Here is a 115,343-nt window from a genome sequence, read left to right on the forward strand (position 1 = left end):
ACTCATAAAAAATATGTAATTACTTCACTGCCTCAACCCACTTACGAGCATTCACGAAAGCTTCTAACCACGGTGTAACTTCATCATTCTTACGTTCAGGATAATGAGCCCAGTTCCACGGAAATGTCGAACGTTCAATGTGAGGCATCATCACTAAATGACGTCCAGTTTTGTCGCACATCATCGCAGTATTGTAATTCGAATCGTTTGGATTGGCTGGATATTCGGAGTAACCGTATTTTGCTACAATATTATATTGGTCTTCTGAATATGGAAGATTGAATTTTCCTTCTCCGTGCGAAACCCACACTCCCAAAGTTGCACCTTCGAGTGTCGAAAGCATTACCGAGTTATTTTTCTGCACTTTCACCGAAGTAAAAATACTTTCGTGTTTATGAGATTTATTGTGGTGGAGCTTGCCATGAATTTCGTGTTCAGGGTTAATTAATTCCAACTCCATCAACAGCTGGCAACCATTACAAATACCAACCGAAAGGGTATCTTCACGTTTAAAGAAATTTTTGAGTGCTGTATTTGCTTTTTCGTTGTATAAAAATGCTCCAGCCCAGCCTTTTGCCGAACCTAAAACATCCGAATTAGAAAATCCACCAACTGCACCAATGAACTGTATATCTTCGAGCGTCTCACGACCAGAAATTAAATCGGTCATGTGAACGTCTTTTACATCAAAACCTGCCAGATACATGGCATTTGCCATTTCTCGCTCAGAGTTACTTCCTTTTTCACGAATAATAGCCGCTTTAGGTCTTGGTTTGCTTGAGTCAATTACTGGTTTCTTTCCATCAAATTGAGTTGGGAAAGTAAACTGCAATGGTTGATTTTTATAATTATTGTATCTTTCAGCCGAAACTCCGTTTTTAGCTTGTCTTGAATCAAGTAAGAAAGAAGTTTTATACCAAGTATCTCTTAGCTGAGGGATATTAAATGTTAGCTGATTAATGTTTAATTCAGTACCGTCACAAACAGAACCAATTTTGAAAATCTCAATATTATTTTCAGCGAAAACCGACTCAATTTCTTCATTTGCTTGAATTACAACTGCAATATTTTCAGCAAATAATATTTTCACAAGGTCAGTTTCTTGCAAAATACTCAAATCAATCGTTGCACCGAGATTTACATCTGCAAAACACATTTCGAGTAAAGTCGTAATCAAACCACCACTACCAACATCATGTCCAGCTGTAATTTTATCTGCTTTAATCAAATCTTGTAGTGTATTGAATGCTTTTTTGAAATATTCTGCATCTTTGATTGTAGGTACCTCACTACCAACTTTATTCAAAATCTGAGCGAAAGAACTTCCACCCAATTTAAACGAATCTTGCGATAGGTTCAGATAATAAATATTTCCACCGTTTCTCTTTAAAACTGGCTCAACAACCTTTGTAATATCTGAACAATTTCCACCTGCCGAAATAATCACTGTTCCTGGAGCAATTACTTCATCGTTTGGATATTTTTGTTTCATTGAAAGCGAATCTTTTCCTGTTGGAATATTAATTCCGAGTTCAATGGCAAAATCTGAACAACCTTTTACTGCTTCATAAAGTCTTGCATCTTCACCTTCATTTTTGCAAGCCCACATCCAGTTTGCTGAAAGTGAAACCGATTTCAAGCCATCTTTCAAAGGTGCAAAAACAATATTTGACAAAGACTCTGCAATAGCAGTTCGAGAAGCCGCAACAGGGTCAACCAATGCAGAAACTGGCGAATGACCGATTGTTGTGGCAATTCCTTCCTTTCCTTTAAAGTCGAGAGCCATTACACCAACATTATTTAATGGCAATTGTAAAGGTCCAGCACATTGTTGTTTGGCAACACGGCCGCCAACACAACGGTCAACTTTATTCGTCAACCAATCTTTACACGCAACGGCTTCGAGTTGAAGCACTTGGTCTAAGTAAGTAGGAATATTTTCAGTAGAATATATTAAATCTGAATAGCTTCTTTCAACAGTTTTGTCGTCCATGATGAACTTGGGAGAACTACCAAACATATCATCAATCGCAAAATCCATTGGTTTTATGCCAGTCGATTTTGATTCAAATGTAAAACGATGACTTCCTGTAATATCACCTACTTCATACATCGGCGAACGCTCACGGTCGGCAATGCGTTTGAGGGTTTCAATATCTTTTTCACCAATCACAAGTCCCATTCTTTCTTGCGACTCATTTCCAATAATTTCTTTGGCCGAGAGGGTAGGGTCGCCAACTGGCAATTTATCTAAATCAATTAAACCTCCAGTTTCTTCTACTAATTCCGATAAACAGTTGAGGTGTCCACCCGCACCGTGGTCGTGAATCGAAACTATTGGGTTGTGGTCGCTTTCAACCAAGCCACGAATGGCATTGGCAGCACGTTTTTGCATTTCTGGATTTGAACGTTGAATTGCATTTAACTCAATGCCCGAACCAAAAGCACCAGTGTCGGCCGATGAAACTGCTGCTCCACCCATACCGATTCGATAGTTTTCACCACCAAGAATCACAACTTTATCGCCAACTTTTGGCTTTTGTTTGATGGCTTGTTCTGATTTTCCGTAGCCAATTCCACCAGCCATCATAATCACTTTATCGAAACCCAGTTTTCGTGCATCTTCTTCGTGTTCAAATGTCAAAACCGAACCAGTGATGAGCGGCTGTCCAAACTTATTACCAAAATCAGAAGCACCATTTGAAGCTTTTATCAAAATATCCATCGGAGTTTGGTACAACCACGGACGTTCTGACATACCTTTCTCCCACGGACGATTTTCTTCCAAACGAGAGTACGAAGTCATATAAACTGCTGTTCCTGCTAAGGGCAAAGAACCAATTCCACCAGCCAAACGGTCACGAATTTCACCTCCCGAACCAGTAGCAGCACCATTAAAAGGCTCAACTGTTGTCGGGAAATTATGCGTTTCTGCTTTTAAAGAAATCACAGAATCAAATTGCTTTTCAGCATAGAAATCTGGCTTATCGGCACTTAATGGAGCAAATTGCGTTACTTTTGGACCTTTTACGAAGGCTACATTATCTTTATATGCCGAAACAATATCGTTTGGATTGGTTTCGGATGTTTTCTTGATTAATTTGAAAAGCGAAGTTTCTTTAGCTACACCATCAATAACAAATGTTCCGTTGAAGATTTTGTGACGGCAGTGTTCTGAATTAACTTGTGAGAAACCAAAAACTTCAGAATCTGTCAATTTTCTATCCAGTTTTGTAGAAAGATTATTCAAATACTCAACTTCTTCAACACTAAGCGAAAGGCCTTCTTGTTTATTGTAAGCAGCAATATCTTCGATTTCAATGATTGGCTCAGGCTTGATATTAATTGTATAAATTGTTTGATTAAGCTGAGAATATTTCTGCGAAAGCATTGGGTCGAAGCCCGTAAAATCTTCCGTAACAGTTTTAAATTCTTCGATACGAATAATACCCGAAATTCCCATATTTTGAGTAATTTCTACGGCATTCGTACTCCAAGGGGTAATCATTGCGGCACGTGGGCCAACAAAATAGTCGTTTAATGAAGCGTCTTTGGTATTTGTAAGGGTGTATTTGTGGTCTGCTGGGCTATTAAAAAGCCAAAGGAGTTTTTTGATGTCTTCATTTGAAAGGTTGTCTTGCGTTTGTACCGCAAATACTGTGTCTTGGCTTCCGAAGAAATGAATCATTTTGTTGCTATTTTGTAGAGGTTTTTGAAAACGCAAAATTAATTCAATTAAATGAAGAATGCGAGAAATTACTAATTTGAAAATTTGAAAATTTGGAGATTTGAAAATATAGAAAGTATGTTTATGTATCTTCTTGAAATAGTGCAATTTTGCATAGCTTTAAATAGTGAAAGACAAAAATTCTATCAAAAACGAACTGATTTTTATCTAACTTTGTAGCTTTATTTAGTAAAACAACTTTCTAAGTTGTTGAATCAGAATTTTGTATTTTCTGATTATAATTCGTTTCGTAAAAATCGTACAAGCAAGATAGAATCTTGCTCTACAACAAAAGGATGAAAAAAGTAGCATTTTATACATTGGGTTGTAAATTAAATTATTCAGAAACCTCGACAATTGGACGTATGTTTGAAAGTCGTGGTTATCAGAAAGTAGAATTTAATGAGACTCCTGACATATTTATTATCAATACTTGTTCGGTGACAGAGAACGCCGACAAAAAGTGTAAAAAGATTGTCAAAGAGGCCAATCGAGTAAATCCTGATGGCTATGTGGCTATTATTGGTTGCTATGCACAGCTAAAACCGCAAGAAATTTCTGAAATTGAAGGTGTTGATGCTGTTTTAGGTGCGGCTGAAAAATTTCGTTTGGTTGATTTATTAGGCGATTTTGTAAAAGAACCTCGTGAAAAATCTGAAAAGGCGACAATTTTCAATTCCAAAATTGAAGAAGCGGTTGATTATCATACTTCCTATTCATTAAATGACCGTACTCGTACTTTCTTGAAAGTGCAAGATGGCTGTGATTACCCCTGTTCTTACTGCACGATTCCATTGGCTCGTGGCAAAAGTCGTTCAGATTCGATAGCAAATGTGGTAAAGGCTGCAAAAGAAATTGCAGAGAGTGGTGTAAAAGAAATAGTATTGACAGGAGTAAATATCGGTGATTTTGGTTTACAGAATGGTATCAGAGTTGAAACTTTCTTTGATTTGATTAAGGAATTAGACGAAGTTGAGGGAATTGAAAGATTCCGAATTTCGAGTATCGAACCTAATCTTCTGACTGATGAAATTATTGAATTTGTAGCAAAATCGAAGCGATTTGTTCCCCATTTTCATATTCCATTGCAATCGGGTTCGAGTAAGGTTTTGGCATTGATGAAACGCCGTTATAAGCGTGAACTTTATGTTGAAAGAGTCAATAAAATCAAGCAATTAATGCCAGATTGCTGCATTGGTGTTGATGTGATTGTAGGTCACCCTGGCGAAACTGAAGAAGAGTTTTTAGAGACCTATAATTTTCTGAATAAACTGAATATCAGTTATTTACATGTATTTACTTATTCTGAAAGACCAAATACCACGGCAATTTCCATTAAGCCTAATGTTCCACAAAACAAACGTGCCGAACGCTCTAAAATGCTTCATATTTTATCAGATAAGAAAAAAAGATTTTTCTATGAAAGTCAAATCGGAAAGAAATTTTCGGTGCTTTTTGAAGAAGATATTGAGGACGGAAATATGCACGGCTGGACAGAAAATTATGTGCGTGTAACTGCCAAATATGACCCAATGCTTATCAACGAGACAAAGCAGGTAAGCTTATCTTCGATAAATGATAAAATGTTAGTTGAGGTTGAAGAGGTGGAGGAATATGTGGTGCATTGATGTACCACAATTTTCTAAATTGTGTTTGATAATTGGATATTTGATACAACTCTGAGATCGGACCGCCGAAGCGGTTGTGCTACAAAAACTCACTTAAATCTCCCACACCTTCACGAATTACTTCAAAGTCATCATCGACTGCCAAAACTACCGTTGAAGGTTCGATTCCACACCAGCCACCGTCGATGATAATATCGACCTTTTCGGCATTTTGTGAGTAAATCACTTCAATTTCGTTTGGGTATTCTAAAATATCATCAATGTCATCTTTTACTGAAGTTGTGATGATTGGATTACCCAACATTTCAATGATTTTTAACGGAATTTCGTGGTCAGGAATTCTGATACCGATCGTTTTTCGTTTGGTTTGTAGGGTTTTTGGTAAATCGCTTGTTGCAGGAAGAATAAATGTAAAAGGACCAGGTAATGCTCTTTTTAAAAGCCTGAATGTATTGTTTGACACTTTGGCATAAGTTGAAATATTGCTTAAATCGTGACAAACAATCGAAAAATTGTTGTGTTGGAGTTTTATTCCTTTGATTTTACTCAATTTTTCTACTGCTTTTGTATTGAAAATATCGCAGCCCATCGAATAGACGGTATCAGTCGGATAAATGATGATTCCACCATTTTTAAGGCATTCCACTATCTGACGAAGTTTTCTTTCATCCAAATTCCCTTGATATAATTCAATAATTTCTGCAGACATTTTTAGTCGATGGTCAATAGTTGGCAGTCCACGGTTTGAAACACAATAGACCGTGGACTGTTGACTATGGTCTAATTATTTACTCTTTTTTGCTTTTTTGTTACCAATGGCTGTTGCTTGGTTATCTTTTGGAGTATTCATTTCCATGTAATCTACTGTCAAAGCAGCCAAAGATTTGATACCGAGTGTAAAGCCTGATTCATCGATATAAAAATCTGGTGTATGGTGTGGGGCAGGAGTAGTGCTTCCTTTTGGTTTTCCTCCTAAAAAATAGAAGAACCCTGGTACTTTTTGTTGGAAGAAACTAAAATCTTCTGCTCCAGTTTGTACTGGTTGTACTTTTACATTTTCTTTTCCTGCAACGCCTTCAACCGAAGCAATCATTTTTTCAGTCAAAGCAGGATCATTGTATGTTACTGGATAGCCAGTGTCGATAGTTACATCGGCTTTTGCACCAGCACTTTCTGCTATATTTGTGGCTACTTCTTTAATTCTACGATGAACCAATTCTCGTTGCTCAGTTCCAAAAGTTCTGATTGTGCCTATCATATCTAAGTTTTCTGAGATAATATTTTGGCGAATTCCACCATGAATAGCCCCAACCGTTACGATTGCTGGGTTTTCTGTAATATTTACATTGCGGCTGACAATTGTCTGCAAACCCATTACGATTTGTGAAGCCGTCGTGATTGGGTCGATACCAGACCAAGGATTTGCACCATGCGTTTGTTTCCCATTTATTTTTATAGCCAGTTGGTCAACGGCCGCCATAGTAGCACCTGGACGATAGCCAATAGTGCCGACTTCGGTAACTGAACTGATGTGCAAGCCAAAGACTGCATCAACTTTTGGATTTTCCATAACACCTTCCATGACCATCAATTCAGCACCTGATTTGCCATTTTTTAATAATTTCGGGTCATAAACACCTTCTTCAGCAGGTTGAAATAAAAATTTCACTGTTCCAGCTATTTCACTTTTCATCGAAGCCAGTACTTCGGCAACTCCCATTAAAATAGCTACGTGAGAATCGTGACCACAAGCGTGCATAACGCCTGTTTTTTGTCCATTATAAATGGTATTAACTGTTGATTTGAATGGAATATCAACTCTTTCGGTAACAGGAAGTCCATCCATATCAGCACGAAGAGCTACTACTGGGCCAGGTTTTCCGCCTTTCAAAATTCCAACTACACCTGTTACGGCCACATTTTCTTGTACTTCTATGCCCAATGACCGCAGATGGTCGGCAACGATTTTTGATGTGCGAAACTCCATGTTGCCTAATTCAGGATTTTGGTGAAAATCACGACGCCAAGTAATAACTTTTTTCTCAATAGCATCAGCTCCTGCATTAATTCTTGGTTTTAGAGAGGATTGGCCGAAAGCTAATCCATAAGAAATTGCTAATAAGGTGGTTAAGGTTTTTTTCATTGGTAAGTTTAGTTTATGATCGTTCAAATTTAGTCAAAAAAAAGTATTTTAGCTTAGTAAAACACCTATTTGTTAAAATTTATGCTCAGTTCATTAATAATGTAAAAAGTTGATAAACAAAGATTATTTTTTTGAAATGAAATTTTATTCAAGAATATTTACGTATAATCTAATACGTAAAAGAATTATTGAACCGCCTCATTAATGAGTTCAATATTTTAGTTTTGACTATCACAACGAAAATATCTGGTTCTCGTGGTAGCCGAATATTTTACTAAGAAAAACTAATTTTAATCTTCCTACGAGTATGAACTACTTGCCAAACTAAATGGCTGAAACACCAATAAATACAACAAAATATTTCTTAGTAAAAAGCAAATTTATATTTTCTTATCAATAAGTTCAAAAGGAAATTAAAACAATACGCTTGGCATAATTTTTGCCATGTTTTTCCTTATAAATGTTATATTTTTAGTTTATCTCTTAACTTTGTGCCTTTGTTTCGTAGAGAGTGCGTGCTATTGAATTTATCATTTACATTTCTTATTTAAAAGCTTGCTTTCCTAACCAATGAAATATTCTTTCCTTATTTTTTACTTTATATTTTGCCTTCATTCATCATGGGCACAAAACCAGAAGTTTTCGTTTACGCGGATTTCTACGAACGAAGGACTTTCTCAAAGCCATGTTAGTGCAATTCTTAAAGATAAACAGGGCTTTATGTGGTTTGCAACGGAAGAAGGGTTAAATAAGTATGACGGTTATCGTTTTACTACTTACAAGCACTCACATACTGACCATTCGACCCTAAATGATAATTATATATATGATATTTTAGAAGATAATCAGGGGAATTTATGGGTAGCAACTGCCAGTGGATTAGATAAATTTGACAGAGCAACTGACAGTTTTTTTCATTTTTTTGGCGAAAACACAAAACTATCTATACGTGATATTTTTCAAGACAGCAAACATCGAATTTGGTTAGGAACTACCACAGGCCTTTATTTACTTAATGTCCCAAAAGGGACTTTTACCCTTTTTCAGCATCAGGTAAACCAACCAAATAGTTTGAGCAGTGATTTTATTTTTCAATTAGGAGAAGATAAATTTGGTAACCTTTGGGTTGGAACAAGAAATGGTTTGAATAAATATAATTTTGAAAAAAAACAATTTACACAGTTTTTCAACGATCCTAAAAATCCAAAAACAATTGGTTCGAATTGGATTAGAGCGATATACAAAGATATAAATCAGAACCTTTGGATTGGTACAACAAAGGGTGGTGTTTCAAAATATAATGCAAATGATAATACGTTTACCACTTTTAAACATGACCCCAAAAATCCCCAGAGCCTTGCTATTAACAATATTCTTTCTTTCATGAATGACAAAGAAGGAAATTTGTGGATAGGGACAGAAAATGGAGGTTTAAGTTTGTATAATGAGAAAAATAATAAATTTACAACCGTTGAGTATGATATCAATGATAATAATAGCCTTAGTAATAATTCAGTTTACAGTATCTATTTAGACGATATTGGAAATATGTGGGTAGGAACTTATTCGGGAGGAATAAATTTCTTGCCAAAATTTGGTAAAAAGTTTACGCTTTATAAGCAAGAAAAAAAGGGACTAAATTCAAGCATCATCTTGTCAATAGCTGGAGAATCAGACAATGAAATTTGGTTGGGTACTGACGGTGGTGGATTGAATTATTTTAATAGAAAGAATAAAACTTTTGCAGCCTATAAGAAAAACCCCAATGATGAGAATAGTATTGGTTCAGATTATGTGGTGTCGGTCATTGAAGTAGAAAAAGATATTTTAGCTTTAGGTTTATATTTGGGTGGTTTTGATTTGTTCAACAAGAAAACAGGGCAATTTACGCATCACTTACAAAATAGTAAAGACCCAAATAGTATATCTGCTTCAAGTGTGTTTACTATTCTTAAAAGTAAAGATTCAAATCTTTGGTTAGGTACTTGGACAGGCGGGTTAAACTATTATGACCGAAAAACAAAACGCTTTACATCCTATATGAACAATCCAAATGACCCTAACAGCATTTGTGATAATTATGTGAAGGCTTTGTGGGAAGATGAAGAAGGTAATTTGTGGGTAGGTACCGAAAACGGGTTGGATTATTTTAACAAAAAAACAAAAACATTTACCCATTATGTCAATAACCCTGCTGACAAAGAAAGCTTGAGTAATAATAATGTACAGACAATTGTTGACGCTGGAAAAGGTTATTTGTGGATAGGTTCAATGAATGGATTAGGTTTGTTTAATTTGAAAACAAAGAAATTTCAGACGATAACTGATAAGGATGGATTAGCAAATAACCTGATTCACAGTATTTTAAAAGATAAAAAAGGAAATCTTTGGATAAGTACAAATAAAGGCATTTCCAAGTATAATCCTACTACAAAGGTTTTTAGAAATTATGGTGTTTCAGATGGCTTACAAGGAAATGAATTTAAACCTCGAGCGGCTTTCCAAACACGAGATGGCGAAATGTTCTTTGGTGGTACTGATGGCTTAAACACCTTTTATCCTGAAAACCTGCATGACAATACTTTTATCCCACCAGTTTATATTACTGATTTTCAGGTTTTTAATCAATCAATTATTTCACGCAAGAAAGGTTCAGGCTCTCCTCTTACTAAGCCCATCAGCGAAACTAAAGAAATTACTTTATCTTATCAACAATCGGTTTTTTCATTTGAATTTTCGGCATTAAACTATACATTATCTAATAAAAATACCTATGCTTATAAATTAGAAGGTTTTGATAAAGATTGGAATTATATTGGGAATCGACGAACTGCAACTTATACTAATTTGGACGCTGGAACGTACACATTTCGTGTAAAAGCTGCAAATAACGATGGGTTGTGGAATGAACAAGGTACATCTCTTACATTAATTATTTTGCCACCTTTCTGGGAAACTTGGTGGTTTAGGTTACTAATAATTTCTATTGCTTTGGGTTTAATTTATTTTTACTATAAATACCGACTTAATTTAATAGAAATGCACAAGAAGCGTCTTGAGAAACAGGTCGAATTAAGAACCAGACAATTGAATGAATCTATACAAGAGGAACTTAAAGCAAGAGAAGAAGCAGAATTGGCTAATCGGGCAAAAAGTATTTTTCTGGCTACAATGAGTCATGAAATTCGTACTCCTCTGAATGGGATTATAGGTATGACTTCTTTGTTAGAAGAAACAGACTTGAACGAAGAGCAGAAAAGCTATACCGACACCATCCAAACATGTGGAGAAGGGCTTCTAACGGTGATTAATGATATTCTGGACTTTTCCAAAATTGAATCTGGAAAGATGGAATTGGAAGAAAAATCCTTTGACCTAAGAAATTGTATCGAAGAAACATTAGATGTTTTTGCGGCCAAAGTTGCTCAATTAAAAATTGAGTTATTATATCAAATTGATTCGGATGTCCCTACTCATATCATTGGTGACCAATTACGCTTACGTCAAGTGTTGCTGAATTTGATTGGAAATGCTATTAAATTTACTGATGAAGGTGAAATTTTCATTAAAGTATTCTTAAAAGAAACGTTTGATAACAATCAAGTCAAATTAGGTTTTAAAGTTAGAGATTCGGGCATTGGAATACCAGCGGATAAATTAGATAGGTTGTTTAAGGCTTTTTCTCAAGTAGATTCTTCCTCAAGTAGGAAGTATGGTGGTACTGGACTTGGCTTGATTATTAGTGAAAAAATAGTAAATTTAATGGAAGGCGATATTGGTGTTGAAAGTGAAGTTGGAAAAGGTACAACTTTTACTTTCACTATAAAAACAACGACGAGCGAGGTTGCATTTTCAATTCCTCCTTTTAATTTAGAAAGTTTAGAGAATAAAACAATATTGGTTATTGATGATAATATTACCAATTTAAGTATTTTGAAAGGGCAGTTAGAACGATGGAAAATGATTCCAACTTTGACTGATTCTCCTCAGGAAGCTTTAAAACTCGTTAAGGAAAACCATGTATATTCTTTGGTCATTGCTGATATGCAATTTCCGACCATGGATGGTTTAGAACTGGCTTTAGAAATTAAAAAGTTAAACCCTCAATTACCGATTATTTCACTAAGCTCTATTTCTGACACTTATTACAAGGAGCATCCAGATTTGTTTTGTTCGGTTTTGACAAAACCTGTCAAACAACATATTTTATGCCGAACCATTCATAATGAATTAGCACCGAAAGTAGTACCGATATTGGTAGAAAAAAATGCTGAAAAAAATTCGGCAAATAAACTTTCTGTCGATTTTGCAAAAGAGTTCCCAATGGAAATTTTAGTTGCAGAAGACAATAAAATGAATCAGAAATTTGCCTTACGACTCTTGAGTAAGTTAGGTTTTGAGGCAGACTTGGCTGAAAATGGTGAAGAGGTATTAGATGCCATTTCTAAAAAAGAATACCAAGTTATATTAATGGATGTGCAAATGCCAAAGTTGGACGGTTTACAAACGACCACCCAAATAAGAACTCAAAATATTGAGCAACCTATTATCATTGCAATGACAGCAAATGCTTTACAAGAAAGTAGGATAGAGTGTGAGGAGGCAGGAATGGATGATTATATCAGTAAACCTATCCAAATGGAATTATTTATTAATATTTTGGAAAAATGGGGCAAAGTGATAAAAAAAAGACTTAAAACTTGGAGAGAGTGAAATTGTGACGACTGTTATTTTTTATTAATAGCATTGAAAGCTTCGATAGCTCTATCGGTTGATAAAATATCAGCTCCATTTTGTACCCAGTCGCTATAAACCTTATCTCCTTTAGTAATTGCCATTTTGTCCAAGTTTCCCAGAGTTCCTAAAATAGTGCAGATGCCTTTTTTGTGCAAAAAATCATTAAATTCTTTATTTGGTTCACGGGTTCCGATAAATGCTATCATATTTTTATCTGGAATTCCAGCGTTTTGGTAGCGTTCATATTCTTTCAAATCACGTATTGTAACCGAAATCATCAATTTTGGATTAAGTTTATAAACTTCTTTCGCTTGATTGACATCGTACGTGATAATGACAGAATATTCTTCGGCTTTCAATTTTTCAACCATTTCTACGACTTTTGGGTAAGGTGTATTTCGTTTTACATCAAGGGTAAAAATTACCTTATTCCTGCCCCAATTTAAGACTTTTTCAAGTGTCGGAATTTGAAAATTTGTCAATTTTCCGGCATTATCTTTCAATTTTACATCTTTAAAAGTTGCCCAATTTTGTTCAAAAATTTTCCCTGTTCCAGTTGTTGTGCGATTCAGCGAATTATCGTGCATCATAATCAACACACTATCTTTCGTATATTCAATGTCACATTCAATAATTGCAGGCATTTGTTTAGCAAGAAAATCAAACGATTCTATACAATTTTCAGGATAACCAGCAATATCTCCACCGCCTCGATGAGCCGAAATCATGGGTTTGAAGTTTTCGTTGTATTTCAAAAAAGACATTAAGCCTTTTTGGGGTACAGGTACATAAGTGCTTGATTGTGAGGTTTTACAACCATAAATCAACACAATTAGTATGAATGCAGATGCAAATATTTTTTTCATTTATGTTGCGAAGTGTAAAGTTAATAATGGATTTCGGCAATTACTCAAAGAAAACTAAAGAACTCTGATTAGTTTGTTGTTGATATTCTTCAAAAAGTTGTTTGGCTGATTCTAAACCTTTTTGGCCATAAACCATCAAGCAAACCGTTCCACCACTACCTCCACCAGTAATTTTTGCTCCGTAAATATTATTTTCAATACCTTTTTGTCTTGCCATTGTTACTATTTTGTCGGTCATTTCATTACCCAAACCACAATTATTATAACTTTCATGCGACTGAAACATTAATTCTCCCATCAATGGTAAAATATCGCCATAATTTGTTTCATTTACAGATTTTAACAGTTGTTTGAAAGATTTTACTCGATGATTTTCGTAAATTGGATGCTTGGCACAGGCTTTAATATTGTAAAATGCGTCAGGTTTTATAACTGAAAGTTTATCAGTTACTACACCAAAATCATTAATAAAATCTTTTCCATACATTGAGTTGAGGCTTCGAGCAAAGTCGGCTTCAAATGATGATGGACTAATATTACTCAAAAAGCCACCAAAAGGCAATTCGGAATGTATTTGTTTGCCTAAATTGTCTTTAGAAAACCCTAATTTTTGAGCTATTATAGAATAACCCATAAAAGCTGCCGTACGAACTTCGCTGTATGATGCTCCACTTACTGCATGTTTTACGCCACTATCAATTCCCACAAAATATAAATCTTGTGGAATTTCCACCAAATCATAGAGTTGGTCAGGTTGACACAAAATTGGTAGTAATTTATTATTATCACCAAAATAAGATGCCAATTGATCCATCAAGCCACATGGTGCTCCTACTACTAAGTTTTCGGCTTTTTGAGCTAATTTTGGAAGTTCGGTATCAAACAATTCGATATTAAAAAGTTCGGTTATTGCTTTTAAAGTAGCTACTTCAAGTGCTGCTGATGAAGAAACTCCTTTTCCAACTGGTACATCAGACTGAATCAGAATGTCGAGTCCACCCAGCTTTGTTTTTTTCTCATTTGACAGAACTAAGTAACAACCAATAATATATGAAGCCCAATCTCCACCTGCAATACTTTTGAGGTATTTTTGAGCTTCATCGTAATTATTCGGTAATTCATCTAAATCAACATAAAGCTCATTTTGGGAAGCAATATCTAAACTCTTGATGTGAAGTTGATTATAATTTCTGATTCCGATTGTAACAGTTGCTTTTTGGGAAATTGATTTTTGAAGAACCAATGAGCCTGAATAATCGGCTATACCACCCATTACGTCCATTCTGCCTGGAGATGTTGCTTGAATTACAACTTGGTTTGGACCAAAAAACTTTTGTAGAATACTACTTGAATCAGAATTTACTTTCATTTTGGACAAATGATTGAAAAGATAAATAGGTAAAATCTTTTCGTTAATAATTATTAATACGAAAAAACCTTACAAGATTGGTATTATCCTGCAAGGTTTGAATTTTGTTTATAAATATCAAATTTTTTCTACAATAATGGCACTTGCACCGCCTCCACCGTTACAAATGGCTGCCATTCCGTATTTTGCATTTTTATTTTGAAGTACATTTACGAGCGTGGTTACGATTCTCGCACCTGAGCAGCCAAGCGGATGTCCAAGTGAAACAGCACCACCAAAAATATTTAGCTTATCGTAGCTTATGCCAAAGTGTTTTGCAAATGCCATTGGAACAACTGCAAACGCTTCGTTTACTTCAAAATAATCAATATCTTCGATTGTCAAACCAGCTCTTTTTAGTGCTTTTTCGGCAGCGATAATTGGAGCAGTTGTAAACCATTCTGGCTCGTGTTCGCCATCGGCGTAAGAAATGATTTTTGCAATTGGTTTTAAGTTTTGACTTTTTATTGCTTCATCAGATGCTAAAACAAGTGCGGCAGCTCCATCATTAATTGTTGAAGCATTAGCGGCCGTAACTGTTCCTTCTTTTGTAAAAGCAGGACGTAAAGTTGGTATTTTATCAAAATTTACGTTTTTAAATTCTTCATCTTCCGAAATTACCTTTACATTGCCTTTGCGGTCGGTTACTTCAACTGGCGTAACTTCATTGGCAAACATTCCGCTTGCCCAAGCTTCTGCTGAGCGTTTGTATGATTGGATGGCAAAAGCATCTTGCTCTTCTCTACTTATCTTAAATTTATTGGCGGTAGCATCAGCGAAACAGCCCATCGCCTTATTGTCATAAACATTGACCAAACCATCTTTGGCTAAACCATCAATCAATTCACCATTGCCATAGCCGTAGCCATATCGAGCTTTTGATAGATAAAATGGAATATTCGACATACTTTCCATGCCACCTGCTACCACAAGATCATTTTGCCCCAACTCAATAGATTGGCTTCCTAACATGATAGATTTCATGCCAGAAGCACACACTTTATTGATGGTTGTTACATTGGTTTTATTGCTCAAGCCAGCTCCAAGCGTAGCCTGACGAGCTGGTGCTTGACCAACATTTGCCTGACAAACATTGCCATAAAGCACTTCTTCGACTTGATTTGGTTCGATACCAGCTTTTTCGATGGCTGCTTTTATTGCCGTCGCACCGAGGGTTGGGGCTGAAATACTTGAAAGTGAACCGCCAAAACTACCAATTGGCGTACGCACTGCCGAAATTATATAAGATTGTTGCACAAAAATGTTGGTTTATAGAATTGATGAAAATTACCAAGTCTTCTTTTTGTAACCAAGCATAGCAAAATATAGAACAAATCCGTATAGAGGAATCATGATAGCATAAGCAGTTTGCGAACTATGCAAATAATCTGCTAAACTGCCATAAACAAGTGGTAAAATCGCACCGCCTGCAATCATCATAATTAACCAAGCTGAACCAGTTTTTGTAAATTTCCCGAGTCCATCAATGGCCAGTGGCCAAATAGCTGGCCACATAATGGCATTTGCCAAACCTAAAATTGCTATACATAACACAGACGTAAAGCCTGTAGTTACTAACGCAAATATAGTAATGATTATGCCAAAAATGGATGAAAGTTTCAACCAAGTTTGTTGAGAAACGTATTTTGGAATCAAAACTATGCCCAAAACATAGCCCAACATCATTAGCCATAGCGTATAAGTACCAAATTGACTCGCTTCTTCGGTCGAAAACCCTAATGAAATACCGTAACTGATAATTGAATCACCTGCGATAACTTCTACGCCTACGTAACAAAACAATGCAATTAGTCCTAAAACCAAATTCGGGAAATCGAATACACTTGTTTTATTAGTACTTTTTGAACCATCAACACTTTCTTGTTCTTCACTAACTTCGGGTAAACCTTTTGAAAGCAAAATCAAAACCGCCAAAATGATTAGCACTACGGTTAGAATCAAATATGGTGTAATAACTTTTGCAAGTTCCGCTTTGGGTGAAATAGCAGCACCAGCTACACTTCCAGCTAAAAGTATTCCGCCAAAAACTTTCTGACTGATAATTCCGGCAGTTTTGTTTGCAATTCCCAAAATACTAATTCTTTGTGCTGCACTTTCTCGTGGGCCAAGAATTGTCGCATAAGGATTTGAGGCTGTTTGTAGTAAAGTTAATCCTATACCAATAGTAAATAATCCTGCCAAAAATAATGGGTAAGATTCAGCTTTTGCAGCTGGCACAAAAGTGAAAGTTCCGATTGCCATAATTGCTAAGCCAATCGACATGCCTTTTTTGAAACCAACTTTTTTTAAAACATAAGAAGACGGAATCGCCATTATTGTATATGAAATAAAGAAAGCGAAGGTTACCAGATATGAATTGGCATTGCTGAGTCCGAAAGCATTTTTGAAAAAAGAGATGAGCGTTCCATTAACCCATGTAACGAATCCAAAGACGAAAAATAATAATCCAATTATGATTAATGGGCCAGTATAGTTTTTATTTTCTTGCATAAAAAGTATTTTTAAGTACTCTTGTTTTTCGATTAGTAATTAATTTATTATCGTTATTTCAATCTTGTTGAAACAAGATGCTGAAATAATCAAAGGAATGACTTGTTACTTTTAAATGACTTAAGTCATTTGCTTAAAAATGTAATCCATTGACTAAATTAGAATCCTTTTTAAATGGGATGGATTAGTAATTATCATTTAAACCAAAGATTGGCTTGTTGGTCTTCCATTTTCCACGTGTAAAATCTGGAATTTCAACTGGTGAGCTACCACGAGCAATTGAAAGTTCAGAAAGAGGACTGATGGCACTCCAAGCTGCAGCATCATAAACATCAATTGGTGGAGCAACTTTGTTTTTTACAGATTCAATAAACGCACGAAGCACAAAAAAGTCCATTCCACCATGACCTGCATTTACTGCATCTTGCTCGAAGCGTTTCCAAAGTGGGTGGTCGTATTGTTTTTGATAGTCGGCAAATGGCTCCCAAACATCATGTTTTTTAGAAACACCTTCTAAATAAATCTGGTTGCCATCGTTCATCCAAATACCTTTTGTGCCTTGAGCTCTAAAACCAAGTGAATATGGTCGTGGACTGTTTGTATCATGAATAATTACGATATTTTCGCCATTGGCACACTGAATCGTAGTCGTTACGATATCACCGCATTTAAAATTGACTTTGGCATTTGGGTGGTCTTTTCCGCCATTTTCTACAATATAATTGTGCATCCCACGAGATTTTGTGGCAATTGATGTCAAGAAATCAAACTTATTTCCACGATTTATATCCATCCAATGTGCAACTGGCCCGAGCCCGTGTGTAGGGTAGAGGTCGCCATTTCTATCGACCGAATGTTGTGTTCTCCAGCGTGCTTCGCTGAAACCTTTTTCTCCAAACTCAACACCTTTTCCGTAAGCTGATTTTCCATCATTCAACTTCACAAAACGCAAGTCATGTTGGTATCCGCAATGTCCGTAGAGCATTTCACCGAACATATTTTTACGTACCATATTTAAAACCGACATAATATCACGGCGATAACAAACGTTTTCGAGAATCATGCAGTGCGAACCAGTTTTTTCGTAAGTATCGACCAAATCCCAAGACTCTTGAAGTGTAACAGTTGCCGAAACTTCAACCCCTGCATATTTCCCCGCTTTCATGGCTGCAACCGCCATTGGTACGTGCCATTCCCACGGAGTCGAAATAATGATTCCGTCGAGGTCTTCTCTTTTTACATAATTTTCAAAATCACGTTCGCCTTTCATATAGGCAATTGGCTCTTTTTTGCCAAATTTTTGAAAAATTTTATTGGCTTCGGCAATTGAATTTGGGTCAATATCGCAAATAGCAGGAATCTCAACATCTGAGCGATAAAGTGCTTGTTGCAGGTGCGTACGTCCACGAAGTCCGACTCCGATAAATCCGAGCCTTATTTTTTTATCCTCAGATAGATTTTTTTTCTTTATTATAAACGGAATGCTTGAAGTTGCCAAGCTGGTTGAAAGAAAATTTCGACGGTTCATATTTAGGTTGGTTTGAAGATTTTGTGATTCAAAGATAAAATAAAAAATTTTTATAAATAAACGATTAATAAAAAAAATAATCTTTTTCAATCTAAATAGATAAAAAATATTTTAATCGTGATAATATGAAAATTAAGATAAATATTTTTTTTGAAAAAATCTTGAACAAAATAAAAATACCACTTGTTAGTATATTTGAAACTGTTTCTTTAGAACGATTTAACCACCGTTCGGTAGCCTACAAGTGTTGTACACAACCTTTGTAATGACTGTTTGGCTAACATTTTATTTACTTTTAAACTTCAATTTTGGAATATCAAAAAAAGAGAGTTGCGGTGTTGCGAAAAGAACACTTCAATGCGGCTCATCGTCTTCACAACCCAGAGTGGGATGCTGAAGAGAACGCCCGAGTTTTCGGAAAATGTAATAATCCGAACTATCACGGGCACAACTATGATTTGATTGTTCGACTGTCGGGTGAAGTTGACCCAAAGACAGGTTATGTTTTCGACACAAAAGTTTTAAGTGATTTAATTAAAAAACATGTTTTGGATAAACTTGACCACAAAAATCTAAACTTGGACGTTGAGGAATTTAAATCACTAAATCCATCAGCTGAAAACATTGCTATTGTGATTTACGATATTTTGAGAGAAAAAATATCAAATGATTATGATTTGAAAATTACACTATTTGAAACTGAACGAAATTATGTCGAATATCCAATTTAAAGAAAAAACTTTTGTGAACGAATTATTACTTGATGACCAAGACCACCCGTTTACTAAACTCGAAACACCACTTCGTGATGATGCGTTTGATTTGAACGACGATGAAAAAATTGAAATCATAGAAAAACATTTCAAAGAAATTATGCTTACGCTCGGGCTTGATCTGCAAGACGAAAGTCTTCGTGGAACGCCAAAACGTGTAGCAAAAATGTATGTTAAAGAGTTATTTTCGGGCCTAAATCCTGAAAATGAACCTGCAATGACGCTTTTCACCAACGAATACAATTATAATGAAATGTTGGTTGAGAAAAACATTCAATTTTATTCGTGCTGCGAACACCATTTTGTGCCAATCGTAGGAAAAGTACATGTGGCTTATATTTCCAATGGTAAGGTGATTGGCTTATCGAAACTACACCGAATTGTAAATCATTTTGCCCGTCGCCCACAGGTACAGGAGCGTATGACAATTCAAATCGGAAACGCTATCAAAAATGCTTTGATGACTGACGATGTGGCCGTTTATGTTGACGCCGATCACCAATGTGTTTCATCTCGTGGCGTAAAAGACCAAACGAGTTCAACTATTACTTCATTTTACAGTGGTGCTTTCAATAAAGAGGAAAAACGTAGCGAGTTTTTGAAGGTATTGAGCATATAATGGTGAATTGTTAATGGTAAATGGTGAATTGTTATAGATGAAACGATAGATAGACCGAAAACAAATTAGTGATTAGGCAGTTCTGATATATAATGAATAAAAATTCACCATTTACCACTCACCATTTATCATTAATTTATGTCTTTTCAAGGGAAAAATTATCTTATCATAGGAGCAAGTTCAGGAATCGGCTTGGCTCTTGCACAATCATTAATAGAAGCTGGGGCAAATGTTTTTACTGCTTCTCGTACACAACCCGATTTGCAATCTACACATATCACTTGGGATGCAGCAAGTCCTGACAATCAAGCTTTTGCTTCACTCCCTACTACAATTGATGGGCTTGCCTATTGCCCAGGAACAATTAATCTAAAGCCATTTAATAGATTTACGAGTGAAGATTTTCAGAAAGATTTTCAGATAAATGTTTTGGGGGCAGTTAATGTGATTCAAGCTGTTTTACCAAAACTAAAGGCTTCTGGTAATGCTTCGGTTGTACTTTTTAGTACAGTTGCAGTTCAAACTGGTATGGGATTTCATGCTTCGGTAGCAGCTTCAAAAGGTGCAATTGAGGGCTTAACTCGCTCATTAGCAGCCGAATATGCTTCATCAAAAATTCGTTTTAATGCCATTGCTCCATCTTTAACCGATACACCTTTGGCAAAAATGTTACTTTCTTCTCCAGAAAAAATTGATGCTTCAAACAAACGTCATCCGCTCGGTAGGGTTGGAACGAGTGCAGATATTGCGGCAGCCACTAAACTTTTGTTATCTGACGAAGGCAGCTGGATAACTGGACAAATACTTCATATTGATGGCGGAATGGGTAATTTAAAGTAGAAATTTTACCAATAAATATATTTTTTACAAATATTCCTTGTGATTTTACCATTTGTCAAGATTTTAGCTTAGGTTGCTACTTTCATTCTACATTTGACTAAAATTTAACTAAAACCGTAAATCACAATGTTAACAATTATTCTACTCGTAGTAGTTGCAGTCGTTTTATTTTTGTCAGTCGTTATTGTTCAGCAAGGCAATGTTGCTGTGATAACGGTATTCGGTAAGTATAGCCGAATCATGACTCCTGGTTTGAATTTCAAGATTCCGTTTATTGAGTTTGTTTTTCGTACAATTTCGATTCAAAATCGCTCGGCAGAATTACAGTTTCAAGCAATTACCAACGACCAAGCTAATGTTTACTTCAAGGCAATGTTGCTTTATACTGTCACCGACCAATCGGAAGAGCAGATAAAAAATGTAGCATTTAAATTTATCGACCAAGCAAACTTTATGCAAGCTTTGGTTCGTTCAATCGAAGGTTCGATTCGTAGTTTTGTTGCCACCAAGAAACAAGCAGAAATTTTAGGTTTAAGAAATGAAATCGTTACTGATGTGAAGTCAAACCTTGACCATACTTTGAATGGTTGGGGCTATCATTTGCTTGATTTACAAATAAATGATATTACATTTGATGAAGAAATAGTAAAATCAATGTCGAGAGTGGTGGCTTCAAATAACTTAAAAGCTGCTGCCGAAAATGAAGGACAGGCTCTTTTGATTACAAAAACCAAAGGTGCAGAGGCCGATGGAAATGCCATCAGAATTTCGGCTGAAGCTGAGCGTGAAGCTGCTCGTTTGCGTGGACAAGGCTTAGCTCAATTCCGTGAAGAAATTGCAAAAGGTATGGCTGTAGCTGCTGCTGAAATGGAAAAAGCACATCTTGACCCATCAATTATTTTATTCTCGTTGTGGACAGAAACTATGCGTCAGGTTGCACAAGATGGCAAAGGAAATGTAATATTTATGGATGGTTCGGTTGAAGGTTTTGATAAAACCATGAAGCAAATGATGGCTTTGAATCAGAATTCGGAAAACAAGCAAAAAGGAAAGTAAAACAAGTTTCCAACTTGCGAATTTAAAAAAACGTGTGCCACATAATGTGTGGCAAACGTTTTTTTTACGCAATTATTATTTTATAAGCATCCCAAACCATTTTTAGGCCTACACCTATGAAAACCAAACCCGAAAAATATTTAATATAGAGTATTGTATTATCATTGAGTTTTGTTTTGATTCGGTCTGCAAAAATGGCAAAAGCAGATTCCACCACAAAAATCATAACTATACAAGTGCTAAAAAACAGGATTTCGTCAAGTGAATCATATTTATAGCCTTTCAAAGTTGCCGAAACGAGCATCCAAGATATAAAATTGACAGGATTGATGACATTCAGAAGAAACCCTTTTCCAAAAAAATAAAAGAATCTGGCTAATTTAAATTCTTGCATTTTAGATGGAGCTTTAGATTTACGAAACTGCACAAATCCTAAACTTATAAGCAAAAAAGCACCAAAAACACGTGAATACAGGCCGAAATTTGGAATATTTGGTAAAAATGAAGTTCCCAAGAAAGCAATGGTAACCATAATAACATCGGCAAAAACAACTCCGAGTGAGATTTTTACACCTGCTTTATAGCCATACTGAATACTATCTTGAATGAGGGCAAAGAAAACGCTTCCGAAACCAAAACTTAGCACCACGCCCGTTACGAAACCAAAAACTACTGCTTCAAGCATATCAAAGACCTTTTAAACGTGCAACTTTCAGAATTCCCGCCACACTCATTGAGTCGGTTATTTTATCGGCCAAAACCATTTCAAGGGCTTCTTTGAGCGAAACTTTTTTTACTTGTAGTTGCTCAGTGTCTTCTGGTTGGCTTTCTGATTGGGTTATTTCTTCGGCAAGGAAAATATAGGCTACTTCATTACAGACAGAGTTTGAGGTATGCAATTTGGAGATTAGAGACCAATTTTGAGCAATCAGGCCAGTTTCTTCTTTCAATTCACGTTTGGCGGTTTCAAGTACTTCCTCGCCGTCAGGGCATCCGCCTTCTGGAATTTCCCAAGAATATTCATTCAGCGGGAAACGATATTGACCAACAAGCCATGTATTTCCATCTTTATCAATTGGCACAACTCCAACCGCAATATTTTTAAAATTTACTGTGCCGTAAATTCCTTTTCCACCACTCGGATTGATAACATTCTGATGGACAACTTGTATCCAATTATTTTCATACTTGACTTCTGAGTCAAGTATTTTCCACGGATTTTTTTCTTCATTCATGCGGTAAAATTAAGACAAAATTGCCAAGAATGAAAGGTGTTGTTTTTAGATAATACTATAAAATCTCCCGAATTACTTTCCCAGAAACATCGGTTAATCTAAAATTTCGCCCTTGAAAAGGAAACGTGAATTGTTCATGGTCAAAACCCATAACGTGCATGATGGTTGCTTGTAAATCGTGGATGTGTGTTTTTCCTTTTACTCCATAATAGCCAATTTCATCGGTTTCGCCGTGCGAATAACCCTTTTTGATGCCAGCACCAGCCATAAACATTGTGAAGGCATCAACATGGTGATCACGGCCTTTGAGTGGGGTGTTATTATCACCTGCTCGGTTTTCCATCATTGGTGTTCGTCCAAATTCGCCTCCCCAAACAATCAATGTTTCGTCAAGAAGTCCACGTTGTTTGAGGTCTTTTATGAGAGCTGTAATTGGTTTGTCAACGTATTCAACATTTCTGCGTAAACCAATATCAACGCCACTACCTTCATCTGTACCATGATTATCCCATCTTCGGTCGAAAAGTTGAACCACTCGCACGCCTTTTTCTATTAATTTTCTTGCTAATAAACAATTATTGGCAAAACTGGCTTTGCCGACTTCCGTTCCGTACATTTCGTGAATGTATGCTGGTTCGGTCGAAATATCCATCGTTTCTGGTACTTCGGCTTGCATTCTAAACGCCATTTCGTACTGCGAAATGCGGGTTAGTGTTTCGGGGTCGCCAATTTCTTGGTAAGTCAACTCATTGATTTTATTGATAGTTTCGATTGATTTTTTGCGGAGTTCGGTATCAATCGTATTTGGATTATTGATGTAAAGTACTGGATCGCCTTTTGACCTGCATTGTACACCTTGATAAACTGAAGGCAAAAAGCCATTTCCCCACAGGTATTTGCCTGCACTTGGCTCAGAACCCGACACCAATACAACATAAGCTGGTAAATTTTGATTTTCAGAACCTAAACCGTAAGTAATCCATGAACCCAAACTTGGCCGACCAACTCTTGCACTTCCTGTGTGCATGAAAAGTTGGGCAGGGGCATGGTTAAACTCATCGGTGTGCATGGCTTTCAAGAAAGTCAAATCATCGGCGAGTTCTGGTAAATGTTTGAAATAGTCAGAAAACCAAGCACCTGATTGCCCATGTTGCTGAAATGTTGCTTGCGGACCGAGCATTTTGGGAGTTCCCTTGATAAACGCAAAACGCTTACCCTCTAAAAGTGATGGCGGACAAAGTTGTCCATCCAGCTTTGCAAGTTCGGGTTTATAGTCAAAAAGTTCGAGTTGCGATGGAGCTCCCTCCATGTGCAGAAATATGATATGTTTGGCTTTGGCAGGAAAATGCGGAGGTTTTACTGCAAATGGGTTTTCTTCAACCGTTTTTTGTTCAGATTGAAAACAGCCGCCGAGAATCGAAGAAAGTGCAATCCCACCCAAACCCGAAGTGCATTGTTTCAGAAAATGACGGCGAGTGTTGAATGTAGCTTGCTCAAAAAAAGCTTCTTCAAAAATAGTTTTTCTGTTCATTTTGTAAGGAATTCGTCTAAATTCAACATTGTATTTGCCGTAATTGTGAGTGCTAAAAGTTCAGCTTTTGTACTTTTTTTCTTTCTAAAATCAATCAAAGCTTCATTATAAAGATTTTCGAGTAAAGCTGTTTTTGATTGACTTGGTTGTTTCTGAAAAATATGTGTATAACCTGCTCGAATTTTATCTTTAATGGTTTTTGCTTGTGAAAGCTGCATTTTTAAAGCAATATTTTGAGCCGCTGCATAATAAACTGTATCATTAAGCGTAGTAAGTGCCTGTAATGGTGTATTTGTACGAACCCTTCTCGAAACACAAACATTTCTTTGTGGACTATCAAAAGTAATCATCGAAGGATAGGGATTTGTACGCCTCCAATACGTGTAGATGGCTCTTCGAAATTGATTGCCACTTTTTTCTCTTCGCCAAGCTCCATCAGTTGGATTAGGAGGACGAACACTCGGCCCGTACATAGTTGGATTGAGTAAACCACTGATTGCCAAGGCTTGGTCTCGAATTTGTTCAGACGAAAGTCTAACTCTCGGGCCACGAGCCAAAAGTAAATTTCGAGGGTCTTTCGCCTCTAATTGCTTAGAAATCAAAGAAGATTGCTGGTATGTGGCCGACATAACGATGGTTTTGAGCAAACTTTTTACTTTCCAATTATCTTTATTTACAAATTTTACAGCCAGCCAATCCAGAAGTTCTGGGTGCGTTGGCTTTGAACCCATACTGCCAAAATCTTCTAAAGACTCCAAAAGCCCTGTTCCAAATAATTGCTCCCAAAAACGATTGACAATTACTCGTGAAGTAAGTGGGTTTTGTTTGTTTACCAACCATTCCGCAAAACCGAGTCGAGTTTTAGGGTAGTTTTTCATGTTTGGTAAAATTGCTGGAACATCTGGCTGTACTACATTGCCTTTTATCATCCAATTACCTCTAATAAAAACATGAGTTTTACGAGCTTTATTTTGTGGACGTTCGACCATAATTGGCGTTGCAATCGCATCAATAGTTGCCAATTTTTCAATCGAATCTTGCACTGGTTTTGGTAAAGTTCTTATTGGCATTTTGCTTGATTGCAGTTCCATCCAATCGAGGTGCATTAAATCTGTCCAAAAGTTTTTGCCTTTTCTGAACACCAAATAAATATCATGTATGCCTTGGGTTGGTTTAATTTTACCCGAAGAAGTTGTGTATTGATTCCATCTCGACCAACCCACATTTACTTCTTTTTCGCTGCATTTGGTTTCAACTTTGCTTATCAATTCTCCTTCTGAACTTCCAAGACGCATTTCAATGAAGGCATTTTCTGCACCGCTTTGATAGCGATATTTTACAGATTCTACATTGGTCAAATCAATGTCTTCATAAACAGTATATGCCCCCTCGGTAGTTTGCATAATCTCTTTCTGATTATTCCAAAGTTCGATGTGCCGACTTGTACTATCAAAAGATTCAGCTTCAAAGCGATAAAAACCCAATTTTCTCAAATAATCATTTGTTTTTTCTGCTAAAAGTACATTTTCTGAATTTTTAATACTTGATAAATTAGGAGGAAGTTTAGTATTTATCCAGTTTGTAAGTCGAATTACTTCTTGTTCTTTGTCTTTAGCATAAGTCTTGAAATGCGGCTTTTCGTTATACAAATCTCGGTCTTGGGTATTATTGAAAAAAGCTGCCAGTTTATAGAAATCTTCGTGACGAAAAGGGTCATAAGGGTGGCTGTGACATTGCACACATGCCATTGTTGTACCTTGCCAAACTTCCATGGTTGTAGAAACTCGGTCGATGATGGCCATATTTCTAAACTCTTCATCGTTTGTGCCGCCTTCGTCATTGGCCATGGTATTTCTGTGAAAAGCGGTAGCAATATAGCGATTTTCGAGTGATTCGATGCTTTCGTTGGGAGTTTTGGGAAGCAAATCACCCGCCAATTGATGAATCGTAAATTGATCGAATGGCATGTCTGCGTTAAAGGCTTTGATTACCCAATCTCGGTATTTCCAAATACTGCGGTCGAGGTCTTTTTCATATCCTTTTGAGTCGGCGTATCGAGCTAAATCGAGCCACATGGAAGCCCAACGCTCGCCGAATGCAGGAGATTTTAATAATCTATCAACTTGTTTTTCGTAAGCATTTGGCGATTTATCATTCACAAAATCTTTTGTTTCTTGAAGTGTTGGTGGAAGTCCAATCAAATCTAAACTTAATCGACGTAGTAGGGTGGGACGGTCGGCTTCTTTTGATGGAGAAAGACCTTCTTGATTTAATTTTTCAAATACAAAATTATCAATTTCATTTTTAGCCCATTCTTTGCCAATATTTGGAACATCAATCGAAGATTTTGGAGGCGAATATGCCCAATGGTTTTCCCATTTTGCTCCTTGATTTATCCATTTTTCTATTTTCTTAATTTCTTCATCGCTTAGAGGGTCTTTATCTTTTGGCATTCGCTCTTCAGGGTCGTGCGATTTGATGCGTTTCATCACTTCCGAATTATCGGCATCATAAGGAATAATCGCAAACTTTCCAGATTTTGCTTTTGCGTAGGCTTCTTCAGGAAAGAGTAAACTAAAGTTTCCATTTTTCTTCACGCCACCGTGACAAACAATACATTTTTTATTAAAAATTGGACGAATTTCTTCATTGTAACTGATTTCATCGGACGACCAGCGGTTATAGAAATAATAAATTGTAGAAATTGGTAATGCGGCGATAAAAATCCATTTGAAATATGAAGCATTCATGTGTTTTTGAAAATGTATTATTTCAATGATAAATTGCACTAATATAATTATTAATTTGAAAAGTATTTTAAAATTTTTTAATAATTTTGAAGAATAAGACCTACTCAAAGTTATCTTTGAGATTACATAGCAAAAACCCTAATCTAAATTAAAATGTCAACCGAAAACAAAAATATCTCACGCCGTGATTTTGTGACCAAAGCATCGTTGGCTTTAGGAAGTTTTATGATTGTTCCTCGCCATGTACTTGGTGGAATTAATGGCACTCGGTTTTTAGCACCAAGCGATATAATCTCATTGGGTTTTATTGGAACAGGAAAACAGGGCAGAGGACTCTCTACATCTTTTCTTAATACAAACGAAGTAAGAATTGCTGCCATTAGCGAAGTTTATCAAGCTAAAACTCAATTAGCACTCGACCGAATCAAGGCATATTATGACAAAAACACTCAACTAGGTGCGTATTCTGAAATTCCAGTCTATCAAGATTTTAGAGAATTATTAGCCAGAAAAGACATTGATGCTGTTGTGATTGCCACGCCTGACCATTGGCATGCTGCGATGTCAGTGCGAGCAGCCGAAGCTGGAAAGGATATTTATTGTGAAAAACCACTTTCATTAACTGTTCGAGAAGGGCGAGCAATGGTAAATGCAGCCCGAAAACACAAAAGGGTTTTTCAAACTGGTAGTATGCAGCGTTCATGGCCAGAGTTTCGACAAACAGCTGAATTAATCAGAAATGGGTACATTGGGCAGGTTAAAAGCATCAAAGTGAATGTTGGAGCACCACCAGTTGCGTATAATTTGTCAGAAGAAAAAGTGCCAGATGGGCTTGATTGGGCAAAATGGCTTGGTCCCAACGCACCAGTGGTTTTTAATTCAGAATTGGCTCCGCCTACTTCAAAAGACGTGTTCCCGAACTGGCGTTTGTACCGTGAATTTGGCGGAGGAATGGTAACTGACTGGGGAGCTCACATGTTTGATATTGTGCAGTGGTCGCTCGATATGGACGATAGTGGCCCAGTAGAAGTTTTAGCTCCCGATGGAAAAGATATTAAATTTCTTACCTATAAATATGAAAATGGCATTACTATGACCCACGAAAAATGGGATTGGAATAATGCAATTCATTTTGTTGGAACTGAGGGTGAAATAAAAGTGCAGCGAAAGAAAATCGAAACTACGCCAGTTTCCTTAAAAGATAAAATAATTGGAGAAACCGAAAAACACGTTTACAAGTCTGAGAATCATTATAAAGATTTCTTAGATGCGATGAGAAATCGAAATAAACCTATTTGTGATGTTGAGATTGGGCATCGTACAGCTTCGGTTTGTAATATTGGTAACATTGCATATAGACTGAACCGTTCTTTAAAATGGAATCCCCAAAAAGAAGTATTTATTGATGATAAAGAAGCAAATTCGCTGCTTGGACGACCAATGAATAAAGAATGGGGTATTAAAATTTAAATTTATTAAATATATTTGGAAGTCGCTTTGTAGAAATGTAAAGTGACTTCATTTTTTACTTCAATTAACAAACCTCAACCAATGAAAATTAAATTTTTACCTTTAGTTTTTTTGAGTTTTTGTGCTTTTTCACAAAATCAAGTTTCAAAAGCACCATCTACTCCAGCTTCAACAAATGCTCCGAAGGAAGAAAAATCATCTTCTTTGACAATTCCTTTTAACCCAGATTCGTATGTAACGACTGAACACATCACGACAATCAAAGGGCAGAAAGTGCCATTTCAGGCAGTGACAGGCACAATGCCAGTTTGGGACGAAGAAGGCAAAGCAATTGCTGGTTTATTTTACACGTATTATGAGCGTTCTGACGTTAAGGATAGAGCAAATCGCCCCTTGGTTATTTCGTTCAATGGAGGCCCAGGGTCGGCTTCAGTTTGGATGCACATTGCTTATACTGGTCCACATTTGCTTAATATTGACGATGAAGGTTATCCACTTCAACCTTATGGAATCAAAGAAAATCCTTATTCGATTCTGGATATTGCTGACATTGTTTTCGTAAACCCTGTTAATACTGGCTATTCTCGTCCGACCAGCAAAGATATTCCAACTTCAAAATTTTTTGGAGTAAATGCTGATATTAAGTATTTAGCCGATTGGATTAATACTTTTGTGACTCGTACCAATCGTTGGGCTTCGCCAAAATATTTGATTGGTGAAAGTTATGGTACAACTCGTGTTTCTGGATTGGCTTTGCAATTACAAAACGCTCAATGGATGTACCTGAATGGTGTAATTTTAGTCTCCCCAACAACCCTTGGTATTGAGCGTGGAGCGGCATCGGGTGCAGCATTAAAATTGCCTTATTTTGCGGCAACTGCGTGGTATCATAAAATGCTACCATCCGATTTACAAAAGAAAGATTTAACTCAAATGCTTCCCGAAGTTGAAAACTTTACTGTAAATGAACTTTTACCAGCAATTAGTAAAGGTGGTTTTTTGGAAGAATCAAAAAGAAAGGAAATTGCCGCTAAAATGTCGAGGTATTCGGGTTTATCTGAAAAAGTGATTTTGCAACAAAATTTAGATATTCCGCTCGAATTTTTTTGGAAAGAATTATTGCGAGACAAAGGATTTACTGTGGGTCGTCTTGATTCGAGATATAAAGGTATTGATAAAAAAGAATCGGGAGATAAACCAGATTTCAATTCTGAGCTTACTTCATGGCTACATTCGTTTACACCAGCAATAAATATTTATTTAAGAAATGATTTGAATTATAAAACCGATCTAAAATATTATATGTTTGGACCAACAAGTCCGTGGGACAGAACTGGCGATAACACGGGAGAAAACCTTCGTCAAGCAATGGCTCAAAACCCAAATTTGCACGTCATGGTGCAATCGGGTTATTATGATGGGGCTTGTGATTACTTCAACGCACAATATAATATGTGGCAAATGGACCCCAGTGGTAAACTCAAAGACCGTATGTCATGGAAAGGCTACAGAAGCGGTCACATGATGTACTTGCGTAGAGAAGATTTACAAACTTCAAATGAAGATATTCGAGAATTTATCAAAAAGTCACTACCGAAGCCAAATCAGCCAGCTAAGTATTAAAACTTTATTACATTTTCTGAGATAGCTAACGGCTATGGTTTCAAACCATAGCCGTTTTTTTTTCCTAAAAAAATAATATTTATTAAAGTAAATTTAATATAAAAGCTCTTTCTGACTTAAAAATGAAGAATTTATTAATGTTTTTATTTTTTTTTAATAAAGTGTAGATATTGAAAATATAATATTTTATATTTGAAACTTAATATTTTAAACCTAATCTTTTATATTTACTTATGAAACACTCATACCCAATTCCTATCCGGGTAAGAGCTTTGATGCTTTTACTTTTTTTCACAAGCTCAATGGTTTTTGCCCAAAAAAAAATCTCAGGGAAAGTTACTGATGCTGAAAGTGGCATTGGCTTACCTGGAGCCACAATTCAAGTAAAGGGTACTAATAAAGGTACATCTTCAGATGCCAACGGTGCTTTTTCGTTGGATGTCCCATCGGGTTCTACAATTGTTATTTCTTCTATCGGTTATTTAGTTGTTGAAGAAGTAGTGGGTAATCGTTCAGTGATTGAAGTCGCTATGCAGTCAGATGCAAAAGCATTAAGCGAAGTAGTTGTTACGGGTTATGCAACCCAACGTAAAAAAGACATAACAGGTGCAGTAACAGTTGTTGGTGCGAAAGAATTGACGGCGGTACCAGCAGCAAGCGTTACTCAAATGTTGCAAGGTCGTGCAGCAGGTGTGACTGTCGGAAACGATAACTCACCTGGAGGCGGAACGATGGTTCGTGTACGTGGTTTTGGTTCAATTAATAATAATAGCCCGCTTTACATTATAGACGGAACACCTACTCAAGGCTCACTTAACCAAATAAACCCAAATGATATTGAAACAATGCAGGTATTAAAAGATGCTTCTGCTGCTTCAATTTATGGGGCTCGTGCGGCAAATGGTGTTGTGATTATCACAACAAAAAAAGGCTCTTCTGGCGAACCTAAAATCACGTTTGATATGTACACGGGTACACAACGTGTTGGTAGAACACTTGATTTGTTGGATACAAAAGAACTCGGACAATTATATTACGAATCAGAAATTGGTGCTGGTAAAACTCCAGGAACTTCTCCTTCAGCTCAATATAAATTCTCTCCGACTGGTGAGCAAACAATAGCAGATTATATTTATCCAAATGTATATGGTGCATTGCCTGCAAACTATACCTATACTAATGATATTGCTGACCCAAATCTTGGAAGAACAGCATTTAATATTACGAAAGCTAATAAAGAAGGTACAGACTGGCAAAATGTAATTTTCGGACCAGCCAAAATATCAAATTATCAATTAGGTGCAACGGGTGGTTCAAAAAATGGCAAGTATGCCATCTCAGGAAGTTATTTCGACCAAGATGGTATCCTTAAATACACTGGCTATAAGCGTTATTCGGTAAGAGCAAATACAGAATTCACTAAAAATCGGTTGACTTTCGGTGAGAACTTTACAGTATCTTATGATGAAAGAGTTGGGGTGCCAAACGGAAATCAAAATGAGAGTAATCCAATTTCATTTGCGATTCGTATTCAACCAATTATTCCTGTTTTTGATATTACGGGTGGGCCAGTAGCGTTAGGTGGAACAAATACATCAAATTTAAATGGTTTTGCAGGAAGCCGTGGCTCAAACCTCGGAAATGCTCCTAACCCATTAGCGAGACAATGGCGTGAAAAAGACAATATTATCAAAGGAACGCACATTTTTGGAAATGTTTTTGCAGAGTTAGGAATCTTAAAAGATTTGAAATTCCGTACAAGTTTAGGTGTTGAATTTAATAACTTCAACTTCTCACAGTATTTTAATCGTGATATTGAAGCTGCCGAGCCACGTAATGCCAATAGTTTAACAGTATCAAACAATTTTGATCGTGCAATTACTTGGTTTAATACCTTAAATTATTCAAAGAAAATCGGCAATCACGATTTCAATGTTTTACTCGGAACAGAGGCAGTTCAAACTTATGCAGTAGGCTTTAGTGCCTCACGCAGTAATTTTGCTTTTGATGATCAATCGTATCGCTACCTAAACTTAGGTTCGGCTGCTGGTCTATCAAATGCTGGAGCAGGTGCTACACCAAGTGCGTTGTTTTCGCAATTCGGTAAGATTAATTATTCATTTAAAGACTTCTTATTGGCTGACTTCACTATGCGTCGTGATGGTTCTTCACGTTTTTCACAAGCCTTCCGTTATGGTGTATTCCCTGCATTTTCAGTTGGTTTACGTATGACTGAGTTTGATTTCATGAAGAAACTTACTTTCTTAGATGATTTAAAAATTCGTGGAGGTTGGGGTAAAACGGGTAATCAGTTGATTCCGAATGTATTCAACGCTTATACGCTTTATATTCCAGACCCATTAAACAATGCTTATGATATTTCAGGTTCAGGTAATTCGATTGCTAACGGATTTGACTTAGCTCAGTTTGGTAATCCAAATGGTCGTTGGGAAACAAATACCTCAACTAACATTGGTATTGATGCAACAATGTTAAAAAGCAAATTGGAAGTAATTGTCGATATATATTCTCGTCTTACCTCTAATATGCTTACACAAGTGCCAATTCCAAGAACCGCAGGTACAGGTTCAATTCCTTATGTAAATATTGGTGAAGTGAGTAATAAAGGTGTGGATGTAAATATTACATACCGTGATAAAATCGGACAATTGAGATACTCAGTAAGCGGAATGATAAGTCATTATAAAAATAATGTAGAAAAATTGAATGATGACCCTAATGCATCAATCTTCGGTTTCACTACTCGTCTTCCTGCAATTTCATTGACAAGAGCAGGTTTACCGATTTCAAGTTTCTATGGTTATCAGATTGATGGTGTAATCAAAGATGATGCTGAAGCTGCTGCTGCTCCAAAATTTGGTTCATATACAAGAGCAGGTGTTTTCAAGTTTGTTGACCAAAATGGAGATAACGTAATTACTGCTGCTGACAAAACAATCATCGGAAATCCTCATCCTGATTTTACTTATGGTTTAAATATTAATTTAGGCTATAAAAACTGGGATTTGGCAGTTTTTGCACAGGGTTCGCAAGGAAACGAGATCTTTAACTATCAAAAATTCTGGACTGACTTTAATACTTTCCAAGGAAACCGTTCGGCTGATATGTTATATAAATCTTGGAAAAAACCAGGAGATGATGCATTATTACCACGCTTAAATTCACAAGATGGTACAAGTCAGCAAATTTCATCTTACTTTGTTGAAGATGGTTCGTACATGCGTATTAAGAACATTCAATTAACATACAATTTTCCAGCAGCTTGGGTGCAAAAAATCAAGTTGAGTACTGCTCAAATCTATATTCAAGGACAAAACCTTTTCACTTTCACAAAATACAAAGGTCTTGACCCAGATATTAACTTGAGAACTTCTGGAAATGATAACCAAGATATACACATGGGTATTGACGAAGGTGCATTCCCAGTTGCAAAATCTTATAACGTTGGTGTAAGAATTGGATTTTAATTTGACAAACATTTTTAAAGAAATACAATGAAAAAATTATTAATAATAGGTTTGATTGGAATAAGCGTATCTTGTTCGGAATCATTCTTTGATATTCAACCGCAAGGTGCTGCCTCATTGGCATCACTGAGCAATAAGAATGGCGTTAACTCTGTATTAATAGGAGCTTACTCCCTTTTGGATGGTGTAGGAGCTGGTAATACTGGCCGTCAATCAACTATCTCAAACTATGTATTTGGAGGAATTACCAGTGGTGATGCCGTAAAAGGAACTGACATCGGTGACCAGCCAGAACAAGAATATATTGAGCAGTTCAACTGGCTTTCAGATAACACATACTTCTTAGGAAAGTGGCAACACTCTTATGATGGTGTTGCACGTGCAAACGAAGCAATTCAGTTGGTTGGTAGTCCTGATGTCAAAGATATGACTGAAGCAGAAAAAACTCAAGTTATTGCAGAATCTCGTTTCCTACGTGGTCACTATCATTTTGAGGCAAAAAAAATGTGGAATATGGTGCCTTATATTGATGATAAAACATATAATGCGGCAGACCCTAACTCTACAAAAATTCCAAATGACCAAGATATTTGGCCTAAAATCGAAGCTGATTTTCAGTTTGCAGCAGATAATTTACCTGCTACACAAGCACAAAAGGGTAGAGCTACCAAATGGGCTGCGAAAACCTATTTGGCAAAAGCTTTGATTTTCCAGAAGAAATGGGCTGCTGCCAAAGCATTATTGGAAGATGTTTACAAAAATTCAGGCAAGAAACTCGCACCGAATTACCATGATAATTACCGTAACATTACTAATAACAATATTGAATCAATTTTTGAAGTACAGTTTTCGGTAAATGATGGAACAAATGGTAATAACGGAAATGCTGGTGATAACCTAAACTGGCCATATTCGGCAGGTGCTCCAGGTCGTGGATGTTGCGGATTTTATCTACCATCACAAAACCTTGTGAATGCTTTCAAAACCGATAAAGATGGTTTGCCTTTAATTGGTTCAGCTCCAGATGGAACAGCCGATACATATAACCAAGTTGATTTACCAAACGACCAAGGTCTGAAATCAGACCAAGCATTTACACTCGATAAAACTGTCCCTGTTGATCCTCGTCTCGACTGGACAGTTGGACGTCGTGGAGTAAACTTCCTTGATTGGGGGCCGATGCCTGGCTATGCTTGGATAAGAAATCAAAACTATTCTGGACCATATACAGGTAAAAAGTGGATGTATTATTTGGCCGATGAAGGAAGTTCGACTCACTCAACTTCAAAACGTAACGTAAATAATAACTACCGTTTATTGAAAATGTCTTCTGTCATTCTTTGGTTGGCAGAGTGTGAAACTGAATTAGGTAATTTACAAGCTGCCGAAGATTACGTAAATTTGGTTCGTATTCGTGCAAAAACAGGTTCTGTACAAGATGCATCCATCAATTATGTAGTAAACCCATACCCGAAAGGTACTTTTTCAGCTAAAGGAGCAGATTATGCACGCAATGCAATACGCATGGAAAACCGCTTAGAATTTGCTATGGAAGGCCACCGTTTCTTTGATTTAGTTCGTTGGGGAATTGCTGAGAAGTATCTCAATAAATACTTAGCTGAAGAATCAATCGATGGTAAGGATTTAACTGGCAGAACTTATAATAAGCGTGGCTACTTAAAAGGTAAAACCTTTACAGCCAAAAATGCATATTTTCCATTACCAAATGACGAAATCTTGAATAGTCAGAAAAATGGTCAACCAACTTTAAAACAAAATCAAGGTTATTAATTTTTGATGTGCTTCGTTACAAAATTGCCAAAATACAGCTGTGTTTTGGCAATTTTTTTAATCTACCATTATCTAAATTGTTTACTTTCATAAGTTTATTTATTTTTGAATAATCAATTTTCTATTCAACCTTACATTCTATGATTTATGCTTCTGTTGCAGAGTGGATGTCTTTCTTTGGTAGATTCCACCCCTTAGCTGTGCATCTTCCCATTGGCTTTTTAGTCCTAATTGTGATATTTGAACTTTTAAATAAATTTCAAAAAAATCAAATCCCTGCCGAAGTTGTTACGATTGCTCTTTTGGTAACTGCTATCAGTGCGTCAGGTGCTTGTTTGTTGGGGTATTTTCTTTCGCTCGAAGGCGGATACAATGAAGAGATATTAGGAGAACATCAATCTCAAGGGATAGGATTGGCAATTATTAGTTGGGGTTTATGGATAACTCATTCTGACTGGTTTCTTTCAAAAATTAGTTTTGCTAAGTACTTCTATTTACCATTACTTAGTTTTTCATTTTTACTTATGATAATTACTGGACATCATGGTGGGAATCTTACTCATGGTGAAACATATTTGACCGAAAATACACCAAATCCGTTAAGGAAATGGATAAATTTACCAGAAAAAGAAATAAAAATAGATGAGAATCAAGTTGAAAACAAAATAGTTAATATCAATGAAGCTTTTGTTTACGAGGATATTGTTAAACCTATTTTCAAACAAAAGTGTGAACAATGCCATAATGCCAGTAAAATGAAAGGAAATTTACGGATGGATGAAATTTCTTTACTGCAAAAAGGTGGAAAACATGGTGTAATTTTTAAAGCTAATAACGTAGAGGAAAGTGAATTTTTGAAGCGTATTTTACTTCCAGAGTCAGAAGAAGAACACATGCCACCAAAAGGCAAAAGCCAAATTACTGAGCAAGAATTAATTATTTTAAAATGGTGGATTCAACAAGGGGCTTCTTTTGATAAGAAAGTCTCTCAATTAATACAAACTGATGAAATAAAGCCAATATTAATTTCGATGGGAGGCGATGCTTCAAATGTATCTAATCAAGTGATGCAAGATAGATTTGTGATAGAAGAAAGTATTTTGTCAAGAAATGTTGGCGAAGTTAAGCAATCCGATATTGAAAAAATAAAAAAAATAGGAGGTTTAATTTTACCATTATCTAAAGATAATAATTATGTTGAATTAACATTCTTGAATAACCCCAAGTTTTCAGATAATGACTCGCCCTTGATAAGTATTTCGCCTGAACAGACTTTATGGTTAAAACTATCGAATACTCAGATTACCGATAAGTCATGCAGCGAAATTTCAAAATTGACTAATTTGACAAGATTACACCTCGAAAACACAAAGATTACAGATAATGCCTTGAGTTCTCTTGGGGGGCTTCAAAATTTAGAATATTTGAACCTTACTAATACCTCAATTTCTGATAATGGCACTTTGGCACTTGTTAACCTAAAAAATTTAAAAAAGATATATCTCTGGAAAACCAAGGTTACATTGCTCGGCGTTGAAAATCTAAAAAAGAAAATGCCAAAGCTTTCGGTGGAAATTGGATTAAGCGAACAGCAAACGGAAGAGCTGTCAAAGCAAAAAGTAAACGAAAAAAGTGATGATGTTTATCAAAAGTAGCAAAAAAAAGGATTGACGAACATCAATCCTTTTTTTTGCTACTTTTGATTATTTGGTATGCTTTTTCTTCATTCAAACTATCACTATAACTTGGGTAGATATAATCTTCGGGGTCATAATTTTCATTAGAAACGACTAAAACAATTGCATTATCAGAAAAGTTTTCTAAAGTATGCCAATCTTGAGGTTCAAGTATTAAAACTTTGTTAGGCTCATCCAGTCCAAAAACCATTTTTTTATCAGGAGTTTCCACATAAATATCGCATGAGCCTTGCAAACACATCAAAGCTTGCCAAGCCTTTATGTGTCTATGTCCTCCTCTTGTTTCACCATCAGCGTTAGTTATGTAAAAAATACGCTTTAATGAACCAGGCAAAATGTTTTCAAAAACTGTTAAATCTCCTCTGTTACTTGAGTGAACAGGCAGAGTGAAAATTTTAGGCATAGTGGCTATTAAAGTTAGTACGTATATACTTTGGTACTATTAGTTTGTTGATTCAATTTTGATTTAATTGTAAACATAATAAAATCCTGTCTGAAATAACAGAAATCAACTCAATTTTTAACAATCAAAAACTAAAATGCTTTTATTTATTAATATTCTTCTTTTTTATAAAATAATTTTAATATTATTTGTAAAATCTTTAGTAAGCGGTTGAGCTTTGTTTAAATTTCACTACACAATCCGATATTTTAGAAAGTTGTCAGATTTGGGTCGATGTAAAATGTTTTTATTTGTAAGCTTCAATGGTCTTGATACTCCCATCAGTATTATATTTCAATTCTGTGACTTTTATATTTCTTAGATGAGTTTTTCCAGAAATTTCAGTATCATGATAATAAATATACCATTTACCTTGAAATTCTACTATCGAATGATGATTTGTCCAGCCTAACACTGGTTTTAGAACAATCCCTTTGTAAGTAAAAGGACCATAAGGATTATCTCCGATTGCGTAGCAAATATTGTGGGTATCGCCCGTTGAGTAGGAGAAATAATATTTTCCTTGATATTTATGCACCCAAGCGGCCTCAAAAAAACGTTTGTCATTATTATCTTCCATGAAAAGATTACCGTTTTCATCAAGAATTTTTACTTCTTTCGCATCTTCAGCAAGGTTTTTCATATCAGCCGATAACTTGGCAATTCTTGGCAAACGTGCAGTTTCTCCTTTTTTAGGATTACTCATTTTTCCTTGATATTGATTATCCTTCCAACTTTGAAGCTGTCCACCCCAAATTCCACCAAAATACATATAGTGATTACCATCAGAATCTCTAAAAACAGCAGGGTCAACACTATATGTTCCTTTTATAGGTTCAGGCTCAGCTTTAAATGGTCCAATTGGACTTTTACTTGTCGCAACACCAATTCTGAAAATATCTTCATTATCTTTTACCGGGAAATATAAGAAATAAGTGCCATTTTTATAAGCAGCATCAGGAGCCCACATCTGTCGATTTGCCCACTTAACATCCTGAATATCAAGTGCTATGCCATTATCTTTTACTTGTGATTGTGGAGAATCCATTGATAAGACATGAAAATCTTTCATATCAAATATCCCTCCATCTTCTTTTTTTGCCGTTGGCGATTCTATATCATGCGACGGATAAATATAGATTTTTCCATCGAAAACATGAGCAGAAGGGTCTGCAGTAAAAATGTGTGAAACTAATGGTTTTGAAATTGGCGTTTTATTTTGGCCAACAACTATTATCGAAAATAATAGGAGAGTAGATAATGGTAATAATTTATTCATTGTCCTGGTTAGAATACTTTAAAATAATAATTTAGAAACCTATTGAATTTCCACCATCAACTGGTAATGAAACACCAGTTATATATCGAGCTGCATCTGATGCCAAGAAAACAGCCGCCCAACCAATGTCAGAAGGTTTACCAAATTTACCAATTGGGGTTCGGTTTAAAGCACGGTTCATGCGGTCGGGGTCACTGCCCATAGCGGTTTTCATCATGCTTGTTTCGATAAAACCAGGAGCAATCGCATTGATTCGTACATTATGTGGTGAAAATTCGGAAGCCAGAACTTTTACCATTCCTTCAACACCAGATTTTGATGCTGCATAAGCTACAACTCGGTCGATTCCATAATAGGCTGCCATTGACGAAATCATGATGATTGAACCATTTTTTCGGGCCAACATCTTTGCCGCACAAGCACGAGTGAGTGCAAAAACTGCACTTAAATTGGTTTGAATGATGCGATTGAAGTCTTCATCTGATACTTCGAGTGCTGGACGTTTCATATTTACGCCAGCATTATTTACTAAAATATCAATTGGCCCATGAGTCGTTTCAATGTCATTTACCAAACCTTCAAGTGAAGATAAATCTGTTACATCGTTTACGAAATAATGAGCATTTTCACCCAGCTCGGCTACGGCTTCTTTCAATGGGTCTTCTCTTCTTCCTGTGATCACAACTTTTGCACCTGAAAATACCATACACTTGGCAATATCGAAGCCAATTCCGCTTCCTCCACCTGTAATTAAGCATAGTTTGTCGTTGAGTGCAAAGGCCGTACTATGTGAAATGTGTTTACTTTCTTCTGTGAAAATTGCTCTTTCTGTCATCTTAAATGGTAAATTTCTACTAATTTTTTAACTTCTTCTAAACTTCTATTTGGTGGGGTGAGTGAACTCGGTATTGGCATTTTTGCGAAATCCTTAAAATATAAAACACAGGCATCTCGCCACCAAATTGCTTCTTTTTCTTGAGTTTTGAGTCTGGCTGATACACTTGCAAAAGTTTCGGTATCAATATATGGTTTCAGATTTACCCAATCTTTTTGTAATTTTTGTACTTCAACAACACCATTATAATAGCGATAACAAAGCTCTTCCCAAAGCGTATTTCCGGTGCTGAGTTTTTTATTCCAAGCTATATGGTGAAACCACATTAAATAATTTAAATCGCATTTATCGGGATTCCCCCATATTTCACGGACTTCTTTCGAGTAGAGATTTAAAGCATTACTCACTTTACCAGTTCGGTCAAAACCCAAGCCAATAGAATCGGCTCGGTGGTAATAAAGTGAAGTCCAATCGGGTCTTGCAGCTTTGGTTAGCCAAGGTTCTGGTCCGTAATGATGACCTTCGCCCATCATGTGACTCAGACCTAATGGGTAAGTATAACTAATATAAGTTGGTAATGATTTTTGCATTATCTCATTGATTTGAGTTTTTGCTTTTTCATCATTTGTCAAAGTAATACCGATCCATTCTTTGGCGATTTTCTCTGAGCTTAACGTATTATCCCAAGCTAAACGTCCAAAAGCATACCAATTGGCTTGATTGAACGGATGTCCACACCAGTTAACATCCGAGCCAGTATTGGCTACGCCAGCCATCAACGAAACTTGATTATTGTATAAACTTCCATCAATGACTTTGGCAACAGTTGAGCCTTTTCCTTTGGCGTATGTATCGGTATCGAGGCATTCTTTAAACATAGGAGCTAAATAGGTGAGGTGCGTCGATTGTCCCAAATATTCTTGCGTAATCTGAAATTCCATCGCCAATTTAGTATTCGAAAAACCGCCAAACATTGGGTGAAATGGCTCACGGGGCATGAAGTCAATTGGGCCATTTTTTACTTGCACAATCACTTTTTCGTCAAATTTGCCATCGAGTGGCTTGAATTGTTCGTATGCTTCTTTGAATCTATCGCCATTTGGGTCAGCATTATAAACAAATGCTCGCCAAATAACGATTCCTGAAAAAGGTTTCATAGCTTCAGCCAACATATTTGCACCGTCGGCGTGAGTACGACCGTAATCTTGTGGGCCAGGTTCACCTTCTGAGTTAGCTTTCACTAAATACCCTCCAAAATCTGGAATAAATTGATGAATTTCTTTAGTTTTTTCATTCCACCATTTTCTTACTTCTGGGTCGAGTGGGTCAGAGGTTTTTAAGCCTCCGAGTGTGCGTGGCGAACGGAAATTTACAGAAATAAAAACTCGAATTCCGTAAGGACGAAGAACATCGGCAACGGCTTTGATTTTTTCGAGATATTCTGCCGTCAAAAATCTTGAACTTGCATTAACATTATTGATTGCGGTAGCATTGATACCAATGGCTGCATTTGCACGAGCATAAGTAATATACCTTGGGTCAATTCTAAATGGCAGTTCATTCCATTTCCACATTGATGAGCCAGCGTAGCCACGTTCAACTGTACCGTTGGCATTATCCCAATGATTAAGCATTCTGATTTTTACTTTGGGATTGCTTACAATGTTTTGTCCGATTGGTTGGAGAGTTTGAATATTTCTCAATAATTCAAAAGCACCATAAAGTACACCAACCGCTGATTTTGAGGAGATTACGATATTGCCATTTCTGGTAAAAATAGCAAATCCATCTTCATTTAAGGATTGAGTAAGTGATTGATTATTAGATACTTCAAGTATAATTCCCCCTGTCAGAGATGTGTTTTTTGGAGAAATTATTGTTTTTGTTCCCAAAAGTCCAGCAAAGCCTGATTGTAATTCTTCGGCAGCTTTTTGAAGGGTTGGATTTTCAGTGTTTCCTGCAATAAATTTTGAGAATTTTGCGTAAGAAAGTTTTTGTTTTTGGTCTTTAATTAAATCATATTTCAACCAAAGTCTTGAGCCATCATCGGCAAATGCAAAGACAGTTAAAAGGGAAAATATGATCAATAAAAATGTTTTTTTCATCTATAATTTGCTTAATATTAGGTTTTAAATATTTTTTGGCTCTAACAAATCCCAAAGATTTCCATACAAATCCTCAAAAACGGCCACAGTTCCATAAATTTCTTCTTTTGGTTCTCTAATAAATTTGATGCCTTTTTCTTGCATCTGATTATAATCTCTCCAAAAATCATCGGTATAAAGAAATAAGAAAACTCTGCCACCTGTTTGGTTTCCTACCCGACTTTCCTGCTCTTGGTTGGCAGCTTTTGCGAGTAAAATTGCGGTTTCGGTTGCACCTTTTGGTTTTACTATAACCCAACGCTTTTCTTCGCTTTGTTTGGTGTCTTCAATGAGTTCAAAATTGAGTTTTTGAGTGTAAAAATCAATGGCTTCATCATAGTCTTTTACAACTAAAGCAAATTGTGCAATGTATTGTTTCATGCTGATAAATTTCGTTCAATCGCCATTTGTAAACCTCTGATTTCTGCCAAACCTTTCAGCCTACCGATAGCCGAATAACCTGGATAGGTTTTACGCTTTGTAATTCCCTCTTGTAAATCATCAAGCATTTGGTGTCCGTGGTCGGGTCGCATTGGAATCTGATTATCTGCTTGTCCAACTGATTTTCTGCGGTTTTGCTCTTCAATGACTGCTTTTACTACTTCATACATATCAACATCGCCCATTAAGTGGGTCGCTTCATGAAAATTCTGAGGATTTTCTTCTCGTTTAGTCGTACGCAAGTGTAAGAAATGAATACGATTCGCAAACTTTTTAACCATTTTTGCCAGTTCATTATCGGCTCGAACACCCAAAGAACCTGTACAGAAAGTAATACCGTTGGCTGTAATATCACAAGCGTTCATGAGTTGTTCTAAATCATTTTCAGTGCTTACTACTCTTGGTAAACCTAATAGAGATTTCGGAGGGTCATCGGGGTGAATGCAAAGATTTGTGCCAATTTCTTGAGCAAAAGGAGCAATATGTTGGACAAAATAATACAAATTGGCTCTTAGTTCAGCATCTCCAATGTGGGCATAATTATCAAGCAAACCTTGAAAAGTATTCAAATCGAAGGCTTCTTCCGAGCCAGGTAAACCCAAAAGAGCTGTGTTTTTCAGCGTCTCTATTTCGGTTTGAGTCATCACCTCAAACTTCTTTTTGGCCGATTCTCTTACCTCAATTTCATAATCTTTCTCGGCATTCGGGCGTTTAAGAATGTACAAATCAAAAATTGCAAAGTCTTCCCAAACAAATCTGAGGGCTTTTGAACCATCAGGCATTTCGTAATTTAGATTCGTACGTGACCAGTCCAGAACAGGCATGAAATTGTAGCAAACTGTTTTAATGCCACATTTTGCCAAGTTCGCCAATGAAATTTTATAGTTTTCAATCAACTTTTCTCTTGAAGGTAAGCCTTTTTTTATGTCTTCATGCACTGGCAAACTTTCAACCACTAACCATTTTAGAGGTGAGTACCGAGTATTGTCTTTTTCAATGATATTTATTCTTTCTTGAATGGCTTCAACTGACCAAATTTCACCGACAGGAATCTGGTGCAATGCTGAAACAACTCCTGTGCAGCCCGCTTGACGAATATCCATTAATGAAACTGGGTCGTTAGGCCCAAACCATCGCATTGTATGTAGCATTTTTATTAATTGAGAATTAGGAATTAAGAATTAAGAATGAGATGAACTACGTTTAACATGTAAATCATTAAATTTTGTGTCCAAAATTCTACATTCTCAATTCTACATTCTTCATTTATTTAGACTTATTTTTTGTGCATTTTTTTGTGCTTTTAGGGCCAGTTCGGTGGCTAAAAAGCAGTGTTCTTGGGTCATGGCTGTTTGGGTTCTGTTAAGAATGTCATCAACCAATTGTGGGCCATAAGGCAATGTCTGGGCAGTACAATCAAAGTATTTTGTTTCTTTATTATCAGTTAAAAATAAATGACTTCCTCCTTCACGACCTGCCAAATCAATGTTTTTTCTAATTTCGATAAAACCTTCTGTACCGAGAATTGTCAAACGACCATCTCCCCAAGTTTTTAGGCCGTCAGGTGTAAACCAATCGACTCTGATGTAGCCCATTCCGCCATCACCTCGGAGCATGGCATCGCCAAAATCTTCAAATTTTGGGTATTGAGGATGGTGTACATTGCCAATTTGTGAAGCTACAACTTCGGCTTTTTTAGAGTTTGTAAAATACAAATATTGGTCGAATTGATGAGATGCAATATCTGTGATGATTCCACCAAATAAATCTCTATCAAAAAACCATTCGGGGCGAGTTTTGGCATTCATTCGGTGCGGACCGAGTCCAATTGTTTGAATTACGTTGCCAATTGCCCCAGCTTTAACGAGTTCCCCAGCTTTTACAGTTGCTTTATTCTCAAAGCGTTCGCTGTACATAATTGAATAAATTCGTCCAGTGTTTTTTTGAACTTTACGAACTTCGGCCAATTGTTCGAGTGTAGTTATACCAGGTTTATCAGACATAAAATCTTTACCTGACTTCATTACACGGATACCCAATGGAGCCCTTTCGGAAGCAATTGCCGAACTCAAAACAAGTTGAATTGACTTATCTTCTAAGATTTCTTTTTCATCTTTCACCAATTTTGCATCAGGGTAACGTTTGGCAAAAGCTGCAATCAAATCTGCTTCTTTAGCAAAATATGCTACCAATTCTCCACCACCTTTTTTTACAGCTTCCACTTGTCCGTATATATGCCCATGATTCATGCCAATTACTGCAAATTTAAGGCGTGTTGAATCATAGACTTTTTGTGTTGAACTTTTTACAATTTCGGTCGTGTAATGCCCGAAATCTTTATTTTGAAACATCGGGAAAGCCATTAAACCTGCCATGGTGGATGTTTTTTTGAGAAAATTACGTCTGTTGTTCATTTTTAATATCTTTATTATCAAGAGATTATATAAAAGTACTCAATCCTAAATAGTTTATGTAATGTGGTTGTGTTCGACCCCATTCGGGGTTGTATATTGGTAGAAAAAGAATTCATTACTTCCAATATCTGACCCCGAATGGGTCAAACTTTAAATTTACTAATAGTACAAACTAATTATCGGCAAATAGTTAAAAACTCTTGTCTTTTGTCTATAATCTCTTGTCTAATTATTTTACATTTTAATATAATCGGTACCATAAGGTTTTCTTTGCTTGCGTGAAAGCATGGCATTTGCTTCATCGTCATTTACAAAGCGTTCGGTAGTCGGATTCCAAGTTAGTTTACGAGGAAGTTTCATCGCAATATGGCTAATCAAACAAACAGAACACGCTCTGTGACCAATTTCTACTGGTGAAATTGGCTCTTTTCTGCTCTGAATACACTCGAGCCAGTTTCCGTGTTGTTCGGTACTTTTATACAAATGAATTTCGTTTTCTCCGATTACAGATTCAAGAATTTTTGGGTCGCTGGCATCAAGAGCTTTGCTACTTTTTGCTTTAGAAACTGGGTCGCTGGCAGAAGCAACATAATCTCCACGAGATACAAAAATCCACCCTTCTGTTCCTTCATATCTAATTCCATTCGGGAAGCCTCCGCTGGTGTACATCGTTACACCGTTTGCGTAATCGGCTTTGACCATAAAATCTCCATGTACATTCCAGTTTCCACTTTTTGGAAATTCAGCTACTGCTTGCAAGGTTGTTGGGCCTGTATATTCGGTATCCATTCCCCAAGCGGCTGAGTCGAAATGATGTTGTCCCCATCCTGTAATCATTCCTGCTCCAAATTGCTCGATACGTAACCAACCTGGACGGCCGTAACCTACTTGTGGATGTACAGCATTTTCAGTATATGGCATTTCGGGAGTTGAACCGAGCCACATATCGTAGTTGAAGCCTTTGGGGACTGGCATGGCTGGGAAAGAAGGCCCTGCTGGGTCGCCTGGAAGACCAACTTTTACAGTATGTAATTTCCCGATACGACCATTTCGTACTAATTCGGCAGCAATTCTGAATTGGGGAGAAGAACGTTGTTGTGTGCCAACTTGCAAAATTCTGCCTGTTTTTTTGATGACATTACTCAATAATCGACCTTCTGTAATTGTCAACGACGTTGGTTTTTGTAGGTAAATATCTTTTCCTGCCAAAGCAGCTTCGATGGCTGGTTGAGCGTGCCAAAAGTCTGGGGTACTGATAATTACGGCATCAATGTCTTTGTTGAGAAGCATTTCACGGTAATCGTCGTACATTTTCACATCAACATATTTATCTTGTCCTGTTTTCTTCTTGTAATAGTTTTCTACAAGCAACTTACCATCTTTTAGTCGATTTTGGTCTAAATCACATACGGCCATCATACGAGCCACGTCGTGCTGCATTGTACCAACCATGTCGTGGTCACGGCCGATACGCCCACAACCTATTTGACCAATATTGATTTTATTGCTTGGTGCATTTTTACCGAAAACCGTTGAAGGCACGATTGTCGGAATGCCGATTGTTGCTGCTGCAACACCTTTTAGCGTTGTTCCAATAAATTTTCTGCGTTCCATGTTTTATGTTAGGTTTGAATGATGATTTTTTGTTTGAGTAGATTATTAATCGGCAATTGTTTACGAACAGATTTAAAATCTGAGAACCGTATTTTACCAGTTTTCCAATAACTACTCTATTATATATTTTTCAAATTGTTCGGCAATTTTAGCCGTTGCGGTATCTCCTGAATGAACTAAAACTCGGTATTTCAATTTGATTGTTTGTCCTTTTTTTAAAGTCGTTTCTTTATCGTTTTGTGGCCAATACATTGGGGTTGGCGAGAAAAAACCATAATCACGAGTAAACCACGGAGATGGATACCATTCGTTGGATGGATGTTGAAAAATTGCCATTCCTTCGATTTTATTACCACGATTTCCGTAAAAATCAATCCAAGGTGATTTTTTGCCGAAAGTTTCTTTTTCTCCCTTATCTCCATTAGCGTTTATCATTGTTCCTCCGTTGATAACCGCCAAATCGGCATCCATTCTTCCGCTGAAAAGCGAGTGGTTTGTTTTTTCAATCGTTACATCTATCAACATTTCCATCGTAATCTCAAAATCAAGTTGATAAACTTCTTTTGATGGGGCAGTAATAGTAATTTTACGAATGTCTTTTACGGGAGAATTTGCGTTTGGTCGTCGCCAAATACATTCATCTTGAATCACAACTTTATCAGCACCCGATTCAATGATATCAGCTCTTAATGAAATTATCTGTCCTCTCTCAAGTCCTTCTTGCCAATAATTTCCGCCATTTACTTTATCGCAACCAAAAAACAACGAACTATGATGCGGATAATTTCCATTTCGCATTGAAGTTACACTGGCATTTGAAGGCCCATTTACAGGAAAAAAGAACGGATATTTTTCATCTTGTGAGAAAATATAGCTCGTGAAAAGGTTATTATTGATAAGAATATCAATTTTTGAATTGAATTTTTGGGCTACAATTTTGGTTTGGGCGAAAACTTTAAATTGTAAAATTGACAAAATAATAAGTAAAATATGTCCTTTTTTCATGTGTAATATGTTTTGCAATTTGTCAGAATGTAGAGACGTTGCATGCAACGTCTCTACGAAAATTGGGAAATATTTTAATTTTTCTTTGCCAATTCCAATGCCTTGGTCGTTGTATAATATTTTACGAGCATATTTGGGACTTCCCAAGCTGGTAATTGATTTTTTTCCTTGTAATCTAAAAATCTATCCATTACTTCACCAAAATGTGCTTCGTGACCTGTGCGATAAACATCAGGAATTTCAACTAACCATTCTGTACCTTGTTTTTTTAGGTTGATTCCTGCAAACTTTGCTTTTAATGTTTCAAAAGCACTTGTGAGTTCAGAATCAGTTAAATCTAATGGTTTTATATAGAGTTGAGGTACAAATTTCTCGTCTTTTCCTTGTCTAATTTCGAGATTTGCTTTTGTACCTTTCATAATTGAATAGTGAGTATCACCACCTTCGGGCGTGCTATAATTCCACAAAACTTTCACTTTTGCGTTTACACCTTTCAAACGATAATTGATTTCACCATTGGCAAAAATATTGAGCGTAGTATCATTTTTTAGGTCTTTTTTCAAGAAGTCAGGAAAGTTAGAACTACCTGTAATCAACGAGAACTGACTGAGTGTCATGGTTGTTGGCCAACGTTTTGCAGAAGTTAATTCTACATCTTTTGTTGAAAGTGTGAGATTTGGAAAGGCTGCCCATTGCACTAAGTCAACCAAGTGAGTGGTTACATCAACTATTCCTTCACCTTGTTGTGAAACATCCATAAACCAAGTTGGGCGTTTGAGCGGACTACCCGAAACATATTTATAAAAATGATGTACACTTTCTTTGATGATTGATGGGTCGGCTGGTGTTCCTTTTTTGATTGTTCCAAAAATAGTGGAAATCTGCGATAATTCTTTTTGAAGAACCGTTGTAATTTCTGAGCGTTCGGTCATGATATCATATAACAAAACATTGTTTTTCTTGGCAGCTTCAAAGGCTTTTTGTAATTGAATATAGCCTTTGGTATCGATACACATGGGTTTATCCGCCAAAATATTGATGCCTGCTTCGGCGGCTTTCAAAATGTATTCGGTTTTCTTTTTATTATTTCCTGCAATTATCAAGACATTGCCTTTTTTCTCGGTAAGCATTTTTTCCAGGTAATCACTTCCTTGGTAAACGTTTTCTTGCCAGTTTGTCGGGTTTTTGGCACGAGTATTATAGCTCTCAATACGCTTGAGATGGTCTTGTAAATCCTGCCCAGCAGGGGCATAAACATTCACAACTTTTTCTACATTTTCATAAGTTTTATTCTGAACCAATGCTGCATGAAAATGCCCAGGGTCGAGGGTTATAAACTGAATAGGTTTATTTTGTGCAATCACGGATGAACTGATAATTGAAAAAAGGAAAAACGATTTTTTTAACATTTTGTATTTTGTTTGTTTAATACACTAAGTTCTAAAAATAATTCAACTTTTGTGCGTTTATTTGCTCTTTTTGCAAAAAAGTATTAAAAAAAGATGGTATTTAATAGTCCACGTTCAATAGTCGACAGTCCATAGTTATCTTAAATCAAAAATGAGTGCAAATACGTCAGCTTGTTTGGCTTTAATGAGAATTTTAAGTCCCTTGATTTATTTACAATCGCCCCAATATCTGCACGCCCACGCTATCCAAGTACTCCAGTTCGGGCCAGTACTATGCCCACCAGCGTGTTGTCTGAATGCAATTTCTCCATCCACCAATGGCATTCCCAGCTTAGGGAAATCCATTGTTCCTAAATCTTTTTTGTTGAATAAGCGATAGACCGAACCAGCATGAGTAGCACCCAGAAACATCCCTTTGGCATCGACCCACTGCCCTTCAACTTGAGGCGAACCAGAACTGATAAAAACTGGTCGAGGAGCGGCCAAAGCCACTAACTGATGAGCATCAACTGGTAGGTCGTTGGGAGTGAGTTTACTGGCATATTTGATAAAATTGCCCGCAAACCAATGATATTCGGCCGATGAAGCAAGATTTTCGACTTGTTCGCCAAAAACTCTACGTAAAATTTTTACACCACCAGCTCCTGACGAGCCAATAAAACCCAATGAAAAACGTGGTTCAAAAGCCATCGCAACTATTGCAGCTTTTCCGTAGCGAGAAAGTCCTTCGATAGCAACACGCTTAGCATCGACTTCTTTATCGGTTTCAAAATAATCTAATGCACGACTGGCTCCCCAAGCCCATGCTCGTAATGCTCCCCAGTCGTCAGGTTTTCTAAAACTTCCTTTGTTGGTTAGGCCAATAATGCCTTTGGTAAGTCCTGCACCATTATCGGCCTGAACGCTGCTTGGGTCGATAATAGCATAGCCCCAGCCTCGCGAAATGAGTTGTTCTTTCCAAGTTGGTTCACCTGATGAACCTAAGCCGATGGGTTGAGTTGTATTAGGGCCGAAAGGAGAGCGGATAAAACCGAATTCCAATACGACTGGTACTTGTTTGGGGGCTTGGGCGGGCGTTGCGACCAATAAATTTATCTCAACTTTGATGGTTGGATAAGCTGAATTATCGACAATACCTTTGAGTGTTTTTTCTTTAATGGCTTGATTACCAATCATTGTGTCTTTTACCGAAATCACTTTCCAAGTGACTGATGGGATATTTTTCGGTAATCGGCCATATATTTCACTTTCAAAATCTTCAACAATTTCTGGTTTTCTTTTTTCAAGCCATTCTTGGGTAGTTTTTACTTTTTTTCCATTTTTCAGCACCAACGCATCGGGTAAAGTATATTGATTTACCTTTTCTTCCGAACTATTAGCCGCATTGGCATCTTTCGGATTACCAGAAGGGCCAGGACGTAGTTGAGAACGCTCAATCCCTAACTGCATAAGGATATTATTATGGTCATTGGTCGTGAGTTTATTGATACTGTCTCTTTGGGCAGGAGAGAGACCAAATTGAGCAAAAGTAGAAATACTGATGCTACTCAAAAGAACGGTTTTTGTAATAGTTTTCATTACTTTTTAATTTCTTTAATATGCTCGGCAACATTGAGCATGGTATCAATATAAATATCTTTTTCGTTATCTTTAAGGTAATGCAGAAGTTTGCTATGAGCCTCTTTTGAAACATTCAGACCATGCTCACCACCAACACCATGAAATAGGAAAACCAATAATTTACCTGAACTTTGGGCTTGTTTTACTAAGTCAATCATTTGTTCGCCAGTAGTACCTTCCATGCTGTAGCAATCAATATCCATCAGATTTTGCTCGTTAATGCTGTGCATTTGGCTTCTGACCGAACGTGCCGCTACAAATTCATTGGTTAGTGTTTGAATAAATTCTCCTTCGATTACTTTCTTATGTCCGCAAGTGAATGCAAAGGTGCGTTTGTCTTTGCCATCAATTGATTTGAGGTAGGCGTTGCACATTTTTACTTCATCTTGCATTTTTCTCAAACTGTACTTACTTAAATCATATTCGGGTTTTACCCAACTCATACCGGGCAATGACGCATCACAAGGATGATAAAGCGTATGATTTCCCAATTCATGGCCATTCATGGCCGCTCTTTTCCATCCGTTTATTCGTTTGGTGGCGGCATCAGATGAAGCTGTTAAATAAAATGTACCTTTAAGGTTCAGGGAGTCTAACGCAGGAATCACATTGTCAAGATGAACATTTAGAGCATCATCATAAGTAAGTGCAACCGAACATTTTTTGCCTTTCCATGCTTTTGTTTCATCTAAGTTTTCTGCATCAGTTCGGAACGGAGAAGCTGGTAAATCGACAGAGTTATAAAAATTTACACCTTCTGGATTATCTTGCCAAGCGTAGCGAACGTATTTTGGACTTTTTATCGTTTCGTTCCAAACCTCAATTTTATCTTTTCCTATAACTTTTGTTTTTGCCCAAACGAATTTTTTGTCATAATCGGCAATCGAAAACCATCTGAGTTCTTCACCATCTTTTGAGGTGATGCCGTCGGCTACATTGCTAAATGTGAGTGTAATTTTGCCATTTTCAATGTTTTGTGCCACTAAAGTCGGCCCTGAATGCACTAAATCTTTTTCGCCATAAGCAATATTTCTTGCCGAAAGTGCCAGCCTTTTACCGATGTCTTTTTTGTTAAGCGGGTGAATGTCATTCCATTCACCCAAATCAATCGTAACCGTTACAGCAGTGTTAGGTAGTGTAAGTGCTTGATTTTGTGCTTCTCTGAGCAATGCGTTATTACTTTCAGTAGGAGTAAAGTTAATATCTTGATAATTAGTGAGTTGTACCACAAAAAAGGGTAGGCGTGCGTCATTCCAGAGGTTTCGCCAATCGTTAATTAAAGCTGGTAACAATTGATTATAAGGTGCTGGGTTTCCAACATTACTTTCGCCTTGGTACCAAAGAAATCCTTTAATTTTTATCGGTAAAATGGGTGCTATCATAGCGTTGTAAAGTGCAGTGGGTTGGTTTTGTTGCACTATACCGCCACCACTAAATCCACCAAGATTGGATGGCTGATAAACTTCACCCACTTTATATTGCCAAGTGCCTTTAAGGTCGATTTCTTCGCCGTTGGCTGTCATGTAGTAAGGTTTGTCAGGCACAAAACCACCTTTTCCAGCAGAATTGGTGACTCTAATGACAAATGTGTTTTTTCCTTCTTTCAATAATTCGGCTGGGATTTCGTAGCGACGTGGCGGGTATTGATAAGTGATATTACCAATTTTTTTTCCGTTCACATACATTTCATCCGCATCAATGATTCGGCCCATGAAAAGTTTCACAGGTTTGCCGAGCCAGCTTTTAGGAACTTCAAAAGTTCTTCTAAACCAAACTACACCGTTCAAATCTTTGATTCCTTGGTCTTCCCAATAGCCTGGAATATTCATATTTCGCCAGCCTTTTGGTTGATACTCTGGGCTTTCCCAATGTTCAATAATTCCTAAATCTTTTATTTGGGGAGTACTGCTTCTTGGAAAAGAAGGGCGACGATTAATCGAATTTACATAGCTTGTATCTTTATTTCGAGCGATGATTGTTTGAATCTCACTGAAGTTTTTGTAACCACCCTCACTAATCCATGCCTCAATGGGCGTTCCACCAACAGAACTATTGATGATGCCAATCGGAACTTTATATTTTTCGTGAATTTCTCGGGCAAAAAAGTAAGAAACTGCCCCAAAAGCAAGAATATCTTTAGGATTTGCCGCTTTCCATTGACCTTGTGGAAAATCATCTTTGGGGGCATTCAAATCAGTTAATGTTTGCACAAAGAAATTACGAATGTCAGGGAAATTGGCATTAGTAATTTCATCAGGATACTTTTCTTTAACTCTTTCCATTGGAGTAACCATATTGCTTTGCCCACTACAAAGCCAAACATCACCAAATGCAATGTTTTTGATAGAAATTTCATTTTTCCCCTTTAATAGCATTTCAAAACCTGTTCCAGTTGGTTGGGCTGGAAGCATGATTTCCCATTTCCCATTTTCAGCGGTTATGGTTTTAAAGTTTTTTTTGTTGAAAGTCAACGTGATTTTTTCTTTTGGCTCTGCCCAGCCCCAAATTTTGATGGGTTGCTCACGCTGCAAAACCATATTATCCGAAATCAGTTTTGGCAATCTGATTTGTGCTTTTACTGTGCAAATGCTGGATAGACAGAATAATAGTGCCGAAAGTTTTAATAGTTTCATTTGTAAGTTTTTTGTAAAAGTGTTTTCTAAAAGCAATTTGTAAAATGCTTATTTATTTTACCATTTTGCTTTCAACTGGCCCCAAATGAGTAGGGGTTAAGCCACCTAAATCTACAATTATTTTTTGAATAATGATTGCTGGGTCGATTGCCCAAATCTTTAATGTATGCTTCCCAGTGCCTTTGATTGAATATTTACTGGTTAAATATTTTGCATTCTGAGCCACCATTTTGTCCCATTCTCTTGGACTTCTATTGGCGTGCATTTCTATAATTTGAGGAGATTCATCATCAATCGAAATAGCAATTCTCAAACCTTTATTATCGTTAAATTCGAGCGTTGGTGAAACAATCAGATTTATTGTGGCCTCACCATCTTTAGTGAAAAACATATCATATTCCAAGCGTGGATTATTGGAAGAAAGTTCGATTGATGGAATATTGACTGGAAAAATCGTAATTCCGTTACCTGTTCGGCCAATGTCAGGAATAACTTTCCATTGAACCTTATCCATATTGAAAGCTCTCGAAAAATGGTCAGCTTCTATCGAAACATAGCCATTTTCTTCCACAAAACCTTTGAAATTTTTGGGATAATTTACTGAATTTTCTTTCTGAATTGTAGATGTAGCTGCTTCAGTTCCACTAATCACGTTCGCTTCTAATCTTGTAACTTTTGGGACGGAATTTTTATTAGGTTGTTGCCAATAAGTATATCCAATATGCGTTTGGTCGGCAAAATGATTCCATTTTCCACCTGCCAGAGTTTTATTAAAATAATCGCTTAGTTCTTGGTCTTTTCTAAATAATTCTTCGGTTTTATCAGCCCATTGGTTCGTACTTGCCAGTTTTAACTTTGCTGCTTCCTGATTCTTGGCATGTGCGTAATACATTTGGTTGAGATTGGCACATGCCAAAATTGGGTAAAGGACTAACTGATAATAAGCATCTTTATAGGCTGGTTCAATTTTCTGATAAGTTGCTTGGGCAGCATTTGCAAGGTCTGTATATTCTTTTACAACTTGATTCCACTCGTTATCAGTTCCTGCTAAACTATAGGTTTTTGCATTCAATAATTCGGGTTTTATACGGGCATTATATTTGGCATATTTTTCAAGATAAGATGCTATTTCGGTGTGGTATTTTTCGCCAAATGTTGCTTTAGCCCAACTTTTGGAGTAAGATGTAAGCATTTCAAGTGTTAATTTTTCAGGATTCCATGCGAAATCTAAGAAAAACGAAGTTGGAAATTCCATTGGTTTTAAATCACCCACGTTGACAATCCAAATTTCACGAGCACTATATTGATACGCCAAATTCATTTGTTCCCAAATCCGAGGTAAAGGATTGGTATTTACCCATTTGTAGTTTCGTGGGCCACCTACGTAATCGAAATGATAATAAATCCCGTAGCCACCTTTGCGTGGTTTTTCGTTAAGATTTGGCAATTTTCTGATATTTCCCCAGTTATCATCGCAGAGAAGTAGTGTAATATCATCAGGAACACGCATACCTTTTTCATAATATTCCTGTACTTCCTTATACAAAGCCCAAAGTTGTGGTTTTTCTGAGGCTGGTTTTCCCGAAACCTCTTCAATGATTTTTCGTTGGTCTTTTACAATCTGTTCGAGTAAAGTTGTTGCAGTTTCACGAGACATCGGTTCATCACCATCGCCACGCATTCCTACTGAGAAAATGTTTTCGTATTTGTAGCGTTCTTTTACACTTTCTCTCCAAAACTCACGCAGTGTTGAATCGTTCTTCGTATAATCCCATTTGCCTTTATTTTTGCCATATCTTCTCCATTCGTCGTGAGCTCTCATCAAAGGTTCGTGGTGAGAAGTTCCAATAACTACTCCGTATTCATCAGCCAAAATTGGATTCAAAGGGTCATCAGCGTGAAAGGCGTTTCCCCACATAGCTGGCCAAAGATAATTGCCTTTCAATCTCAGAATTAGCTCGAATATTGTTTCGTAAAGTTTATGATTGAAACCGCCATTTTTCTCATTTGTCCAACCCGAGAGGCACGGAGCTTCATCATTCAAGAAAATTCCTCGGTATTTTACTTTTGGTTCTCCATTACTATATCGTCCATTTAAAATATAGACTTCTTTGTGCTTTTGCGAGGGCACATCCGCCCAAAAGTGCCAAGGTGAAACACCCATTTGTTCTGATAAATCATAAACTCCGTAAATTGTTCCTCTCTTATCCGAACCTACAATTACTAAAGCTTCTTCAACATTTGGAAATGGATTTTTGATGGTTTGTTGCACAAACATTTCCCATTTACCCTTCAGGTCTTTAACATCAATTTTATTCTGTTTGACAAGTGCATCAATCCATTTGTTTTGACCCAGTGTTCCCACAATGATGACTTTTTTTTGTTTTGGTAATTCATGCAAAACATTTGTTTTTCTGTCAGTAACTCGTTCAATATCCGTTTGTAGGTCATTCGCAACTCGCAATACGCCTTTAAAGTCAGCCGAATCTATCAAAATAGGGGACTGTTGTCTATTAGAGGAAATACAAAAACTATTTTTTGAGGCCTGAAAAACAACAACATTAGTTGGATTTATTGAGTAAGCAAATAATGGAAAAAGGATCAGTAATAAATTTAAAATTAACTTCATAGTCTCAATGAAAAGTGGGCTTACTCTATACATTCTGCAAGAACAATATGTAAAACTTGCTATGAAAAGAAAGTAGGTTTTATTAAAAAAGTACAATTAAATTTAGCGAAACTCTGTTTTTTGCTTTTTTATGTTTTTTGTTTTATTAGTGTTTTTTTTTAATGTTAATTTGAATATAGTTATACTTGATTGTATTTATTAAAGAATTTTCTGACTATTTTTACTGAATGGGATTTGTTAACTATCGAATACGTTTTCGGAAACGATTCCGATAGATTATTCTCACTTTAAAAGTATCAATTTTTGTCTTTTAATGGTTTGGTTGTTTAAATACAAGCTAATTGTAAAATTGATATTTTAAAGCAAAGATTGTGGGTGTTAATATTATAAAAGTACAATTTTGAAATGATTGCTTGTATAAAATGTGGTAAAGTAGATATGATAGTAAAGTCAGGCTTTGTGAGAGGCAAGCAGCGACTTTATTGTAAGGGATGTGACTTATATTTTACTTTAAATCAGCCAAACCAAGTAACAAGCAAAAAATCCCAACAAATAACAATTGTCGATGTTGCAAAAGTCTTGGGTGTATCGCCATCAACGGTCTCACGTGCATTAAATAATAGTTCTGAAATTAACGAGAATACACGCCAAGAAATTATAAGGGTTGCAAACGAGTTGGACTATCGACCAAATTTGCTGGCTCAAAGTCTTCATAGAGGCGAAACACACACCATTGGGGTTGTAATTCCTGATATTCAACGACCATTTTTTGCTGGGGTAGTTGCTGGAATTCAACAAGTTGCATCAGAGGCTGGATATAGAGTTATGATTTGCCAGTCAAACGAATCTCATAGTACTGAGGTCCTAAATGTGCAAGCATTAATGGCAAGTCGTGTAGATGGACTTTTGATTAGCCATAGTAAAGAAACAAATTCGTTTGAGCATATCAAATTACACTTAAGAAAAGGAGTCCCGATTGTTCATTTTGATAGAGTTTGCGACGAACTGAATACCGCAAAAGTGATTTTAGAAGATTTCGATGGTAGTTTTGCTTTAGTTGAGCATTTAATAAAGAAAGGTTGCCGACGGATTGCAGCTTTTGCTGGCCCTGAAGATTTATTAATTAGTCAGAAAAGACTAAATGGCTATAAAGCTGCACTTCAAAAATATGGTTTACCGATTGAACAAGATGTTATTTTTCACAGTAATTTTAAAAAAGAAGACTCGCTTAATGCTCTGCTGGCTTGGCTTAATTTGCCCCAAAAACCGGATGGTATTTTTTCGGTGCATTACGGAAATGCCATTGAAATGATGGTAACGCTCAAACAAAAAGCCATAAAAATACCTGATGAAATAGCTTTAGTGGCTTTTGGGGATGATTTACTCGCTTCTCTTTTTGAGCCATCGCTCACAGTCTTTAACCAGTTTCCTTATTTAGTAGGGCAAGAAGCAGCTAATATTCTGATAGATAACATTATCAATAAAGAAACTTTTGAACCTTATACGAGGGTTATCAAAGGAGAATTGATAGTTAGAGATTCTTCGCACAAAAAGGCAATAAATTAACAGAATTAACTAAAATTAATTACCCAAAATATATTATGCAATACAGAAAATTAGGCAAAACAGGTTTTGAAGTGTCCGAAATAAGTCTCGGTACATGGCAAGTTGGTGGTGTTTGGGGAGATGATTTTAGCCATTCAAATGCTGAGAAAATATTAAACTCAGCCGTTGACTCAGGCATTAATTTTATTGATACTGCCGACGTTTATGGTGATGGCGAAAGTGAAAAAGCGGTTGGACGTTTTGTGAAAAGTCGTTCTGAAAGAATTTTTGTCGCTACAAAATGTGGCCGCCAGCTTAATCCGCATGTTAATGAGGCTTATCAACCTGTAGTTTTACGAAAATTTGTGGAAAATAGTCTTAAAAATATGGGGCTCGAAACGATTGATCTGATTCAGCTTCATTGTCCACCTACCGAAGTTTATTATCGCCCAGAAATCTTTGAATTATTTGATCGATTAAAAGATGAAGGAAAGATTTTGAATCTCGGAATCAGCGTCGAAAAAGTGGAAGAAGCACTCAAAGGAATTGAATTTAATAACGTCACAACTGTTCAGATAATTTTCAATACATTCCGCCAGCGTCCTGCTGAATTATTTTTTGAGCAAGCTAAAAAGAAGAATGTTGGGGTAATTGTTCGTGTGCCTTTGGCAAGTGGTTTATTGACAGGGAAGTTCTCAAAACAATCAACTTTTACAGCAGGCGACCACAGAAACTTCAATCGAAATGGTGAAATGTTTGATAAAGGAGAAACTTTTTCGGGTATTGATTACGAAACTGGACTTACGGCGGTGGAAGAGTTAAAAGCGTTGTTTCCAAACGAACAAAATTTAGCTCCTGTTGCCCTAAAATGGATTTTGGGTTTTGATGCCGTAAGTACAATTATTCCAGGTGCTTCACGCCCAGAACAGGTTTTAGCAAATGTTGCTGCTTTAGATTTTCCAGATTTAACTGACGACCAAATATTTGCCATGAATACCATTTATACTACACATGTTAAGCCCTCAATACACCACTTATGGTGAAAGTTAGGTTGTCATTTTAAAATAGATAAAGGTATTTGTACCCTTATCTATTTTAAACTTAAATTTAGTGTTCTATAAAAGACGCTAAAAAATTTAGCCTTCTCTCTCAGCTTTAACTTTTCTTTTCTATCAAATGAGAAGTTCGATAAAAGCCATCAACTTTAAATAATCAAATTTTACTCTTCAATCTTGAATGAGTCTTACTTGGTTGACATCTGTACTTAAAAGCTCATAAAAGTTATTTGGTCATTGCAAGATTACTACATCATCAAAACTGAAAAATCATTTAGATTGTCAGTAAATCTACATATGGGTTTCAGTTTAATCTTTAAAATTAGCTTAGAAAGTTTTTTTTTAATGAGTTGGATGGTATAATATTTGCATTAACTTTTTATAAAAAATACATACTGATGTTTGCTTTCAATCCATTACTTAATTCTGATTACATACGTGAAATGTATGGCGACGATTTGACGATCGTTCAAATAATGTTTGAATCCTTTTTAGAGGATAATATTCCAATTTGGGAGAGAGTCATTGACGAGCTTAATAATAAAAATTTCAAGGAAGTCGGACAGATGGTTCATCAAATAAAACCGACTTTTTCAATGGTTGGACTCACATTTTTACATTCTAAAATCCAAGATTTTGAATTATCTGCCAAGACAAATCAAGATGAAAAAATGCTTTTAGCTAAATATGAAAATTTGGCAATAGAGATAAACCATGCAAAACTGGTTATTATTGATGATTTGAAACGTTTGAAACAATTGGTTTAATCTTTCCTGAAATGAAAATAGGTATTGAGGCTCAGAGAATTTTTCGCCCACACAAGCACGGTATGGATATCGTTGCCGTAGAATTGATTCGGGCTTTGCAAGTAATTGATAATCAGAATGAGTATTTTATTTTCGTGAAACCAGATGAAGATAGTACTTGCATAAGCGAAACTAAAAACTTTCATATCGTTGAAGTGCCTGGAGGGAACTATGTTTTTTGGGAACAAATCATGTTACCAATTTATGCTCGAAAATACGGTATTGATATGCTTCATTGTACGAGTAATACAGCTCCTATTTTTCTTACAGTGCCTTTGATTTTGACGCTGCATGATGTAATTTTTATGGAGAAAACAGTTGGTAAAAATACATCTACCAATTATCAAAAATTTGGAAATCTTTATCGCAAATGGCTTGTACCAAAGATTGTGAGAAAGTGCCAACACATCATAACAATTTCAGAAGTAGAAAAAGCTAATATAATTAGAGTTTTGGGCTTACAAATGAATCAAATTACAGTTGTGCATAATGGTGTAAGTGGGCGTTTTGGCATCAAACCCAATTCTGAAATAATCAATCAGACAAAGAGAGAGCTAAATTTAGAAGGAGATTTTTTCTTATTTCTCGGAAACGTTGAACCACGTAAGAATGTAACAAATACAGTTAAGGCATTTGTGGCGTTTGCTGAAATCAACACCCATGTCCAATTAGTAATCACAGGCTTAAAACCTACTTTTGTTTCAGATATTCTAACTGAAATTGGTAAACTCTCTTTTTTAAATCGCTTTGTTTTTCCAGGTTTTGTAACTGAAAATGTTTTATTGACATTGTATGCCGAGGCAAAGGTGTTTTTATATCCATCGTTCCGAGAAGGTTTTGGCTTACCAATATTGGAAGCAATGGCTTTCGGAACGCCCGTTGTAACTTCTAATATTTCAGCAATGCCCGAGGTGGCTGGTGATGCAGCATTTTTAGTTGATCCATACTCTGTAGAGGAGATAACCGCTGGAATGACAGTAGCCTATGAAAATGATAAACTTCGACAACAAAAAATAAATTCTGGTTTTTTACGTCCAAGCATGTTTACATGGCAAAATACTGCCCAAAAAATGCTAAATATTTACCAATCAAAACTTAGTGACTGACCTAATTAATAATCATATAGCCAAGTAATCAAAATATACCTTTGCTAAACAACAATGAAGGCATAGTTTTTGATACTTCGTTAATTGTCTATTATTTAAATTTAAATCGAAAAATGATTTGGAATAGAAAATATGGTTTTGGAATAGTAGTTTGGGTTGGCCTGTGGTTGTTTCCCACAAAAGCAATTTGCCAAAGAGTATCAACCGACTCTTTATTGACCAAGGCATTTGCCAATGACCAACTTTTGCCTACATTGATAAATGCAGCTCAAAAATTCTCACCCGAAATCAGAAGAATTGGAAGTAGTATCGATTTGGCTATTTCTAATCAAAAAATCAATAAAAACTCTATTTATAGTGGCCTTTCGCTACAATCAAGTTATTATTATGGAACGAATTATTCAGCAGTAAATGCACTCAATAATACGAATGTATTGACCACCTCGCAAACAGGGTTTTATAACATTGGTATCGGATTGCAGCTCCCGATTACACACATTATTAGTCGTAAGCACCTAATTAAATCAAGTCAGTCGCAAATAGATATGGTCTCGGCTGAAAAAGACAATGCTGAAATATTTGTAAGACAAGAAGTAATAAGGCTTTATCAAGAGTTAAAATTGGCTCATAGAATCATGCTAATAAGCAGAGTCAATAGACAAGCAGCCGAAATTAATTATAAAATGGCTGAAAAGGAATTTTTACAGGGACAAATAACCGTAGAACAGAATTCAAGAGTATTAGATATATTCAATAAGGCCAAGATTGATTACGAAACGTTTGTCAATAAATTTCAAACAACTATTATGATGCTTGATGCCTACACTGGTACAAGTTTTTCTAATTTGTTAAATCAAGTAAAATGACTTTCCTGCATTTCTTAAAACTTCTCTCAAGAAATATCATTTGGCTGATCTTAATCCCTATGATTTTGGCAGCCTCGATTTACTATTTTACCCGAAACGAAAAAAAAATATACTCGTCGGAATCTACAATCTATACAGGACTTGCTTCAGGATATAATCTCAATGGAACTGCAAAAGCTGATTACTATGCTACCAGCAATGCCTTTGATAATTTATTATCACTGATTGAATCAAGAGACACTAAAAAAGATGTAATAATAGATTTGCTTGCCGAACACCTCTCTTTGAAAAAACATGACCCAGCTATTTTGACTTGGGGTGCTTATGATGAACTACAAAAGGTAATTCCTGATGATTTTAAAAGTAAAATCGTTAAACCAACTTTTCTCGAAACAAGAAAGGCTTTAGCCAGCTTTGCTGGTAAGGCTGATGAAAACGTTATCTACAAACTTATTTATTCAGAAAACCCTTATTATTCGTTTGACGCCTTAAAAAATATCAAAGCTTCACGTATTAGCAATAGTGACTTGATTAAGATTTCATACGAAACAAGCGACCCAATAATATGTAAGCGAACGCTTGAATTATTGGAAGAGACCTTTATCAGAAAAAATCGTTTGTTACGTGAGGGGCAGACTGGTTCTGTGGTAGATTATTTTGAGACTGAAACAAAAAAGGCTTTTGCCAAACTTGATTCTTCTGAGCTTAATTTTTTGAATTTTAATAAAAATAATGACATCATTAACTATTACGAACAGACCAAGGCAGTGGCAGGCGAAAGAGAGATTTTGTACGCACAGAACCACAATTTGGAGATGGAAAAAATGGCAGCTAATTCGTCATTGAATAAAGTAAACAGTAGTATCGAAGGTCGAAATAATCAAGTGTTTTATGGGCAAGATATTATAAGAGAAAGAGAAAAACTGGCAGATATCTACAACAAGGTAGCACTCAGTGAAATTGTAAATACTGACGGAAGTAATAAAAAACAAGTGGATAGTTTAAAAAGTGTAGCAGCACGGACTGAAGCAAGCCTTAAAACCACTTTAGATAAATTATCAGTTGAAAGCAATACACCTAACGGAATTCCGACTAAGAGTGTGCTTGATGAATGGCTAAAAACTACGCTCGCTTATGAACAAAGCAAAGCTAAGTTGGCTGTAATGGATAGACGTAAAAAAGAATTTGAAGTAGAATACAAAAAGTTTGCTCCATTGGGGGCTATGTTGAAAAAAATTGAGAGGCAGATTAGCGTGTCAGAACAGGAGTACTTGGAGTTATTACATGGATTAAATATGGCACGTCTGACTCAACAAAATACTGAACTTACATCTAAACTTAATATTGTTGACCCACCATTTTTGCCTTTAAAGCCAAATGCCTCAAAACGACTTGTCCTTGTCGTAGTTGGTTTTGTGGTTGGTTTTGTATTAGTATTGGCTTTTATTTTAGCAAATGCTTTGATAAATCGAACTTTACTTGAGCCAACAAGAGCTAAAAAAAGCATTGATGCTCCTTTATTAGGAATTTATCCCTTATTGAATGAAAACCCTGAATTTGTTAAAAAAGCGAATTTACGTTTAATTCAACAGTTTCTTTCAACAGTTGATGCAAAAGCTAAACCAATTGTTATTGGTGTGCTGAGCAACGAAAGAGGTGAAGGGAAAACTACCATTATTAACTTGTTGGAGGAAGAATTAGGTAATTTGGGCTATAGGGTAGAAAAACAAATCTTATTGAATAATTCTACTGAAAATACGCCTTCATATTTACCCTTAACCATCAACAATTCTGATAATAAATTATTAGGATTATCTAAGCCTATAAATTTAGATAGGGCTTTGGCCGAAATTGAAACTAAATCAAACGAAACCAAAGATTTTATCTTGATTGAGTTTCCAGCATTGGCTGATATTATTATTAAACCAGACCTTTTTCCGCAGCTTAACTATGCAGTTTTGTTGTGCCGAGCCAATAGAGTTTGGGGCAGAATAGACAAGGAGGTTTTATCAATTTTCACTAAAACAACAGGAAATAAGCCTTTATTTATTTTGAATGGTGTAGATACTGATTTTGCAGAAGAGTTTATTGGAGAAGTTCCTAAAAAGAGAACTTTCATTCGTACACTCATAAAAAGATTAGTAAAATTTGAATTTGGTAATAGAAAAAGAATTCGATAAGCTATTTTTAATCTTCCCGAATTAAAATGTATCGGAAAGGTAAATAAGTATGGAAAGTAACCCATTTTACATATCGAATAGAAACAAAATAAAGGATATTTGGTTGATTCCAGCTTTATTTTTTGCAGTTGCTTTTGGTTGGTTAATTGCCAGAAGAGGCATGTCAACTGGCATTTTACTAATAGTAGTGCCTTTTCTGATTGGTTTTGTATCTTTAATATTTTTAAAACCTCGGACAGGGCTTCTTGTCTTTATTGTTTACTGTTTTATTCAGTCAACTCTTGGTAAACATATCGAAGGCCCACAGTTTGGTTTAGGACAAGATGGCTTATTAGTGTTGACATGGCTCGGTATTTTTTTTCATAGAAGTGGCAGATTTAGATTTCGACACCTCAATAACGATTTAGTTTGGTTGGCAGTTGTGTGGTTTGGAATCACAGTATTGCAAATTGGAAATCCTGAAAGACCCAGTTTTTTAGGCTGGTTTTATGAAATGAGGTCAGCCACTTTATACTGGGTTTTGTCAATTCCATTAGCTTTTTTATTGCTAAACAAAAAGACAGATATCGACCTTTTTTTAAGTATCATTATCTTTCTTTCGGCAGTCGGAGCATTATATGGAGCTAAACAATTATTTATAGGTGTCGATGAGGCCGAAAATCGGTGGTTAGAAGCTGGTGCTAAGAAAACACATGTCCTTTTTGGTAAATTAAGGGTTTTTTCGTATTATTCTGAAGCTGGACAATTTGGAGCGTCACAAGCTCAATTGGCAATAATGTGTATTATTTTGGCAGTTGGACCCCATGGTAATAAAAAGAAAATTTTGTATGGAATAGCTGGATTGTTAATCTTTTATGGAATGTTGATTTCGGGTACAAGAGGAGCAATGGCTGCTTTAGTTGGTGGTGGATTTACCTTTTTGGTATTAAGCAAACAAGTAAAGATTTTGGTATTAGGAGGCTTAATTGGTATTGGTTTTTTAGGAGTTTTGAAATTCACTTCTATTGGCAGTGGAAACGACCAAATTCAAAGATTAAGAACTTCATTAGACCCCGAAGACCCATCTTTGAAAGTAAGACTAATGAACCAAAAAATCTTGAAAGACTATTTAGCCACCAAACCTTTTGGTACTGGAGTAGGAACAATTGGTCAGTGGGGAACAACCTATAATCAAGATAAATACATTTCACAAATACCGCCCGATAGTTTGTACGTGAAAGTTTGGGCTATGTATGGAGTTGTAGGTTTCATTATTTGGTTTGGAACTATGCTATATATTACTGGAAAATCGGCTGGAATTATTTGGAAAACCCGAGACCCAGTGTTGCGAAATAAATTGATGTCATTGTGCGGAGGAGCAACTGGAATTATACTATGTAGCTATGGAAACGAAGTACTGAATGCGATGCCATCATCAATGATTGTGTATATCAGTTGGACATTGATTTGGTTAAGCCCAAGGTGGGATACCCCGCAAACTCAAACTACTATTATATGAAAGAACCTTTAGTTTCGATTATCACGGTAAATTACGATACTCCAGAAGTAACGGCAGAAATGCTTGCTTCACTTTCTAAATTAACCTACCAAAATTGGGAGGTTATTGTTGTTGATAATGCTTCACCTAAGCATTCTTCAAGAGGTTTAATAGAAAGATTCCCTTTTATTAAGCATATTAGCTGCCCCAAAAACCTTGGTTTTGCAGGAGGGAATAATATAGGCTTACAGTTTGCTAAAGGAGAGTTTGCTTTTTTTATCAATAATGATACTGAAGTGACACCTAATTTAGTGACAGAGTTAGTAGATTATTTGCAAACTCACCCAAAATGTGGCATGGCTTGCCCCAAAATAAAGTATTTTTATATGCCCGATACGATTCAGTATGCAGGAGCTATTGGACTGCACCCACTCACCAGTCGGAGTTATGATATTGGTTATTTACAAAAAGATAATGGGCAGTTTGATGATTGTAGAAAAACAGATTTGCCAAATGGAGCAGCAATGATGATTCCAATGGCATTATTAAATAAGCTGGGGCAGATGAGCGAAATGTATTTCTTGTATTACGAAGAATTAGATTGGGCAGCGAGATTCAAAAAAGCTGGATATGAAGTTCATTATGTGGGTAGCACAGAAATTTATCATAAGGAGTCAGTTTCAACGGGTAAGAATTCGCCATTCAAGACTTACTATATTTATAGAAATCGTTTTTTATATATTCGTCGAAATTATAATGGCTTCAAATGGTTGATTGCCAGCACTTTCTTTGTAATGGTTTCGTCGTTAGTTCATATTTTAAAGCATGGCTTAAAGAAGGAATGGGAACATTCCAAATCTATATGGAAGGCTCTGTTATGGAATTTCTCAGAACCACACCATAAGGAGCCCCAAAATCATTCATCTACATTTATCGGAAAAACAAAAATAGATTTGATGCCAACCCCATGATACAAAGCCTGAGTACCTCGATTCAATATTTTATTTTGGTTTATCTCACTATTCAAGTGGGTTATCTGCTATTTTTCTCTTTAGCTGGAAAAATAGGCACAAAAATGCATTTTCTTAAAGCCAAATCTTTGAGAAAAATTCGCATTTTCATTCCTGGATATAAAGAAGACTCTGTAATAATTGAGACAGCCAAAAACGCTATACAGCAAGATTATCCAAAAGAGTTATTTGAGGTCGTAATCATTGCAGATTCATTTTCACAAAAAACATTAGAAACACTCAAAACTTTACCAATCAAGGTAGTAGAGGTAAGTTTTGAAAAAAGTACGAAAGGAAAAGCTCTTCAAAAAGCAATCGAAGCTACCATCGATGAACCAGCAGATATATTATTGATTTTAGACGCCGATAACCATATTGCTGATGGGTTTTTACATTCAATTAATAATGCTTTCGACCAAGGCTATGAAGCAGTTCAGGGGCATCGAACAGCCAAAAATACACAAACGCCATTTGCTCTTTTAGATGCCTGTACAGAAGAAATTAACAACCACATTTTTCGTAGAGGACACGTGGCAGTAGGTTTACCTTCGGCCCTTATTGGTAGTGGAATGGCCTTTGATTGGAAATTATTTGTATCGCTTTTAGAAGATATTGGCGATACCTCAGGCGAAGATAAAGAACTTGAGTTTAGATTGGTTCGACTTAGAAAGAAAGTTGCTTTTTTAGACGGAGAATATGTTTATGATGAAAAAGTAGCAAAAACTGATGTCTTTAGTCAACAACGAAGTAGATGGTTGGCAACTCAAGTTGAGTTTTTTGAGAAATATTTCATAGAAGGGTGGTTTCAACTTTTCAAGGGAAATGTTGCGTTTTTCAACAAAGTTTTTCAAACTTATTTATTTCCAAGAGTGATGTTGGTTGGGGCATTAGGTTTATGGTTAGTTTTTACTTTTTTCTTTTCGAGTCAATTTTTAAACTTTAGTATTGGACTATTTTTAGCTCTGACAATTGCATTAATGATGGGAATTCCATCAAAATGGTATAATAAACAATTGTTAAAAGCATTTTTACAAATACCGATAGCATTAGTTTCAATGCTAAAAGCCATGTTAAAAATAGGAAAAGCTCGGAAGCAATTCATTCATACACCACATGGTGACTCACCACAAAACAGCCATTAATTATGCCTTGGGATATCATTGCTATACCTGCTATTCTTAGTCTTATTTGGGGCTTCAAACAAGGTTTGAAAACTAAAAGCAAAAAAATATGTCGAGACGACCTGAAGCATTTATATTAATTGCCCAGCAAGAGTGGGAATTAAACTTAGGAAGTAATGCACGAAATTTAGCAGTTGAGTTAAGTAAAACACAACCTGTTTTATATGTAAATCCTGCTATGGATATAAAGTCAATATTTAAGCAGATAAAAACGGCTCATGGTCGAAAAAGGCTTAAATTGGCTTTAGGTTTTGGCGAAAACACAGTAAAAGTGTCGGATGCCTTGTGGGTGCATACACCACAAAGTCTTTCACATTCAATCAACTGGCTAAAGAATATTGCTATCTACAATTTCCTCAACGAAAGAAATGGAAAAGGCTTTTTTGATAGCATAAAAAAGGCTGTTAAAAAATTAGGTTGGACTAAAGAAAACTGTACGGTTTTTAATGATAGCCAAATGTTTACGGGTTTATTTACAAAAAAATATTTCCAGCCATTACTAAGTTTTTATTACATTCGAGATAACCTAACTGAGCATCCATACTTTAAATTTCACGGGAGTAGGGTAGAGCCTCAAACGATTGCTTTAGCCGACGCTATTTTTGCCAATTCGGCATATTTGGCCGATTGTGCCAGAAGTCATAATAAACTTAGCTTGGATATTGGCCAAGGCTGCGAAACAGATATGTATGAAGCTGATTTTGCCTATGAAGAACCAGCAGATTTGGCCAATATTGCTCATCCTCGTATTGGTTATGTTGGCTTTTTAACGGGTGAAAGGTTGGATATTGATTTACTTGAACAAGTTGCCATCGCTAATCCAAATTGGCAAATTGTATTGATTGGACCAGAAGAAATTATGTTTCAGGAAAGTCGCCTGCATGCTATCAAAAACGTACACTTCTTAGGGTCGAAAAAGCCAAATCAATTGCCTTCGTACATTCACCATTTAGATGTCTGCGTTAATCCACAACTTATCAATGCTTTGACGATTGGTAATTATCCAAGAAAAATAGACGAATATCTGGCAATGGGAAAACCAACCGTTGCCACAGATACGCCCGCCATGCAAATGTTTTTACCGCATGTTGAACTGGCAATCGGAGCAGATGAATATAAAAAAGCGATCGAAAAAGCCTTATTGCCCCAAATTCCAGAAAAAAGAAATGCTGCCATTAGTTGTGCCAAAGGCCACACTTGGGAGGCTTGCGTTGAACAAATATATGCTGTTCAGAGGCAATTATTGCAGACCAAATAGTGTATTGCAAGCATAAGTAATGTGTGTTATGCACTCAGAATTTTTAAAGAAAAAACGTACTTTCCGACTATGATAAAACTCCAGAGTATTCTCTTAAAACTTAAAAATAAGCATTTTTTATCACTCGTTGGTAATGCTTCAATGTCGGTTTTAGCAATGGTAACTGTGGGAATTCTGCTACGGTTTATGGCTAAAGATGATGTTGGCTATTGGTTCTTTTTTCAATCAGTTTTTGTTTTATTAGATACCTTTAGGACTGGTTTTTTACAGGTTGCCATGATAAAGTTTTATACTGGTGCCGAAAAAGAGAGAGCAGATGCTGTCTTGGGGTCGGTTTGGTTTTTAAGTTTACTCATAACCAGTATTTTAATAATCATTAATCTTGGGGCAGTTTTTTTCTTGCCATCCATTGATAATATTGGAATGGTGAGTGTTATCAAATGGTTTGGTATTACCTTTTTATTTACTCTACCCTCAGCCATTGCTTCTTGGATTCTTCAATCTGACCAGCGTTTCGACAAACTTTTATTGCTACGTATTATCAACCAAGGTACATTTATTTTGATGGTGCTGGGTATAATTATTTTTAAGAAATTAGACCTCGAATTAGTGCTGATTATTAATGCTATCAGTTCTGGATTGGTGAGTTTATACTGTATTTCAAAAGGCTGGACTCGAATCCGAACTTTCAGCAAAAGAACCAAAGAAAGCATCTTGGAATTATTTCATTTCGGAAAATATAGTGTCGGAACAACCATCAGTACCAATTTACTCAGAAGTTCAGATACATTTATCATCATGTTTGTCTTAGGTACGGCTGGCCCAGCGGCAGTTGCTATGTTTACGATTCCGATGCGTTTGATGGAAATCATCGAAATTCCGTTAAGAGCATTTTTATCAACAGGTATGCCATCAATGTCGGAAGCTTTCAATAAAGGAAGAAAAGATGAAGTAGTGGCTATTATGCAAAAGTATGCAGGAACGCTCACGCTGGCATTGGTTCCTGTATCAATATTAGCGGTTTTGTTGGCCGATGTTGCTATCACACTTTTGGGCGGAAAGCAATATTCTGGCACGCATGCAGTATCGGTCTATCGGATATTTATGTCCTTTGCAATGTTTTTTCCAATTGATAGGTTTTTGGGTGTTACACTTGACATCATACATCAACCCAAAATTAATTTTTACAAAGTTTTAGTCATGTTGGCTACCAATATCACTTTCGATTTCATCGGAATTTATCTTTTTGGTAACATAAATGGCGTAGCTTTAGCCACTTTATTTACATTTTTAGCGGGTGTGTTTTTTGGATATTTTTGGTTGAAAAAATACCTCGACTTTACACTTTGGGGCTTTTTTAGCGTAGGTATTAGTGAGCTAAAAATGATGCTTCAGCAATTCTTATCTAAAACAAAGGCTACAAATTAATGAAAATTGCTCATTTGATACTAACTCATGCCAATCCGCATCAATTAAGTAGATTGATTGAGCGTTTGACGCATCCTGATGCTGATTTTTATATCCATGTTGATTTGAAAACCGACATTCAACCTTTTCTTTTTTTGAAGTCGGAAAATGTGAAATTCATAAAAAATAGAGTAAGTGTTTACTGGGGAGCTTATAGTATTGTACAAGCTACCGTCAATAGTTTTGAGGAGATTTTGGTAGCTGATAAAAAATATGATTTTGTCAATTTATTGAGTGGACAAGACTATCCTTTAAAAAGTACTGCGGATATTCATCTTTTTTTTGAAAATAATCTCGGAAAAGCATTTATGCACACGCTTTCGGTGGCAAATGAATGGCAAGAAGCAATTCCAAGATTAACAAAATATCACTTGTGTAATTATCATTTTGCGGGGAAACATTTTATTGAAAAATGCTTGAATAAGTTCATGCCTTCAAGAAAAATGCCTAATAATTTAGTGCCAGTGGGGCGTTCTCAGTGGTTTAGCATTTCAGCCAAGCACGTTCAATATATTGTTGAATATTTACAGCAAAATAAGAATGTCAAACGATTTTTTGAGCTTACTTGGGGAAGTGATGAAATCGTTTTTCAAACAATTCTTTTCAACTCAATTTACCAAAAAGACATGGTAAACGACAATCTCAGATTCATTGATTGGTCGGAAGGTAAGGCAAGCCCTAAGACTTTCACGATTGATGATTTACTTGTTTTACAAGATTCAGGAAAACTTTTTGCTCGTAAATTTAGTGAAACGATTGACGCAGCTATTTTGGATGAATTAGATAAAAATTAGTTGTGAATTTTAATAGTTTTAGGTTAAATTTGATAAACAAAATTATTTTTTATTTGTAAGCTATAGCCATGCTTCTCTACAGTTTCTTTGCAAGATTCAATTCATCTTCCATTTACTATTTTTACTTTGCAGTTTTACTGATTTCTGTGTGTGATTTTGTGTATTTCTTTAAAACTGAACAATATTCATTCGGGATATATGGTGCTTTAGCCTGTACAGGATTACATCTCTTACCAGTATTTTTATTTACTAAAAACATACGCCTGTATCTTCTTTTATTATCACCAATTTTTATTTTTATCCCATTTAATTTAGGTTCTATCATCCTTTTTGGTGTTCCATTCAACGATGCCACATTTCTTCTAATTCTCAATACAAATATAAAAGAAGCAAAGGAATTGCTTGGAGGATACCTGTTTAATATGGTGGTTGTTGTCGTATCTTATGTGATTGCGTTAATCTTTATTTTCAATAGAGTACCAAATGTAATGCCTTTACGAACAGGCTATTTGACCTCGTTTATTTCATTGATTGTAGTATTGACATTGCCCATATTTGATACGGGAACAAAAAATTATTTCGCTAATTTGAGGTCAAGATTTTATACAATATTTCCTACTTCTCTTTTGTATGCATCTAAAATGACCTATAGTCAATATAAATTAGTTAATTCCACCAAAGAAGAGCGAACAAATTTTAGATTCAATGCTAAACAAATCGTAAATATTGAAGGAAAACAAGTCTATGTTTTAGTTATCGGCGAAAGTTCTCGATACGATCATTGGGGAATTAACGGGTATGAAAAAAAGACTTCTCCGATGTTGTCAAAAAGAGAGAACCTAATTTCATTTAATAATGTAGCTTCTGGTGGATTTATAACAGAATATGCCTTACCGTTAATATTGACAGGAGTTGGAGCAGATAATTTTGATAAACATTATCGACAAAAAAGTATCGTAAGTGTATTTAAAGAAGCAGGGTTTTCTACTTATTGGCTTACAAACCAAGTCGATGAAGGGCATATTAAAGTCCATATACAAGAGGCCGACAAACAGTATTTGTCTATTTCAGATTTCAGGGCTACTAAGCATATTCATCGTGATATGGAATTAGTAGAAACTTTAAAGAAAATATTATCAGAACCTGGGGATAAGAAATTTATTGTTTTACACACCATCGGAAGCCACTATGACTATAGCGTGAGGTATCCAGATGAGTTTGATAAACTGAAACCGAGTAATAAAACCGTATTTTCTAAGTCAGCAGATAAAAAATTCAAGAACGTCTTGGTAAATAGTTACGATAATAGCATACTATACACTGATACAGTCATTGATACAGTAATTAGTTTAGTATCAAGTCAGAATGCTCATTCTTCTGTTACATATTTGTCTGACCATGGTGAAAATCTATTTGATGATGGCAGAGATTTATCTCAACATGCTTATCCTGTTCCATCAAAGTATATTGCTCAGATACCATATTTTGTTTGGTATTCTCCGTTGTTAGAGAAAACCTTTCCAGATAAAATTTCTAATTTGAAATCACACATCAACGCTAAGATTTCGTCAGAGAATATCATTCATACATTTACAAGTATGAGCGGTATTCAATATTTGAAACAAGATTCTACAAAAAATGTAGCAAGTAGCTACTTTAAAGATAATCAGCAACGAATATTGGGTGCAAATCGAAAAGTATATAATTCTGCGGACTTAAAATAATCTAAAAAGGGTGCTTGATATGCGAATTTAATTTTCTTTAAGTAAGTCAATTATATGATCAACTTCTTTCTTAAATGAAAAAAACTCGTCAATTAATTCATGATTCACATTTTCAATCTTTGCACCTTTTTCAATTTGCTCCAAGTATTTAACTTCATTGGCCAATCGAAACATTGACAGCGACGATTTCATATCGTGTGCAATTCTTTTGATGTCTGGATAAGTTTTTTCTTCAATTGCCTTTTCGAGTAAACTTAAGTCAGTTGGCACTTTATTAATAAATATTTGAACCATTTCTTTTTTGAAGTCATTATTATCTGCCCCACCTGCTGAATCTAAATATGAAAAATCAATACTTTTTTTATCGGTTATCTCAGATGTAAATTCCTGATATTCTATAGGAACTTCGATTTGTTTTTTATTGATGTTTTCAACAACTGAATGTATTTTATTTAATAAATCTTGCTGTTTGAATGGTTTTGCAACGTAGGCATTCATCCCAATATCAAAGCACTTTTGCTGCTCACCAATTAATGAATGGGCAGTCATGGCGATGATCGGGATGTCCATTTTTAGTTCTTCTCTAATGTAAATGGTAGTTTGATACCCGTCTTTTACAGGCATTTGAAGATCCATTAAAATTAGGTCATATTTGTTTTTCAACAATAAATTTATACCTTCTTCACCATTGACCGCAATATCTAAATCGAAACCAAATTTATGAATGACATTTCTGGCTAAACGTTGATTCAATTCATTGTCTTCGCAAAGTAAAATTGATAACTTGCCAAACGGTTTTTGATTAGTACTACTTTCTATAATAGTATCTATGACAGAAGATTCGACTTTTTGGAATGTTAAGGAAAAATAAAACTCTGAACCTCGACCCAATTTACTTTTGACCTGAATTTGACCATTTTGTAGTTCAACCAATTGCTTTACAATATTTAAACCCAAGCCTGTACCTCCAAATTTTCGAGTTGTACTGATTTCGGCCTGAGTGAATCTTTCAAAAACTGTCACAAGTTTATCTTCTGCAATTCCAATGCCTGTATCTTTTACCGAAAATTTAATGGTAACGCTATCCTGTGTTTCTGCAACTTTCTTTACTGAAATTGTTACTTCACCCTCTTCTGTAAACTTTACAGCATTCCCTGCCAGGTTCATCATGATCTGATTGATACGCCCTCTGTCTCCTACAACAAATTCAGGCATTTCGGCATCTATTAACAGGCTAAAATCAAGGTTGTTTTTTGCAGCTTTTACTTTCAGTAAATCATAAATGTGTTTTAAAGTACTTCTTATATTGAACGGATAAGATTCTATTACTAATTGACCCGATTCTATTTTTGATAAATCTAATATATCATTAATGATAAGTAATAAGTTATCACCCGCAATCTGAATATTATTGACAAACTCCTGTTGAGTTGCGTCAAGATTACTTTGAGTGATAAGTTCAGTAAACCCAATAATGGCATTTAATGGTGTGCGAATCTCGTGACTCATATTGGCCAAAAAGCTATCTTTGGCATAAACTGCTTGTTCAGCAAGGTTTTTGGCATTAATTAAGTCTAACTCGGCTTGCTTTTTGATGGTATAGTCTTCTGCAACGCCCAAATAGCCCAATACTTTATTTTCTGTATTTTTAATGCAGGTAAAACTCAACCAAACTGGAATTCGCTTGCCTGATTTAGAGACGTATGTCCATTCGTTAGCATCAGCATTATTATCACCTCTTGTTTTTATCACAAATACATCAAAGCCAGGCATTACTTTTTCGCCCAATTCTAAGGTCAAATCTTCAGCTCGTTTCAATATTTCGGCTGGTTCATGGAAAACCGCAGGAGACATTTTGTTGATGACCTCGTCGGCAGTGTATTCTATTAAATCCAGACCTGCTTTATTGATTCTTTTGATTGTTCCATTGGCATCGGTAAAAATAACTGCATATCCGACTCCGTTGAAAATGGCATTTTGAGATGCCATTAGATTGGCAATATTGAGGTCTTTTCGTTTTTTCTCTGTTATATCCGACTCAATTGCTATATAGTTGATCAGTTCGTGATTATCATTAAAAACTGGACTTATACTAATTTCGATCCAATATCTTTTACCTGATTTACTTCTGTTTTTTATTTCACCTTTAAAAGATGTTTGATTATTTAACGCTTCTCTGATTTGTAAAACAGTATTTCTATCGGTGTCGTCGTACTGAAGAAGTCCGCCTGGCTTTTTGCCGATAACTTCCTCTAAAGTGTATCCTGTTAGGGTGACAAATGGCTCATTTACCCATTCAATTCTTTTATTTTTATCAGTGATGATGATGATATTATCTGTGCCTTTGGCGACGAGCGATAGACGTTTATTTTCTTCGTTTATTTTCTTACTTAAAGTAATATCTCTGGCAATGGCATATAATAAATTTGTTTCTCTATCTGGTGATGCATTCCAGCTTAATAATTTATAACCTCCATTTTTGCGTTTAAAGCGAACTTCAAAGTTAATTGTATTAATGCCTTGTGCTAATTTGGAAATTTCGTTTTGAGTCGCATTAACGTCATCATCATGGACAAAGTGAAGAAATGGCATTGAGATTAATTCTTCTTCTGAATAGCCCAATTCTCTAATGAATGTTGGACTTATAGTCTCGAAATAGCCAGCAGTGTTGGCAACGCACAGATAATCTTGCGATAAATTAAAAAACTGATGTAGTTTGTTTTCAGAAATTTTTTGTTTGGAGATATTTCGGTTGATTGCGACATATCTGAGAGGCTTACCATTTTCATCCAAAAATGGCACAATGGTAGTCTCAGCCCAATAAGATGTTCCATCTTTTGCTCTATTTTTAACTTCTTTTTTCCAGACGAGTCCAGCAGTAACTGTCTGCCATAGATCAGCAAAAAAATCTTTTGAATGATAACCCGAATTTAAAATTCTGTTATTTTGACCAATTAATTCTTCTCTCGAATATTTAGAAACATTGCATGTTGCATCGTTTACAAAATTTATAATACCATTTGGGTCAGTAATCACAACACTTGATGTTAAGTCTAAGGCAGATTTATAACTATTTAGCTCCAGTGTGATTACTTCTAAGGCCTTTTGTGATAATTTTTCAACTTCATTCTTTAATTCAAGATTTACTTTCCTCAGTTCTAATTGAGCTATTACATTTTTTGCGAGAGTTGTGAGAGCTTTTTTCTGGTTATTATCTAATTTTTTAGGTTTATCATCAATAACACATAGAGAGCCAAGGTTAAAACCATCAGGTGTGGTGATTGGGGCTCCAGCATAAAATCGAATATTCGGATTGCCAATGACGAGTGGGTTATCTCTAAATTTCTCGTCTTCAAGAGCATTTTGGACTTCAAATATTTCATCACCCATGATGGCATACTGACAAAATGAAATTTCTCTTGCTGTTTCAAGTATGTTAAGCCCTATTCGAGATTTAAACCATTGTCTTTTATCGTCGAGTAGTGTAATTAATGCAATTGGAGTTTGGCAAATAAAAGAGGCTAACTGGGTGATATTATCAAAATCTTCCTCAGACAACGTGTCTAAGACATTATAATTTAACAATGCTTCGAGTCTTTCTTTTTCATTTAAAGGTATTGGTTTGTCTTCTTTTTTCATCTTTGAAAGCATGATAATAAACTAAAATTGAAACAGCTTTTTTTGACTAAGAAAATTTATATAAAGCTGATTTTTAGACCGAAACCCAAGCTTTACTTTCAAAATCATACTGTTTTATGACTCTCGCAGGGTTTCCCACTGCTACACTGAAAGGCGGAATACTTTTAGTAACAACCGCTCCCCCAGCTACTACACTGTGTTTCCCGACAGTGACTCCGGCCGTAATTACTGCATTTGCTCCAATCCAGCAATCATCTTCGATCGTGATGTTTGCAACTGTCTCTCCTTGCAAATAAATCGGAACTTCTGTATTGGTATAATTATGATTCAGGCCACTCATGACTATGTTTTGAGCCAAAATTACGTTGTTGCCAATGGTAACAGGTCCAATTATTACATTACCGATACCAATTCTTGAGTTGTTACCAATATTTACTGGCCCAACTCCATTATTTATTGTTGCAAAATCCTCAACCGTACTATAATCACCTATATTGAAAGGTTGAAAAGGTAAAACATCCATACGAGTCCTTCGGCAAATACTTGTACCTTTGCCTTTTTTATGAAAAAATGGATTTACAAACCATTTCACCCATACCCTCGGACGAGCTTGATGCTTTGGAATTAAGCACCAATGCACAAACTGTTTCAGTTTTGGATTTGATTTGATGGTTGAAATAATTGACATATTATTGCTTGAAAAGGTATTTTTTGATTCGTAAGGTCAAAGCACTTTTTAATCCTCCATCTAATTGGATTCGGCGGTCGCTTGTCCATACTCTGCCATCATTAGCCATGATAGCCTTGTTTTTACCGCCTGCTTGTTGTAGTCTTAGTGCCATCATTCCATCTTCGGTAGCGTTTTGTTCAGCAACGCCTGCCGCTCCTCTAAAAGTTCTTTGAGTTTCGATTTCATAACCATTAACGTCAATGCCTTTTTGTCGGATAAAGCCACAATTAAACCCCAGTGTATTTAAAAAAGGTTGTGTTTTTTCCTTTCTCTTGATAATAAAACTACTCAAAAACTCATAGAAAGCATATTGCCAACGAGGGGTGCTATCGCTTGGTAAAAATGAATAACTTCCATGTACACAGTAAACTTGCTCGTCATTGAGCATTCCATCGGTCATGGCGGTTATCCAGCCAGCAGGATAAAGTGTATCGCTGTCGCCTGTCAGAATATATTTCCCTTTAGCATTATGTAAACCACAAGTACGGGCATGACCAACACCCTGCTTTGTTTCAAGTATGGTGCTGACTCCGAGAGACTTTAATAATGAACTTGTGCCATCGGTTGAATTATTATCAATAACAAGTAACTCTACTGGATATTTTGTATTAGTATTTGCCAATGAATGTAAAGTGTGCAAAATGCCTAATTCTTCGTTCCAAGCTGGAATAACCACACTTACCAATGGATTTTCGGATGAAAATTTTGTGAGTTTTTGCTTCAAATCTTCAATTTCGGAGGCCGAATATTGATTAATATTAAGTGGCTTTTGAAGTATATTTTGTACCCAATCAGGTATGAAAAAATTAATCATAGGTCATTCATTTAGAATTACGTATAGTCGTATTACAACATTATGCTGCTCTCTTTGCTTTTTCCCAAATACCTGATGTTAGTCCATTTCGGTATCTGAAATAGCCTTTTATCGCACAATAATTCATAAATGAGAAATAAAATGGCACAAATAATGCTTTTATTCTTATCTTCTTATTTTCAAGATAATAACCAATAATTGCCATCAGATAAAAAGCAATTTGAGCCAACATTATGAGTTGATAAGTGGGTTGATTGATAAAGTTTGTATCAATGAAAAACAAAATGAGATTAAGTAAGAAAATCAATGGTAAGCAAAAAGGAGCAACGGCCCATCGCATAGCTCTGTGCGAAACATATTGAAATGAAAGCAATCCAAATCGGAAGATATTCCATAAGTAGTCTAATCGAGCAATTGATTGAAAACCACCTGCTGCAATTCTGATTTTGCGTTTCATCTCTTCTTGAATCGAAAATGACGGTCTTTCGCTTGCGAACGCATTAGGTTCGTAAATAACTCGATAACCACTGGCTGCAATGCGAAGCGAAACAATGAAATCATCAAGCAAAGTGTCTTTTTCAACTTCACCGAATAAATGGGTTCGTACTGCAAAAAGCTCGCCCGCAGCACCCACAACTGAATAAAGTTCTGTATCTAATTTTTTTAGGAATGATTCATATTTCCAGTATAGACCTTCGCCAGCACCTGCTGCTGCTTCGCTACCTTCGGTTTCGATTCGTTTTTCGCCAGCAACTGCTCCAACAATTGGGTCTTGGAAATGTCTTACAATATTTCTTATAACTTGATTGTTAAGGTTGGTATTTGCATCCGTAAAAATTACAATAGGGGTGTTGATTGTTTTTATAGCAATGTTCATTGCTTCAATTTTGCCACGACGAGTGTCGCCACCTATCATACGTAAGTTTGGGTAATTACTTTGTAACGAATTGATATATTCAGATGTGCCATCGTTTGAACCTTCTGTAACAAACAAAACTTCCATTAAATCGGCCGGATAATCTAAGCCAAAAGTATTTTTTACTTTGGCTTCAATGCAACTCATTTCATTGTAAGCAGGAACAACTAATGTAACTTTAGGTAGAAAGGTTGGGTCATCATATTTTTTAAATTCTTTTCCAAAAATCTTCCTAATTTTCACTAAAACCCAAGCAATAATACCATAACCTACATACGTATAAGCAACTAAACCGATGCAAAACCAAAATAATATTTCGAGAAAAAGAGCCATGTTTTTATTGAAAATTGATAATGTTAAATTATCAATGTAGTTTTAAGTGGTTTATTTACACGTTTTCTGATTGTAATAAGGCTGGGAAAGTCATAAAGAAAATTTTCATGTCAAATTTGAAAGAAAAGTTTCGAGCATATTCAATGTCAAGCTCAATGCGTTCTTCTTCGGTCATTTCCTTCTTACCTTTTCCACGTTTAGTTACTTGCCAAAGTCCAGTAAGACCGCCAGGCCCAGCAAATCTCTCGATATATTTATCAGTTGTAAGTTTTTCAGCTTCATATAATGGCAATGGGCGATTCCCAATAAGCGACATATCGCCCATGAAAATATTGAATAATTGAGGTAATTCGTCGATGCTACTATTGCGTAAAAAACCACCCAGTTTTGTAATACGGGGGTCATTCTGAAATTTCATGAATGCCACCTTTTCTTTTTTCTGAGCTAAATAAGATTTTTCACAGACAACCTCGCCATCTAAGTACATTTTTTGCTGACATACGCCAAATGCAGCACACGCATCACAAAGACCATCGATTTGTTTTTGGGTAGTTTCTTTGGTGTACATATTGAGCGAACCCATGTTCTTGATCATAGTGTCAGCATCGGTTCTCATCGTTCTGAACTTATAAATTTCAAAAATTTTATAGCCCGCACCAACCCTTCGAGATTTATAAACAATCGGCCCTTTTGAGTCGAGTTTTATTAAAATAGCAACAATAATTAATAGGGGAGATAGAAGTAACAAAGCCAAGCCAGTCGAAGTAACATCAATCAAACGTTTCCAAAAAGGAATTTTTACCTCTAAAAAGTTGGCTCTTGTTTGTTGAACAGATTGATAATGACGGCGTTTGATAAAATATTCCAAGCGAGTTATCAAATCGCCACTACTAAAATCTTTTGAAAATAAATCGTCACCTTTCTTTTCCAAAACCTCTTTAGTTAGTCCTGGAGTAAGTTGGTCGCTGGTAATAATAACAGGAAGTGTACAAGTCCAACTTGAATGCCTAACTGTTTCCAAAAACTTTAACCCACCCATATTTCTGCCGATAATTACAGCATCGGGCGGATAGGTGTTTTTGATAAACTCTAAACATTCTTCAGCACTTTCAATGACTTTAATGCTGAGTCTCGTTCCGAATTTCTTCAAGAAACTCACTACGGCTAAGTCGTCATTTTCAACTAAAATAACTTTAATCGGGAAAGATTCTACCTCGTTTTGGTCGATGTTATTCATAATGGTTATATAAATTATTGAGGCTTAACTCTTCTTAAAATTGCTTTAATTTTGGCATGAACCTCCATTGGATTGAAGGGTTTCAACATAAAATCATCAGCACCCAAGTTTAAACATTCGATTCTTTCTTTACTTTCATCAGTTCCCGAAAGAATGATAATTGGTAAATTGTTGTAAAGATTACTTGCCCGAATGACCCTAATTAATTCTTTTCCATTAAGATTTGGCATATTAAGGTCAGCAATAATAAAATCGGTGTCGTTTCCCGACTCCAACCAGCCCATGCCTTCCATTCCATCGTTTTTTACTGTTACCTCAAACTCTTTGTTAAGGAAATGCTCAAGTACTTTTCGAGTACTCGGCTCATCATCGATTATTAGAAGCTTTATTTTATTAGTCATTATTTCGTTGGGATGTGTTTGGTTTTTGGGTAATTATCATTTAAATGTAGTAAATTTCAATTATTATTTTGGTTAATTTATAGAACTACTTTTTACTGATATTTTACAAATATATGCAGCAAAAATATTGCCAAACGGCTATTTTTCTGCGTTTTTAATTTAAACTGAATCTTAAAGGCGATAATTGATTAAAATATAGACCAAAATACACTAAATGTGCATTTATTGATATAATATTCATTAAATTGGCTTATAAATTGCTTGTAAATTGCTTATAAATCACAAAGATTGTTATTTGCAAATATGACTTTCTTCATGGATTAAAAAAAATTGACTTAACATTTTTTACTAATCAGTTAATCGTATAAATATTATTTTTAAATTGCAAACCTAATAAACCAGACTTTATGAAAATTCAGCAAAGGGCTTTTGAAAATGGTTATTGGAGTGTTATTTCCGAAACTGAAAACTTCAATCCGTTAAATGTCCAACTTGTATTAGCTTTTGGTGAGCGAAAATGTTTAGAGGCAACTCAGCCTTACCAATTTATAAAAGATTTATATCCTTCGGCCGAAATTGTAATTAACTCTACTTCGGGTGAAATTTACAATGATTCCGTATTCAGCGGAACGATAATTGCTACTGCCATTGAATTTGAGAAGACCACTGTTCGCACAGTTAAGGTTGAAGTTGAAAACTATTTGCAAAGTGCAATATCCGGTGAAAAAATTGCGGATGCTCTTATGAGCGATGATTTGGCTACAATCTTAGTTATTTCAGACGGTGGATTAGTAAATGGCAGTGCTTTGATTGCAGCATTGAATGCAAAAACAGAAAATAAAATACCAATTTCTGGCGGTTTGGCAGGTGATGAAGCTCGATTTGAAAAAACTTTGGTCGGACTCAATGAAAACCCTAAGCAAGGTGTAATTGTAGGAATAGGTTTGTATGCAAAAGACCTAAAAGTAGGTCATGGAACTCTTGGAGGTTGGGACGGTTTTGGTCCAGAAAGAGAAGTAACAGCATCAGAATATAATGTTTTGTATCAAATTGGTGATAAAGCAGCTCTTGATATTTATAAAGAGTATTTAGGGAAATATGCTGACGAACTCCCTGGTGCAGCATTACTGTTTCCGTTATCAATGCGTATAACTGAAGATGATGAACCAGTAGTTAGAACGATTCTTTCAATTGATGAAGTGAATAAAAGTATGACTTTTGCTGGTGATATGCCTAAAGGGGCTTTGGTAAGATTTATGAAGGCTAATCTCGACCGATTAATAGATGCTTCTGGTACAGCGGCACAAAGTTCGTTAGAACCATTCGGAGGGACTCCTGAATTAGCCCTATTGGTAAGTTGTGTAGGAAGGAAGTTGGTTTTAGGGCAACGTACAGAAGAGGAAGTAGAAGCTGCTCGTGAGATTTTTGGCGATAATACAATTATGACTGGCTTCTATTCGTATGGTGAAATTTCATCTCAAAATGGCAATGTTCGCTGTGAATTACACAATCAAACCATGACTATTACTACTCTTTCTGAAAAATAACTGTTGTATGACCAATAACAATTTACATCGTTTACTAACTAAACAAATATCAAAGCACCTTACCGAAGATTGTTTGAAACACGAACGTTTTCAAAACTTTGTAAAAGCTGTCAATGAATCGTATTTTAACTTTGAGAGAGATAAAGAATTATTTGAACATTCTTCTCAACTCAATGAAAAAGAATATGCAGAAATAAATATTAAACTCAAAAAAGAAATAAAGCAAAGACGGCTATCAGTTGAAAAATTAGTTGAGGCTATTCATTCGCTGGAAGTTAAAGAAGGATTTGAGTCTAAAACTTTAGATTCAAATAACTTACTTAGTTTAGTCGATTTCTTGCAGGTTCAGATTGAGAATCGTAAAATAATGGAGGCCGAATTACGTAAATCGAAAGAAGCCGCCGAACACGCCACTCAAGCTAAATCGGAGTTTTTATCGATGATGAGTCACGAGATTCGTACGCCTTTAAATGCAATTGTAGGCTTGACTTATCTGATGCAACAGGAAGAAATGAGCGAAACAATGTCTGAGAATCTTAGAATTTTACAGTTCTCTACCGATAATCTTCATGTTTTAATTAATGATATTTTAGATTTTAGTAAAATTGAGGCTGGAAAAGTTGAATTAGAAAGAATCTCCTTCGATTTTAAACAACTTATTTCAAATATCAAGAAAGCAAATCAAGTTAAAGCCGAAGAAAAAGGCAATAAAATTAGGTTGATGATTGATGATGATGTGCCTGATATTCTCATCGGAGATTCGCTACGTTTAGGGCAAATTATCTCAAATTTAGTATCAAATGCCGTTAAATTTACAAGAAATGGTAGTATCACTGTCGAACTTTCATGCATCAGTAAAATTGATAATTTTGTTACGATGGAAGTTTCGGTTACAGATACTGGAATCGGTATTGCTTTAGAAAAGCAAGCAATGATTTTTGAAAAATTTACACAAGAAAACTCTGCAACTACTCGACAATTTGGAGGAACTGGTTTAGGATTAGTAATTACTAAAAAACTTTTAGAGCTTCATGGTAGTGAAATTCAGCTTGAAAGTGAAGCTGGAAAAGGAGCTAAGTTTTTCTTTAGAATTTCGCTTGAAATTGGTTCAGAATTAAAAAATAAATCTTCAGAAGGGGCAAATGATTTACTCAACGAAGATACCCTCAAAGGTGTAAGAATACTATTGGTAGAAGATTATCCAATCAATATAAAGGTAGCAACTAAGTTTTTGGAAAGATGGCAAATTGAGGTAGAAATAGCCGAAAATGGCTTAATTGCCACCGAAAAATATGAAAAGAAAAGATATGATTTAATTTTGATGGACATTCAGATGCCTGTGATGGATGGATATACTGCAGCTGAGAAAATCAGAGCGATGGATGCCGAAATTCCAATTATCGCCCTTACTGCTTCTGCAACATTTACCAATCAAGATCGAGCTTTTTTAGTTGGTATGAACGATTATGTTACTAAACCTTTTAATCCTAAAGAGTTATATCAGAAAATAGCAAAATATAGCTTTAGGGCATAGGCAATAATCACCGCCTATTTTCTGTACAATAAGATTTCTGATGGCGGTTCTTTCTTAAAAAGAACCGCCGTTTATTTTGTTAAAGCTTCTAATTCCACTTTTAATACAGGTAAAATTTGCTCAAGATTTGCTCTGAATTCGTTCCATATACTTTTTAGGGTATCTATGTTTTGATTGGTATTAGATAATTTTTCAATATAATTCATTTGTTCTTCAAGTTTGCTTAGTCCAACCATACCCAAAGCAGGTTTGAGCTTGTGTGCATGAACTCCCAAACCATGCCAGTCTTGTAGCTCAATTAGCTGTTCAAATTGCTGAAAGTCAGGTAGAACATCATTTATAAATGCCTGAAACATATCAGCAGCATATTCTTTATCAGTACCATAAAGATTAGTGAGTCTTTCTTTGTCAAGCAAAGCATTAAAAGTGTATTCAGTAGGTCTTAGTGATGCTTTTGAAACCTTTAAATAAGACTGAATGGTATTCAATAAAACATTTGGAGCAAATGGTTTCGTAATGAAATCATTCATACCAACCGAAAGTGCTTTACTCTTTTGGTCGAGCATTGCCGAGGCAGTTAATGCAATAATGGGTGTTTTCTGATTATGGTTTACCGTATTTCTAATCGCAATTGTTGCTTCGTAGCCGTCCGTGTTTGGCATCTGAATATCCATCAGAATGATGTCAAAGGCCTGTTTTTGTGCCTGTTCGATGGCTTTTTTGCCGTCAGAGGCAATGGTAAAATCAATTTTCCATTTACTGAGTAGGCTACTGATATATTTTTGATTCATCATATTATCTTCAGCAACCAGTATCTTACAACCTTCAACATTGTTTGGAGCAAGTTGAATCTCGTGGGTATTTACAACAATTTCGGTATCAGATTTCTGAAAAGGTAGCACAAATGTAAAAGTTGTTCCTTCACCTTCTTCACTTTTTACTGATATTGTACCACCTTGTAATTCAATTAATTGTTTTGTAATGGCCAAGCCTAAACCAGTACCTTTATGCTTGTGCCCTTGTGCATTTACTTGCTTGAATTTTTGAAAAATCAACTCTAATTTTTCTTTTGGAATACCAATACCTGTGTCGGCAATTTTAAATTCAATCCAAGTTATTTCGTCTTCTTGCTTTTTTATTTTTGCCGTTATGTCAATTGCCCCTTCTTCTGTGAATTTTTCTGAATTTCCGATAAGATTTAATAAAATCTGATTCATTATTAAGTCATCTCCAATGTAATTACCCGAAATTCGAGCATCAATCATTAGATTTAACTCAATAGGGCGACCTTCGAGTTTAATTTGAAATACACGTTGATTTGTTCGGAGCAAACCTACCAAATCAAAAGGTTGTTTTTGTACTTCAATGCGACCAGCTTCTATCTTTGCCATATCGAGTAAGTCAGAAATGAGGCCGAGTAGAAAATCAGCCGAGGTTTTAAGAATGTCTAAATATTCGTATTGTTGTTTGTTTGGCCGAGTATCAAATAACAAATGAGTCATACCAATAATGGCATTGAGGGGTGTACGAATCTCATGACTCATATTTGCTAAAAATTGTTTTTCAGCTTGTCGGGCATCTTCGGCAATTTGTTTGGCATGTTCAAGCTCTTGTTCGAGCTGTTTTCGCTCAGTAATATCATAATGAATGCCCAATGATCCAACAACTTGTCCATCTTCATCCATAATTGGGGCACCGCTGACAATTGCCCAAAGGCGGCTTCCATCTTTTTTGATTAATTGTAATTCATACGAAGAAGCATAGCCTTTACTTCGTTTTTGTTGTTGAGTATCAATAACTTCATTAAACTCTTTGGGTAAAAAGAATTCAGCGGCGTTTTGATTCACTAATTCTTCTTCAGAGTATCCAACCATTTTACAAAAGCGGTCATAAGCACGAATAATCTTTTGGTCATTATCTACTTCAAGCAAGCCCAATTCCATGTTATTCATAATTCCACGGTACTTTTCTTCACTTTTACGAATAAGTTCTTGTGAATGGTGTTGCTCTGTAATATCTGCATATTCCCAAAGATGTCCCCTGTAATGGCCTTCTAAATAAATTGGTATATAGTCACGTTGTAAAATTCGGCCATCAGCCATTGTGATGTTTTCTTCAACGGCTATTTGTTGGCGTTTTAAGATTTCATCTATTCGTTGAACAAACTGTTCTGGATTACTAAATAGATTTTTAGCTTGCTCAGCTGACTGTGAGCAGTCCATACCTACCAATGCCTCTGGTTCAGCAGGGATACCGAAAATTTCACAAAACAATTGATTGACAAGAATGATTCTACGGTTTTCATCTTCTACTAACACTCCTTTTTGTAGATTTGTTATGAGCGTAGAGAGGCGAGTTTGGGTGGTTCGGAGCGAGTCTTCGGCATTTTTTCGGTCGGTTACGTCTCGAGCAACCGCTACCATTTCTGTTATTTGGTTGTCAACTTCAATTAATCTGACGGTTTGTCCAATCCAGACGGTTGTTCCGTTTTTTGCTTTTACAGGAAACTCATTGTATGTGCTTTCTTGTTTTTGTTGCAACATCCCTCTGTAAAACATCACTAAATTTTCGCGATACTCGGGTAATACGAGTTCTGTAAAATGCAAACCAACTATTTCGCTTTCTGAGAAACCCAAACGTTGTTTAACAACAGGATTTACGAATGTGAAAAAGCCTTCTGGCGATATTTTATAGATTATATCTTGTACTGACTCGATGAGGTCTTGATAACGTTTTTCGGTTTGTTGTAACTCAGCAACCCCTTTTTTTATCTGAATTTCAAGGTTTTCGTTTAAGTCACGTAGTTGCCTATTAGCTTCGTAGAGTTCCAAAGCTTTTGCTTCCAGAATCTCTTCTGCTTGTTTACGAGCCTTTTGCTCTCGTTCGATTCGACGTCTTAGTATTTCGTTTTCTTCCATTTTACTGTTTCACAATCACAAATTTTACTAAACTTCCATCATGGTTGACTACTTCTTGTGAGATACTGGCATTTTCTTCGAAATGCTCTAAGCAGGCTTCTATGAGACCGAAAGCTAAGTCAGACATTTTCCGTATAGAATGATAATCCATTACAAGGATATTCGGTTGGGGATGCTCTATTTCAAAATGAGGTAATTCTGCATCTGGATAAAGCTTTCTAACTTCAACATGAATATAATTATGAATTGACTTTAAGAATGTGAAGGCATCAGGTGCGTTTTCAATAAAATGTGAATAGCTTTTGCTAAAAATTTTGAATAAATATCCTCCAAAAACTTTTAATAAATCTGGAATCGGAATGGAGGTTTCTTGACTAAGGCTGACTACTAAACTTACCATTTCTGTGTGACTGTAGGTGCCGACTGCGGTATAAACGCCTCCTGATGGTAATTGTGTGTTGGTAAGTAGTTTGTCAACCATTGTATAGTCAAACTTTTGTTCGACCATCTCAAAAAACTCAGTAAAAATTATACCTTTCATAGATTATTTGTAGGAAATTGTAAGTAAAATTGTCAAGGTATATGAATTTTTGCTAAAAAAGAGTACTTCATTTAGCTCAATTTGTATGCTTGTAATTCTTAAAGAATAAATGACAATATCTTTGTTACCACAAGAACCGAGCCATTTATGTTAAAAATATAGTAATTTTTATAAAGTGCTATATTTTTCTGTGTTTAAGCAATGAAAAATGCCCTTTTACATCAAATTTGTATTTTTTTGATAATATTTTTCTTGACATCTTACACTTTTTGTTCCTTATATTTTTCAGCTATTCTCCTGACTTTTTACTCTAAAAGTGCATTGATTTTATACTTTTAATCCAGTTTTTGACAGTAACTGACACAGACTCTACAATGTTTATAAAGGAATCGTGCAATTTATGCCTAATATAGTACAAATTAAATCGATGTACAATCAAATTAGTAAAGAATAGGATTTTATTTTTGGCTTAGAATATTTAAAGGATTTTGTAAAAGTTTATTGTTTTACATTTCGGGTAATGACTCCCAAGATGAATACTTTGTATAAAGCAAAAAAAGATATGTATCCTCTTAATAAAATAAGTTATTTTTTCCTTTTTTATGACCCCAATTGGAATATTTTTTGCTTGTAAAACAGAGTATCTTAATCATCACATATTAATTAGAAATAGTATTATGAGTATTTATCCATTCACAATTATGTTTAAACAAAAGAGTCCTCGTCGATTTCTATTTGGTTTAGGACTTTTCACATGTCTTACTGGCTGTTTTAAAGTAGATGCTCCTAAGGAAATAGAAGTAACTGCACCAAAATTATTTCCATCAGGGGTTTCAATTCCATCAGATTTTAAATGGTCTTCAGTTAAAAAAATGGATGTTAAGGTATCTGTTGATGATAAATTCGGTGGTCAGTATTTTTATCGTGTCGAATTGTATGATAGAGACCCAATGCTTGGTGCAAAAGCCAATCTTTTAGGTGCTGGAATGGCAAAAAAAGGGCAGGATTTTGTTGGTAAAATTGTAATACCAGCTTTTTTGCAATACATTTATATCAAGAAGATTTCTCCTGCCAAGATTCCTTCAACTTCAATGGTTGCTGTATCAAACTTGACCTCATTGGTTGTCTCACAGAATGGTACTACAAATGAACTACGAGATGGTAGTGCGGGCGGAGCTTCTTCATCTGATTTTTCACAATTTAGTAAATTTTCACCTTCTTATGATGCAAAGGTTTATAATGTAGTTGTACCTACTGATGCTATTCCAGTTAGTGGTAGTGAAATAGTTACGGTGGAATCTAACAAATCTTATGTCATCAAATCAGGAACTACATTTACTGGACAAATCAATGCAAATAATGGCACAAGTAATGCGAAAATTTATATTGATGGAAATTGGACAAATAAAAGTTACACCTTGAATATGGGTAGTAACAATGCTATTTTTATTACAACTTCAGGATCAATCAATCTAACTGGTTTGACTCAAAACACCAAAGGCTCTTTCACCAACTATGGAACAGCAGTGTTTTCAGTTTTGGAGACAACAAACGAAGCTTTATACACAAATTATGGTACATTAACTGCTGATAAAGCTACCTTTTCAAATGGTAGTTTTACAAACTTAGGTACTACTAAATTTGAAACTTTGACCAGTACTACCGCCTCTACAAAGATTCGTAATGAAGGAAGCTTGACTGTATCTACGGCCGCTCTTACAAATGCGACCTTGGAAGTTGTATGTCTTACAAAATTAGGTAAACTATCTACCACAAATGCAATTGTGAATATCTTTGACAAAACTCTATTAAGTATTGATGATTTAGATGCTGGTGGAACTCGATTTAATATGGCCACATCTGCTATATTGCAGGTTTTAGGTACAGCCAAATTTAATAGTAATAGAAATTATTTAAGCGGACCTGAAACTGGCAGGGCATTAGCTAAATTAAAAAAAGTAGATGTCTTAAACCAGTTCCAAGCAATTACCTATTCGGGGAGTTTGGAAATAGCCTGTTCTGATCATACTGCTAACAGCGAATGGAATACTTTCTATATTGTAAATTCTCCAGCAACTATAGTACCTTATGAGAAATCAACCGTTGAAATTGCTGGTACAACCTGTAATGCTGGAGGAAATAATGACCAAAGTGGTGGTACAATTCCAAGTGACCAGACTGTGACAGAGATTAATCTTGGAACATATTCATATGCTTTTGAAGATAATTGGCCAGATCTTGGTGATTATGATATGAATGATGTTGTTGTGGATATGAATTTAATCAAGATACAAAACTCAACAAATAAAATAACAAAGATTATATTGAAAGGAAAACTGACTTCAGTAGGAGCTTCGAAGCGTGCATCTATTGCAGTACAATTGGATGGTATATCTGCAAAAAATATAAAATCGGTTACATATTCACGCTCAAACTTAGTAGGGTCAGTTTTAAAATTGGGTTCTAATGGCGTGGAGACCGATCAAACATATGCGGTAGTAACTCTTGTTGACGATGCACATAAAGCTTTTGGTGTCGCTGATACACCTAATATTTCTACACAGAATGGTAGCTATAATCCTGTTGAAGTAATGGCCACTGTTGAGTTTTCTACGCCTTTGGACAATTTCACTTTTCAGGAATTAAATATGTTTATTGTTAATTCCAGCCAGAATAATAGTGGGAGAGGGGAAGTTCATTTGGTTGGATATGCTTCTACAGATAAAATAGATAATGCGTTGATCGAAAGTGTGAAAGGTAGTAAACTTTCAGCCACTGACCCATTCAAATCGGTAAATAATGAGCCATGGGGGTTGAGTGTTCCTGTCTCATTTGTTTATCCATTAGAATCAAAGAATATTAAAAGTGTATATCCTAAGTTTGAAAGTTGGGCCTTGAGTGGAGGAGCTAAGGATACAAATTGGTATTTAGAAAGATAGTAAGCAGCCATCAAATCTGTTTATAGTTAGTGTTATAAAATGGAATTTATGAAGATTGATGAATTGAGTTTCATCAATCTTTTTTTTGTACTACATCTCCATTATAGCCAATTTTATTTTGCAAGCACTAATTGTTTTGATTATCAGGGAAATTATTTTTTATTTTGGCAGTTTGAATAGAGAAATTTGAAAATTCTCATTTTTTTATTAATTTTAAATAAATAGGTAATAGTTCCGAAAATAAATATTCAATGAAAATATTCAACGCTACAGCATTAATATTCACATTCTTTGTGGTTTTCATTCCGATGAGCAAAGCTCAAAATTCTAATATTCGCCTCAATCAAATTGGTTTTTATCCAAATGCCGAAAAAATAGCAGTTTGGGTAGGTGACAAGCAAGACGCATATTTTATTTTAAATGAAAATAAAAGAGATACTGTCCTAAAAGGCAAACTTTCAGCCCAAAGAGTAAATGCTATTTCACAAAAAACAACTCAAATCGCTGATTTTTCTGAGCTTAAAAAAGTTGGAAAATATGTGGTGGCTATTCCAAATGTTGGCGTTTCTTATGCTTTTGAAATCAAGTCAAACATTCATCGTGAAGCGGCTATTGCTTCATTGAAAGCCTTTTATTATCAAAGAGTTTCAACTGAATTACCTGAGAAATTCGCAGGGAAATGGCACCGAAAAGCAGGGCATTCCGATGATAAAGTGTTGATTCATGCTTCGGCAGCAACTGCTCAACGCCCCGAAGGAACGCTCATTTCTTCCCCAAAAGGTTGGTACGATGCAGGCGATTATAATAAGTATATCGTTAATTCTGGCATCACAATGGCTACTTTGCTTTCACTTTACGAAGATTATCCTGACTTTTTCAAGACTTTTGAAGCTAATATTCCAGAAAGTGGTAATAAAATACCAGATTTATTGGACGAAACTCTGTGGAATTTACGTTGGATGCTAACCATGCAAGACCCCAATGATGGCGGTGTTTACCATAAGCTGACAAATCCTTCATTTGATGGAATGGTCATGCCCGAAGCAGCTACAAAACCTCGTTATGTCATTCAAAAAAATACGATTGCGACATTAGATTTTGCGGCTGTGATGGCACAAGCAAGTCGAATTTTACGAACTTATAAAAAAGAACTTCCAGGCTTGGCAGATTCTTGTTTGAATGCATCAGTGAAGGCTTGGAATTGGGCAAAAGAAAATCCTAAAATGGTGTATCGTCAGAATGAAATGAATAAAACTTTCGACCCTGATGTTGTGACAGGTGGCTATGAAGACCGCAGCGATACAGACGAATGGATTTGGGCAGCAAGCGAATTGTATATCACTACCAAAGATGAAAATTATTACAAAATTGTAAATCTTTACCCTGAAAAGCCCTTGCCTTTACCAACTTGGAATCAGGTTCAACTTTTGGCTTATTATTCACTCCTCAGAAATGAGAAAAACCTAACATCGATTGCCAAAAAAGATATTCCAAATTTAAAACAAAAACTCACAACTTTTGCTGATGAATTATTGTTGGGCGTTGAAAATCAGGCGTTTAATACTGTGATGGGCAAAACCGCTAAAGATTATATGTGGGGAAGTAGCTCACATGCAGCCAATCAAGGAATTGCACTTTTACAAGTTTATCGCATCAATTCAGATAAAAAATATCTTAAAGGAGCATTGAGTAATTTGGATTATCTTTTGGGTAGAAATGCTACTGGATACTCTTTCCTAACGGGTTTTGGAAGCAAACAAGTAATGTTCCCGCATCATCGCCCTTCGGAGGCTGACGGTATCAAAGAGCCAGTTCCTGGATTGCTTTCGGGTGGGCCAAACCCAGGTCAGCAAGATAAATGTGAAGGTTATCCAACAAAAATTGCTGATGAATCATTTTTAGATGTAACTTGCTCTTATTCAACCAACGAAATTGCTATAAACTGGAATGCCCCAATGGTTTATTTGACTGCCGCCATTGAAGTTTTACAGAGAAAGCTTTAATTTTTTACGCTATTCAACCCAATTCTTATGAAAAATCTTGAAGTTTTATTGATTGTAATGTTTTTGGTTCAGAGTGTGGTGTATTCACAAAGTAAGCTCGTCGAATCGAAGGTTTATAAGTGGGATGATTTGGTGGTTGCAAAAAGACCACAAGGTGAGGCTCGGCAAATTTTAGAAGGAACGACATCTCATTTTAAACTTTGTAAAGTTCACGCCTCAACACTTTTGCCAAAAGGTCGAATGCGACCAGAAGCTTACAGACAAGAAAACGAAGAATTAATCATTGTGAAAGAAGGAGAATTGACCGTAACTATCGAAGGAAAAACCAAGGTGTTGAAAGCCGGTGGAATTGCCTTAATTATGTCAGGCGATTTGCGTGAAAATGTAAATATGAGCGATAAAATTACGACTTATTACGTGTTTCAATTAAATTCTATTGAGCCTGTGGATATTGAAAGAGGTAAAAAAGCAGGAGGCTCTTTACTGCTTAATTGGGACGAAATCGCTTTTAAACCTCATGATAAAGGTGGAAGACGTGATTTTTTTAATCGTCCGACAAGTATGTGCAAACGCTTTGAAATGCATGTTACTACACTTAATGAAGGATTAATGAGCCACGATGCACATCAACATAAACCTGCCGAGATTATTTTTTTGATAGATAGCCAAGAGAACGAAAAAGACAGTAAAGCTCAAGAAACTATCAACGGAGTCTGGCATGATTCTAAAGTTGGAGATATTATATTTTTACAGTCAAATGATTTACACGGAATCAAAAATGTAGGCATAGGCACTTGTACGTATTTTGCTTTTCAGTTTGAATAAAGTTTTAATTTAAGAGTTAAAAAAGTTTTTAGAAATGAACAATATCTTATATAAAATCAACTTACTTTGTTTACTACTTGTAGTAAATTTTACTATTAGTCAAGCACAAGATTTTAAATCTTTGCCCATGTGGAATCACAAATTATCTACTGAGGCACGTGTAAACGACTTAGTAAGTCGCCTTACTTTAGAAGAGAAAGTGCATCAAATGCTCAATTCAGCTCCTGCAATTCCACGTTTGGGTATTCCTGCTTATGATTGGTGGAATGAAGTTTTGCATGGTGTGGCCAGAAGCCCATTTAAGGCAACCGTATTCCCACAAGCCATCGGAATGGCTGCTACTTGGGACACCGTTTCGCTTCAACAAATGGCAAAATATGCTGCCTTAGAAGGGCGAGCGATTTTCAATAAAGCCAATGCTTTAGGCCGAAATAATGAAAGATTTGTAGGATTAACCTATTGGACACCGAATATCAATATTTTTCGTGACCCTCGTTGGGGGCGTGGCCAAGAAACTTATGGCGAAGACCCTTACCTAACAGCCATGTTAGGCAAATCTTTTGTACATGGTTTACAAGGAAACGACCCAAAATACCTTCAAGCTGCCGCTTGTGCCAAGCATTTTGCGGTCCATAGTGGGCCAGAACCTTCTCGACATGTTGATAATTTTAGTCCAAACAAATATGACCTTTATAATACCTATTTGCCTGCTTTTAAAGAGCTTGTTACCAATGCAAATGTAGAAGGTGTTATGTGTGCCTACAATCGTTTAGACGGAAAACCTTGTTGTGGAAATGATGTTTTGATGCAGAATATTCTAAGAAAAGAATGGGGCTTTAAAGGTTATGTTACGAGTGATTGTTGGGGAATTGAGGATTTTTTCAAGTTTCATAAAACCCATACCGATGCTACAACTGCTTCTGTCGATGCAGTTTTGAATGGAACTGATATAGAATGTGGGACTGATGCCTATTATTCTTTGATTGATGGCGTAAAGAAAGGTTTGATTAGCGAAGCTCAAATTGATGTTTCGATAAAAAGGCTTTTTACAACTCGCTATAAATTAGGAATGTTTGACCCAATTTCGATGGTAAAATATGCACAAACTCCCGAAAGTGTAATAGAATCTGCCGAACACAAAGCCCATGCTTTAAAAATGGCTCGCCAGTCGATTGTTTTAATGAAAAATGAAAACAATGTTTTACCACTTAAAAAGAACATCAAAAAAATAGCTGTTTTAGGGCCAAATGCTGATAATAGAATTTCAATTTTAGGAAATTATAACGGCATTCCTTCGGAATTAACCACTGTTTTGCAGGGAATAAAAGACAAAGTAGGCAAAGATGTTGAAGTAGTTTATGAGAAAGCCTTGGGTTTTACAAATGATAGTTTGATAGCGTTAGAGAATGTTTCGCACCGTTTTTCTTGGGAAAATAAACAAGGTTTTAAAGCAGAATATTTTAATAACAAAGAACTAAAAGGTGAGCCTGAGGCAACCAGAATGGAGTCAGTAGTTGATAATCTTTGGCAGGAAGGAACACAGGTTATTGGTAAAATCAGAGCAAAAGACTTTTCGGCAAGATACACCTCAAATTATAAAGCAGAAAGTGATGGCTTTATCACATTTGAAATCGAAGCTGATGATGGCTATAAACTTTTCGTGAATGATAAAGAAGTTTTAAATATTTGGTTGAGAAATCGTTGGGGGCCAAGAACATACAAACTTTTTACTAAAAAGGATGAAGTTTATAAAATCGCTTTGGAATATTGGCAAGGAGATGGTAAAGCCAATGTAAGAATTAGTGCTGGTAATTTCGTTAAAAGTGATTTTATAGCAATTGCCAATCGAGTGAAAGATGCAGATGCGATTGTATATGTTGGTGGTATCTCTCCACAATTAGAAGGTGAAGAAATGCGTGTTGATTTTGAAGGATTTGCTGGCGGTGACCGTACAACAATTATGCTTCCGCAAGCACAAACCAATTTTATGAAGGCTCTAAAAACAACAGGAAAGCCCGTTGTTTTTGTGATGATGACAGGCTCTGCAATTGCAATTCCAGAAGAAAGTAAAGAAATTCCTGCGATTTTGAATACTTGGTATGGCGGACAAAGTGCAGGGACAGCAGTAGCTGATGTACTATTTGGAGATTACAATCCTGCGGGTCGCTTGCCATTGACTTTCTATAAAAGCGATGCCGATTTGCCCGATTTTAAGGATTATGATATGAGTAATCGTACTTATCGTTATTTCAAAGGTGAGCCACTTTTTCCATTTGGTCATGGGCTAAGTTATTCTACTTTTAAGTATGAAAATTTAATTGTTCCTTCAACTTCAAGAACAGGAAAATCTATTAAAGTTAGTGCAAGGATTACAAATACAGGCAAAATTGCTGGCGAAGAAGTAGTACAGTTATATGTTTCCAACCCAAATACCAATGATAAAATGCCAATTCGTGCCTTAAAAGGTTTTCAACGGATTGCTTTAAATGCTGGAGAAAGCAAAATTATTTCCTTCAATCTCTCGCCTGAACAATTATCGCTTTACAACGAAAATGGCGAATTATATCAGCCTAAAGGCAATATAAATATAAGTTTGGGTGGCGGACAACCTAACGTAAAGAATAAAACAACAAGCAATGTTTTAATAAAATCACTAAAAGTATTGTAGTTTTATACTGCTATTAAACCTTTTGTGCTGGAATAAATCTGTGGGAGACAGCCGACCAATTTCATTTTTATGAAAAAAAATGAAGGTGATTTTATTATTTCAGCAAACATCAATTTTAAAGGAAATGGTGTAAATCTACATCGAAAAATAGGCATTATTGCTTGAAATTCTTTGTAAATTAATTCAGTGTATGGTGACGTCGCTGTATATGCTGTTAATTTAACCTCTTTTTGCAGTTTAGGCAGTCTGATGCTGAAAACATAACAAAATGAGATTTCTTCTTTAAATTCAGTTACCAGAGAATTTCAAGCATAGCATGTCTCATAATAATATATTTTTGTCTCATACAAATGCTTTATTATCAGTTGATTATGTAGATTTGATTATTGTATCTAATTCAACCTAAATTAAACAAATGAAACGAAGAACTGCACTCAAAAATGTGCTGTTTTCTGCTGCTGGTATGCTTATACTACCAGCATGGGGAAATAGTTGGAACTCCGATTCTTTCAAACAAACTTCTTCAATTTTTACCCAAAATCAAGCTCAAATATTAGATATTTTGGTTGATGCCCTTATTCCGAGTTCCGAAATTATCGGAGCAAAAGATTTAGGAACATCGGCATTTATCAATAAAATGTTGGCTGATTGTTATGAAAAAAATGTTCAAGAAGGCTTTAAAAGTGGCTTAGAAGGTGCGGAAAAATTGACGAAAGAAACTTTTACTAAATCACTCGCCGATTGTGATAAACTTCAACGTAATGAGCTTTTAATTAAGCTTTCTACTTCTGCTGATACACAACAAAAAGACTTTTTTACGCTCTTAAAACAACTCACTGTACTGGCTTATACTACTTCAGAGTATGTCCTCACAAAACATTATAATTATGTAATGGCACCTGGTCATTATTATGGTTGTGTGAATGTTTAATTTGACAATTAGCTGTTAGCTCTTAGCAATTAGCTTTTTGAAAAGTTTTGTTTTTGTTGTAACTATTTGATAACCAGTCAATTCAATCTAAAAGCTAATCGCTGACAGCTAAAAACTAAAAAAATATGAGTTTTCTAATTATAGATTCAGTAAAAAACCGAACTTTTGATGCAATCGTCATCGGTTCGGGTATTAGTGGCGGCTGGTCTGCCAAAGAATTATGTGACAGAGGGTTAAAAACGTTGGTCTTAGAGCGAGGGCGTGATGTTCAGCACATAACTGATTATCCAACTACGATGAAAAATCCTTGGGAATTTGAGCATCGTGGACAAGTGCCATTAGATATTCGTAATCAATACCCAAAAGGTCGTTCGGGTTTTATGAGAGAAGAAACGTTGCATTGGGCATTGAAACCAGACGAACAACCTTTTGTCGAAGAAAAACCATTCCAGTGGACTCGTGGCTACCACGTCGGCGGAAAATCTTTGCTTTGGGCCAGACAAACCCAACGTTGGTCAGATTTAGATTTTGAAGGCCCAAAACGTGACGGTTTTGCAGTTGATTGGCCAATTAGGTATGCCGACTTAGCACCTTGGTATAGTCATGTAGAAAAGTTTGCTGGAATTTCGGGGAATAAAGATAATTTACCACAATTACCCGATGGCGAGTTTTTGCCAGCCTTTGAAATGAGTTGTGTCGAGCAGCATCTTAGAGATGTGGTCGGTAAAGCCTACAAAGACCGTCCAATAATTCATGGGCGTTGTGCACACGTTACCGAGCCAAAACAAATACATTATGACCAAGGTCGTGCATCTTGCCAAAATCGAAATCTTTGTAACCGTGGCTGTCCGTATGGTGGGTATTTTAGTAGTAATGCCTCAACTTTGCCGTGGGCAATGAAAACTGGAAAAATGACTTTGCGTCCGCACTCGGTGGTTCATTCGGTCATTTATGATGAAAAGAAGCAAAAAGCTACTGGTGTACGAGTGGTTGATGCTAACACAAAAGAAATGATTGAATATTATGCAAAAATCATTTTTGTGAATGCTTCTGCATTAAATTCTAACCTAATTTTGTTGAATTCAATCTCAAATCGTTTTCCAAATGGTATTGGTAATGATAGTGGAACGCTCGGAAAATATGTGGCGTGTCATAATTACAGAGGCAAATTAAGTGCTGATGTCGAGGGCTTTTTGGATAAGCGAACTGACGGAAAAAATCCGAGTAATGCTTATTTGCCAAGATTTAGAAATCTTTACAAACAAGAAACTGATTTTTTGAGAGGATATTCAGTAGGGATTGGCAGTGGAAGAGGTTTAGTTCAAAATAGCAGCGGAGTTGGTGAAGAATTAAAACAAAATTTACTTAATCCGAAACTTGGCAATTGGAGTATTAGTAGTTGGATGCAGGGCGAAACTGTGCCAATTGAAAGCAATCATGTAAGACTTCATGAATCCTTGAAAGACCAATATGGTATTCCACAATTGGTTACTTCTGTTGCATGGACAGAAAATGATGATAAAATGGTGAATGATTATATCAAAGAAATGACAGAAATGTTTACCTTAGCAGGCTTTAAGAATGTCAGAGGTGGTGATTCTCATTCAAATCCAGGTTCTGATATTCATGAAATGGGTGGTGTTAGAATGGGACTTGACCCAAAAACTTCTATGCTCAATAAATGGAATCAATTACACGCTTGTAAAAATGTATTTGTTACCGATGGGGCTTGTATGACTTCAACCAGTACACAAAACCCATCATTGACCTATATGGCATTTGCGGCTCGTGCTGTTGATTATGCTGTAAAAGAATTAAAAAAACGTAATTTGTAGTAGCACAATCACTTCGGCGACCCGATTTCAAAATTGTGTTTTAAATTTCAACCTTTAAATTATTAAAAATGAAAAAACTAACATTTTTTATTGTACTTCTAATGCTCACTTTCTGTCAAGAAATTTTTGCTCAACCCAATAGCAAAAATCTTTATACTTACCCATTTGGTGTGCAAGCATATACTTTTCGCAAGCATTTTCCAACTGATGTTGTCGGAACTTTGGATAAAATTCAAAAAATGGGTATTACTGAAATCGAGACGAGTGGAGCAAAAGGCGTTACTGACGAAGAATATAAAAAATTGTGTGATGCTCGTGGCATTGCCATTCCTTCGATTGGTGCAGGATATGACCAACTCGAAAAGCTTTCGATGGATATTGTGACCAAAGCCAAGATTTTTGGAGCAAAATATGTCATGTGTGCTTGGATTCCTCACAAAGGCGATAATTTTACGCCTGAAGATGCTCAAAAAGCAGTTGAAGTATTCAATAGAGCTGGAAAGTTTTTGAAAGAAAATGGTCTCACTTTCTGCTATCACCCCCATGGTTATGAATTTCGTCCTTACGAAAATGGTACATTATTAGATTATATTTTCAAAAATACAACTCCTGAATATGTATCTTTTGAAATGGATGTTTTGTGGGTACTTCATGGTGGTGGAAATCCAGTAGGATTACTAAAAAAATATGGTAATCGTTGGAAATTGATGCACGTAAAAGACTTGAAAAAAGGTGTTATAGGAGATTTTTCAGGTCATACTCCCGCCGAAAATGATGTAGTTCTCGGAACTGGCCAAGCAGATTGGAAAAATATTTTCAAACTCTCTAAAAAAATTGGTATCAAACATTATTTCATCGAAGATGAAAGCGAACACGAACTTGAAAATGTACCTTTGAGTATTGAATATTTGAAGAATTTGAAGTAGATTTTAGAAAGCCAGACGAAAGTTTGGCTTTTTTTGTAGAAAATTTTTCAATTGTACATTATTACAATGTAATTTGAGTAATTGTATATTTTGAATGTAGAACAACGGCTTCGGCCGTCCGATTTTCAAGTTGTTCTGTGTGTCGCAAGCAACAATTTTAAAAATTGTTCTACAAAATAAAAAAATTATATAAATTACATCAAAAAATATAGTCATTTAAATTCACTTCACCAAACCCTCAAAAACACATGAAAATTAAAGTTTTTTGTATAATCTTCTCACTAATAAGTATTTACAGTATCGCCCAAAGTTATAGCCCCAAGCTTTTCGATAGCATGAAATGGCGAATGATTGGCCCACATCGTGGGGGGCGAACTGTTGGAGCAGTGGGGGTACCACAAAAGCCCAATGTTTTTTATATCGGTGTAAACAATGGTGGTGTTTGGAAAACTACCGATTATGGCCGTACATGGTTTCCAATTTTTGATGACCAACCAACGGGTTCGGTGGGCGATGTTGCAGTTGCTCCTTCAAATCCAAATGTCATTTATGTTGCTTCTGGTGAAGGAATCCAACGTCCCGATTTATCGGTTGGAAATGGCGTTTATAAATCAACCGATGAAGGCAAAAGTTGGGTAAATACTGGTTTGAAAGATGGCCAACAAATAGGCGGTTTGGCAATTGACCCAACAAACGAAAATCGAGTTTTTGCTGCAGTCTTGGGGCATCCGTATGGCCCAAATACAGAAAGAGGTGTTTACCGTACAACCAATGGCGGAAAAACTTGGGAAAGAGTTTTATACAAGGATGAAAATACAGGAGCGATTCAAGTAACTATCGACCCTAAAAATCCAAACATTGTTTATGCCGACCTTTGGGCAGCTCGTCAAGGTCCGTGGGAAAATGGCGTTTGGCAAGGCCCCGAAAGTGGATTATATAAATCAACTGATGGTGGTACAACTTGGAAAAAACTAACCAAAGGACTGCCTACTTTTGAGCAAGGTTTGGGTAGAATTGGCTTTTGCATAGCTCCAAGCGATACAAAACGTATGTATGCAACCGTTGACTCGCCTGAAGGTGGAGGTGTTTTCAAATCAACTGATGCTGGAGAATCTTGGAAGCTTGTAAGTCAAGACCCAAGAATTTGGGGGCGTGGTAGCGATTTTGCTGAAGTAAAAGTACATCCAACAAATCCAGATATTGTTTTTAGTGCCGATGTTGACACTTGGAAGTCAGAAGATGCAGGAAAAACCTGGACAGCCTTCCGTGGTGCTCCAGGTGGTGATGATTATCACCGACTTTGGATAAATCCGAATAACCCAGATATTATGCTTTTCGCAGCTGACCAAGGTGCAATTATTACTGTCAATGGTGGACAAACTTTTTCTTCTTGGTATAATCAACCAACCGCACAATTTTATCATGTAAGCACCGATAATGCTTTTCCTTATAATGTTTATGGCGGTCAGCAAGAAAGTGGTTCGGTGGGTATTGCTTCTCGTGGAAATGATGGCATTATTACTTTCAGAGACTGGCATCCAGTAGGAGTAGAGGAATATGGCTATGTGGCGGCTGACCCACTCGACCCGAATATTATTTACGGTGGAAAGATTACAAAATATGACAAGCGAACTGGTCAAACGCAGAATATTGCCCCCGAAGCTGTACGTTCGGGAAAGTATCGTTTTATTCGTACCGCTCCAGTTTTATTTTCGCCAGTTGATAAAAAATCCTTGTTTTTTGCAGGAAATGTATTGTTTAAAACAAAAACTGGTGGTGATTCTTGGGAAGTTATCAGCCCCGATTTGACTCGTGAAAGTTACGAGCAACTTCCTGCAAGTTTTAGTGTATATACAACTGAAGCAATGAAAAAAATGCCTCGCCGTGGTGTGATTTACGCAGTTGCACCATCGCCAAAAGATATAAATTTGATTTGGGCAGGTACTGATGACGGCTTGATTCATGTAACAAAAGATGGTGGTAAAACTTGGTCGAATATAACGCCTCCAACTCCTCAAGGAGAGCAAAATGATTTTTGGATTTGGTCAAAGATTTCTCAGATTGATGCAGGGCATTTTGATAAAAATGTGGCTTATGTGGCAGTCAACAGAATCAGATTAGACGACCAACGGCCACACATTTTCCGAACAAAAGATGGTGGCAAGACTTGGCAAGAAACCGTGAAAGGACTACCAAATGAACCTATAAATGCAGTTAGAGAAGACCCAACTCGAAAAGGTTTGTTATTTGCTGGTTCAGAAAATGCGGTTTATGTATCATTCGACGATGGTGAAAATTGGCAATCATTAAGGCTCAATATGCCAGCAACAAGTATCAGAGATTTAGTGATAAAAGATGATGATATTGTAGTTGGAACACACGGCCGTAGCTTTTGGATTTTAGATGATATTACACCACTCCGGCAAATGACGGAAGGTGTTGCTAAAAGTGAAGTTTTTTTATACAAACCACAAACTACTTATCGAGTTCGTTGGAGTACCTACACTGATACACCAATTCCACAAGAAGAACCACAAGGGCAAAATCCACCTGATGGAGCGGTAATTAATTATTATTTGAAAGAAAAAGTAAATGGAGTAGTTAAATTAGAAATTTATGATGCCAATCGTAAACTTGTTCGAACTTTCACGAGTAATGATAAACCTTATGAATTGCCAGATTTGAATATTCCACATTATTGGATTCGACCGCAACAAATACTTTCGGCAGAAGCTGGTTCGCATCGTTTTATGTGGGATTTGCATTATGCTCCGTTAAATGTGCCACCATCTTACCCAATTTCAGCAGTTTATCAGAATACCGCTCCCGATGCCACTTCTCCTTGGGTTATGCCTGGTTATTACACTGTTTTATTGACTGTAAATGGAAAAGTACAAGAACAAAATTTCTTAGTAAAGATGGATCCAAGAGTGAAAACTTCTGCAATTGATTTAAAAACTCAGCATGACTTATCGTTGTCCTGTTATGAAGGACGAATAAAAGTTCAAGCAGAATTGGTAAAAATGAAAGATTTACGCCAAAGAATCAGAATGACAGAAGAAGGGTTGAAACAATTTGATGCTAAAGAAGCAGATTTGAAAAAATTACAATCAGGTTTAGCATCGGTGCATAATATTTTGCAAGATGCTGATAGTAAGCCTACTACGCAGGTAATTGCAAGTGCAAAAGATTTGTTGTCAAAGTTAGATTCAGCACTAAAGTAAAATAAATTTTATTGTAAATCACTTAAAATAGTTACACTTTTTGGTGTAACTATTTTTTTTATACGCAACCAAATTCATTTTTGGTTCGTACTGACTCTGTAATTGATTTACGAACCTTAAAAAATGTTATTTATGAAACAAGTTTCTAATCTCCTCCTTGTTGTAAGTTTTGTGTTTTTTATTGTCGTGGGATGCGACAAACAAGAATCTGAACCGACTTACGGTATTATGGCAAAAACCACAACTTTGGGTACTGTTTTGACAAATCAGCAAGGAAAAACGCTTTACTTTTTCTCATCAGATGTGAGTGGGAATTCTGCATGTACAGGAAACTGTTTAACAAACTGGCCAGTTTTTAATGTTGATTTGACAAGTATTGACCCAACATTGACTGCAACTGATTTTGGTTCAATCACTCGTGCTGATGGAACAAAACAAACAACTTTCAAAGGATGGCCTCTTTATACTTATTCGGGTGATGCGGCTGCGGGTGATGTGAAAGGTGAGAACGTAGGAAGTAAATGGTTTGTAGCCAAAACTACGTATACTATTATGCTGGCGAATGCTCAATTAGTTGGACAAGATGGTAAACAATATACTTCGAAATATACTGAAGGTGCTGGCGATACCCAGTATTTTGTTGATGAAACAGGACGTACCTTGTATGCTTTTGCAAATGACAAAAAGAATAAAAATAATTTCACAAAATCAGATTTTAGTAATGATGGAACTTGGCCAATTTATGGTCCAGATTTGAAAGATGTCCCTTCAGCTTTGGATAAAAGTTTATTTGGAACAATTACAGTATTTGGGAAAAATCAAATGACCTATAAAGGATGGCCACTGTATTATTTCGGTTCTGATAATAAAGTTCGTGGGGCAAATAAAGGTGTAAGTTTTCCAAGACCAGGAATTTGGCCAATAGTTAATAAAGATTCACCAGAAGCACCATTGTAATTCTCGATTTATAGCCTTGAAAAAAAGGCCGCCAATTTGGCGACCTTTTTACGTTTATCCTTAATCATTTATCAAATCCTAACTTTAATTTTCCTGCTTGTACTTCTGGGCAAGACATAAAAAGTTTCCAAAGTAATCCCGTACGATGGTTTTCTATCATACAGACGATAGGACCTTGGTCGATTGCCAAAAATGAATCGGCCCACCACAGATTGGTTAAGTTAAATGCATCAACAAAACCATATTGTTTCCAAATTTTGTCACCGAGTTTATAGTAAAAAAATTTGAGAGCTTCCATTGATTCTTTTGGTGTGTAAGGCATTGCCGAAATGGCTGCTGTTGGACTAATTACGCCCAAGTCTTCGGTTGGAGAATGTGCAGCATAGCCATTATTTGAATCGCTGGCAGTCAAACCCCAACAATTTTTACCATAACCATTGTAATTTTTTGGATTTGCTAAGCAGTAACCATAATTCACTTTTGTGTGAGCCACATTTTGCTCCCAATAATTGGCATATTGGTCTTTGAGGTTTCTTGGATCAAGTCCCAAAAACGAATAATGTGAGAAAAACAGCGGCCCACCATAATCAAAACCGAGCGGCAATGTTGTTCCATAATAAGTTTTTCCATTCTTCATTTTGCCGTTTTCTGCCCAACCATTATCATATACTTCTTTTGAAATGGGATGAGTCGGCGAAGCAGCCGCCAAGAAATAAGTAATCAAACATTCGTTCCAGCCATGAATCTGGTGATTCATTTTCCATTCAAGGTTAGGTGACCAATGCCAGTATAAAACTTTTTCTCCATTTTTGGTGTGCCAATTCCAATCTGCAGCGTTCCAAAGTTGATTAATTTCTTTCCTAAGTTTAGTCTCTTCAGCTGTTTCTTGATTAAAATACTGGCGAACAGTCAATAATCCTTGCATCAAATAAGAAGTTTCTACAATATCTGCTCCATTATCATTTGCACTGAAAGGAATGGTTTCGCCATTTGCTCCATTGAGCCAATGAGGAAAAATTCCATGATAACTTTTTGCTTTATTTATCAAAAAATCGGTCATTTTTAGCATTCTTTCAAGTCCTTCTTTACGGGAGATAAATCCACGTTCAATGGCAACTGGAATCGTCATGATACCAAAACCTGTACCGCCCGATGTTGTTACATCGCCAGAAGTATTGCGTTCACGAGCAAGACCCGAAACAGGATGTCCAAAATCCCAAAAATATTTAAAGGTTTGTTTTTGTATTAAAGTCAGAAGCTCTTCATCGCTGATTCTTGGAAATTTATCAGTTGTGTCGAGACTGGTGGTCATACCCAATTTGAGTGTCGAGTTAAACAAAGTTTTGTTTTTTGAGATGAGTTCTGGGTTTACCAAAAGATTATATTGTGTAATACTTTTTAGTGGTTGTTGAGGTGATACACTTACGGCACTGTCGTTTCTGCTAAATGTAAGATTTAGAGGTATATTGGCCGATGAGTTTTTTTCTTGCAAAACAATGCTTGTCTGTGCCGATTCTTTGTTGAGTGGAGCAGAAAAAGCAATGTCAACTTTTGGGGTAAGATTGAGATTATTGGCATAAAACCCACCTGATTGATTTCCATTTACAGTTACTGTTTTGAAGTAAAATTGTTCGGGAGTAACACTTTGGGTTTTACAAGATAATAATGATAAGAGTACGAAAATACCCAAACTAAAAATTTTCATGAATACACAAATTTTGAAATTTTGATACTAAAAAAGCACCCACCCTCGTGGATAGGTGCTTTTTTGAAGGAATAAAAGCCAAATCTTATCTTCCTGCACTCTCCAATTGGTATAATGCACTAATGTCGCCATCTGAAAGAGCTTTGTTGTACACACGGATTTCGTCAATTAAACCTGTCATTGGTTTTTGCCAAGCATCAGGTGTTCCCGAAATGTTTGTTCCCCAAGCACCAATCAATGCTTTTGTAGGGCCAGTAAAGTTCAACGCACCAGTTGTCCCACGAGCTTCCCACTCAGGATTTGAGATTTTTGTTCCGTTGGCGTAAACCTTAAACATTGAAGTTGTACCGTCCCAAGTGATGACGAAGTGTGTAAGTTTTCCTCCAAACTTAGCCGCTTGAACTCCACCTTTTGATGGCTCATTTCTTGAATCTTGCCAAGAATCATTGCCGTTTACTTTCGTTACAACCAAACCTTTCACTACAAGTGTGTCGCTGGCTGCTTTTCTCCAACCCGATTCAATCATTAGATTTACATTACCAGCCCATTCGTTTGGACGTGTTAATGAAAATAAAGAAGATGGAGCAGAACCATTATTGCTAACATTTGCCCACAAACTAACGGTTGCACTTGGTAATGCACTCATACTGGCAATAACATCATAGGACAAATATCCTTCGGCAAATTTTGCAGCTTGCCCTTTGATACCTGCTGCATAGCTCACATTTTGTGATTTTGTAGGCATTGCTCCTGATTTTGCTTCTTTTCCATCTCCATTTAAACCCCAATAAGCAACCAAATTTGAAGCTGCTACTTCATCCGCACTGTTGAAACCGCCAATTGGTGGCAACGAAACTTCATCATCTTTACATGATGCAAAAAAACTGCCAGCAGCTATTACAACTGCTAAAATTCTCAAAGAAACACGATTTGTTTTCATACAATTAATAAAAGGTTAACGAAATTTAATGTTAATTAATAATTTAAAGTTTTGTTTAGTACACAGAATTTATAGTAAAAGCGGTGGTTTAGTAATTTTTTTTGATGAATTGTAATACGACTAGTTAATAGTTGAAATATATAAAGAGATATATTAAATAACTGATTATCAGCTTGTTATAAACTGTGGACTCGTCGACTACTGACTGTGGATTGCTCAATAACCATTGTTTTGCGATAGTTTTCCGCCACTAAGAGCAATCTGCAACGCTGGAATTGGTAATAATTCATTTTTACCTGCTACAAAATTTTTGTTTGTTGCCGTAAGAATTTTGGCAGCTCTTCCTGTTCTTACCAAATCAAAGAAACGGTCATGTTCCATAGCCAGTTCGATGTGGCGTTCTTGCCAAATGGCTTCTCTAACCTCTGTTTGACTGAATGCTTTCGTAGCAAGCAAACCTGCTCGTTGACGCACTTTATTGAGGTTAATGATTGCTTCACCACTTTTGCCAAGTTCATTGGCGGCTTCGGCATTTATCAATAAAACCTCTGCAAATCGTAGTAAATGAATGTTTTTTTGCTTGCGGTCACGATTTCCTAAGTAACTTTCAACGTTCTTATTTTCCGAGTGATAAGCCTTATAATTATAGCGAAGATTTTGAACCGAATCAGCACTTGGAATTCTGAAACCATCATAGAGCGTAGTTCCTTTATATTTTCCGCTATTATCGATGAAAATAATGGTTGAATGCTTTCTTAAATCGCCTGTTTCATAAGCATTTGCCAAACTTTGTGAAGGAGTACAAAAACCCCAACCGAGGTCAGTCCAACCACCTTTGCCACCAACTCGAGGGCCTTGGAACATTGAATACGCATTTATACCAAAATCTGAATTATTAAATTGCCCAGTTTGAATTTCAAAAATGGCTTCACGACTATTATCGCCTACTTGTCGCCAAATATTTTCGTAGTTAGGTAATAAATCATATTGACCAGAGTTGATGACTTCTTTGCTTAAATCATAAGCTTTTTGCCACTCTTTACGGTACATATAGACTTTTGCAAGCAAAGATTGAGCTGTACCTTTGGCAATTCGTCCTGCACCAGTTTGGTTGCGAAGTGGAAGATTAGCTACACTAAACTGAAGGTCATCTAAGATAACTTGATAGATTTCTTCGGGCGTAGCACGGGTTTGAAAAACTGGGTCATTATTAGCATCGCTGGCATCTTTTGGCACTCTCAAAATTTTTGGTACACCACCAAACCAGCGTACTAAATTGAAATAGTAATAACCACGAATAAATCTGATTTCACCGATTAATCTTTTCTTCATTGACTCATCAAGCGTTGACTGCTCAACACTCACGATGGCATTATTTACCTTTGCTATTCCATTATAATGTCCTCCCCAAAGCGATTGCACAAATTGATTGGTAGGGGTAAGTGTAAAATCATCAATAACACCAACAGTGCCTTGTTGGTCGCTTGGTGTACTACCTTTTTCGGCATCATCCGAAATAATATTGGTGGCTGATACAAAAGCAATTCCGTGAATATCGCCTTCGGCACCAAAGGCCTCAGCGGTCATAAGGCTATTATAAACACCAACAACCAAGTTCTGAGGTAAATTTGGGTCAGTTTCAGCAGTTGGTTTGCCTTGAAGTGGCACATTCATAAAATCGCTGCTACAAGCATTGAGCCAAAAAGCTACGGCAATAAACGAACTGATTTTTATTATATTTTTTTTCATTGTTCTCTTTGCTAAAATTCTGTTCAAAAATTAAAATCCAACATTTATTCCAACTGCAAGCGTTTTGGTAGTTGGGTAGGCGTTTAGCTCAATTCCAGAACGAGTAGGGTCGCCAGGCAACTCTGGTGTAAAACCTGAATATTTTTTGAATGTGAAAAAGTTTTGAGCAGTTACAAAAACTCTTGCCGAACTAAGTTTTATTTTGTTCAATAAATTGTTTGAAATATTATAGCTTAAAGCAATATTATTGATACGAATGAAATCGCCCGACTCAATAAAGTAAGTAGAAGCGGGTAAATTTCCTGCGTTTGCCGCTGGTTCATCATTGATTCCGCTGCCACGTGACCAACGCCCGTAAGCCATTGAAGCCTCCACATTATCAAGCAATCCTTGACGGAATGCTTTTTTACCATTGTAAACTTTATTGCCAAAATTGCCGTAGGCATCAACACTCAAATCAAAGTTTTTGTAAGTAAAACCAAAGTTCAAACCGAAAAAGGCTTTTGGTTGGTAAGAGCCAACAAATACTCTGTCGGCATCATCAATTTTACCATCATCGTTGGTGTCTTGGTATTTGAAATCTCCTGCTGAAGCACTTGGCTGAATGATTTGTCCATTTGCATTTTTGTATGAACTAATTTCATCATCAGTCTGAAAAACGCCCAGCACTTGAAGAACATAAAAGCTACCAACTGGTTGGAAATTATCGGTTTTAGTTGTGTATGCCGAAGCACCAACTCCGCCATCTAAAATTGGTTGTCCACCATTCAAACCAATAACCGAGTTTTTATTGAAAGTAATGTTTGCACCAACACGATATGATATACTTTCGTTGATTTTATCACGCCAGTTGAGGGCTGTTTCAAAGCCAGTATTTTTTATTGAAGCTGCATTTGTTAATACAACACCATCTTTATCGCCTGTAACCGAAGGTACTTTTACATTGATTAATAAATTGCGTGATTTTTTATCATAAAATCCAAATTCTCCCTGTAATTTGCCATTTAAAGCACTAAATTCAAGTCCTAAATCGGCTTCTTCTGTTGTTTCCCATTTAAGATTTGGGTCTTTGATTTGAGTAATTGCTGAACCCAGAGTAGCTGTTCCACCCCCAAAAGCATAAGCTAAATTCGGCTCAACCGTTACGATATATCCATCAGAATCAATTCGGTCATTGCCCACTCTTCCCCAGCTTGCACGAAGTTTTAAGGTTTGGAAAACGTTTTGATTTTTTAAGAAATTCTCATTGCTCAACACCCAACCTGCACCAAATGATGGAAAATATCCCCAACGATTATTTAGCGGAAATCTCGAACTTCCATCGGCACGCATGGTGGCTGTTAGTAAATATTTATCGTTGAAATTATAATTCAAACGACTGATGTACGAATTACGTGACCATTTATCTCCTTCGCCCGAATTGGTCGATGTATTAGCATTTCCAGTATTAATATACCAAAGGTTTGAGGCCGCAGGAACATCTCTTCTAAAAGCCGAAAATTTGCTTATTGAATAAGCCTCGGCGGTTGTACCAGCCAAAAGTGTTACGGTATGTTGTCCAAATTGTTTATTGTAAGAAACCGTATTATCCCAAACCCAACGGAAGAAATTTTCGGTCGTTGAACTTAAATTACTATTTGGGTTTCGTTGGTTTCCCCCAGCAGTAAGGAAAGTTGTTTGGTCGTTATTAAATTGATAGTTATAAACTCGGCTGTTTCTAAAATTCAAGTCGCCCCCGATACTGCTTTTAAAAGTTAATGCTTTGATAGGATTAAACTCTAAATATGCCGAAGATTGTAAACGATTAATAACTGCATAGTCATCATTATTATTAATATCTAAAACTGCATTTCCGACATTCTGATATAGCGAAGTATTACCATATTTGCCATCTTGAACAGCCTCAATGATAGGTGCTGCACGATATGCGTTATTGTAGGCAGTTCCTAAATTTACATTTTGGTCACGGCTATTGGCTAATGAAGTCGAAATGCCAGTTTTGAGTTTTTCGTGCAGAATAAAGTCATTATTTAAACGAGCCGTAAAACGTTTGAAATTGTTTTTTATCACAATTCCTTCGTCAGCCATATAGCCTAAACTTAGATAATTTTTAGATTTCTCTGAACCACCAGAAATAGACAAATTATGATTTTGCATAAAGGCATTTCTGAGGATTTGGCTGTACCAATCAGTTGAAATATTGCCTGCTTGCACTACCTGACCACTTGCTGCACTTACATAGTTGGCATATTCGGTTGCATTGGCCATTTTTACCATATTGGCAACCGAACGAACACCAATTGAGTTATTATAATTAACACTTATTTTGCCTGAACTACCCTTTTTTGTTGAAATAATAACAACACCATTTGCTCCTCTCGCACCATAAATGGCAGTGGAAGAGGCATCTTTCAAAATATCAATATTGGTAATGTCTGAAGTATTTATATTGCTAATATCATCGGTCAAAACGCCATCTACGACAAATAGCGTGGCTGTTCCTGCCAAAGCCGTTCCTGTTCCACGAATACGAATATTTGGCGAACTCCCTGGGCGACCGCTGCTAATAATTTGTACACCAGCAACCCTACCTTGAATGGCTTGAGTTGGAGTCATTACGGGTTGCTTCATTAAATCTTCTCCTTTTACACTTGAAGTTGCCCCCGTTACATCCACTTTACGTTGAGCACCATAACCAACTACAACTACTTGCTCCAATTCATTGCTCGATTCTTCAAGCCCAATAGTCAGTCTTTCTTGACCGTTTACAATAACTTCTTTGGTTGAATATCCAATGAATGAAACTACCAAAACTGCATTCTTCTCGGCATTGATACTAAAGTTGCCTTCAAAATCTGAAATTGCACCGGTATTAAGGTTTTTGACTTTAATTGAAGCACCTGGAACGCCCTCTTGTGTTTTCGCATCAATAACTTTTCCTGTAATTTTATGCTGAGCATATGTTATCGAAGACCAAAACATCAATAACAAAAAGCTCCACGTCTTCTTTGATGAAGTATATTTTTTTTCGTTGTACATATTGATAAAATGGATACGGTTTTATTGTAAATAGGAAGTTGTGTGGATTTATGAAATTCTTTACACTAATAAGTGTCTAACACATCATTGACTAATTTTTACTTTTTACAAATGCTTTTTCATTGAAATTGTATAGTGGGTAATTATTTTTGATTAATTGAAAGAATCAAAGAATTAATGTAAAATTTCTGTTGCAAAGTACAGGTGTTTATCATTTAAATCCTAAATTTGGGCTACATCAATACTACATCATTTGTTTGGTTTTCGACGAATTTGACTATTTTTACCACATCATTACTAAAATCACTACATCAAAAATGACTTTCTGTAAAAAAATACCTCATTGTCTCAAATTGATACTTTTGATGCTTTTTTGTACAGATTTGCATGCACAAAAACTCTCAAACTTATGTCATTCTGACTTATATAATTATTCGCATCAGAGTTATAAAGCACATCGTCAGAATTGGGGCATTGCTCAAAACCCCATCAATTATTTCATGTATTTTGCCAATACCAAAGGTTTGCTCGAATTTGATGGAACTCAATGGACAACTTATGAATTGCCAGCAAAACAAATTGTTCGTTCGGTGGTTTGCGATAAAAAAGGAAGGATCTATACAGGTGCTTTAGGTGAGTTTGGTTATTGGGAAAGAAATGAAAAAGGACTACTTAAATATTATTCGTTGAAGTCAAAAATCAAGGAGTCGTTTTTTAATCAAGAAGAAGTTTGGCATATTTTGGATACTCCCGATGGCGTTTTCTTTCAGTCGTTTGCCTTGATTTACTTGTATAAAAATAATACCGTTCAGAAATTGACCGCTCCAGGGAATATCCTTTTTGTATTTGAAGTCAATCGTCGGTATTTTATTGATGTCTTAGACAAAGGATTGTTTGAAATCATCAATAACCAATTTGTTTTTGTACCTAAAAGTGAGTTTTTGAAAAAAGAATCGGTACACACGATTCTACCGCTGAATGCAAAGAATGCTTTTTTAATTGGTACAAACAGAGGGCTTTATCAGTTTGATGGAGAGAATTTTAAAACATTTAATCCTCAAACGCAATCGTTTATTCAACAAAATCAACTTAATGCGGGAATTCGGCTAAAAAATGGTGATTTTGTATTCGGTACTATCTTAAATGGCGTAATTTTGACTGATGCCAACGGAAATATCAAAGAGAAGTTTAGTCAGAAAAATGGCTTACAAAACAATACGGTTTTATCACTAAAAAGTGATTCGGATGGAAATGTTTGGATGGGGCTTGATAATGGCATAGCTATGTTGGCTCTCAGTTCACCCTTCAAATATTTTGAAGACATTGAAGGCGAACTTGGAACGGTTTTCGATGCGGCTATTTTTCAAAATCATCTTTTTTTGGCTACCAATCATGGTGTTTTTTATACTTCCCTCATCAATCCCAATCGACAATTTAGTTTAGTACCAAACACACAAAGCCAAACTTGGGATTTGGAAGTAATTGATAATCAGCTATTTTGTGGACATAATAACGGAACTTTTAGAATAGAAAACCTTCGAGCTACACCTATATCTACCATTACGGGTGGTTTGGTAATCAAACATTTGAAGGCGTTTCCTGATTATTTAATTCAAGGTACATATACCAAACTTTGTATTTATAAAAAAGATTTGAGTGGGAAATGGGCTTTTTCGCATACAATTGATAATTTTTCTGCACCAATCAAACAACTCGAAGAAGCGTCTAATGGCGAAATCTTTGTAAATACCTTAAATAATGGCATTTTTCGCTTGAAACTTTCAGCCGATTTAAGAAAAATAGCTTCTGAAAAACAAATTAAATTGGATTTTCTGCCGAAAAACCTTGCAAAGGTTAACCAACAAATTATTCTTACTACTGACAAATCAAGCTTAGTTTTTAATGAAAAAAGTCAAAAGTTTGAAGATTTTAGACCTCTCAATGAAAAAAAATATTTACAGAAAATTTTCCCAATTTCTGCTCAAGAACAATGGTATTTACAGGCAAATGGTGCGTTTGGGCGTATTTCTGAAAAGAAAGAATGGTTGGAATTACCACTCAAAAAAGATTCTTGGGTAACTGATTATGAAAGTTTATTAGCATTTGACTCTACATTCTTTTTCTGCAAAGAAAATGGTTTTACAATTCTGAATCGCAGTGATATTTCCTCTTTATTGGGCTTGAAAGGTCGTAAACCACTCATCAAAAGTATAAAAGTTGATGGTTTTGAAGAGCTGAATATGATTTTTGAGAATAATTCATCGTCTGACGATTTTGAATTTAGACACAATCAAAATACGCTTCGGTTTTCGTTTAGCTCGACTGATTTTTCATCGTCTGTAAAATATGCTTATTGGCTCGAAAATAACATGAGTCATTGGTCGGAGTTTACTGAAAACTATGAAAAAGAATTTAATAATTTGCCTGCAGGAAATTATGTGTTGCACCTCCGAACAAATACAAGTAACGAGGAAACGATTTTAAAATTTACAATAAATGACCCTTGGTATTGGAATTTTTGGAGTAAGTTTTTGTATATTTTACTATTTGTAGGTCTATATTTTTATCTCTACAAGCTTCATTTAAAACGCCTTGACGAGCAAAATAAGCGACTTTTACTCGAAAAAGAAGAAGAATTGCACAAAAAAGAAGAACAAAACCGACAAGAAATTATTCGCCTACGTAATGAGCAACTCGAACAAGATGTTGTTCGGAAGTCGGAAGAATTGGCAAATTCGACCATGCAATTGATTAAAAAGAATGAGTTGCTACAAAAGCTAAAGTCTGAAAGTCAACAAATTGAAACGCAAACGAAGGCTGGTTCGCTCAATCAGATTATTAAATTGATTGATAATAATATAGCTTCGGGGCATGATTGGCAGATTTTTGAGCAAAACTTTAATCGTGTACATGAAGAATTTTTTAAAAAATTACTCGAAAAATTCCCCGACCTTACTCCAGGGGATTTAAAACTTTCTGCCTATTTACGCATGAATCTTTCCTCAAAGGAAATCGCTCAGTTATTAAATATTACTTACCGAAGTGTTGAACTCAAACGCTATCGACTGCGTAAAAAGCTTAATCTCGAAACTGAAGAAAATTTGGTTGAATGGCTAATGAGTGAATTTTGATTGTATGTAGTTTAGGATATTTCTAATAAATTTTTGTTAATTGCAACAGATTTGAATACTTAAACTATACCTATGAAAAACTACATTTTGACCTTGGCCCTGCTATTTTGTTTAGCTTGCGAACAAAAGAAAGAAGCTGCTAATACTTATTATCAAGAACAGCATCGTCCACAATTTCACTTTACGCCTGAAAAAGGTTGGATGAACGACCCCAATGGTCTCGTTTATTATGATGGCGAATATCATTTATTTTACCAACATTACCCCGACAGTACCGTTTGGGGGCCAATGCACTGGGGACATGCCATCAGTAAAGATTTAGTTTCGTGGGAACATCTGCCGATTGCCTTATATCCTGATTCTCTTGGTTATATTTTTTCGGGAAGTATAGTGGTTGATGAAAATAATACAACTGGTTTTCAGACTGGAAAAGAAAAACCCTTGGTGGCGATTTTTACCTATCACGATATGGTGAAAGAAAAAGCTGGCCGAAATGACCGTGAATCGCAGGGAATTGCGTACAGTTTGGATAAAGGACGAACTTGGACGAAATATGAGAAAAATCCAGTTTTGCCAAGTAAAGGAGATGCGGATTTTCGTGACCCAAAAGTGTTTTGGCATGAAGCTACTAATAACTGGATAATGCCTTTGGCAGTTGGAAAAAAACTGGAAATTTTCACTTCACGGAACTTAAAAAACTGGCAAAAAGCGAGCGAATTTGGTATAAAAGAAAGTGTGAATGATGGCGTTTGGGAATGTCCAGATTTGATTTCTTTTAAGACTGAAGATGGCACAGAAAAATGGGTTTTGATTCAAAATATTGGCCGTGGTGCAATAAATGGAGGTTCGGGAACGCAATATTTTGTAGGTAACTTTGATGGAAAAACCTTTACGAATGACAATTCGCCCGAAACCAAACTTTGGTTAGACTATGGGGCGGATAATTATGCTGGAGTTTCATGGTTTAATGCACCAAACAATGAAAGAATTTATATCGGGTGGATGTCAAATTGGGACGATTATGCGAACATTGTACCCACTTCAACTTGGCGAAGCGGAATGACTGTCCCTCGAAAATTATCTCTCATCCAAACTTCGGAAGGCTTCCGTTTGGCTCAAATGCCAGTTTCTCAACTTGAATCTTTACGTTTATTAAGTACAAATATTCCAAAGCAAACTATTTCAAATTCGACTTTAATCGAAAATAAAGCAATTTTAAATGAATTAGATTTGTCATTCGATTTAGCAGCATCAACGGCTACTGAAATGGGTTTTGTAATGTCAAATTCAAAAAATGAAAAACTAATTTTTGGCTATGATAAAGCTGCAAAACAAGTTTTTATCGACCGATCAAATGCAGGTAAATCTGACTTTTCGACAAAATTTGCTAAGAAACATACAGCTCCATTTAATGATGGTAAAATATTGAAAATCAAGGCGTTAATTGATAATGCTTCGATGGAAGTTTTCGTAAATGATGGTAGTGTTGCCTTGACAGATTTGTTT

74 protein-coding genes (1 of these 74 cut by a window edge) are annotated in these 115,343 nt (G+C 36.0%); 37 read left to right on the forward strand and 37 right to left on the reverse strand.

Annotated features, from left to right (window positions below):
• Positions 1-19 precede the first annotated feature (19 nt).
• Positions 20-3,724, reverse strand: coding sequence for a phosphoribosylformylglycinamidine synthase (gene purL / locus ABR854_RS04550; protein ID WP_350264179.1), 3,705 nt, complete (start codon positions 3,722-3,724; stop codon positions 20-22).
• 299 nt (positions 3,725-4,023) lie between these two features.
• On the opposite strand from purL, the gene mtaB reads away from it, so the two are divergent.
• The gene (gene mtaB / locus ABR854_RS04555) at positions 4,024-5,355 is read left to right on the forward strand and encodes a tRNA (N(6)-L-threonylcarbamoyladenosine(37)-C(2))-methylthiotransferase MtaB (RefSeq protein WP_350264180.1); all 1,332 of its coding nucleotides are present in this window, start codon (positions 4,024-4,026) and stop codon (positions 5,353-5,355) included.
• Positions 5,356-5,434: 79 nt separating this feature from the next.
• Here mtaB and ABR854_RS04560 read toward each other — a convergent pair whose 3' ends face one another.
• Positions 5,435-6,064, reverse strand: coding sequence for an L-threonylcarbamoyladenylate synthase (locus tag ABR854_RS04560; protein WP_064196473.1), 630 nt, complete (start codon positions 6,062-6,064; stop codon positions 5,435-5,437).
• A gap of 75 nt (positions 6,065-6,139) precedes the next feature.
• Complete coding sequence (locus ABR854_RS04565) at positions 6,140-7,498, reverse strand: amidohydrolase (protein WP_350264181.1); 1,359 nt, start codon at positions 7,496-7,498, stop codon at positions 6,140-6,142.
• Between the two features lie 570 nt (positions 7,499-8,068).
• On the opposite strand from ABR854_RS04565, the gene ABR854_RS04570 reads away from it, so the two are divergent.
• Positions 8,069-12,211, forward strand: coding sequence for a two-component regulator propeller domain-containing protein (locus ABR854_RS04570; RefSeq protein WP_350264182.1), 4,143 nt, complete (start codon positions 8,069-8,071; stop codon positions 12,209-12,211).
• 14 nt (positions 12,212-12,225) lie between these two features.
• Here the strand turns inward: ABR854_RS04570 and ABR854_RS04575 are convergent, their stop codons facing one another.
• The 5 genes from ABR854_RS04575 to ABR854_RS04595 form a co-directional block, all read right to left on the reverse strand.
• The gene (locus tag ABR854_RS04575) at positions 12,226-13,101 is read right to left on the reverse strand and encodes a glycerophosphodiester phosphodiesterase family protein (RefSeq protein WP_350264183.1); all 876 of its coding nucleotides are present in this window, start codon (positions 13,099-13,101) and stop codon (positions 12,226-12,228) included.
• Positions 13,102-13,141: 40 nt separating this feature from the next.
• Complete coding sequence (locus ABR854_RS04580; protein ID WP_350264184.1) at positions 13,142-14,470, reverse strand: galactokinase; 1,329 nt, start codon at positions 14,468-14,470, stop codon at positions 13,142-13,144.
• Between the two features lie 117 nt (positions 14,471-14,587).
• The gene (locus ABR854_RS04585) at positions 14,588-15,766 is read right to left on the reverse strand and encodes an acetyl-CoA C-acyltransferase (RefSeq protein ID WP_350264185.1); all 1,179 of its coding nucleotides are present in this window, start codon (positions 15,764-15,766) and stop codon (positions 14,588-14,590) included.
• Positions 15,767-15,796: 30 nt separating this feature from the next.
• Complete coding sequence (locus ABR854_RS04590; protein WP_350264186.1) at positions 15,797-17,020, reverse strand: sugar MFS transporter; 1,224 nt, start codon at positions 17,018-17,020, stop codon at positions 15,797-15,799.
• Between the two features lie 184 nt (positions 17,021-17,204).
• Complete coding sequence (locus ABR854_RS04595; protein WP_350264187.1) at positions 17,205-18,548, reverse strand: Gfo/Idh/MocA family protein; 1,344 nt, start codon at positions 18,546-18,548, stop codon at positions 17,205-17,207.
• A gap of 305 nt (positions 18,549-18,853) precedes the next feature.
• On the opposite strand from ABR854_RS04595, the gene ABR854_RS04600 reads away from it, so the two are divergent.
• The 4 genes from ABR854_RS04600 to ABR854_RS04615 all read left to right on the forward strand — a co-directional run bounded on the left by ABR854_RS04600 (position 18,854) and on the right by ABR854_RS04615 (position 21,836).
• A complete protein-coding gene (locus ABR854_RS04600) occupies positions 18,854-19,279 on the forward strand; it encodes a 6-pyruvoyl trahydropterin synthase family protein (protein ID WP_350264432.1) in 426 nt (141 codons plus the stop codon).
• Positions 19,260-19,940 carry a GTP cyclohydrolase I FolE gene (folE, locus tag ABR854_RS04605; RefSeq protein ID WP_350264188.1) on the forward strand — a complete coding sequence of 227 codons (681 nt, stop codon included), beginning with the start codon at positions 19,260-19,262 and terminating at the stop codon, positions 19,938-19,940. Before ABR854_RS04600 ends, folE begins: the two co-directional genes overlap by 20 nt.
• Positions 19,941-20,078: 138 nt before the next feature.
• Entirely contained in the window at positions 20,079-20,780 is a 702-nt protein-coding gene (locus ABR854_RS04610; protein ID WP_350264189.1) for an SDR family NAD(P)-dependent oxidoreductase, read from the forward strand.
• 126 nt (positions 20,781-20,906) lie between these two features.
• Positions 20,907-21,836, forward strand: coding sequence for an SPFH domain-containing protein (locus ABR854_RS04615; protein WP_350264190.1), 930 nt, complete (start codon positions 20,907-20,909; stop codon positions 21,834-21,836).
• Positions 21,837-21,900: 64 nt separating this feature from the next.
• Here ABR854_RS04615 and ABR854_RS04620 read toward each other — a convergent pair whose 3' ends face one another.
• Genes ABR854_RS04620 through ABR854_RS04635 form a run of 4 tightly spaced genes read right to left on the reverse strand, consistent with a single transcriptional unit; the run spans position 21,901 to position 27,352 of the window.
• Positions 21,901-22,521: a LysE family translocator gene (locus ABR854_RS04620; RefSeq protein ID WP_350264191.1), complete on the reverse strand. Its 621-nt coding sequence runs from the start codon at positions 22,519-22,521 to the stop codon at positions 21,901-21,903.
• A gap of 1 nt (position 22,522) precedes the next feature.
• Positions 22,523-23,071, reverse strand: a complete 549-nt coding sequence (locus ABR854_RS04625) for an NUDIX domain-containing protein (protein ID WP_064196486.1) — start codon at positions 23,069-23,071, stop codon at positions 22,523-22,525.
• Positions 23,072-23,126: 55 nt separating this feature from the next.
• Positions 23,127-24,602 carry a DUF1501 domain-containing protein gene (locus ABR854_RS04630; protein ID WP_350264192.1) on the reverse strand — a complete coding sequence of 492 codons (1,476 nt, stop codon included), beginning with the start codon at positions 24,600-24,602 and terminating at the stop codon, positions 23,127-23,129.
• Positions 24,599-27,352: a DUF1553 domain-containing protein gene (locus ABR854_RS04635; RefSeq protein WP_350264193.1), complete on the reverse strand. Its 2,754-nt coding sequence runs from the start codon at positions 27,350-27,352 to the stop codon at positions 24,599-24,601. The genes ABR854_RS04630 and ABR854_RS04635 overlap by 4 nt, the downstream gene beginning before the upstream one ends.
• Before the next feature lie 153 nt (positions 27,353-27,505).
• On the opposite strand from ABR854_RS04635, the gene ABR854_RS04640 reads away from it, so the two are divergent.
• The 5 genes from ABR854_RS04640 (at position 27,506) to ABR854_RS04660 (ending at position 37,379) form a co-directional block, all read left to right on the forward strand.
• A complete protein-coding gene (locus ABR854_RS04640) occupies positions 27,506-28,822 on the forward strand; it encodes a Gfo/Idh/MocA family protein (RefSeq protein WP_350264194.1) in 1,317 nt (438 codons plus the stop codon).
• An 81-nt stretch (positions 28,823-28,903) separates the two neighbouring features.
• Positions 28,904-30,445, forward strand: a complete 1,542-nt coding sequence (locus tag ABR854_RS04645) for a S10 family peptidase (RefSeq protein ID WP_350264195.1) — start codon at positions 28,904-28,906, stop codon at positions 30,443-30,445.
• 233 nt (positions 30,446-30,678) lie between these two features.
• Positions 30,679-33,933: a SusC/RagA family TonB-linked outer membrane protein gene (locus ABR854_RS04650; protein ID WP_350264196.1), complete on the forward strand. Its 3,255-nt coding sequence runs from the start codon at positions 30,679-30,681 to the stop codon at positions 33,931-33,933.
• Positions 33,934-33,960: 27 nt separating this feature from the next.
• Positions 33,961-35,724 (forward strand): RagB/SusD family nutrient uptake outer membrane protein, encoded by a 1,764-nt coding sequence (locus tag ABR854_RS04655; protein WP_350264197.1) that lies wholly within the window; start codon positions 33,961-33,963, stop codon positions 35,722-35,724.
• A gap of 140 nt (positions 35,725-35,864) precedes the next feature.
• A complete protein-coding gene (locus ABR854_RS04660) occupies positions 35,865-37,379 on the forward strand; it encodes a c-type cytochrome domain-containing protein (RefSeq protein WP_350264198.1) in 1,515 nt (504 codons plus the stop codon).
• Positions 37,380-37,401: 22 nt separating this feature from the next.
• Here ABR854_RS04660 and ABR854_RS04665 read toward each other — a convergent pair whose 3' ends face one another.
• The 13 genes from ABR854_RS04665 to ABR854_RS04725 form a co-directional block, all read right to left on the reverse strand.
• Positions 37,402-37,824: a sugar 3,4-ketoisomerase gene (locus ABR854_RS04665; RefSeq protein WP_350264199.1), complete on the reverse strand. Its 423-nt coding sequence runs from the start codon at positions 37,822-37,824 to the stop codon at positions 37,402-37,404.
• 286 nt (positions 37,825-38,110) lie between these two features.
• The gene (locus ABR854_RS04670; protein WP_350264201.1) at positions 38,111-39,142 is read right to left on the reverse strand and encodes a glycoside hydrolase family 43 protein; all 1,032 of its coding nucleotides are present in this window, start codon (positions 39,140-39,142) and stop codon (positions 38,111-38,113) included.
• Between the two features lie 31 nt (positions 39,143-39,173).
• On the reverse strand, positions 39,174-39,977 hold the full coding sequence (locus tag ABR854_RS04675; RefSeq protein ID WP_350264202.1) for an SDR family NAD(P)-dependent oxidoreductase: 804 nt from the start codon (positions 39,975-39,977) through the stop codon (positions 39,174-39,176).
• Positions 39,974-42,082 (reverse strand): alpha-glucuronidase family glycosyl hydrolase, encoded by a 2,109-nt coding sequence (locus tag ABR854_RS04680; RefSeq protein WP_350264203.1) that lies wholly within the window; start codon positions 42,080-42,082, stop codon positions 39,974-39,976. The genes ABR854_RS04675 and ABR854_RS04680 overlap by 4 nt, the downstream gene beginning before the upstream one ends.
• Before the next feature lie 24 nt (positions 42,083-42,106).
• Entirely contained in the window at positions 42,107-42,502 is a 396-nt protein-coding gene (locus ABR854_RS04685) for a VOC family protein (protein ID WP_350264205.1), read from the reverse strand.
• On the reverse strand, positions 42,499-43,713 hold the full coding sequence (gene uxuA / locus ABR854_RS04690; protein ID WP_350264206.1) for a mannonate dehydratase: 1,215 nt from the start codon (positions 43,711-43,713) through the stop codon (positions 42,499-42,501). The genes ABR854_RS04685 and uxuA overlap by 4 nt, the downstream gene beginning before the upstream one ends.
• 111 nt (positions 43,714-43,824) lie before the next feature.
• Entirely contained in the window at positions 43,825-44,937 is a 1,113-nt protein-coding gene (locus ABR854_RS04695) for a Gfo/Idh/MocA family protein (protein ID WP_502881176.1), read from the reverse strand.
• A gap of 273 nt (positions 44,938-45,210) precedes the next feature.
• The gene (locus ABR854_RS04700) at positions 45,211-46,590 is read right to left on the reverse strand and encodes a Gfo/Idh/MocA family protein (RefSeq protein ID WP_350264208.1); all 1,380 of its coding nucleotides are present in this window, start codon (positions 46,588-46,590) and stop codon (positions 45,211-45,213) included.
• A gap of 111 nt (positions 46,591-46,701) precedes the next feature.
• On the reverse strand, positions 46,702-47,595 hold the full coding sequence (locus ABR854_RS04705; protein ID WP_350264209.1) for a DUF6807 domain-containing protein: 894 nt from the start codon (positions 47,593-47,595) through the stop codon (positions 46,702-46,704).
• A gap of 74 nt (positions 47,596-47,669) precedes the next feature.
• Positions 47,670-49,004, reverse strand: a complete 1,335-nt coding sequence (locus tag ABR854_RS04710; RefSeq protein ID WP_350264210.1) for a putative oxidoreductase C-terminal domain-containing protein — start codon at positions 49,002-49,004, stop codon at positions 47,670-47,672.
• 207 nt (positions 49,005-49,211) lie between these two features.
• Positions 49,212-50,582 (reverse strand): glucuronyl esterase domain-containing protein, encoded by a 1,371-nt coding sequence (locus ABR854_RS04715; RefSeq protein ID WP_350264211.1) that lies wholly within the window; start codon positions 50,580-50,582, stop codon positions 49,212-49,214.
• Positions 50,582-53,257 (reverse strand): sialate O-acetylesterase, encoded by a 2,676-nt coding sequence (locus tag ABR854_RS04720; protein WP_350264212.1) that lies wholly within the window; start codon positions 53,255-53,257, stop codon positions 50,582-50,584. The genes ABR854_RS04715 and ABR854_RS04720 overlap by 1 nt, the downstream gene beginning before the upstream one ends.
• 52 nt (positions 53,258-53,309) lie before the next feature.
• Entirely contained in the window at positions 53,310-55,751 is a 2,442-nt protein-coding gene (locus tag ABR854_RS04725) for a glycosyl hydrolase 115 family protein (protein ID WP_350264213.1), read from the reverse strand.
• A 540-nt stretch (positions 55,752-56,291) separates the two neighbouring features.
• Here ABR854_RS04725 and ABR854_RS04730 point away from each other — a divergent pair.
• From ABR854_RS04730 to ABR854_RS04790, 13 genes are all read left to right on the forward strand, one after another.
• Positions 56,292-57,452 carry a LacI family DNA-binding transcriptional regulator gene (locus ABR854_RS04730; RefSeq protein ID WP_350264214.1) on the forward strand — a complete coding sequence of 387 codons (1,161 nt, stop codon included), beginning with the start codon at positions 56,292-56,294 and terminating at the stop codon, positions 57,450-57,452.
• 35 nt (positions 57,453-57,487) lie between these two features.
• A complete protein-coding gene (locus ABR854_RS04735) occupies positions 57,488-58,474 on the forward strand; it encodes an aldo/keto reductase (protein WP_350264215.1) in 987 nt (328 codons plus the stop codon).
• Between the two features lie 410 nt (positions 58,475-58,884).
• The gene (locus ABR854_RS04740; protein ID WP_350264216.1) at positions 58,885-59,253 is read left to right on the forward strand and encodes an Hpt domain-containing protein; all 369 of its coding nucleotides are present in this window, start codon (positions 58,885-58,887) and stop codon (positions 59,251-59,253) included.
• Positions 59,254-59,264: 11 nt separating this feature from the next.
• Positions 59,265-60,398 (forward strand): glycosyltransferase family 4 protein, encoded by a 1,134-nt coding sequence (locus ABR854_RS04745; RefSeq protein WP_350264217.1) that lies wholly within the window; start codon positions 59,265-59,267, stop codon positions 60,396-60,398.
• Between the two features lie 113 nt (positions 60,399-60,511).
• Positions 60,512-61,264, forward strand: a complete 753-nt coding sequence (locus tag ABR854_RS04750) for a TolC family protein (protein WP_350264218.1) — start codon at positions 60,512-60,514, stop codon at positions 61,262-61,264.
• 59 nt (positions 61,265-61,323) lie between these two features.
• Positions 61,324-63,444, forward strand: a complete 2,121-nt coding sequence (locus ABR854_RS04755) for a GumC domain-containing protein (RefSeq protein WP_350264219.1) — start codon at positions 61,324-61,326, stop codon at positions 63,442-63,444.
• 49 nt (positions 63,445-63,493) lie between these two features.
• The gene (locus ABR854_RS04760; RefSeq protein ID WP_350264220.1) at positions 63,494-64,942 is read left to right on the forward strand and encodes an O-antigen ligase family protein; all 1,449 of its coding nucleotides are present in this window, start codon (positions 63,494-63,496) and stop codon (positions 64,940-64,942) included.
• Positions 64,939-65,892 (forward strand): glycosyltransferase family 2 protein, encoded by a 954-nt coding sequence (locus tag ABR854_RS04765; protein ID WP_350264221.1) that lies wholly within the window; start codon positions 64,939-64,941, stop codon positions 65,890-65,892. Before ABR854_RS04760 ends, ABR854_RS04765 begins: the two co-directional genes overlap by 4 nt.
• Positions 65,889-67,073: a glycosyltransferase family 2 protein gene (locus ABR854_RS04770; RefSeq protein ID WP_350264222.1), complete on the forward strand. Its 1,185-nt coding sequence runs from the start codon at positions 65,889-65,891 to the stop codon at positions 67,071-67,073. The genes ABR854_RS04765 and ABR854_RS04770 overlap by 4 nt, the downstream gene beginning before the upstream one ends.
• An 88-nt stretch (positions 67,074-67,161) precedes the next feature.
• The gene (locus ABR854_RS04775) at positions 67,162-68,370 is read left to right on the forward strand and encodes a glycosyltransferase (protein ID WP_350264223.1); all 1,209 of its coding nucleotides are present in this window, start codon (positions 67,162-67,164) and stop codon (positions 68,368-68,370) included.
• 69 nt (positions 68,371-68,439) lie between these two features.
• The gene (locus ABR854_RS04780; protein ID WP_350264224.1) at positions 68,440-69,798 is read left to right on the forward strand and encodes an oligosaccharide flippase family protein; all 1,359 of its coding nucleotides are present in this window, start codon (positions 68,440-68,442) and stop codon (positions 69,796-69,798) included.
• The gene (locus ABR854_RS04785; protein WP_350264225.1) at positions 69,798-70,631 is read left to right on the forward strand and encodes a beta-1,6-N-acetylglucosaminyltransferase; all 834 of its coding nucleotides are present in this window, start codon (positions 69,798-69,800) and stop codon (positions 70,629-70,631) included. Before ABR854_RS04780 ends, ABR854_RS04785 begins: the two co-directional genes overlap by 1 nt.
• A 68-nt stretch (positions 70,632-70,699) precedes the next feature.
• The gene (locus tag ABR854_RS04790) at positions 70,700-72,355 is read left to right on the forward strand and encodes a phosphoethanolamine transferase (RefSeq protein ID WP_350264226.1); all 1,656 of its coding nucleotides are present in this window, start codon (positions 70,700-70,702) and stop codon (positions 72,353-72,355) included.
• A gap of 27 nt (positions 72,356-72,382) precedes the next feature.
• Here ABR854_RS04790 and ABR854_RS04795 read toward each other — a convergent pair whose 3' ends face one another.
• The 6 genes from ABR854_RS04795 to ABR854_RS04820 form a co-directional block, all read right to left on the reverse strand.
• Positions 72,383-75,994, reverse strand: a complete 3,612-nt coding sequence (locus tag ABR854_RS04795) for a PAS domain S-box protein (RefSeq protein WP_350264227.1) — start codon at positions 75,992-75,994, stop codon at positions 72,383-72,385.
• Positions 75,995-76,067: 73 nt separating this feature from the next.
• Positions 76,068-76,682, reverse strand: coding sequence for an acyltransferase (locus ABR854_RS04800; RefSeq protein ID WP_350264228.1), 615 nt, complete (start codon positions 76,680-76,682; stop codon positions 76,068-76,070).
• Between the two features lies 1 nt (position 76,683).
• A complete protein-coding gene (locus ABR854_RS04805) occupies positions 76,684-77,538 on the reverse strand; it encodes a glycosyltransferase family 2 protein (RefSeq protein WP_350264229.1) in 855 nt (284 codons plus the stop codon).
• Positions 77,539-77,578: 40 nt separating this feature from the next.
• Positions 77,579-78,787: a glycosyltransferase family 2 protein gene (locus ABR854_RS04810; protein WP_350264230.1), complete on the reverse strand. Its 1,209-nt coding sequence runs from the start codon at positions 78,785-78,787 to the stop codon at positions 77,579-77,581.
• Positions 78,788-78,842: 55 nt separating this feature from the next.
• Positions 78,843-80,024 (reverse strand): sugar transferase, encoded by a 1,182-nt coding sequence (locus ABR854_RS04815; protein ID WP_350264231.1) that lies wholly within the window; start codon positions 80,022-80,024, stop codon positions 78,843-78,845.
• Between the two features lie 14 nt (positions 80,025-80,038).
• Positions 80,039-80,425 carry a response regulator transcription factor gene (locus tag ABR854_RS04820; RefSeq protein ID WP_350264232.1) on the reverse strand — a complete coding sequence of 129 codons (387 nt, stop codon included), beginning with the start codon at positions 80,423-80,425 and terminating at the stop codon, positions 80,039-80,041.
• 407 nt (positions 80,426-80,832) lie between these two features.
• On the opposite strand from ABR854_RS04820, the gene ABR854_RS04825 reads away from it, so the two are divergent.
• Together ABR854_RS04825 and ABR854_RS04830 are read left to right on the forward strand one after the other, a co-directional pair.
• A complete protein-coding gene (locus tag ABR854_RS04825; RefSeq protein ID WP_350264233.1) occupies positions 80,833-81,972 on the forward strand; it encodes an FIST signal transduction protein in 1,140 nt (379 codons plus the stop codon).
• Positions 81,973-81,979: 7 nt separating this feature from the next.
• Positions 81,980-83,506 carry a response regulator gene (locus tag ABR854_RS04830; protein ID WP_350264234.1) on the forward strand — a complete coding sequence of 509 codons (1,527 nt, stop codon included), beginning with the start codon at positions 81,980-81,982 and terminating at the stop codon, positions 83,504-83,506.
• 71 nt (positions 83,507-83,577) lie between these two features.
• Here the strand turns inward: ABR854_RS04830 and ABR854_RS04835 are convergent, their stop codons facing one another.
• Positions 83,578-86,424, reverse strand: a complete 2,847-nt coding sequence (locus ABR854_RS04835) for a PAS domain S-box protein (protein ID WP_350264235.1) — start codon at positions 86,422-86,424, stop codon at positions 83,578-83,580.
• 1 nt (position 86,425) lies between these two features.
• On the reverse strand, positions 86,426-86,965 hold the full coding sequence (locus tag ABR854_RS04840; protein WP_350264236.1) for a heme NO-binding domain-containing protein: 540 nt from the start codon (positions 86,963-86,965) through the stop codon (positions 86,426-86,428).
• A 701-nt stretch (positions 86,966-87,666) separates the two neighbouring features.
• Between ABR854_RS04840 and ABR854_RS04845 the strand changes: the two genes are divergently transcribed.
• The 9 genes from ABR854_RS04845 (at position 87,667) to ABR854_RS04885 (ending at position 103,273) form a co-directional block, all read left to right on the forward strand.
• Positions 87,667-89,904 carry an LruC domain-containing protein gene (locus tag ABR854_RS04845; RefSeq protein WP_350264237.1) on the forward strand — a complete coding sequence of 746 codons (2,238 nt, stop codon included), beginning with the start codon at positions 87,667-87,669 and terminating at the stop codon, positions 89,902-89,904.
• A gap of 251 nt (positions 89,905-90,155) precedes the next feature.
• Positions 90,156-91,907 carry a glycoside hydrolase family 9 protein gene (locus ABR854_RS04850; RefSeq protein WP_350264238.1) on the forward strand — a complete coding sequence of 584 codons (1,752 nt, stop codon included), beginning with the start codon at positions 90,156-90,158 and terminating at the stop codon, positions 91,905-91,907.
• 27 nt (positions 91,908-91,934) lie between these two features.
• Positions 91,935-92,732 (forward strand): cupin domain-containing protein, encoded by a 798-nt coding sequence (locus tag ABR854_RS04855; RefSeq protein WP_350264239.1) that lies wholly within the window; start codon positions 91,935-91,937, stop codon positions 92,730-92,732.
• A gap of 34 nt (positions 92,733-92,766) precedes the next feature.
• Positions 92,767-95,400 (forward strand): glycoside hydrolase family 3 C-terminal domain-containing protein, encoded by a 2,634-nt coding sequence (locus ABR854_RS04860; protein ID WP_350264240.1) that lies wholly within the window; start codon positions 92,767-92,769, stop codon positions 95,398-95,400.
• Positions 95,401-95,815: 415 nt separating this feature from the next.
• The gene (locus ABR854_RS04865) at positions 95,816-96,331 is read left to right on the forward strand and encodes a gluconate 2-dehydrogenase subunit 3 family protein (RefSeq protein WP_350264241.1); all 516 of its coding nucleotides are present in this window, start codon (positions 95,816-95,818) and stop codon (positions 96,329-96,331) included.
• Between the two features lie 125 nt (positions 96,332-96,456).
• Positions 96,457-98,166, forward strand: a complete 1,710-nt coding sequence (locus ABR854_RS04870; RefSeq protein ID WP_350264242.1) for a GMC oxidoreductase — start codon at positions 96,457-96,459, stop codon at positions 98,164-98,166.
• A 68-nt stretch (positions 98,167-98,234) separates the two neighbouring features.
• Complete coding sequence (locus ABR854_RS04875; RefSeq protein ID WP_350264243.1) at positions 98,235-99,092, forward strand: sugar phosphate isomerase/epimerase family protein; 858 nt, start codon at positions 98,235-98,237, stop codon at positions 99,090-99,092.
• A 248-nt stretch (positions 99,093-99,340) separates the two neighbouring features.
• On the forward strand, positions 99,341-102,316 hold the full coding sequence (locus ABR854_RS04880) for a VPS10 domain-containing protein (protein ID WP_350264244.1): 2,976 nt from the start codon (positions 99,341-99,343) through the stop codon (positions 102,314-102,316).
• A gap of 132 nt (positions 102,317-102,448) precedes the next feature.
• A complete protein-coding gene (locus ABR854_RS04885) occupies positions 102,449-103,273 on the forward strand; it encodes a hypothetical protein (RefSeq protein WP_350264245.1) in 825 nt (274 codons plus the stop codon).
• Positions 103,274-103,337: 64 nt separating this feature from the next.
• On the opposite strand, the gene ABR854_RS04890 is transcribed toward ABR854_RS04885, so the two are convergent.
• The 4 genes from ABR854_RS04890 to ABR854_RS04905 form a co-directional block, all read right to left on the reverse strand.
• Positions 103,338-104,978: a glucoamylase family protein gene (locus ABR854_RS04890; RefSeq protein ID WP_350264247.1), complete on the reverse strand. Its 1,641-nt coding sequence runs from the start codon at positions 104,976-104,978 to the stop codon at positions 103,338-103,340.
• An 85-nt stretch (positions 104,979-105,063) separates the two neighbouring features.
• Positions 105,064-105,918 (reverse strand): LamG-like jellyroll fold domain-containing protein, encoded by an 855-nt coding sequence (locus tag ABR854_RS04895; RefSeq protein ID WP_350264248.1) that lies wholly within the window; start codon positions 105,916-105,918, stop codon positions 105,064-105,066.
• A 216-nt stretch (positions 105,919-106,134) separates the two neighbouring features.
• Entirely contained in the window at positions 106,135-107,667 is a 1,533-nt protein-coding gene (locus ABR854_RS04900) for a RagB/SusD family nutrient uptake outer membrane protein (protein ID WP_350264249.1), read from the reverse strand.
• Positions 107,668-107,697: 30 nt separating this feature from the next.
• A complete protein-coding gene (locus ABR854_RS04905; protein ID WP_350264250.1) occupies positions 107,698-110,706 on the reverse strand; it encodes a SusC/RagA family TonB-linked outer membrane protein in 3,009 nt (1,002 codons plus the stop codon).
• A gap of 365 nt (positions 110,707-111,071) precedes the next feature.
• Between ABR854_RS04905 and ABR854_RS04910 the strand changes: the two genes are divergently transcribed.
• Complete coding sequence (locus ABR854_RS04910; RefSeq protein ID WP_350264251.1) at positions 111,072-113,837, forward strand: helix-turn-helix and ligand-binding sensor domain-containing protein; 2,766 nt, start codon at positions 111,072-111,074, stop codon at positions 113,835-113,837.
• A gap of 72 nt (positions 113,838-113,909) precedes the next feature.
• A protein-coding gene (locus ABR854_RS04915) for a glycoside hydrolase family 32 protein (protein ID WP_350264252.1) crosses the window boundary here: on the forward strand, positions 113,910-115,343 show its 5' portion. Its footprint extends 105 nt past the window's final position; the window shows 1,434 of its 1,539 coding nt (coding positions 1-1,434); it begins with the start codon at positions 113,910-113,912; its stop codon lies off the right edge, out of view.

It is taken from the genome of Emticicia sp. W12TSBA100-4 (assembly GCF_040253585.1).
Classification (GTDB): Bacteria; Bacteroidota; Bacteroidia; order Cytophagales; family Spirosomataceae; genus Emticicia.

What these genes read in the sequence shown, in the direction of transcription:
- mtaB (WP_350264180.1), top strand. Translation starts at nt 4,024, where the DNA reads ATGAAAAAAGTAGCATTTTATACATTGGGTTGTAAATTAAATTATTCA.
- ABR854_RS04560 (WP_064196473.1), bottom strand. Translation starts at nt 6,064, where the DNA reads ATGTCTGCAGAAATTATTGAATTATATCAAGGGAATTTGGATGAAAGA.
- ABR854_RS04565 (WP_350264181.1), bottom strand. Translation starts at nt 7,498, where the DNA reads ATGAAAAAAACCTTAACCACCTTATTAGCAATTTCTTATGGATTAGCT.
- ABR854_RS04570 (WP_350264182.1), top strand. Translation starts at nt 8,069, where the DNA reads ATGAAATATTCTTTCCTTATTTTTTACTTTATATTTTGCCTTCATTCA.
- ABR854_RS04575 (WP_350264183.1), bottom strand. Translation starts at nt 13,101, where the DNA reads ATGAAAAAAATATTTGCATCTGCATTCATACTAATTGTGTTGATTTAT.
- ABR854_RS04580 (WP_350264184.1), bottom strand. Translation starts at nt 14,470, where the DNA reads ATGAAAGTAAATTCTGATTCAAGTAGTATTCTACAAAAGTTTTTTGGT.
- ABR854_RS04590 (WP_350264186.1), bottom strand. Translation starts at nt 17,020, where the DNA reads ATGCAAGAAAATAAAAACTATACTGGCCCATTAATCATAATTGGATTA.
- ABR854_RS04595 (WP_350264187.1), bottom strand. Translation starts at nt 18,548, where the DNA reads ATGAACCGTCGAAATTTTCTTTCAACCAGCTTGGCAACTTCAAGCATT.
- folE (WP_350264188.1), top strand. Translation starts at nt 19,260, where the DNA reads ATGTCGAATATCCAATTTAAAGAAAAAACTTTTGTGAACGAATTATTA.
- ABR854_RS04610 (WP_350264189.1), top strand. Translation starts at nt 20,079, where the DNA reads ATGTCTTTTCAAGGGAAAAATTATCTTATCATAGGAGCAAGTTCAGGA.
- ABR854_RS04615 (WP_350264190.1), top strand. Translation starts at nt 20,907, where the DNA reads ATGTTAACAATTATTCTACTCGTAGTAGTTGCAGTCGTTTTATTTTTG.
- ABR854_RS04620 (WP_350264191.1), bottom strand. Translation starts at nt 22,521, where the DNA reads ATGCTTGAAGCAGTAGTTTTTGGTTTCGTAACGGGCGTGGTGCTAAGT.
- ABR854_RS04625 (WP_064196486.1), bottom strand. Translation starts at nt 23,071, where the DNA reads ATGAATGAAGAAAAAAATCCGTGGAAAATACTTGACTCAGAAGTCAAG.
- ABR854_RS04630 (WP_350264192.1), bottom strand. Translation starts at nt 24,602, where the DNA reads ATGAACAGAAAAACTATTTTTGAAGAAGCTTTTTTTGAGCAAGCTACA.
- ABR854_RS04635 (WP_350264193.1), bottom strand. Translation starts at nt 27,352, where the DNA reads ATGAATGCTTCATATTTCAAATGGATTTTTATCGCCGCATTACCAATT.
- ABR854_RS04640 (WP_350264194.1), top strand. Translation starts at nt 27,506, where the DNA reads ATGTCAACCGAAAACAAAAATATCTCACGCCGTGATTTTGTGACCAAA.
- ABR854_RS04645 (WP_350264195.1), top strand. Translation starts at nt 28,904, where the DNA reads ATGAAAATTAAATTTTTACCTTTAGTTTTTTTGAGTTTTTGTGCTTTT.
- ABR854_RS04650 (WP_350264196.1), top strand. Translation starts at nt 30,679, where the DNA reads ATGAAACACTCATACCCAATTCCTATCCGGGTAAGAGCTTTGATGCTT.
- ABR854_RS04655 (WP_350264197.1), top strand. Translation starts at nt 33,961, where the DNA reads ATGAAAAAATTATTAATAATAGGTTTGATTGGAATAAGCGTATCTTGT.
- ABR854_RS04660 (WP_350264198.1), top strand. Translation starts at nt 35,865, where the DNA reads ATGATTTATGCTTCTGTTGCAGAGTGGATGTCTTTCTTTGGTAGATTC.
- ABR854_RS04665 (WP_350264199.1), bottom strand. Translation starts at nt 37,824, where the DNA reads ATGCCTAAAATTTTCACTCTGCCTGTTCACTCAAGTAACAGAGGAGAT.
- ABR854_RS04670 (WP_350264201.1), bottom strand. Translation starts at nt 39,142, where the DNA reads ATGAATAAATTATTACCATTATCTACTCTCCTATTATTTTCGATAATA.
- ABR854_RS04675 (WP_350264202.1), bottom strand. Translation starts at nt 39,977, where the DNA reads ATGACAGAAAGAGCAATTTTCACAGAAGAAAGTAAACACATTTCACAT.
- ABR854_RS04680 (WP_350264203.1), bottom strand. Translation starts at nt 42,082, where the DNA reads ATGAAAAAAACATTTTTATTGATCATATTTTCCCTTTTAACTGTCTTT.
- ABR854_RS04685 (WP_350264205.1), bottom strand. Translation starts at nt 42,502, where the DNA reads ATGAAACAATACATTGCACAATTTGCTTTAGTTGTAAAAGACTATGAT.
- uxuA (WP_350264206.1), bottom strand. Translation starts at nt 43,713, where the DNA reads ATGCTACATACAATGCGATGGTTTGGGCCTAACGACCCAGTTTCATTA.
- ABR854_RS04695 (WP_502881176.1), bottom strand. Translation starts at nt 44,937, where the DNA reads ATGGCAGGTTTAATGGCTTTCCCGATGTTTCAAAATAAAGATTTCGGG.
- ABR854_RS04700 (WP_350264208.1), bottom strand. Translation starts at nt 46,590, where the DNA reads ATGGAACGCAGAAAATTTATTGGAACAACGCTAAAAGGTGTTGCAGCA.
- ABR854_RS04705 (WP_350264209.1), bottom strand. Translation starts at nt 47,595, where the DNA reads ATGAAAAAAGGACATATTTTACTTATTATTTTGTCAATTTTACAATTT.
- ABR854_RS04710 (WP_350264210.1), bottom strand. Translation starts at nt 49,004, where the DNA reads ATGTTAAAAAAATCGTTTTTCCTTTTTTCAATTATCAGTTCATCCGTG.
- ABR854_RS04715 (WP_350264211.1), bottom strand. Translation starts at nt 50,582, where the DNA reads ATGAAAACTATTACAAAAACCGTTCTTTTGAGTAGCATCAGTATTTCT.
- ABR854_RS04720 (WP_350264212.1), bottom strand. Translation starts at nt 53,257, where the DNA reads ATGAAACTATTAAAACTTTCGGCACTATTATTCTGTCTATCCAGCATT.
- ABR854_RS04730 (WP_350264214.1), top strand. Translation starts at nt 56,292, where the DNA reads ATGATTGCTTGTATAAAATGTGGTAAAGTAGATATGATAGTAAAGTCA.
- ABR854_RS04735 (WP_350264215.1), top strand. Translation starts at nt 57,488, where the DNA reads ATGCAATACAGAAAATTAGGCAAAACAGGTTTTGAAGTGTCCGAAATA.
- ABR854_RS04740 (WP_350264216.1), top strand. Translation starts at nt 58,885, where the DNA reads ATGTTTGCTTTCAATCCATTACTTAATTCTGATTACATACGTGAAATG.
- ABR854_RS04745 (WP_350264217.1), top strand. Translation starts at nt 59,265, where the DNA reads ATGAAAATAGGTATTGAGGCTCAGAGAATTTTTCGCCCACACAAGCAC.
- ABR854_RS04750 (WP_350264218.1), top strand. Translation starts at nt 60,512, where the DNA reads ATGATTTGGAATAGAAAATATGGTTTTGGAATAGTAGTTTGGGTTGGC.
- ABR854_RS04755 (WP_350264219.1), top strand. Translation starts at nt 61,324, where the DNA reads ATGATTTTGGCAGCCTCGATTTACTATTTTACCCGAAACGAAAAAAAA.
- ABR854_RS04760 (WP_350264220.1), top strand. Translation starts at nt 63,494, where the DNA reads ATGGAAAGTAACCCATTTTACATATCGAATAGAAACAAAATAAAGGAT.
- ABR854_RS04765 (WP_350264221.1), top strand. Translation starts at nt 64,939, where the DNA reads ATGAAAGAACCTTTAGTTTCGATTATCACGGTAAATTACGATACTCCA.
- ABR854_RS04770 (WP_350264222.1), top strand. Translation starts at nt 65,889, where the DNA reads ATGATACAAAGCCTGAGTACCTCGATTCAATATTTTATTTTGGTTTAT.
- ABR854_RS04775 (WP_350264223.1), top strand. Translation starts at nt 67,162, where the DNA reads ATGTCGAGACGACCTGAAGCATTTATATTAATTGCCCAGCAAGAGTGG.
- ABR854_RS04780 (WP_350264224.1), top strand. Translation starts at nt 68,440, where the DNA reads ATGATAAAACTCCAGAGTATTCTCTTAAAACTTAAAAATAAGCATTTT.
- ABR854_RS04785 (WP_350264225.1), top strand. Translation starts at nt 69,798, where the DNA reads ATGAAAATTGCTCATTTGATACTAACTCATGCCAATCCGCATCAATTA.
- ABR854_RS04790 (WP_350264226.1), top strand. Translation starts at nt 70,700, where the DNA reads ATGCTTCTCTACAGTTTCTTTGCAAGATTCAATTCATCTTCCATTTAC.
- ABR854_RS04795 (WP_350264227.1), bottom strand. Translation starts at nt 75,994, where the DNA reads ATGAAAAAAGAAGACAAACCAATACCTTTAAATGAAAAAGAAAGACTC.
- ABR854_RS04800 (WP_350264228.1), bottom strand. Translation starts at nt 76,682, where the DNA reads ATGTCAATTATTTCAACCATCAAATCAAATCCAAAACTGAAACAGTTT.
- ABR854_RS04805 (WP_350264229.1), bottom strand. Translation starts at nt 77,538, where the DNA reads ATGATTAATTTTTTCATACCTGATTGGGTACAAAATATACTTCAAAAG.
- ABR854_RS04810 (WP_350264230.1), bottom strand. Translation starts at nt 78,787, where the DNA reads ATGGCTCTTTTTCTCGAAATATTATTTTGGTTTTGCATCGGTTTAGTT.
- ABR854_RS04815 (WP_350264231.1), bottom strand. Translation starts at nt 80,024, where the DNA reads ATGAATAACATCGACCAAAACGAGGTAGAATCTTTCCCGATTAAAGTT.
- ABR854_RS04820 (WP_350264232.1), bottom strand. Translation starts at nt 80,425, where the DNA reads ATGACTAATAAAATAAAGCTTCTAATAATCGATGATGAGCCGAGTACT.
- ABR854_RS04825 (WP_350264233.1), top strand. Translation starts at nt 80,833, where the DNA reads ATGAAAATTCAGCAAAGGGCTTTTGAAAATGGTTATTGGAGTGTTATT.
- ABR854_RS04830 (WP_350264234.1), top strand. Translation starts at nt 81,980, where the DNA reads ATGACCAATAACAATTTACATCGTTTACTAACTAAACAAATATCAAAG.
- ABR854_RS04835 (WP_350264235.1), bottom strand. Translation starts at nt 86,424, where the DNA reads ATGGAAGAAAACGAAATACTAAGACGTCGAATCGAACGAGAGCAAAAG.
- ABR854_RS04840 (WP_350264236.1), bottom strand. Translation starts at nt 86,965, where the DNA reads ATGAAAGGTATAATTTTTACTGAGTTTTTTGAGATGGTCGAACAAAAG.
- ABR854_RS04845 (WP_350264237.1), top strand. Translation starts at nt 87,667, where the DNA reads ATGTTTAAACAAAAGAGTCCTCGTCGATTTCTATTTGGTTTAGGACTT.
- ABR854_RS04850 (WP_350264238.1), top strand. Translation starts at nt 90,156, where the DNA reads ATGAAAATATTCAACGCTACAGCATTAATATTCACATTCTTTGTGGTT.
- ABR854_RS04855 (WP_350264239.1), top strand. Translation starts at nt 91,935, where the DNA reads ATGAAAAATCTTGAAGTTTTATTGATTGTAATGTTTTTGGTTCAGAGT.
- ABR854_RS04860 (WP_350264240.1), top strand. Translation starts at nt 92,767, where the DNA reads ATGAACAATATCTTATATAAAATCAACTTACTTTGTTTACTACTTGTA.
- ABR854_RS04865 (WP_350264241.1), top strand. Translation starts at nt 95,816, where the DNA reads ATGAAACGAAGAACTGCACTCAAAAATGTGCTGTTTTCTGCTGCTGGT.
- ABR854_RS04870 (WP_350264242.1), top strand. Translation starts at nt 96,457, where the DNA reads ATGAGTTTTCTAATTATAGATTCAGTAAAAAACCGAACTTTTGATGCA.
- ABR854_RS04875 (WP_350264243.1), top strand. Translation starts at nt 98,235, where the DNA reads ATGAAAAAACTAACATTTTTTATTGTACTTCTAATGCTCACTTTCTGT.
- ABR854_RS04880 (WP_350264244.1), top strand. Translation starts at nt 99,341, where the DNA reads ATGAAAATTAAAGTTTTTTGTATAATCTTCTCACTAATAAGTATTTAC.
- ABR854_RS04885 (WP_350264245.1), top strand. Translation starts at nt 102,449, where the DNA reads ATGAAACAAGTTTCTAATCTCCTCCTTGTTGTAAGTTTTGTGTTTTTT.
- ABR854_RS04890 (WP_350264247.1), bottom strand. Translation starts at nt 104,978, where the DNA reads ATGAAAATTTTTAGTTTGGGTATTTTCGTACTCTTATCATTATTATCT.
- ABR854_RS04895 (WP_350264248.1), bottom strand. Translation starts at nt 105,918, where the DNA reads ATGAAAACAAATCGTGTTTCTTTGAGAATTTTAGCAGTTGTAATAGCT.
- ABR854_RS04900 (WP_350264249.1), bottom strand. Translation starts at nt 107,667, where the DNA reads ATGAAAAAAAATATAATAAAAATCAGTTCGTTTATTGCCGTAGCTTTT.
- ABR854_RS04905 (WP_350264250.1), bottom strand. Translation starts at nt 110,706, where the DNA reads ATGTACAACGAAAAAAAATATACTTCATCAAAGAAGACGTGGAGCTTT.
- ABR854_RS04910 (WP_350264251.1), top strand. Translation starts at nt 111,072, where the DNA reads ATGCTTTTTTGTACAGATTTGCATGCACAAAAACTCTCAAACTTATGT.